This is a genomic window from Campylobacter sp. IFREMER_LSEM_CL1085, from assembly GCF_025772235.1.
GTDB lineage: Bacteria > Campylobacterota > Campylobacteria > Campylobacterales > Campylobacteraceae > Campylobacter_D > Campylobacter_D lari_D.
Map to the genome: position 1 here is coordinate 57,672 of NZ_JAKMRU010000001.1, position 115,343 is coordinate 173,014.

Here is a 115,343-nt window from a genome sequence, read left to right on the forward strand (position 1 = left end):
GATTCCAAATAAATCTTCAGAAGCCTTTTCAGCATTAGAGCATTTATCTAAAATTTGATTTTGTACTAGTTTATCACTTGTATCTTCATTATGTGCTAAAGCAACGGCTTGGTTCATATTTTCATGTACTTTTTGATGTGGTAAATTTAACTTACCAAAAGTTCTTCCGCCAGAAAATCTTTCCTTGCCAATACCAGCAATCCATTTTGCAAGTCTGCAACTTAAATGATCAGATAAAGTTTTTCCTGAAGCATGAATAATTTCATTATATCCATTTAATTTAAATGCAATATGATCTAGTTTTGCTAGTGATATGAATATTTCAGAGGTAATGCTTTTAGCGTGAGAACTAGTTGAATTTGCATTAGAAATTAATTGAGCAAAATTACTAGAGAATTTTACTATATGCTCATTAGATTCTAATGATACTTTTTCTACTTGTTCACTTTGTCCATACATCTCATCAGCATTTTGTTTTAATAGGTTAATATTTAATTCTACTTCAGAAGTTGCTTTTTGTGTTTTTTCAGCAAGTTTTCTTACTTCATCAGCAACAACAGCAAAGCCTCTGCCGTGTTCTCCTGCTCTAGCAGCTTCGATTGCGGCATTTAGTGCTAAAAGATTGGTTTGATCGGATACATCTTTGATTAAGTTAATAACATTAGTGATCTCATCAACGCTGCGGTGTAAATTTCCCGCTGTATCTCTTGAGCGATTAGCTGATTCTATAATGCTTTGAAGTGAAGATATGATAGAGTGAGTTATTGAATTTAACTCTTGCATATCTTTTAAAGAGGAATCAGAATATTGAGAAATCATTTCCGCTTTATTAACATTTTCCTGCATATCACTTTGAACATTTGCAATACCTTTTAAAACACCATTTAATAGCATTTCCAAAAGATTTGTTTCAAGTTCAGTTTTTCCGCAATTTCCTTGAAGTTGTTTTTCATAATTTTTAATTAATTCTTGTTTTTCTGAAAGAAGTCTTTTGTTTTCTTCTTCTAGTTCTTTGATTTTATTTTGTAAATTTTCAAAGTCTTGTGATAATTGACTTTTTTTTCCAAACATATTTAATCCTTAAAAGTTAAAAAAATTGGTAGAAATTATTTTTTATAATTTGATAAATAAGTATTTAATTCATCCTTTAATTTTAACTTTTCTTTCTTTAGATTTGCTATTTCTAAGCTATCTAGATAAATTCTACCTTCTTCTGCATCTTTGATTTTGTGATCAAGTTTGTTGTGCTCTTCAAACAACTTATCAAAATGCATATCCTTGCCTTTTAACTCGGTGATTAAATCCCTAAATTCATGTAGCATGTAAGCCTCCTTTTTTGAAATTTTATTGTTATTGATTATAGCTTAAATAAGTTAAATGTATTTTAACTCGTCAGGTTTTTGTTTATTTTTAATAATCTTTTTAGCTATTTTTATACTATCTGCTGTACCAACGATTAACAATTTTGCACCAGTGCCTATTAAAGTGTCTCCTCTTGGCATAGGAGTAAATTTTTTATTTTCCAAAATTCCTACTATGCTAACATTTGCCATATCTCTTAAATGGATTTCTTTTAGTCTTTTAAATCTCACCCATGACCCGTCAGGAATTTTAACCTCTTCTAAATCAATAGGGCTATTTTTTTTGTAAAGATAATTTTCTAATAAATTTTCCATATCAGGTCTTGCTGACATAGCACTAAGTCTTTGTGCGACCAATTTTGTAGCAGAAACTATGGAATTTGCTCCAAGTTTTTTGAGTTTTTCAGTTTCGTCTTCATTGCTTGAGCTAGCTAGTATAAAATAAGGATTGATTCTTTGTAATTCTTTTTCAAACAATCTCACTGAAGCAATGATGGCTATATTATCTGCTATGTTATTGCTAAGAGTAATTACACCTTTTGCGCTAGAAAGATTGGTCTTTAAAAAGGCTATATTTGTATGTGGAGCACTTTCTATATAATAAGGATAATTATATTTTTCAGCTATCTCGCTAAAATTTTCTATTTCATCAACAACAACAAAAGGAATGTGATTTTCTTTGAATTGTTGTGCTAGTTCTATGGTAAAATCATTGTGATAGCATATTACAAAATGATTTTTTAATCTTGCAACTTTATGAAGCATTCTTCTCTCCTTGATTATTTTAGACAAGATTCCTTTTTTTACTATTTCTATCACTAAACCCATGCAAAAAGTAAATATTGTAAAAGTTAATAATACATATATAACGGTAAAAATTCTACCCGCTGTTGGTATGGGATTGACTTCAGTGTAGCCTAAAGTGGTAAATGTCATACCAGCTTGGTAAATAGCATCATTGAGATTATAATTACTTGTAAGCATATAACCAAAAGCTCCAATTAGTGTCATTATTACGACAGCAATAAGAGGGATTCTTAAAAATCTAAGTTGCTCGTAAAGCTCGTCATTGAGGTTGATTGAAGGTTTTGGAGAGGGGGACCAATTGAGGAATTTTTGTAGCTTTTTCAAAAAAGACATAATAATTCCTCGTTTATATTAAGGATTATTTGCTACTCTGTTTTTTAAGTGTTCTTAAAGTTGAAGCAGCAACTCTAACTTTTCTAGTAGTTCCATCTTCTAAAGTAATACGAACTGTTCTTAAATTTGGCAAAAAGCGTCTTTTAGTTTTGTTGTTAGCATGGCTAACATTGTTACCTACCATAGGTCCTTTTCCTGTAATTTGGCAAATTCTTGACATAAATTTTTCCTTATGAAATAAAAATAATTTTTAGCATTATATCTAAAGCAAGCTTAAAAAAATCAAATATTATTAAAAATACATAAAGAAAATTTGATAATAAGTATGATAAAATTATTTTTTATTTTATTGGAGATATATAATGTATGTAGCGCCAAGTTTATTGTCTGCAAATTTTTTAAACTTAGAAAATGAGATTAAAGAAGTATCTCAAGCGGGAGCTGATTTGTTGCACATTGATGTGATGGATGGACATTTTGTGCCAAATCTTACTTTTGGTCCTTGTGTGATTGAAAATATTTTAAAAATTACTTCAGTACCTTTAGATGTGCATTTAATGGTGCATAATGTTAGTAGTTTTGTAGATTTATTTATACCTATAAAACCAAAATTTATTAGTTTTCATTTAGAAGCTGAAAACCATCCTATTAGGGTGTGTGAGTATATAAGAAAAAACGGCATTCATCCTGCTATTGTATTAAATCCACATACTCCAGTTTCAAGCATAGAACATATTTTAGAATTTGTAGATATGGTGCTTTTAATGAGTGTTAATCCAGGCTTTGGCGGGCAAAGTTTTTTACCTTTGGTGTATAATAAAATTCGCCAGTTGAGAGAAATGATAGATAGGAAAAATCTTAAAGTTTTTATAGAGGTTGATGGTGGGGTAAATGGCTTAAATGCACCTGATTTGGATGAAGCAGGAGCTGATATTTTGGTCGCGGGTAGTTATATTTTTTCTTCGCAAGATAAAAAAACAGCAATTAATTCTTTAAAGCTTGAATTTTGAGCCAACAACAAATCGATGATTTAATCATCAAACTAAGCAAAGAAAATAAACCTTTTCCTTGGGTTTTAAGAGAACTTGCAAAAATAGAAGAATTAAACCACTATGATTTTGATTTATATATTTTTGAGCTTTTAGGACTAGGGGTAGAGCTTAATGCACAAAATTGTTTGTGTTTAAAAAGTAAAAATACAAAAATAAAAGATGAGATATTTTGTGTTGTAGATATTGAAAGTACTGGCGGGATAAAAAGTGGTCAAATTTTAGAAATAGGTGCTGTAAAAATTCAAAATTATAAAGAAATTGATAGATTTGAGAGTTTTGTAAAAGTAGATAGCATACCTGAAAATATTACAGAATTAACTGGGATTAGTTTAGATATGGTAGAAAATGCTCCTTCTTTGAAAGCTGTGTTAAATGATTTTAAGTTATTTTTAAAAGATAGCATTTTTGTAGCACACAATGTGCGTTTTGATTATCATTTTATATCTAAAGCTATGTATGAAAATGATTTTGGAGTGCTTTTAAATAGAAGATTATGTACTATTGATTTAGCTAAAAAATGCATTGAAAGTCCCAAATACGGCCTTGATGCTCTAAAAGAGTTTTTGTGTATTGAAAGTAAGCATCATAGAGCTTTAAGTGATGCTTTGGCCGCAAGTGAAATTTTGAAATACTGTCTTAAAAAAATTCCTTTTTACATTAAAACTACTGAAGAATTGTTACATTTTAGCAAGCAAGCTAAAAATCAAACAAAAAAATAAACTTTGTTTTGTATTTATTGCTATACTTCTTTTGCATAAATGACGGGAGCTTGTGATACAGGCTGAGAGTAAGCTAAAAGCTTAGACCGCACCAGAACTAGGTAATGCTAGCGTTGGGATAATTTATCAACTACTCACATACCCTTCATTTATCCAAATTTATTTCAAGGATAAATTCAAATGAAAACTCAAATGTCTTATGCAAAAGAAGGAATTTTCACAAAGCAAATGCAAATTGTTGCACAAAAAGAACAAGTAAGTGAAGATTTTTTGCTTGAAAATATAGCATGTGGAAAAATCATCATTCCTGTAAATATCAACCATAAAGCATTAGATCCAAATGGTATTGGTTATGGACTTAAAACAAAGGTAAATGTGAATTTAGGTGTTTCAAATGATTGTGTAGATTATAGTGAAGAGATGAAAAAGGTAGAATTGGCTCACAAATTTAATATAGAAGCTATTATGGATCTTAGTAATTATGGTAAAACTAGTCGTTTTAGAGATGAGCTAATTGCTACTTCAAAAGCTATGATAGGTACTGTGCCTGTTTATGATGCGGTAGGTTTTTTAGAAAAAGATTTAAAAGATATTAAAGCAAAAGATTTTTTAGATGTAGTATATCATCATGCTAAAAGTGGAGTGGATTTTATGACAATTCACGCAGGGATAAATTCTCGTGCTGCTAGGGTTTTTAAAGAGTGTGATAGGATTACTAATATAGTTTCAAGAGGAGGTTCAGTTCTTTATGCTTGGATGCAAATGAATGATGCTGAAAATCCATTCTATGAATATTATGATGATTTGCTTGCTATATGTAAGGAATTTGATGTGACACTTTCTTTGGGTGATGCACTAAGACCTGGTTGTACTCATGATGCAAGTGATGGAGCTCAAATTGCTGAACTTATCGAACTTTCATTGCTAACCAAAAGAGCATGGGCTCAAGATGTGCAAGTGATGATAGAAGGACCCGGTCATATGGCTATTAACGAAATAGAAGCTAATATGCAACTTGAAAAAAGAATTTGCAATGGAGCTCCATTTTATGTTTTAGGACCATTAGTTACTGATATAGGTGCAGGATATGATCATATAAGTGGAGCAATTGGTGGAGCAGTTGCAGCAGCAGCTGGCGCTGATATACTTTGTTATGTAACTCCTGCTGAACATTTAAGACTTCCAAATTTAGAAGATGTAAGAGATGGTATAGTAGCAACTAAAATAGCAGCTCATGCAGGAGATATAGCCAAGCTTCCCAAAGAAAGAAAAATAGATGATGAAATGAGTAAAGCAAGACAAGATATTGATTGGGAAAAAATGTTTAAATTGGCAATTGATGGAGAAAAAGCTAAGAAAATGTTTAATGAAAGAAAACCTGAAGAGCTTAATTCTTGTTCAATGTGTGGAAAAATGTGTGCTATGAACACTATGAATAAAATTTTAAAAGGTGAGGATGTAAGTTTGATAAAAGAATAAACCCTCGATTGCGAGGGTTTATTTTGATTAATCTATTAATTTGTAATTATAAGGTTTTAGATTTTTATCATCTTCAAGAAGTTTTGCTGGTGGATTACCATTTACTTCTTGGTGTTTATAGTAGCGATCACCTGCTTTATTGCCATTTAGATCTACTTTATAGTGAATTTCACCTGGATTTAATTTTTGAATATCTTCAAAACCTAAATTTGAAGTTTTGAAATCTTTAATGCCATTTTTGGCTGCAATTTCTGCTAGCTTAGTTTGTCCTTGTCTTGACATATCAACTGATTGCAAAAGCATTCTTGAAGCTTCTCTAGGATTGTGGAAACCTGTTGAGTTTTCAGCACCTACAAAGTCCGCTCTAATTTGAGATTTTCTATGTAGTTCTAATACTTCTTTTAATTCAGCTGAAATTTTAGCATCATCTGCTTTGCCATCAGTTTGAAATTTAGGCATTTTTCCAAGTTCTGCACGAATAGTTTCTATATCTTTAATCAAGCTTACTAAAGAATATTCAGCTGTTCTTAAATCATGAGCTACTGAATTTTGAATATCTTTTACTTGTTTAGCTAAATAGCCTTCGCTTTGAGTATGGCAAGTTTTACAAGCTGAGTTAATATCAACTAAAGGTGATGTGATGTTGTGGTTAGTAACTTTTTTTGCACCTTTTCTAATATAAGGCATATGACAATCTGCACAACTTACACCATTTGCAGCATGTACTCCACCACTATAAAGTTCGCTTTCTGGGTGTTGAATTTTAATCATTGGCGCTTTTGTGATTTTATGAACCCAATCACTTGGAAAATTTTCTCTATTTTTTTCATAATAATCATCAATCATTTCTATTCTAAATGGCTCGCCTTTTTTCCACTCACTCCATGGAAATGCTAGCTCTATACCATCAACTTCGATTTCAACTGGCTTGTTACCATCTCTCCAAGAATCAAACTCATCATAAGTTTTTTGAGTGCCATTCCACCATTTTTTAGAACTATCATTAGCAATACTTTCGCCTATAGTTTTCACTTTAGTGCCTGTTGGTTTGAAGTAGTATTCAACATGACATTGAGAGCATACTAAAGTTCTCATTTCGCTTCTTGAAGCTTTAATGCCTTGTTTTTCGTCTGCTTCATAACCTCTTGAAATTAATGCTTTAATTAAAGCTGGTCTTGTAAGTCTTAAACTCATATCTGTTGGGTTGTGGCAATCTGCGCATGTTACACCCATTCTTTTTCCACCATGAGGTCCGCTGTGTTCAGGTGAGTTTTCTTTAGCTCCATTTACAGCTGGGATAGTTTTAACCATAGTCCAATATTTTGCAGAGTTAAATGCTACCCAATCACCTTTTGCAGTGTTGTTTAAAAGCCATGGAGTCCATCCGCTATGACAATTCATACAAGCCGTTGGTTGACCGCCAAATCCTGTAAAACCATGTGCATTTAAGAAATCTTTATTATTTCTAGCTGTATCCATTTGATCTACTTGAACCCAAAAGTGTCCTCTTTCTTCATTTGCATCAATGCTAAATGGATAACCTGCCCAAAGAACAGTTAGTTGTGGATAGCGAATAAGCTTTGAATAAGCTAAATTTCCACCAAATTCTGTTGCATTAGGTGTTTGTTTTTCTACTGCTGTGTGCATGTCTAAATAATCAGGAAAGTTCTTTCCCCAGTAATCAAAAGTAGGATTTTCATCACCAAGTTTTACAATTTCTTGTGAAATGATCCCGCCTACTGAATCATTTGTTTTAGCTGTAATGTCCTGATTAAGCCATAATACACCTGCAATAGCTACTATAGTAGCACTTATAGCACTATATAAAATGCCTTTGTTATTCATTAAATACTCCTTTCATTTAAAATCCTCTCTTGTGACCAACACCTTGGTGGCAAGATACACAACTTAAAGCATTATCTTTATGTGGATCTAGGGTAGGGTTGATAGTGTTACTCGCAATTTCTTTGTGACATTCTATACAGTTATTTTGGACTATTTCTTTACTTTTTGCATTTGCACTCAAATGTGTAGGTAAAGAATCTAGTTTGAAAGTAAATGCATAAGCATGTCCTAAGCCACTTTGAGCTTTAGCAATCCATTTTTCAAAAAAGCTATGTGGCAAATGGCAATCATTACAGGTTGCTCTTGGTTTACCATCAACTTCTTTAGAGTGCGAAGCTTTTAAATAATCATTATAAACCTCGTTCATAATATGGCAATTATTACAGCTTTCACTAGCATCGCTAAAATAAGAAGTGCCCTTAGCATTATGGAAAGTATACATTCCAACTCCTGCTAAAATTACAAGTAAGAAGAGGAAAACAGCAAAAAGTTTTGAGTTTGCTTTTTTCAAAGTCTCTCCTTTGAATGAAGTTTAAGTTACAAGAACTTGTGTATAATTATATAACACCATAAAGGTAAAAAAGTAAATATATATTTATTAATCATTTATTATTTTTTTAATAAGATAAAAAAAGTGTTATTTTTTTATATAATTATATTTACTATTATACAAATAAAATAAATTTTAATGAAAGAAATACTAAAATATAAATATCTAGAAATAAAGGTAGGTATATCATGCAAATTCAACCATCAATGTATATTAACAGAGAACTTTCTTGGCTTGCGTTTAATTCTCGTGTTTTAGATCAATGCTCTAAAGATCTTCCTTTGCTTGAAAAACTTAAATTTATTGCTATATACTGTACAAATTTAGATGAGTTTTATATGATAAGAGTGGCTGGATTAAAACAACTTTTTGTGGCAGGAATAAGCACAACAAGCAATGATGAAATGACTCCTCTTGCGCAACTTAAAGCTATTAGAAATTATCTACATGAAGAAAAATATGTAGTAGAGCAGTATTTTACTAAAATTACCCAAGATTTAGAAAAAGAAAATTTATTTATTCGCTCATACGAAGAACTTGATGAGGATTTAAAACAGCAATGTAATGAGCATTTTTTTTCTAATATTTTTCCTGTGATAGTTCCAATTGCAGTTGATGCAACTCATCCTTTTCCGCATTTAAATAACCTTTCATTTTCTTTAGCGGTAAAACTTTGTGATCCTATGCACCCTGAACTTTTAAAATTTGGCATGATACGCATACCTAGGGTTTTACCAAGATTTTATCAAGTAAGTTCTAATATTTATGTGCCTATAGAAAGTATAGTACGCTATCATACTGAGCATATTTTTCCTGGCTATAAGCTCTTATCTTCTGCTGCTTTTAGAGTAACTAGAAATGCAGATATGGAAATAGAAGAAGAAGAAGCTGATGATTTTATGTTGATTTTAGAGCAGGGTTTAAAACTTCGTAGAAAAGGTGCTTTTATACGCTTGCAAATAGAAAAAGGCGCAGATGAGCAGTTGATTGAATTTTTAAGTTCTCATATGAATATTTTTCATAAAGATATTTATGAGTATAATATACTTTTAAATTTAGCTTCATTATGGCAAATCATTTCCAACAAAGAATTTACACATTTGCTAAATCCTATGTATACACCAAAAATTTTACCACCTTTTGGGGATAATGTATCTATATTTAGTGCAATAGATAAACAAGATATTTTGGCTATACAGCCTTATGAGAGTTTTGAGCCTGTATATCAATTTATCAAAGAGGCAAGTAAAGATCCTAAGGTTGTTTCTATAAGAATGACTCTTTATAGAGTAGAAAAAAATTCAAACATAGTTCAAGCTTTAATTGATGCAGCAAGCGATGGCAAACAAGTTACTGTAATGGTAGAATTAAAAGCGCGTTTTGATGAGGAAAATAACTTGCATTGGGCAAAATCATTAGAAAATGCAGGGGCTCATGTGGTATATGGAATCACTGGTTTTAAAGTGCATGCAAAAGTAGCTCAAGTGATTAGAAAAGAAGGGGATAAATTAAAAATTTATAATCATTTAAGTACGGGTAATTACAATGCAAGTTCAGCTAAAATTTATACTGATGTGAGTTATTTTACTTCAAAAGAAGAATATTCTCAAGATACTACAACTTTTTTTCACATACTTTCAGGATATAGTAAAAGTCGTCGTTTAAAGACTTTATCAATGAGTCCAAAGCAAATCAAAGAAAGAATTTTAGATATGATAGCTACTGAAGCAAGCTATGGAAAAGATGGAGTAATCATAGCCAAAATGAATGCTTTGGTAGATGGTGATGTGATTAAAGCTTTATATGAAGCTTCAAATAAAGGTGTTAAAATAGATCTTATTGTGCGTGGAATTTGTTGTTTAAGACCTGGAGTAAAAGGATATAGTGAAAATATAAGAGTTAGAAGTATAGTGGGAAAATATTTAGAACATGCTAGAATTTTATATTTTAAACATACAACACCAAATTATTTTATTTCAAGTGCTGATTGGATGCCAAGGAATTTAGAAAGAAGACTAGAATTAATGACTCCTATTTTTGATGAGCATTCTCGTGCAAAGTTAGCTCAAATTTTAAAATTACAATTAAGCGATAATGATTTGGCTTATGAGTTAGATAGCGAGGGAAGATATCGTAAGGTTGTTTTAAATGAGACAGAAAAAATCAACAATTCTCAACAAACTTTAGAAGAGTATATTAGTAGAATTTTTAATACCTTGAAAAAAGATACTGATCACAGCAGGGCGACGCACTTAGCAACGAAGCTTTTTAGGGATAGCTAATCCTTGCTTTTTTGGCAAGGATTATTTCCAACCTTCTATGTAGTTTTTAAGTTTTCTACCAACTTTTGGGTGTTTAAGTTTTTTTATAGCTGAGCTTTCTATTTGTCTTACTCTTTCTCTTGTGACATTTAATTCTTTACCGATTTCTTCTAAAGTTCTATCACTTTCATCATCCATTAAGCCAAAACGCATTCTAATAACAGCCTTTTCTCTATCATTAAGCTGATCTAAAACTTCATCAATTTGTTCTTTTAAATCATCTTTTAAGATGTGATCCATAGGTGAAATTGAGGTTCTATCTTCTACAAAATCTCCAAATTTACCATCATCCTCGTTGCTAATAGGTGCTTCTAGGGAAATTGGTTCTTTAGTAATTTTAATAACTTGTTTTACTTTATCTATACTAAGTCCTACTTCTTTTGCAATAATACTTACATCCGGTTCTTTACCTTCTTTTTGTAAATACTCGCGAATGATTTTATTGATTTGATTGATAGTTTCTATCATATGAATAGGAATTCTTATAGTTCTTGCTTGATCAGCAATTGCTCTTGAAATAGCTTGTCTAATCCACCAAGTTGCATAGGTTGAAAACTTATAACCGCGTTTGTATTCAAATTTATCTACCGCTTTCATTAAGCCTATGTTGCCTTCTTGGATTAAATCTAAAAATGGTAATCCGCGGTTAGTATATCTTTTAGCAATGCTTACAACTAAGCGTAAATTTGATTTTGCCATTCTAGTTTTAGCCTCATCAGATATTTTTTTACCGCGTTTGATTTGCTCTAGAATTTCTTTTAATTGATCTTTTTCTAAATCAAAAGAATTTTGACTAGCTTCTTTAGTTTGAATGAGTTTTTTAATCTCCATATAAGTGCTTACCATGGTAGTTTCTAAAGCACGCTCGGCTATTTCTTCTTTGCTAAGTTTGGTAATATCTTTTAAAATATCTTGGTGTCTTTGTTTTAATTCTTCTGAAAACATTGGTAAGCGATACTCTAAGCGTTTTAATTCTTTATCAAATTCCTCATCACTTTTTAATGCTGTTTCCATAGATTTTACTATTTCAGAAATAAGTTTTGATGTTGGACCTAGATCCATTAGTTTTTCTTTTAGTATATTTTTCTTAAAAGCAATTATGAGTTTATCTAATAGTTCATCATCATTTTTTTCTGCATTAATAGTAGATATAGTTTTTAACCATTCTTTTTTTGCTTTTTCTAATGCTTTAAAGCTTTCTATGACTTTTAGAGTTCTTTCATCTTCTTTTTTATTTGTTTTTTTAGGTTTTTTTTCATTAGAATTTTCATTTTCCTCATTTTCATTTTCTTCTTCAGAGTCTATTTCTTCATCGCTTTTATCATCATCGCTTTTATCATCATCCTCAAAGCTTTTAAAAAGCTCTTTCACTCTTCTTTCTCTATTAATTAAAGGTTCTTTATAATCAAGTATAAAATCAATCAAATAAGGCACAGAACAAAAAGCATCGATGATAATGTCTTCGCCTAGCTCAATCTTTTTAGAAATTTCAATTTCTTCATCTTTATTTAAAAGAGCAATTTGTCCCATTTCTCTTAAATACATTCTTACAGGAGAGTCTGATCTGCTCCACTCAAGTAAATCATTTTCATTGGCTAAATCAAATTCATTTTCCAAACTTGTATCTTGTAATTTTTGTTTTTCCTCTTGTAGCTTTTTTGCTTCTTCTAAATTTCTTTTTTTGGCAATTTCAGCTGAAGAGATTAATTCTACTTTATATTTATCCATTAGATCACGGATTTTTTTTGCACTTGTTGCGTTTGGAAGCTTTGCAAAATACTTGACAAGTTTTTCATATGTGATATAATCTTTAGAATTTTCTTTGAAAAGTTCTTCTAAAACATTAGTTTCATTAGCCATGGATACCCCTTGTATTTAAGTAATGAGTGTAAAACTAAATATTATGCCTAAAAATTAATTAAAAACAAATAAAAATATTTTGGAACGACTTTTGCTTTGTTAGTGAAAAATTAAGATTTTAGTTAGGAAAAATAATGCAAAATGGGTATTATCAAGCCACTGGTGCTATGGTTACGCAATTTAATCGCTTAGATGTTGTAACTAACAATCTAGCAAATGTAAATACAAGTGGCTATAAAAGAGATAATGTTGTTATTGCAGATTTTAAAAGGATTTTTAAAGAAACTCAAGATGAGTTACCTATACAAAATCACACAAGAGATGCTGCAAGATTTGTTAATACAACTATAGATAGAGTTCCGCAGGTTAATCATGTCTATACAAATTTTAGTGTAGGTTCTATGAAAATGACGCATAATCCTTTGGATTTAGCTCTTACTCGCGAAGATACTTTTTACTTGATTAAAACAAATAATGGTGAAATAAGATTAAGTCAAGATGGAAATTTCCAACTTGATGATGAGGGTTATTTGGTAAACCGTCAAGGATATAGAGTTTTAAGCAGTGATTATTTTAATAATCCCGAAAATGATGGCATACGCATAGGAGATTCTACTTCTTTTATTAATGTGGATAAAAATGGAATCATTAGTGCAGCTAATCAAAATATTGCAAGATTATTTGTAGCACAAGTTGATGATTTAAGAGATTTACAAAAAGATGGCGATAATATGTATAAAATTGACAATTTAAACAAGATTAGAGATTTACCAAATTCAAATGCCATTAAGCAAGGTTTTACTCAAGGATCAAATGTTAATCCAGTTACAGAAATGGTAGGGTTAATTGAGGCAAATAGAATGGTTGAGATGTATCAAAAAGTGATGACATCTCATATGGATGATTTAAATCAAGAAGCTATTAATAAATTAGCAAGTACTAAATAAACTAAGGATAGATAAAATGTTAAGATCATTATACACAGCAGCATCAGGGATGGTATCGCAACAAACACAAATTGATGTGACTTCAAATAATATTTCAAATGTTAATACAGTAGGTTATAAAAAATCGCGTGCAGAATTTGCAGATTTGATGTATCAAACGATGAAATACGCAGGAACTTCAACCTCAAGTACCACAAAACATCCAAGTGGCATTGAAGTAGGGCTTGGAGCAAGAGTAACAGCTGTAAGTAAAATTTTTAGTGAAGGTAGTTTAAAACAAACATCAACTTCAGGTCTTGATATGGCAATTGCTGGTAATAATGGCTTTTTTCAAATTCAAATGCCTGATGGAACTATAGCTTATACTAGAAATGGTCAATTTACTAAAGATGCTGAAGGAAACATAGTAAATTCAGATGGTTATAGACTTTTACCGGAAATGACTATACCTGAAGATGCTATTGCTATAAATGTGGCAAGTGATGGAACAGTTTCAGTAATGCAGCCAGGAAATACAGCTGAAACTCAAATAGGACAAATTGAACTTGTAAATTTTATCAATCCTGCAGGTTTACATGCTTTAGGGGATAACCTTTTAGTAGAAACTGATGCAAGTGGGGCGCCTATTGCAGGTATAGCGGGCGAGAACGGTTTTTCTGTCATCAAACACGGCTTTGTGGAGCTTAGTAATGTTCAACTTGTAGAGGAAATGACTGATCTTATTACAGGACAAAGAGCTTACGAAGCAGGCTCAAAAGCAATCACTACAAGTGATGATATGCTTGGAATTGTAAATCAATTAAAACGCTAGAATTAACTAGCGTTTATAATATGTAAAAATATTTAAAAATATACTAAAAAACTCCTATTTATAAATACTTATAAAATATTCTTTTTTATAATTTAAATTTTATCATTAATGTAGTAATATTTTTTAGATGTATTAAAATACATTGAATAAACAATAACGAGGGATATAATGAACAGAAGAGACTTCATTAAAAACACCGCTATTGCTAGTGCTTGTGGTGTTGCAGGTCTTAGTGTTCCAAGTAGTGTACTTGCTAATACTGAGAATAAATGGCGTTGGGATAAGGCTGTTTGTAGATTTTGTGGTACAGGCTGTGGAATTTTAGTTGCAAGTTTAGATGGTAAAATTGTTGCTGTAAAAGGAGATCCAGCAGCTCCTGTAAATCGTGGATTAAATTGTATTAAAGGTTATTTTAATGCAAAAATTATGTATGGAGAAGATCGCTTAGTAACACCTTTACTTCGCGTAAATGCAAAAGGTGAGTTTGATAAAAATGGAAAATTTCAACAAGTTTCTTGGCAAAGAGCCTTTGATGAAATGGAAAAACAATTTAAAAAAGCTTACAAAGAAAAAGGTGTTGAAGGAATTGGAATTTTTGCAAGCGGTCAATATACTATACAAGAAGGATATGCTGCTGCAAAATTAGTAAAAGCTGGTTTTAGATCAAACAATATAGACCCAAATGCACGCCATTGTATGGCTAGTGCGGTTGTTGGTTTTATGCAAACTTTTGGAGTTGATGAGCCTTCTGGCTGTTATGATGATATAGAGCTTACTGATACTATTATTACTTGGGGTGCAAATATGGCAGAAATGCATCCGATTTTATGGTCAAGGGTAAGTGATAGAAAATTAAGTAATTTAGATAAAGTCAAAATTGTAAATTTATCTACTTTTTCTAATAGAACTTCTCATATAGCAGATACTGAAATCATCTTCAAGCCAAATACTGATTTAGCTATTTGGAATTATATCGCTAGAGAGATTGTTTATAATCATCCTGAAGCTATGGATAAAGAATTTATTGAAAAACATTGTATCTTCACAACAGGCTATGCTGATATTGGTTATGGAATGAGAAATAATCCAAACCATCCTAAATTTAAAGCAAGTGAGAAAGATACAGTAGCAAAACAAAATGCTATTATTGTAGATGAAGAAGAAGCGGTATCTTTGGCTTATTTAGGAGTAAAAGCAGGTGATAAATTTGAAATGAAACACCAAAGTGCTCCTGATGCGCATTGGGAAATTTCATTTGAAGATTTCAAAAAAGCATTAGAGCCTTATACGCTTGATTATGTTGCTAAAGTTGCTAAAGGTAATGAAGATGAAAGCATTGAAGAATTTAAGAAAAAACTTCAAGAATTAGCAAATTTATATATAGAAAAAAATAGAAAAGTTGTAAGTTTTTGGACTATGGGCTTTAATCAACACACAAGAGGTACTTGGGTGAATGAACAAGCTTATATGGTGCATTTCTTACTTGGTAAACAAGCTAAGCCAGGTAGCGGTGCGTTTTCATTGACAGGGCAACCAAGTGCTTGTGGAACCGCAAGAGAAGTAGGGACTTTTTCGCATCGTTTACCTGCTGATATGGTCGTTGCAAATCCTAAACACAGAGAAATTAGCGAAAAAATTTGGAAAGTTCCGGCAAAAACAATCAATCCTAAACCAGGTGCTCCATACTTAAAAATCATGAGAGATTTAGAGGATGGAAATATCAAATTTGCTTGGGTGCAAGTAAATAATCCTTGGCAAAACACTGCTAATGCAAATCACTGGATAGCAGCAGCTAGAGAAATGGATAATTTTATCGTTGTGAGTGATTGCTACCCAGGAATTAGTGCTAAGGTGGCAGATTTAATTTTACCAAGTGCTATGATTTATGAAAAATGGGGTGCTTATGGTAATGCTGAAAGAAGAACTCAACACTGGAAACAGCAAGTGCTGCCTGTAGGTGAGGCTATGAGTGATACTTGGCAAATTATGGAATTTGCAAAACGCTTTAAATTAAAAGAAGTTTGGGGTGAAACTAAGGTAAATGATAAACTTACTCTGCCAAGTGTTTTAGAAGAAGCTAAAGCTATGGGTTATAGTGAAGATGACACTTTATATGATGTATTATTTGCAAACAAAGAAGCAAAATCTTTCAAAGCAAACGATTCTATTGCAAAAGGATTTGATAATAGTGATGTTAATGGCGATGAAAGAAGAATTATAGGTAGTGATGGTAAAGAATTTGAAGGTTATGGCTTTTTTGTGCAAAAATATCTATGGGAAGAATACCGCAAATTCGGTTTAGGTCATGGGCATGATTTAGCGGATTTTGATACTTATCATAAAGTAAGAGGTTTAAGATGGCCTGTGGTAAACGGTAAAGAAACACAATGGAGATTTAATACTAAATTTGATTATTATGCTAAAAAAGCAGCTCCAAATTCAGATTTTGCATTTTATGGTGAATTCGCTAAAGAACTGCCAAAAGGAGATTTGCTGGCTCCGCAGACTAAAGAAAAATATAGCTTGAAAAACAAAGTGAAAATTTTCTTTAGACCATTTATGAAAGCTCCTGAAAGACCGAGTGAAGAGTATCCATTTTGGTTATGTACTGGTAGGGTTTTAGAGCATTGGCATAGTGGAACTATGACTATGAGAGTTCCTGAGCTTTTCCGTGCAGTACCTGAAGCACTTTGTTATATGAATGAAGATGATGCTAGGGCAATGAAAATTAATCAAGGTGATATCGTATGGGTACAATCACGCCGTGGTAAAGTAAAAGCTAGAGTAGATTTTCGTGGTAGAAATAAACCATCTAAAGGGCTTGTGTATGTGCCTTGGTTTGATGAAAATGTATATATAAACAAAGTTACATTAGATGCAACTTGCCCATTGTCTAATCAAACAGATTTCAAAAAATGTGCCGTAAAAATTACTAAAGCATAAAAATGAAAAATAGAAGAGAATTTTTAGCCTTTACTTTTAAGCTTTTATGTATAGGAAGCGGAAGTGCATTTTTAGCAAGTTTAGCATTTAGCTCAAATCAGGAGTATTTTTTAAGACCTCCTGGGGCAGATGATGAAAAAGAATTTTTATCAAAATGTATACGATGTGGACTTTGTGTAAAAGCTTGTCCTTATGATGTTTTAAAACTAGCAAATTTAGAAAATAGTGCTAAAAATGGCACACCCTTTTTTATAGCAAGAGAAAATCCTTGTAGATTGTGCGAGGATATACCTTGTATAAGAGATTGCCCTACAAATGCTCTAGATCATAAATATTTAGAGCAAAATGATGGAATTTATAAAACAAAAATGGGTATAGCTATAATTGATAGTGCAAGTTGTGTTGCTTATTGGGGAATTCAATGTGATGCTTGTTATAGAGCCTGTCCATTGATAGATAAGGCATTAAAGCTTGAAATAAAACGCAATGAAAGAACTGCAAAGCACGCATTTTTATTACCTGTAGTAGATCATGAAGTATGCGTGGGATGTGGGATTTGTGAGAAAGCCTGTATAACGCAAAAAGCTGCTATTAGAGTTTTACCTAGAGAATTTGTCTTGGGAAAAGCTGGGGATAATTACATCAAAGGTTGGGATGAAAAAGATGAAAAACGCTTGCAAGATGTAAACACAGATAAAAATTTCAATAAAAACAAGGCTAAAGATTATCTTAATGATGGAGAATTGTTATGAAATATCTTATTTTAAGAAGAATAGTGCAATTGTCTATCTTAACTTTTTTTTCTTTTGGTGTATTTAATTTTATATTAAAAGGAAATTTAAGCTCTTCAGTTTTATTTTCTTCGGTGCCGCTAAGTGATCCTTTTGCGTTTATTCAACTTGCTTTAGCAAGTTTGCAAGTAGATTTAATGGCTTTAAGTGGTGCTTTGATAGTATTTTTATTTTATGCTATTTTTGCTGGAAGAGCGTTTTGCGCTTGGGTTTGTCCTGTAAATATCATTACTGATTTTGCTTATTTTATTAGAAGTAAATTAGGTTTTAATCAAGCAAGGATTTTTAATGTAAATAAAAATTTGCGTTATTATGTTTTGGCTTTTGTTTTGATTTTTTCTTTTCTTTTTTCCTTTCCTGTTTTTGAGGAATTTTCTTATATAGGAATAATCCAAAGAGGAATTATTTTCGGCGGTATTTCTTGGCTTTTTGTAGCTTTGATTGTTTTTTGTATAGATACATTTTTTAGTCCAAGATTTACTTGCTCGCATTTTTGTCCTTTAGGAGCTTTTTGGGCTTTAAGTTCGCATTTTTCATTACTAAAAGTAAGATATAACTTGCAAAAATGCACCAAGTGTTACAAATGCCTTGGAGTATGCCCTGAAAAGCAAGTGCTTTGGATGATAGGTAAAGAAAATCAAGATGTAAAATCAGGTGAGTGTATAAGATGTGGAAAATGTGTTGATGTTTGCGGTGATGATGCTTTAGGTTTTAGTATAATAAATTTAAGGAGAGAAAATGAAAAATAAAATCTTTTTATCCTTAGCAGCAGCTGTTTTAATAAGTGCTTGCGGACTTGCTGTTAAAAGTGTTGATTCAAAAGATATAGGTTTAAGAAAAACAAGTTTAGAAAGTGAAAATGTAGAGTTATTGGATGCAAAGTATTCTCAAGCAATGGCTGGAGAGTCTGTTTTAATTGAGAGATCATTTGAAAATGCTCCGCCATTAATTCCACATACTTTAGAGGATATGCTTCCAATTACTAAGGATAATAATATTTGTTTAAGCTGTCATGATAAAGCCATAGCTAAAGATGTTGGAGCCACTCCGCTTCCAAGTAGCCATTATTTTGACTTAAGAAAAAACAAATCTACTAAAGATATGATAAGTGATGCAAGGTTTAATTGTACACAATGCCATGTACCACAAAGCGATGCAAAACCTTTAGTAGGAAATAGTTTTGAAGCTAAATTTAAAAATGAGGAACTAAAGAAAAAATCTAATCTTTTAGATGTTTTAAATGAAGGCGTAAAATAAAACTATGAAAAAAATATTTTTAATCTTACTAATGAGTGTATATGTATTTAGTTATGAGCTTAAACTTGATTCAAATTTAAATGCCTTAAAACTTGTTGATAGTAGTTTGCTTATAGGACTTGATAATGGAGAATTAAATCAGTACTTTATTAAAGACAAAAAAATGCAAAAAATCACTCAACTTGATAAGATTAAAAATTTTTACGAAGAAAATCTTAGCCCTAGAATTTATAGTATTGATTACTTAAATGGGGCTATTTTGATTTTAAGTGAAGGTGATTTTGGTAGTAAAAGGCTTAGTATTTATAAAAATAAACAACTTTACAACTATAAGCTTTTAAGTGATGGAGTAAAAAAAGCTTTGTTTTTAGATGATGATACTATTTTATTAGCCTTGCTAGGTTCTAATATAGAGCTTTTTGATTTAAAAACAAAAAATATTATAAAAAATTTTACTTTCTCTAACTCAAGTTTAAGTGATGTGGTTTTAAATGAGGCAAAAACTCAATTAGTAGCAGGTTTTGAAAGTGGTGAAATAGTACTTTTTGATGTGAAAAAGTGGCAAAAAATAAAAAGTTATAAAAATCTTCATAAAGATAATATTTATCAACTTGATTTTAAAAATGCAATTATTACAAGTTGTAGCACTGATAGAAAATTAGGCATAGTGCGAAATGATCAAGAAAAAAGCATAGAAAGAGACTTTTTAATATATGCTTGTAGTCTAAATAAAAGTGGTTCTATAGCGGTTTTTGGAGATAATGAAAAAAATATTATAGAGCTTATAGATACTAAAAATTTAAAAACAATAAAAAAATTCCAAAATAAAGATTTTTTGCTAGAATATCTTATATTTTTAAACGAGCATGAATTTATTAGTGCTGGTTATGAAGATAAAATTATATTTTGGAGTATAGATGAATCTTTCTAGTGTATTGATTTTAACTAAAGAGGAAAAATTAGAAAAACTTAAAGAACAAATTCAACAAACACCATGTTGTAGTGTGGAATTAGCTCAAGAAGAAAAAATTATAGTGGTAATAGAAAGTGAAAATTTAGATGATGAGTTAAAAGCATATAAACAATTAGAACAGCTTGATGGGGTGATAAGTATTAATATGGTATTTTCGTATCAGGATTTGGATGAAGAAAGAGAAAAAATTTTAAAAGCAAATTTTGAGGCAAATACTTTTGATGAAAATTTAAAAAAAGATAATTTAGAATACTATGGTAATGTTTTTAGAAAGTATTGATTATGATTTTTTTAATTCCTTTAATTGTGATTATTTCTTCTATTTTTATCATTGATCACTTTTATTTTTCCAAAGAGAATGAAGTTGTAAAAGAAAAAAAACAAGTAGTGCAAAAAAACACCGATTCTGATAAACAAAGATATCTTGAAAATATATTAAATCAAAAATAATCATGTACACACAAATTTCATATAAAAAATTCTTTTGGATTAATATTTTAGTTGTGATTACTCTTGCTTTAAATTTAAGAGCACCTATAACTTCCATAGGTCCTATGATAGAACATATTCAAGAATATTACAATATTAATTCTACTTTAGCAGGTATGCTAACAACCTTACCTTTAATAGCTTTTGGTCTTATATCGTTTTTTGTAGCGTATTTTTCACAAATTAAAGCTTTGTTTTTTGCTTTAATTTTGATTGTCTTTGGAGAAGTTATTAGAAGTTATGGAGGAACTATAGGTTTATTTTCTGGGGTTTTTTTGATAGGAGCAGGCATTGCAATAGCTAATGTTTTATTACCTTCTTTTGTAAAAGAAAAATTTTCTAAAAATACTTATAAGATAATGGGTTTATATGGATCAATTATAGGCTTATCTTCAATTGCTGGCGTGGCCTTATCACTTCCTTTGCTTAAATTTTTTGATGTACCTCAAGCTATGTTTTTTTGGGCTATATTGGCTTTAATTGCTTTGATTTTTTATTTTCCGCATTTGAAAAATAAAAGATTATTACGCCCTAAAAAGAAAAATATTAATAAAGTGAATATCTTTTTAAACTTAACAGCCTGGAAAGTTACTATTGTAATGGGATTGCAAAGTTTTTTATCTTATAGTCTTTTTGCATGGCTTAGTGTGATGATTAGTGAAAAGGGCTTTGGAATTGACTTTGGTTCTAATGTTTTATTATTATCTCAAATCATAGGGATGCCCGTGGCATTTTTACTACCTATCATTTTAGGAAAGCTTAGATCTCGTGCTAAAAGTTTTGCTATAGTGATGTTAGGGTTTTTGTATTTTTTAAGTTTTATGATGATTTTTCTTTTTAAGGTAAAAGCGATTTTGTTTTTAGCGGCTATTTTTTTAGGTTTTGCTTCTAGTGGAGTTTTTACAATTTCGTTATTATTTATTGCTATCAAAAGCTCAAATTCTATCATAGCGGCTAAACTTTCTGCTATGTCGCAAGGTATAGGGTATTTAATAGCTGCTCAATCACCTTGGATTATAGGCATGCTTCATGATAATTTTAGAAATTTCACTTCAGGCTTTATTATGCTTATTGTGGTAGCTATAATACTTAACATTTTTGTATTTTTAGCATATAAGGCTCCTGTGATTAAGTGAAAATTAAAAATAAATTAAAGCCTTTTTTGTTAGAATTTTAGGATTTTATTTTTGTGAGTTAATAATGCGATATACAGTAACAGAGGCTTCTATTTATGAAGCACAAGGCTTAAAAGATGAGGCTTTGGAGATTTATAAAAATATATTAAAACAAGATCCGCAAAATAAAAATGCCATTGATGCTATAAGGCGTTTGAGTGGCTTGCGTTCTAATCATGAAGATTTAAATTATGATATGCTTGATTTTTTTGTCAATATGAAAAGTGAAGAAGAAATTAATGAATTTAAAAGGTGGTTGATAAAACTATGAATATAGAAGATTTAGCAAAAATGGCTATTAGTGAAGTTAATTCGCAATTAGATAATAAAAAAAATAAAAACGATGAATTTGCCCCTATGGTAGAAGAAATTACTCAAGAAAAAAATGTTAATGCTCAAGAGAAAAAAATCAAAGAAGAAATTAGTAAGGTTACACAAGAGCTAATCCAAGAACTAGATGATTTAGAAGTAAAAGTAAAAGATGATAAACAAAATGTCGCTATTAAGGTTGAAGCTTTAGAAGAAAAAGAAGAAAGCATTATAAATAATGAAGAATTTTTCTTGAAAAATCTTAGAGAGCGTATTTTGGTTTTATTTGAAGGATTAAAAAATACCAAAGATGAGCATATGGAAAAAAGACTAGATATGACCATTACTTTTTTAGAGTTTTTACTTGCAAAGATTGAAGATAGACTTAAAAAATGACCAAGATTTTTTAAGAATTAAGAATATACTTAAGCCTTACACACAAAGGGTTTATTTAGTAGGTGGTTGTGTAAGGAATTCTTTTTTAGATTTATCTAGTGATGATTATGATATAGAAATTTATGATATTGAGCCTATGCTTTTTGATGAGCTTATGCAAAAACTTGGTGCAAATGGAGTAGGAAAAAGTTTTTTTGTATATAAATATAAAAAATTTGATTTAGCTCTAGCACGCTATGAAAATAAAATTTCTACAGGCCATAGAGGTTTTGAAGTTAAAGTTTGTAATAATGAGCAAGAAGGAGCAAGAAGAAGAGATTTTACCATTAATGCATTGATGGTAAATATTTTTGATTTTAAATTTTTGGATTTTTTTAATGGTTTGCAAGATTTGCAAGCAAAGATTATAAGACATATTGATGATAAAAGTTTTATTGAAGATAGTTTAAGAGTGCTTCGTGGAATTTCTTTTGCATGTAGGTTTGATTTAACAATTGCAAAAGAAAGTTTAAAATTGATGCAAACTATGGATATAAGCGATTTATCTAAAGAGCGTATTAATAATGAACTTTATAAAATTTTTAAAACTTCAAGACTGAATAAAGCTTATGAGTATTTTAAAATTTTAAATTTAGAAGAAAAAATCTTTTTTTATCAAAGTTGTAATAAAGAATTTGAGAGACTTTTAGAGTATAGCCAAAAGTTAATTTGTGATGAGGCTTTGTTTTTGTATTTGTATTTGAATTTTTTTCATATAAGTAAAGAGGAATTTTTTAAAAAAACAAAATTAAAAAAAGAGCTTTTAAAAAAATGCGAACAAGAATTTATTTTAGGTAAAATTGATGATTTTGATTTAGCTAAAATTGCTTTAAAAATACCACTTTGCAAATGGCTTGGACTTTGGAATAATGAGCGTATAACACAAGCAAAAAAAATAAATTTATACCATCATGCTTTTGAAAGTAAAATTAGCGCCAATGACTTACTAAAGGAAGGATTTAGTGGGAAAGAACTTGGAATTGAACTTGAAAAAAGAAAATTACAAGAATTAAAAAACTATATAAAGGAGTAAAAATGAATGAGTATATTTTAAAAATTTCATGCAGCGATGAAAAAGGATTGATTTATAGAATTTCAGATGTTATTTTTAAATATAGAATCAATATTATAAAAAATGATGAATTTGTTGGAGAAAATCGTTTTTTCTTTAGGGCACATTTAGAAGGTGAGCTTGATATAAAAGCTTTTAAAGGAACGCTTGAAGCTATGCTTCCTGATAATGCACAAATTGAAATTACTTCAAAGAGAAAAAAAGATATTATTGTTTTAGCTACTAAAGAAACTCATTGTTTAGGTGAGTTACTTATCCGTCAATTTAGTGGAGAATTTAATGCAAATATTAAGGCAGTTATTGCAAATTATGATGTATTAAAACCTTTAGTGGATAAATTTAACATACCTTTTCATACTATTTTAGCACAGGATTTAAGCAGACAAGAGCATGAAAAAAAACTACTAGAGTGTTTAAAACAATATGAGTTTGATTATATTGTTTTAGCAAAATATATGAGAATATTATCTCCATCTTTTGTAGAGAATTTTGAGGGGAAGATTATTAATATCCACCATTCTTTTTTACCTGCATTTATAGGAGCTAATCCTTATAAGCAAGCTTATGAAAGAGGGGTAAAGATTATAGGCGCAACAGCACATTTTGTAAATAATAACTTAGATGAGGGGCCAATTATTACCCAAGATGTTATACCAGTTACTCATGAATATTCTTGGCAAGCTATGCAACAAGCAGGGCGTAATGTAGAAAAAAATGTTTTTTCTAAGGCCTTGGATTTAGTGTTTGATGATAGGATTTTTATATATGATAATAAAACAATAGTATTTTAATCTTGATGCTAAAAAGCATCAAGATTAGCATGAATAGCAAGTTTTAAACTCATATGCAGTTGGTCTAGCTTCTACAGGCCATACTTGAGTTTCAAATTTCATATGTTGATAATCATCAATAAATACATCACTCATAACAGGCTTTAAAAAGGCATTTTTTCTAATGAGTGCTTCCAAAGATCCTCTTAAAGTGTGAGGTAATTGCTCTATACCTTTTTCTCTAATTTCATCTAGGGTTAGTGCAAATAAATTTTCATCCATAGGACCTACCGGTATGGTTTTATTTTTAATACCATCAAGTCCTGCCATAAGCAAGCTTGTAAAAGCTAGGTAAGGATTGGAAGTGCTATCAGGAAATCTTATTTCAACTCTTGCGCTTTTTTCATTAATACCATAAGGCACGCGACAACTTGCAGAGCGATTTTGGCAAGAATAAGTTAGTATACAAGGTGCTTCAAAACCTGGAACTATTCTTTTATAAGAATTTGAACTAGGATTGGTAAATGCAGCAACACTTCTTGCATTAGCTAAAATTCCACCGATGTAATTAATCGCATATTCACTTAATTTTCCATATCCTTCTTTATCATAAAATAAATTTACTCCATCTTTCCAAAGGCTCATATGCACATGCATACCACTTCCATTATCTCCATAGAGTGGTTTTGGCATAAAGGTCGCTGTTTTTCCATTTAAATGTGCTACCATTTTAACTACATATTTATAAATTTGTACATTATCAGCAGCTTCAACTAAATTTCCAAATTCTACACCAATTTCAGCTTGTCCTTGTGCTACTTCATGATGATGTACGAAAGTTTTTAAACCAACTCTTTCTAAAACTTGTACCATTTCAGCTCTAATATCCACACTAGAATCAATAGGACTTACAGGAAAATATCCACCTTTATTTCTTGGGCGATGTCCACTATTGTAACTATCTGTAAAATCTTTATTATCATTCCATTCACCTTCTTCAGTATCTACTTCATATTTTGCACAGTGAGAAGAATCAACTATTTTTACATTATCAAAAATAAAAAATTCATTTTCAGGACCAAAATAAGCAGTATCAGCGATATTGCTTGTGTTTAAGTGTTGCATTGCTTTTTTAGCAATACTTCTTGGACATTTTTCATACATTTGATCTTTGTAAATATCATATACATCGCAAATTACTATGATAGTAGGATCAGCTGTAAAAGGATCTAAAAACGCACTTTCCACATCAGGTTTTAAAATCATATCTGATTTTTCTATAGGCTGCCAACCATGCAAAGAGCTTGCGTCAAAAGGAATTCCGTTTTCAAAGGTTTTATCATCAATTGCTTTTATATTATAAGTGATGTGATGCCAAGTGCCTATCATATCAGTAAATCTAAAATCAACAAATAAAACTTCATGTTCTTGACAATAACTAAAAAACTCATCAATGTTATTTACAAATTTACCCATTTTTTTCTCCTTTTTATTTTTTGGGTTTTTTAATTTATTTTATAGATTGTAGTATATTTTTTTTAAATTAAGTTTAAATTAATATTTTTTTATAATCAAATTAAAAAAAAGATTATTTTGCGTAAAAAAATAATTAATTGGTAAAATTAATGTTGATTTATATTTTTTTGTAATATAATCTCGCATTAGTTTTTTTATTAAAAAAGGTGTAACAATGACTCAAGAAGAATTAGATGCTTTAATGAATGGCACTGAAGACTTAGATCTTGATTCTGTAGAAGAAACAGAAGAAAAACCAGATACAGATTATGAAGATGAGGAAAAAAATAAGCAAATTGTTAATGATATGATTAATGGTGATTATAAAGCAAGAGCGGATATGGCTTGGCCACCACCGCCACCTAGTAAAGAACATAAAGTTGTACATCAACTTGATGATGTTACAAGAGATAGTGAAATAAAAGCCACAGAGATGATGGAAAAATTAGAAGCTATTAACGACTTTTTTGCAAATTCTGAGAGTGATCTTTGTGTAATCAGTGATGCTTTAAATAAAAATATAGAAATTTTTGAAAAATTAAATGCAAAATTTCCTAATGTGGTAAGCTTTAAAGAAGCTATTGAAATAAATAACAATGCTAAAAATATCATAGATGAGATTACAGGTTGTTTGCAAACTGGACAAGATGAAGTTATGATGGCAATGGATGCTATGCAATATCAAGATATTCATCGTCAAAAAATTGAGCGTGTTATTAATGTTATGAGAGCTTTAAGTAGATATATGAGTAGTTTGTTTGAAGGTAAAATTGATGATGAAAAACGCGTGGGATCTGCTGTGCATATCGAAGGAGATACAACTGCAGATGTTGTAAGTAATGATGATATTGAGGCATTAATCGCAAGTTTAGGAAAAAAATGATTATTCCTGAAATAGTAGCTCCTGCAGGTAATTTTACAAAATTAAAAATAGCTTTAGCTTATGGAGCTGATGCTGTTTATGCAGGAGTGAGTAATTTTTCATTAAGAGCAAGAACTGCTAGAGATTTTAATTATGAAACTTTTAAAGAAGCTATTGAGTACACGCATGCAAAAGGAAAAAAAATTTATGTAACGATTAATGGATTTCATTTTAGCTCTCAAATTGAAGGTTTGAAAAGGCATATTTTAAAATTAAAAGAAATGAAACCCGATGCTTTTATAGTAGCTTCTGTAGGTGCTATGCGTTTGGTTAAAGAGCTTGCACCTGAAATCAATCTTCATGTATCAACCCAAGCTAATATTTTAAATTACTTAGACGCTCAAGTTTATAAAGATATGGGAGCTAAGCGTGTTGTTATAGCAAGGGAACTTGGTTTAAAAGATGCAAAAGATTTGAAAAATAATTGTGACATAGAACTTGAAAGTTTTGTCCATGGTTCTATGTGTTTTGCGTATTCTGGCAGATGTTTGATAAGCTCAGTGCAAAGTGGACGCATGAGTAATCGTGGATCATGTGCAAATGATTGTAGATTTAACTATGAACTTTATGCAAAGAACCCAGAAACTAATACACTTTTTAGACTTGAAGAAGATGAGAATGGCACGCATGTGTTTAATTCTAAAGATTTAAATTTAAGCTCGTATATTCAAAAAATTATGCAAGAAGATTGCATTCATGCTTTTAAAATAGAAGGAAGAACGAAAAGTGAGTATTATGTAGCTTTGACTACAAGAACTTATAAAATGGCAGTGCAAGATGTATTGCAAAATACTTTTGATGCGGCTAAGTATGAAAAAGAAATTTATACTTTAAAACACAGAGGTTTTACAGATGGATATTTAGTTTCAAGAGCTTATGAAAAAACCGATTCAATAAATCATAATACAAGTATAGAAGAAGGAACCCATCAAGTGCATGCTATTAGCGAAGATGGTGAATTTTTTAAATGTAAGGGTAAGATAGAATTAAACAAAGAATATGAAATTCTAGCTCCGGTTGATTCTAATATAGAATTAGGGGAAAATAAACTAGGTTTAGTATATGAAAATGAAGGAAAAAAATTCATAGTGTTTAAACAATTATTAGCAAAAAACAATAAAGAATTTAGTGAAATTCATAGTGGTAATGAAAATGAAATTACTTTGCCATTTAAACTTCCAGAATTTAGCTTTTTAAGAAGGAGTGTTGAATGAAATTTGTTTCCATATTGATGGGAAGTAAGAGTGATTATGATATAGTAAAAGAAGCTTTAGGAATTTTGGAAAAATTTGATGTAAAATATGAAGTCTTGATCACTTCAGCTCATAGAAGTCCTCAAAGAACCCAAGAATACATCAAAAATGCTGAAGAAAAAGGTGCAAAAGTATTTATTGCTGCAGCGGGTATGGCAGCTCATTTAGCAGGAGCTGTTGCAGCACATACAACAAAACCTGTTTTAGGTATACCTATGCCAGGAAGTAATTTAGCTAGCATGGATTCTTTATTTTCTACTGTGCAAATGCCAAGTGGAATTCCTGTAGCAACTGTGGCTATAGGTAAAGCAGGGGCTATTAATGCAGCTTATTTGGCAGTGCAAATTTTAGCAATAGAAGATGAGTCTTTAGCGCAAAAATTATTAGAAGATAGACAAAAACAACAAGAAAAATTAATCCAAGATTCTAATACAATTGAAGTTTTTCTTTAAGGAGCGTATATGCAAACTTACTTGGAATTAAAAGAATTTTGTCAGTTAGTTCATTTATCCGAAGATGTTGTAAAAGGAATGATGGCAAATGGTGCTTTAAATTTCAAAGAAGAAGAAGGTAAAATTTATATAGAAGCTAATCAAGGTACTTTTAGCGTAGTTCCTTCAAGTTCAAAGCAACCTGCTATGGTAAATTCTATGACCTTGGCAGGAGAAAGTTTTGTAGAAAAAACTATAGGGACTATTTTAAATTTACATGAAAAAGTTCTTGATGCTAAGGATGAAACCTTAGAAGCTTTAAAGGGTGAAAATAAATTTTTAAAAGATGCTCTTTATTCTATGCAAGAGCTTTATGATGAGGATAGAAAAACTATAGAAAATCTTAACGAGCAACTTAAATATGCGCGTAATGAAGTTGAATTTCTAAAAAGAAAATATAAAATGATGTGGAATAAAACAGTGGAATTATATGCAAATTCGCCTGAGAAGTCTGAAGAATTAAAGGAAGAAAAATGACTTTTTCTCAAATGATTTTAAATTTACAAGAATTTTGGCAAAAGCAAGGTTGTGCTATTATGCAACCTTATGATTTTCCAGCAGGTGCAGGGACATTTCACCCGGCAACTTTTTTAAGAAGTTTAGGTAAAAAACCTTGGGCGGCTGCTTATGTAGCACCAAGTAGAAGACCAACTGATGGAAGATATGGTGAAAATCCTAATAGGTTGGGTGCTTATTATCAATTTCAAGTTTTAATTAAACCAAGTCCTGATAATATCCAAGAATTATATTTAAAAAGTTTAGAAAATTTAGGCTTTGATTTGAAATCACATGATATTCGTTTTGTTGAAGATAATTGGGAAAGTCCAAGTTTAGGTGCTTGGGGTTTGGGCTGGGAAGTTTGGCTTGATGGTATGGAAGTTACACAATTTACTTATTTTCAACAAGTTGGTGGTATAAGCGTAGATTTAGTTAGTGCTGAAATTACTTATGGCTTGGAAAGACTTGCAATGTATTTACAAGATGTAGATAATGTATATGACATAGTTTGGAATGAATTTAACGGCGAAAAAATTACCTATAAAGATGTTCATAAGCAAGGCGAGTTTGAATTTAGTAAATATAATTTTGAAGTAAGTGATGTAAAAACTTTAAATGTACAATTTGAAAATGCTTACAATGAGTGTAAAAATGCATTAGATGCAAAACTTGCTTTACCAGCATATGATTATTGTATGTTAGCAGCACATACTTTTAACTTGCTTGATGCAAGAGGAGCTATTTCAGTAACTCAAAGACAAGATTTTATGCTTAAAATTAGAGAATTATCTAAAAGTTGTGCTTTAGTATATAAAGAAAGTTTAGATGAAAATTAAAGAAATTTATGATTATTTAGATACTATTAGTCCATTTAATACGCAAAGTTCATGGGACAATAGTGGTTTATTGCTTGGAAATTTCGATCAAGATGTAAATAAGATTTATCTTGCGCTTGATGTAGATATGCATTTAATTGAAAATGCAAGCGAAAATTCACTTTTTATAGTCCATCATCCTTTAATTTTTAAAGGTTTGAAGAATTTAAGTGGAGTGCTTTATCCGCAAAATCTTCTTACAAAAATGATACAAAAAAATATAGCCTTGATTGCTATGCATACAAATTTTGATTTAAGTCATTTAAATACTTATTTTACTAGCGAAATTTTGGGTTTTAAGATCAAAGAACAAAATGAATTTTTGATCTATTGTGATGTAGATTTTCAATTAGATACATTAGTTGATCATGTTAAAAAGTGTTTAAAGCTTAATCATATTAGGGTTGTTAATGCTCATCAAGAAAAAATAAAAACTTTAGCAATATGTACAGGCAGTGGTGGAGATTTGATTTCTAGTGTAAAAGCAGATTGTTTTTTAAGTGGAGATTTTAAGTATCATCAGGCCTTAGAAAGTTATCATAATAAACTCAATTTGATTGATATAGGTCACTATGAAAGTGAGTCATACTTTGGTGAAATTTTAGCAAAAGATTTGCAAAAATTTCATTTAGAAGTTATAATATCAGTTTCAAAAAATCCATTTCAATATTTTTAAGGAAAAAATCAATGAATAAATATTTAGAACAACTTATAGCTTTATCGCAAATTGATAAAGAGTTAGATGGTTTTGCAAATAAAGTAGAAGATGCTACAAAGGATTTAAAAGAAAAGCGTAATTTGCTTGATAAAACTGAAGAAGAAATTGCAGGTTTTGAAAAAGATATTAAAGATATAGAAAATCAAAAAATACAAAACAATAACCATATTGTAGAATTTGGTGTGAAAATTAAAGAAATAGCCAAAAAAAGTGCTGCAGTGAAAACTGAAAAAGAAGCAAATGCTTTAAAAATCGAAGAAGATATAGCTAAAGAGCAACTTGATGCAGCAAATGAAGAGATAGAAAGATTAGATAAAATTTTAGAAAACAAAGAAAAATTTATACAAGAATTGCAAACTAAGAGAACTGAACTTGAAAATGAAGTGGATCAAATAGATGCTCAAACAAAAGTTGTATTAGTTGATATTGAAAAAGAAAGATTAGAGATTTATGATAAAAAAGTAAAGCTGGTTGGCGAAATAAATCAAAAAGTTTTAACTTTTTATGAGAAAATTAGAAAATGGGCGGGAAATAGTGCTGTAGTTCCTGTGAAAAAACATGCTTGTTATGGCTGTTTTATGAGAATTTATGATAAAACTTATTTAGCAGTTTTAAAAGGTGATGAAATCGTAACTTGTCCGCATTGTGGAAGAATTTTATATAAAGAAAAAGAAGAAAATCAAAATTGATTTTTTTTTATTACATTTTTGCTGTGATTATATATGTAATCGCAGTTCCTTTTTTGTTGATTTTAAGTTTTTGTAAAGAAAAATATAAAGCGTCTTTAAAATCTAGATTTTTTCTTTACAAAAACTTAAAACAAGAACAAGGAGATATATATTTTCATGCTTGCTCCTTTGGGGAGATTAAAAGCATTGTTCCCTTAATAAAACTTTTTCCAACTTGTAAAATTTCAACTATCACGCAAACCGGATTTAATGAAGCTTTAAGACATTCTAAAAAAGTAAATTTTTTACCATTTGAAATTTTTATACCATTTTGGATGAAACCTTGCAAAGTTTTGATTATTTTTGAAGCAGAGCTTTGGCTTATGCTTGTATTGATGGCTAAATTTTATAATGCAAAAGTTATTTTATTAAATGCTAGGATTAGTGATAGATCTTTAAAAAACTACAAGCGTTTTAGCTTTTTTTATCGTTTGATTTTTAAATATATTGATGTTGTGTTTGCGCAAAGTCAAAAAGACAAAGAAAGGTTAGAGTGTTTGGGTGCTAAAAATGTTGCAGCATACAAAAATATCAAAGCATATATAAAACAAGAACAAGTGAAAAATTATTCAAAACCTAAGGCTAGGGTTATTATATTTGCTAGTACGCATGAAAATGAAGAACTATTATTGCTTAATGAGATTAAACTAGAAGAAAATGATAGATTAATTATCGCTCCAAGACATCCGGAGCGTTTTGGCGAGGTTGAGGGGATTTTAAAAGATTTTTGCCAAAAAAATCATTATAATATGCAAAAATTTTCAGACTTTACTTTAAGTGAAAATGATTTTGCAAATTTTTTTAAGACCAAGTGTTTATTACTAGATACTTTGGGTGAGCTAGAAAGTTTTTATAAGATTAGTGATGTAGTTTTTTTGTGCGGCTCTTTTGTAAAAAATATAGGTGGGCATAATCCTATAGAAGCGGCTAGATGGAATAATGTTATTATCTCGGGGAAATATTATTTTAATCAAGAAAGTTTATATCAAGAAGTTGATGATTTGTATATTTGTGAGAGTGTAAAAGATATAAATGATTTTTTAAAGCAAAAATTATCACAAGCACGAGTCAAAGAGCAAAATGATTTAAATGAAATTATATTAAGTATAAAAGAAGGTTTAGATGCAAGAAAAAGCTTATAAATTGCTTGCAATGCAAGAAAAAATTTCTAATAATGCAGCAAAAGATTTGATTGATAAAGGTTGTGTTTTTGCTATGGGAAAAAAGGTTGTTATAGCTAGAGCTTTGATGAGCTCAAAAACAAGATTTGTCGTGCAAAAAATAAAAAAAGCAAAAATACTTTTTGAAGATGATAAAATCATAGTTTTAAATAAGCCTTATGGGGAAATTAGCGAGAATTTAGAAGGTGTTTATAATGCTAAATTAATTAACAGGCTTGATAAAGAAACAAGTGGAGTTTTGCTTTTAAGCAAAGATGAGGAATTTAGACTAAAATGCATTCAAGAGTATAAAAAACAAAATGTTTATAAAAGCTATTTAGCTATTGTCGATGGAGTAATTGCTGAAGAACTTGAAATTTGTGAAAAAATAACTACTATAAAAAATAAATCCGGAGCTTTTAGTAAAATCGATAAATTTGGCTTAGAAGCTCATACTCAGGTTATACCTTTAATGGTAAATGCAAAAAAAACTTTAATAAAAGCAGTCATTAAAACAGGTAGAACACATCAAATCAGAGTGCATTTAAATCATATAAAACATGGTATTATTGGCGATGAAAAATATGCAAAAAATAGCTCTTCTAGAATGTATTTGCATTCTTACGAAACGCATATTTTTGATTATCAATTTAAAGCTTTACTTGATGAGAGTTTTAATGCTTATGGTTTTGAAATAAAAAATTTAAATTTTTAAAGGCGTTTAAAGCTAAAAGGGTTTATAATTTAGCTTTTTAGAATTTTAATAAAGGGAAAATAAAGTGTTTGAAATAGTTAGTGAGTCATTTAAATCCGCGGTTAATAAACTTCGTTTTGTTGATGATGAAAAAGCTTTAAAAAATGCTCTTGACACTTTAAAAAAAGCCCTTTTAAAAGCAGATGTACATCATAAAGTTACGAAAGAATTACTCACTTTAGTAGAAAATGATGTAAAAACTAATGGCATAGGCCAAAAGCAATTTTTAGACTCAATTAAGAAAAATTTAGAAGAAATTCTTAGTGTTAAAGGTAAAAATCAAGGTTTTGTATTTGCTAGTAAGCCACCTACGGTTGTTTTGATGTGCGGTTTGCAAGGTGGTGGTAAAACTACTACTACGGTAAAAATTGCTAATTACTTAAAACTAAGAAATAAAAAAGTATTAATTGCTGCATGTGATTTGCAAAGATTAGCTGCGGTAGAGCAATTAAGACAACTCACTCAAGCTAATGAGCTTGATTTATTTTTTATAGAAAATGAAAGCAATCCTTTAAATGTAGCTAAACAAGCTTTGGAAAAAGCAAAAAATTCTATGTATGATGTTTTGCTTGTAGATACTGCCGGTCGTCTGGCAATTGATATAGCTTTGATGAATGAGCTTAAAGAAGTAAAAGCTATTTTAAATCCTGATGAAGTATTTTATGTAGCTGATGCTATGAGTGGTCAAGATGGAGTTAAAACAGCAAGTAGCTTTAATGAAGCTTTAGAAATCACTGGGGTTATTTTAAGTAAATTTGATGCAGATACTAAAGGTGGTGTTGCGCTAGGTATAGCTAAACAAATTGGTGTGCCTTTAAGATTTATTGGTGTTGGTGAGAAAGTAGCTGATTTAGAAGTATTTATCCCTGATAGGATTGTTAATCGTATCATGGGTGAAGGTGATTTGGCGACTTTGGCTGAAAAAACTGCCGCTATTATAGATGAAAAAGAAGCAAAAAAACTTAATAAAAAAATCAAAAAAGGTGAATTTAATTTCAATGACTTTTTAAATCAAATGGAAAGTGTTAAAAAACTTGGTAGTATGAAATCAATCATTGGTATGATACCTGGTTTATCATCTATGGCAGCAAATATTAAAGATATTGATTTGGATAATTCTAAAGAAATTATTCATATTAAAGCAATGATTTCATCAATGACGCCAAAAGAAAGAGAAAATCCTGATTTGTTAAACAACGCAAGAAAGCGTCGTATTGCAGAGGGTGCTGGTTTATCTCAAATGGAAGTAAATCGCTTTTTAAAACAATTTAGTAATGCGGCTAAGTTGGCAAAGAAATTTTCAAACAAAAAAGGAATGGAAAATTTTATGAATATGTTGCAGCAAGCTAAAAGACCGCAATAATTAAAGCTTTTTTATGGATATATGAGTTAAAATATCTATAACAAAATTTTAATTTTTTTAGGAGTATTAAAATGACAGTAATCAGACTTACAAAAATGGGACGCAAAAAAAGACCATTTTATCGTATAGTTGTAACTGATAGTAGAAAAAGACGCGATGGTAGTTGGATAGAAAGCATTGGATATTATAATCCTATGGTTGAACCTGAAGTAGTAAAATTTGATGCTGAGCGTTTAGCTTATTGGAAGAGCGTAGGTGCTAAATTAAGCGATAGAGTAGCAGCTATTACAAGCAAATAAAAATGGTTGAAAATTTTTTAAGAGAATACGCAAAATTAATTGTTGATTTTCCTGAAAAAGTTGATATACAAAAACAAAATTTAGAAAACAATTTTGCTGAAATTATCATTTATGTTGATCCAACTGATACTGGTAAGTTGATCGGAAAAAACGGGAAATTAATCAACGCAATAAAAACAGTTATTATGGCTTATAAAGTTAAAGATGCAACTTCATATCGTATAACGGTAAAAGCTATTGAAGAATGATTTGGTCCAAGTTGCTAAACTTGGGAAAAGTGTTGGTTTGAAAGGTTATGTGAAATTACATAACTTAAGTGATTTTTATGAGCAGTTTAAAGCAGGTGCTAAATTTTTTGATGGTAATCAAAAAATTTACACCATAAAAGCTTTTGATAAAACAAGATCTTTGGTTTTATTTGAAGATTTTGAGAATTTAGAATCTGCAAAAAAACTAACTAATATTACACTATTTCAAAGCATAAAAACTACAAAAGAAACTTGTAAGTTAAAAAAAGATGAGTATTTTTATTTTGATATTATAGGCTGTGAAATTTTTGAAAATGAACAAAAATTAGGTGTAGTTGAAGATATTTTAGAAAATGGAGCTGGATTTTTATTCTATATAAAATGCGATGAAAAACTACAGACAAAGGTTAAAAACTTTTATATTCCTTATGTTGATAAATATATTCAAAAAGTTGATATAGAAAATAAAAAAATATTCACACAATCTGCTTTAGATATTTTAGAAAATTCATGAAATATACTTTTGTAAGTTTATTCCCAGAGCTTATTGAGCCTTATTTTAAAACTTCTATTTTGGCAAGGGCAAAAGAAAAAGGAATTTTAGAATTTGATTTTGTTAATCCTAGAAATTTTACTACAAATAAACATCTAAAAGTAGATGATTATAAAATAGGCGGTGGTGCGGGACTTTTATTACAAGCTCAGCCTTTATATGATTGTTTAACGCATATTAAAAGCCAAGATAAAAATACGCATTTTATTTTTCTTTTACCATGTGCTAAAACTTTTAAGCAAATAGATGCTAAAAGATTAAGCGTCAAAGAGCATATTTGTTTTGTATGTAGTAGATATGAGGGTTTAGATGAGCGTATTGTGGAAGAATTTGCTAATGAAGTGTTTTCTATAGGAGATTTTATACTTACAGGTGGAGAGTTAGCATCTTTGGTGATGTGTGATGCTATTAGTAGAAATATTCAAGATGTTCTTGGAAATAGTGAAAGTTTAAGTGAAGAAAGTTTTGAAAATGATTTATTAGAAGCACCATCATTTTCTAAGCCATTTGTTTTTGAAAAGGAAAATAAAAAATTTTATGTTCCTTCAGAGTTTTTAAAGGGAAATCACGCTAAAATCACAGCTTTAAAAACTACTTTGGCGTCTTGCAAAACGAAATATTTTCGTCCTGATTTGTATCAAAAGCATGAACGCAAATTTTAAGGAATATCGTTATGAAAAATAAATACATTGAGCAATTTGAGCAAAAACAAATTGAAGGTAAAAATGTTCCAGAATTTCGTGCTGGAGATACTTTAAGACTTGCTATTCGCATTAAAGAAGGCGATAAAACAAGAATTCAAAATTTTGAAGGTATTTGTATAGCGCGTAGAGGAAATGGTGTAGATGAAACTTTCATCGTGCGTAAAATAGGCGCTAATAATGTAGGTGTTGAAAGAATTTTCCCTATTTATAGTGAAAGTTTAGAAAGTATTACAGTATTAAGAAGAGGTCGTGTACGCCGTGCTAGATTATTCTATTTAAGAGATAGAAGAGGTAAGGCTGCTCGTATTAAAGAACTTAAAAAATAAAATGAAATTTAGAACTCAAATGCATGAAGTAATTTCTTGGGAACAAGAAATTGAAAATGGCATAAATATATCTAAAAAAATAGAAAATGCTTATGCTAAGGAAATATGCATAAATATGTCAAAGGATAGCTTTATGAAAGATCATAAAGCACCTTTTGATATTACTATACAAGTATTAAAAGGCTCTATTGATTTTGGAGTTTTAAATCAGCAAATTCTACTTAAATCTTTAGATAGCATTAGTTTAAAAGCTAATGAAATTCATAATCTTTTAGCACTAGAAGATTCTATAGTGCGTTTAACTCTATATAAACAAGATAGCCTTGAACGCGTTGAGAGTGTTTTGAAATCTTAATTTAAGTCTCATTTTGTATAATTTTAGCTTACTTAAAATTAGGAAGTTAAGCTATGAAATGGACTAAAGATTCTTGGAAAAATTATAAAATTCAGCAACAGCCGCAATATCCTGATGAAAATGAACTACAAGATGTTGTTAAAAAATTAGAAAAATTACCACCACTTGTTTTTGCAGGTGAGGTAGATAAGTTAAAAAAATCCCTTGCTAATGTTGTAAATTCTCAAGCATTTTTACTCCAAGGAGGAGATTGCGCAGAGAGTTTTGTAAATTTTGGTGCTGATAATATAAGAGATATGTTTAAAGTTATGCTTCAAATGGCCATAGTACTTACTTTTGCAGGATCTTGTCCTATTGTTAAAGTAGGGCGTGTTGCAGGACAATTTGCAAAGCCAAGAAGTAGTGATTTTGAAGAAGTAGATGGAGTAACACTTCCAAGTTATCGTGGGGATATTATTAATGGTTTTGAATTTAATGAAAAATCAAGAATAGCCGATCCTAAAAGAATGCTAGAAGCGTATTATCAAAGTGCTACAACTTTAAATTTATTAAGAGCTTTTTCAAGAGGTGGTTTAGCGGATTTAAGAGTAGTGCATAAGTGGAATTTGGGTTTTTTAAAAAAAGCAGAGCTTGGGAAAAAATATAATGAACTTAGTGAAAAAATCACTCAAGCTTTAGCTTTTATGCAAGCTTGTGGTATCACTGATACCCCAAATCTTTCTCAAACAGCCTTTTATACTTCTCATGAAGCCTTGCTTTTGCCTTATGAAGAAGCTTTAACTAGAGTAGATAGTTTAAGCGGGGAAATTTATGATTGTTCAGCACATATGCTTTGGATAGGCGAGCGTACTAGAAAAGCAGATGAAGCACATGTGCATTTTTTAAGTGGAGTAAAAAATCCACTCGGTGTTAAGCTTAGCGCTAATTATGATTTAGGTGAGATAAAAAAGCTAGTAAGTATTTTAAATCCACATAATGAAGCAGGAAGATTAAATTTCATCATCCGTATGGGATGTGATAAGATAGAAAATGCCTTGCCAAAATTATTTAAAGAGTTAAAACAAGAAGGGTTTAATATACTTTATAGCATAGATCCTATGCATGCAAATACGGTTAAATCAGGTAATTTTAAAACAAGAGAATTTGATAAAATTATTCAAGAAGTGCGTGCGTTTTTTGAGATAGCTATGAGTGAAGGAGTGTATCCTGGTGGGGTACATTTGGAAATGACAGGGCAAAATGTAACAGAATGTGTAGGAGGCTCTTTAAATATCACTCAAGAAGAACTTTCTAAACGCTATGAAACACAATGTGATCCAAGATTAAATGCTGACCAAGCTTTAGAATTAGCATTTATCATAGCAGACTTAGTTAAAAAGGCAAGAAAATGTTAAAATTTTATGGTATTAAAAATTGTAATAGTGTTAAAAAGGCCATGGATTATTTAAATTCTAAGCAAATTGAATTTGAATTTTTAGACATTAAAAAGCTAGATGAAGAAACTTTAAATTTTTGGTTTAGCAAAAGGAGTGTTTTAGAGCTTGTAAATACAGCGGGTATGAGTGCTAGAAAATTAGGGTTAAATAAAGAAAAACTTCAAAATTTAAACCAAGATGAAATTAAAGTGATGATTTTGCAAAACCCAACGCTTATAAAACGCCCATTAATTGTAAAAGATGATGAAGTTTTTATAGCTAAAGAATATGAGAGTTTTTAAAATGCTAGAGTTTTTACTCTAGCATTTAGGAGTTTCTCAAAAAATATTTTTTTTAGAATTTGTATTTAAAACCTACTTGACCACTTACATAAGTTTCATTTTTACCATCTGTTTTACCAGCTAGTATTTGTTTAGTTCCAACACCTGCATTTAGGCTAAATTGCTCGTTAATATCTACATTTCCACCTATGATGATTTGTCCATAAGTTTTTTTCTTATCATTACCTTTGATGATAAAATTTGAATTTGATCCAACAAATCCAGCTATATAATCATCTCCATTATTCATTACATATTGTTCTATTTTTGGAGTGATAAATAAATATGATGTTTCGCTCATATATTTTCTAAATTCAGCACCGAGTTCTAAAGAAATAGAATTATTACTAGCGCTATTGACATCTTTTCCTGCAATTCCGTTTTCTTTATAGCTTGGGGTATGTGCATAGTAGTAGTTTGCTCCGGCAAAAGGTTTGATAAATAAGGTATTATTACTAAAATCAAAAATATATCCCATGTTAGCACTCAAACCAAGGAATTTTCTATTAAAGTCAGCACTATTTGTAGTGTTAAATCCTCTATTTACAATATCTTGATCTGTTGGAGAAATTTGAGCATAAGCCTTAACATTAACTTCTACCTTTGGACTTATATGGATATTAGAATAAGCGCCAAATTGGAAATTATCTGATTTTTGGGTTAAAAGATTATCTTTTATTTCAGCGTTTGCATAAGTAAAATAAGCACCAATAATAACATCATCATTGATTTTTCTATCCATACCTATAGTGGCTCCATATAAAGCACCACTATCTCCATCTATGATGTTTGCACCGCCTATTACATTACCCCAAATGCTGTTATTATAATTATCAACATAATTTCCTCTATAATCATTAGTAGCAAATCTTATTTGAGATAATTTTGTAGCGTAATTTCCATAAGGATTATTTAACATAGCTACACGAGAACCTATAGATACATCATTTGATACATTGATAGTCGAGTTTATACCCGATGAGGCTTGATTTACATTTGAGATAGATTTAGCTGAATCTTTTATATCATTTGCTACTTGTTCTCCGACTTTATCAAATTTAATACTACCTATTGCATTTAAATCTCCACCAATTTTAAGTCCATCTAAAATTTTAGAAACAAAGTCTTTGTTAGAAGTTGAAACACTAGAATCGTTTTTAATATAATCATCATTAGAGATTTCTCCACTTCCAGCATTGCTATTGCTTGCTATAATTTCATTAATATTTTGTATTTTATTTTTAATTTCATTAAGTGCGTTATAAATATTTTCACATTTTTTTATATCATTATTACATTTATCACTTTCTAATTCTTCTTTTAGTCTTTCTTTGAAATAAGATAAATATTCTTTTTCAGATTCTAAAATCATTTTGTTATTGTTTATATTATCATTGGCTCCTCCATTTACTAAAAGATGTTTTCCATCATTTGAAATAGAAAGGTTGTAATTAACAAATTTACTTAAATCTAATATATGCACAAGTGTTTCATCTATTTCAAGTTTTTCTTTATTTTCTAAAACACTATAAATATCTTTACCAAGGCTAGCTGTTATTTGATTTTCTATGATGTTTTTATTGAAGTTGTCTGCTTGTATAAAGGTAAAGTTATCTAATTTTAGATTGCTAAAGCTAGATGTTCCCACAGAAAAAATAGAATTTGTGATATTAACATTGCCATTAACCTTTATAGCTACTTGATTTCTATTATCACTTTGATAAACAAAACCAGTCTTATCTGCATTTAGATCTCCATTTATACTTAAGGAGCCACTTGTTCCAGCTATACCATTTCCTATTAAAATAGTAGAACCTCGTCTATCATCATGAGCACCAGCTATATTTTTTATATCAACATCTTTACTTCCCTGTAAATAGATATTTCCATTGATAACAGATTCTTTATGTAATGCTTGAAAAATAATATCATTTGCATAAATATTTTTTGCACTAATATTGAAATTTCCTATATAAGCAGCTTTATCTTCATCTGTAGAAGTGTTAGAATGCATATCTATGTTGTTGATTGTAAGATTGTTATTTCCCAAGTCAATTTTAACACCAGCTTTATCATATAATTGAGAGTTTTTTTCTAATAATTCATTTGGAATATCCCATATTTTAATATTTAATGTTAAATCATTATTGATGTATTCATTTTTTAATGTAAAATTTCCATTGGTTTCTTCATTAAAATAATTCTTAGCATTATTTTGATCAAAACCTGTATATTGTATGTCAATATTTTGAGCTAAAGCAGCACCGCTTAATAAAGCACTAATGCTAACTCCCATTAAAACTTTACTTGTGTAATAAGAAAGTTTCATTTGATTACTCCTTGTAAATTTAAATTGAAAAAAGCATTATACCCCCCCCCATAAATTTAAGTTTAAAGTAAATGGAAAAAATATAAATATTAGATTATTGCAAAGTAAGAAAGTTTTTAAGTAGCTTTTTGCCATTTTGACTCAGTATGGCTTCAGGGTGGAATTGAACTCCATAAATATCGTATTTTTTATGTTTTAAAGCCATGATGATATTATCTTCACTATGGGCTAAAATTTCACATTTTTTGCCTATATGACTGACATAAAGAGAGTGATATAAACAAATTTTAAAATTTTGCTCAAGGTTTTTAAAAAGTGGGTTTGGTTTAAATTTTATAGTTTTTACCTTACCATGAGTTGGGTTTGGAAGTTTAGAAATTTTACCACCAAAAACATGTGCTATACATTGGTGTCCTAGACAAATTCCAAGAATTTTTTTATCTTTCTTAAAATATTTTATAGCTTTTAAACTTAACTTTGATTCTTTTGGAGAATTTGGTCCAGGGGAGATTAGAAGATGGGTAAAATCATATTTTTTAAGCTTTTTTGGATTTTTGAATTTATCGTTTTTAATAATTTTATAAGTAATGTTTAATTCTTTTAAATAAAAGGCTATGGTGTAGGTAAAAGAATCATAATTATCTATAATCAAAACTTTCACAAAAATACCTTTTTTAAGCCTCTTAAAGAATTAATAGCATAAATTTCTTTAGCATTTAAAAGCTCATCTTTAGTGATATCTTTTTCTTTGATGAGCTTGTGTTTTAAGAGTGTTTGTCTATAAATACCATTTAGGCAGTTTTTAGCATAAGGGGTAAAATACTCATCATTTAAATTTATAATAATGTTACTTCTTGAACCCTCACAAAGTATGCCTTTTTCATCAAAAAAAACTATGTCATAGCAAATATTTTCTTTCCATAGATGAGAATTTGCCTCATATAAACTACGCAGAGAAGTTTTATGGTGTGTTAAAAGATTTACTTTTATGATGTCTTTACTTATGAGTAGTTTTTTGCTTGAATTTTCTTGTATATTGCTAAAATCAAACTCATAAAGGCCATTTTTAAAAAGTTTTAATTTAATAGCCTTTGAGCATTTTTGAGTAAAATTACTTTTTGTAAAAAAATGATGATGATTGAAAACAAAATTGTTAAAATTTTGTAAAGATTTAAAATGGAATTTTTTATCTTTACTCTCTAGTATATTTTTAAAATCATGTTTTAATCTTTGAGTATCAAAGCCAAAAAAATTAGCTGAGTTTAAAATTCTTGTCAAATGTTCTTTGAAAAATAAAATAGAATGATTTTTATAATACATTGTTTCAAATAAATAAAAGTTAGGTTTTAAAATTTTACTTTTTAGTTTTAATTCTTCAAATTCATCTTGTTTTTGTGAATCCCACACAAGTCCGCTTCCCACACCATATCTTAAAAAATCATCATTATTTTTTTTCTCTAAAGTGCGTATGGCTACGCTAAATTTTGCTTTATCTTTATGGATTAAACCTATCGCTCCACAATAAATCCCGCGTTTTCTTTGCTCTAAATTTTCTATGAGTTTAATAGTTTCTATTTTGGGTGCACCTGTGATAGATCCACATGGAAAAAGGGCTTTGAAAATTTTAAAATAATCATTTTTTGGCTTTAATTTCCCACTTATTTTTGAAATGAGTTGGTGTAAGGTAGGGTAGGTTTTAACCTTAAAAAGTTCGCATTTTAAAGAATGTTTTTTGATGAGTTTTGAAATATCATTGCGTAATAAATCAACTATCATTACATTTTCGCTAATAGTTTTTTCATCGCATTTTAAAAAGTTTTTTAGATTTTCATCTTCTTTTGGATTATTTGAGCGTTTGATTGTGCCTTTCATGGGTTTTGTGATGATTTTTTTATTTTTGATTTTAAAAAAAAGTTCAGGTGAAAATGAAGCCAATTCTAAAAATTCATTTTTCATATAAGCTTTATAGGGGGTATTTTGCTTAGGATAAAGGCTTAAAAAACTCTCATACACATTAAGATTTGATTGTAAATGTAGTTCTTGAGTAAGATTAACTTGATAACTTTGACCTTTAGCTATGGCTTCTTTGACTTTGTCAAAGTTTTCAAAATACTTTTCTTGGTTTAAATTGGATGAAAAACTTGGATAAAAGTCTAAATTTTTTTCTTCGTTTGTAAAGATTTTTTTTGATTTAAAAGCAAAAAAATATAAAAAAGGCTCTTTGCTTTTATAATTTTTATCTTCTAGATATTTATAGAATTCATATTGAATATAACCTAAAAAATAATATTGATTTTTATATTTTTCTATGATTTTAAAAGCTTTTTTACTTTCTTTTTGAGTGTGAGCTTTAAGAGTGAAGGCAAGATCATCATAAAGGTATTTTCCAAATATAGCAAATGTCATTTAAAATCTTTGATTTAGAAAAATACAAATAAAGCTAATAATACACATATTTTTGCTCTAAATTGCTAAGTTAAAAAGCTTTTGACGAGATTTTGTATAAGCAAATTCCATCCATCTACCAAAACAAAAATAAGCAATTTAAAAGGCATGGAAATCATAACAGGTGGTAACATCATCATACCCATAGCCATTAGCACTGAGCTTACTACCATATCAATAACTAAAAATGGCAAGAAAAGCAAAAAGCCTATTTCAAAAGCAGTTTTGAGTTCACTTATCATAAAAGCAGGCACTAAAACCGTTAAAGGAACATCATCTATGGTTTTTGGATTTTCTAAATTTCTGATCCTATAAAAAAGTGCTAAGTCTTTTTCTCTGGTATTTTTTAACATGAAATCTTTAAAAGGTTTAACGCCTTTAGCAAAGGCTTCTTCATAGCCTATTTGTTCAGCAATATAGGGTTTTATGCCTTCATTGTATGATTTTGTAGCAACAGGTTCCATAATAAAAAAAGTTAAAATCAAAGCTAGTGTCGCTAAGATAGTATTTGGAGGCATGGTTTGTGTGCCAAGAGCAGTTCTTAAAAAAGAAAAAACTACTATAAGTCTTAAAAATGAAGTCATTACAAAGATGATAGTTGGAGCAAGTGCTAGTATAGTTAAAACTATAATTATATTTAAAGTTGTTACGAGCTGTTGAGGGCTATTTGGGGCACTAAGGCTTAAATTTACAGTTGGTATAGTTGCTTCAGCACCAAAAAGAGCTAGGCTTGATAAAAATAAAACTAGTAAAACCCTCAAAATATTTCCTTGGTTAAAATTAAAAGCATTATTTTAGCAATTTTACTCTTAAAAATGCAATTTATATGATTGAATTAATGGTTTATTTTTAAAATGCTAGAGTGAAAAACTCTAGCATTTAGGAGTTTCTCAAAAAATATTTTTTTTAGAATTTGTATTTAAAACCTACTTGACCACTTACATAAGTTTCATTTTTACCATCTGTTTTACCAGCTAGTATTTGTTTAGTTCCAACACCTGCATTTAGGCTAAATTGCTCGTTAATATCTACATTTCCACCTATGATGATTTGTCCATAAGTTTTTTTCTTATCATTACCTTTGATGATAAAATTTGAATTTGATCCAACAAATCCAGCTATATAATCATCTCCATTATTCATTACATATTGTTCTATTTTTGGAGTGATAAATAAATATGATGTTTCGCTCATATATTTTCTAAATTCAGCACCGAGTTCTAAAGATATGGAATTATTTGTCATACTTTGAACATCTTTTGCAAACATACCACTTTCTTTATAACTTGGAGTGTGTGCGTAGTAGTAATTTATACCAGCAAAAGGCTTGATGAATAATGATGATGAATTTGGATTAAAAATTCTACCAGCATTAGCACTTAAACCAAAGAATTTACTATCAAAATCAGCCTTATTAGAATCATTTAACATTACAACACTTTGATCTGTTGGAGAAATTTGCCCGTAAGCTCTTAGATTAATTTCCCATTGATCGTTTGGATTAATTAAAGAATAAATACCAAATTGATAGTTATCTGATTTTTGTTCCATAACTCCATCTTTGATAGTTGAATCAGCATAAGTAAAGTAAAAACCAAGCAAAGCATTATCATTGATTTTTCTATCAGCACCTAGTGTAAATCCATATAAAGCACCACTATCTCCATCTATGATATTTGCACCACCAAAAACATTACCCCAAAAGCTATTATTAAATGAAGAATTTCCATAATAATTATAAACATCGCTTGCTAGTGCTGCTATATGGGTTGTAGCAAATTTTTCTACTAAAGTTTTATCTTGATAAGGATTTGAAAGTTTTGCTATTCTTGTTCCAATTGCTAGGTCATTTGCTACACCTATAGATGAATTAACAGAAGAATTTTGAGCATTATTTACTATAGCTTTTGCACTTGCTTTTGTATTTGTGGTAAGTGTGTTTAGATTTTTTCCTGTGGTATCTAGAGTGAGTGCTGCGATAGCATCATTGCTAAGTTTAGAATCTAAAATACTATTTAGCATATTTACAGCTAAATTTTTATTTTCTAAGCTAACATCTTTCATATTTTCAACTAAATCACTACCATCAAATTTTCCACCATTATTTTGTATATCTTGGATTTGTTGTTCTAATTTTTTAATTTGTTCTTGCAGTTCTTTTTCTGCTTGTGCTATGGCTTCAAGCATAGCATCATCGCCAATATATCCTGGTTTTTGGTAGGAATTTTTGTTATATTCTTCATCATATTCTATATTCTTTTTTATATTCTCAAAAGTATCTAAGGCTTCTTTTCTAATATCAATTTCAGATTTTAATATTTTTGATAAATCTCTTACATTTTCATTAGCACCACCGCTAATTAAAAGACTTTTGCCATCATTAGAAACACTAAGTTTATAATCTGTAAATTGAGTCAAATCAGTATCTTCAAAAAATACATTTTTTGGTAGTAAATTGCTTGTTTCAAGCATGCTTGTTATATCTTTAGTATATAGTGCCGTTACTAAGTTTTTATCTATATCTTGGTTAAAACTACCTGTAGTTTTTATAGCTACATAGTTGTTTATACCTAAATTTGAAACACTATTTGTGCTTATACCTATAGCTGAATCTTTTATATTTACATCTCCATCTACAGAGATTAAGCCACCTTTTTTATTTGCATCAAATATACCAATAAAAGAATTATTTACATTTAAATTTCCTTGTATGCTCATATAGCCATCTTTTTCGCCATATCCATTCCATACATCTAAACTAGGTCTATCAAGTTCTTCGTTGCTTATATTATCATTTGTTATAGGTGAGCTGCCTTTTAGTGTAACATTTCCTTTTATATTAAAAGCTTTATTTGCTTCTAAGGTAGCTCTATCAGAATTTAAAATGATTTCTTTTGCTTCTAAATTAACACTATATAAATCATATTTTGCTTCATTAGTTGAAGTGCTACCTACATCTATCCAGTCTGAATCAGATCCTATGGTTAAAACGCCACTTGTTTTGATGTTAAATTCATTTATAGGTTTATCATTATTTTCTCCACCATAGTATGATTGAATATCTGAAGGACTTATTTTTAATTCTATATTTTCTTTAGAATCTAAACTCCAAATTCCATCTTTATAGTTAAAAAAATCAGAAAAATTTCCATGATTTATCTCTTGAGCTAAAGCAGCACCGCTTAATAAAGCACTAATGCTAACTCCCATTAAAACTTTACTTGTGTAATAAGAAAGTTTCATTTGATTACTCCTTGTAAATTTAAATTGAAAAAAGCATTATACCCCCCCCCATAAATTTAAGTTTAAAGTAAATGAAAATCTGTAAAAAACAAATAACAACTAGTAAGAATTTTTACTTTAGCTTGTTAAAATAAGCAATAATTTTTAAAACAAAGGTAAATTATGAAAATTTCTGTGCTTATTTTGGCTGCTGGACTTGGCACGCGTATGAAATCACAAAATCCAAAAGTGCTTCAAAAAATTTGCTCAAAAGCAATGATTTTACATATTTTAAAACAAGCATATAAAATTAGTGATGATGTATGTGTGGTGCTTTCTCATCAAAAAGAAAAGGTTGAACAAGTTGTTTTAGAGTATTTTCCAAATACACGCTTTTTAGAACAAGACTTGCAAAATTTTCCAGGTACTGCAGGGGCTTTAAGAAATTATGAGAGTAAGCATGAAAAAGTATTGATTTTATGTGGCGATATGCCTTTAGTTAAAGCAGATGATTTAGAAAAAATAGCTTTAAATGAGAGTGATTTTAATGTGGCAGTTTTTGAGGCAAAAGATCCAAAAAGTTATGGAAGAATAGTTTTAAAAGAAAATAAAATTCAAAAAATAGTAGAAACAAAAGATGCAAGCAAAGAAGAGCTTGCTATAAACATTTGCAATAGTGGTGTTTATGCTATAAAAGCACAAATTTTAAAAGAAGTATTGCCTTTGATAAAAAATGATAATAAAGCTAAAGAGTATTATTTAACCGATGCGGTTTATTTAGCAAAAGAAAAGGGCTATGAAATCGATGCGGTGTTTGTAAATGAGCAAGATTTTATGGGGGTAAATGATAAAATTGAGCTTTGCCTAGCTCAAGATCTTATGCAAGAAGCGATTAAAAAAGAATGGATGAAGCAAGGAGTGATTTTTCACATGCCTGCGACGACTTTTATTTCAGATGAAGTTGAGTTTGTAGGTGAGTGTGAAGTGTATGAAAATGTGCGTATAGAAGGAAAATCAAAAATCATTAATTCTATCATTAAAAGTTCAAGTGTGATTGAAGATAGTATAGTAGAAAATAGCGATGTAGGGCCTTTAGCGCATTTGCGTCCAAAATGCCAGCTTAAAAATACCCATATAGGAAATTTCGTAGAATGTAAAAATGCTTTATTAAATGGAGTTAAAGCAGGGCATTTGAGTTATTTAGGGGATTGTGAGATAGATGAGGGAACTAACATAGGTTGTGGCACTATCACTTGTAATTATGATGGGGTTAAAAAGCATAAGACCAAAATAGGTAAAAATGTTTTTGTGGGTTCAGATACGCAATTTATCGCTCCGGTTGAGATAAAAGATGAGGTAATCATCGCAGCAGGAAGCACCGTGTGTAAGGATGTAGAAAAAGGCTCTTTGTATATTAATAGAGCAAAGACGCAAATTATAGAAGATTTTTACTATAAAAAACTAGGTAAAAAATGAAAACAATCTTACTAGCAGTAAGTGGAAGCATAGCCTTTTATAAAGCTTATGAGCTGATTTCTTTATTAAAAAAAGAAGGCTTTAGGGTTAAAGTTTTGCTAAGTTTGGGAGTTTTAAAATTTGGCACTAAGCTTAGCTTTGAAGCTTTAGCGGATGAAATTTTATGTGAAGATAATGAAAGTTGGCAAAATACTAATAATCATATAGCTTTTAGTAAGACTTGCGATTGTGTGCTTTTTGCGCCTGCTAGTATAAATTCTATTAATAAATTAAACTATGGTATAGCAGATAATTTATTTATTCAAACTTTAATAGCAGTAGATAAAAATAAACCATTTTTAATCGCACCCGCTGCAAATACAAACATGTATTTACATTTTAGCACTCAAAATTCTTTAAAAAATTTAAAAGAGCAAGGTTATATTATCATTGATCCTATAGTTAAAACTCTAGCTTGTAAAGATGAGGGCTTAGGAGCTTTGGCTGAGCTTGATAGTATTATAAATGTTTTAAAAAGAAGTCTAATGCAAGAAGATTTTTTTAAAGATAAAAGTTTTATTGTAAGCGGTGGTGGCACTAAAGAAAAAATTGATGATGTAAGATGTATTAGTAATTTCTCAAGTGGAAAAATGGCAAAGGCGGTTGCTGATGCCTTGTATTTTTTAGGTGCTAAAGTAGTGTTAGTTAGCTCAGTAGAGTTTAAAACACCTTATAAATTAGAAAAATTTGAATCTTCTTTAGAACTAAAAGAAAAATTGCAAAAATACAAAGATTTTGATGCTTTAATTATGGCTGCTGCTGTGAGTGATTTTACTCTTGAGGCTTATAAGGGTAAGATTAAGAAAAATGAGCATTTAAACGGACTTGATTTAAAATTAAAGCTTAATGAGGATATCTTAAAAAATTTAGATTTTAAAGGCAAAAAAATAGGCTTTAAAATGGAATTTGATGAGCAAAATGCTTTAGAAAATGCTAAAAAATCTTTAGTTAGTAAAAATTTAGATATGGTGTGTTTAAATGTCTTAAATGAGCAAATGAACTTTGGAAGTGATGAAAATAGCATTTGTTTTATCACTAAAGATAGCATCTCTCAAAGTTCTAAACAAAGCAAAGAAAAACTTGGTTTTATTTTAGCACAAGAATTAAGGAAACTTTGGTGAATATCATCAACTCAACCTTACCTGTAAGAATGCAAATTTTAGAAAAACGCGCATATAATCGCTATGTATTGCTTTTAAACACTAAAAAGCTTGAAACAAAAAGTATGATAGAGCTTGAAGTAGGGGAGGAGTATTTAGCTGAAGTTTATGAAGACAAAGGCGTGATTTCTTTTAAAAATCTTTTGAAAAAGCCTAAAATTAGACTTTTTGAAGAAGGGACTGAACTTATAGAAAAGCTTTTACAAGAAGGTGATGAAAAAGCTTGGTATAAAAAATTCATTATCCAAAGACTTATGGAAAGCAAAAGCGCATATGAGTTTGAAATTTATAAGGAAATGTTTTTTGCGTTTTTTGAAGGAATTTATCATATACCTTTTGTTTATGAGGGAAATAGAGCTTTATTTGAAGCTAAGAAAAATGGAAATATTTTAGAGGTGTATTTGTATTTTGAAATTTTTGGTGCTTTAAAAATTATAATTGATAATGGTAAAATCACACGCATACAAACACCTTTTGCCAAAGTAGCACATTTTTTAAACGAGTATTTTAAATTTGAAGTAGTTAATACGCTCAATCCTATGTTTGTTTTTAAAAGATTGATGGATATAAAGGGATAGAATGAATGAGTTAAAGCATCTTGCCGTAGTAATGGATGGCAATAGAAGATGGGCTAGAAAAAATGGACTTTTAGAAAAAATTGGCTATAGTCAAGGTGCTAAAGTTGTTGAAAAAATTATAGAAGTATGTATAGATGAAAAAATTCAAAATCTAACCCTTTATGCTTTTAGTACAGAAAATTGGCAAAGACCAAAAGAAGAAGTGGAGTTTCTTTTTAAACTATTAAATAAATATCTTGATGAATCTTTAAACAAATTTGTAGCTAATGAAGTGCGTTTTAAAGCTATAGGAAATTTAAGTCTTTTAGATGAATTAACCTTGAAAAAAATACAAAATTTTCAAGAACAAACTAAAAATTACACAAAATTATGCGTAAATTTAGCTATTTCTTATGGAAGCAAGGATGAAATAGTTAGAGCGGTTAAAAAGGTGATTGAAAAAAATCTTGAAATTAATGAAGCAAATATACAAGCTAATCTTGACTTAAGTGAAGATGTGGATTTGTTTTTAAGGGTAGGGAGCGCTAAAAGAATTTCAAATTTTTTATTATGGCAATCAAGTTATGCAGAAATTTATTTTAGTCAAACCTTATTTCCTGCACTTACTAAAAAAGAAATCACAAATATCATTACTGAGTTTAAAAAACGCAAAAGAACTTTTGGTAAATGATATTTTTATTTTTATTACTAGGGCTTTGTGTGGGTTCTTTTGTCAATGTTTTGATTTTAAGAACGATTAATAAAGAAAGTATAATAAGTCCAGGATCAAAATGCCCTAAGTGTTTTAAAACTTTGAAATTTTATCATCTTTTTCCTTTGTTATCTTTTGTATTTTTAAAAGGCAAATGTGCCTTTTGTAAAGAAAGAATTTCTTTGATTTATCCTTTTAATGAATTTATTTGTGCGTGTTTGTTTGTCTTTGCTTTTTATTTAATTGAAGATGTTTTTCAAATTTTAATTTTTGCTTGTATGCTAGCTGTATTATTAGCACTTTCTTGGATGGATTATTATCTAAAAGCAGTGAGTGAGCTATGGCTTTGGATTTTATTTATTTTAGCTTTTTGTTTTGATTTTTTGCAAAATGGTTTAAATTTAGAGGATTTTCAAGATAGCTTTTTATTTAGAGTGTGTTTTGGAGCGGGGTTAATTTTTATACTAAAAAGTGTGATTAATTTTATTAAAAATTTTAAAAAAAGAGATGAAATTTTAGAAAGTTTAGGGGAAGGTGATGTTATAATAATAGCTTTGATTTTTGGAATTTTTGGCTATGAAAAAGGCTTTTTGATTTTATTTATTGCAAGTTTTTTAAGTCTTTTGATGTTTATAAAAATAGCCAAGAAAGATTATCAAATGCCTATGATTCCTTTTTTATTTTGTGGAATTTTGATTAATCTAAGTGTAGAAAGTATATTATGAAACTAGTTTATAAGTATTTGCTTAATCAGTTTTTAAGTACAATGTTATCTTTATTTTTTACTTTATTTATTATTGTTTCGATTATTTTTTTTATACAACTTGCTAAAATTACTGCTTATATTGAAATTACTTTTTTTGAATTAATCAAATTATATATTTTTCTTTTACCAAAGATATTAATTTTTACTCTACCCATATCTTTTTTCATAGCTTTGACTTTGGCCTTTTATAGGCTTTCTAGAGAAAATGAAAGCACAGTGTTGTTTGCTTTGAGTATAGCTCCAAGCATGATAGCAAGTTTTTTTGCAAAAATTGCAGCTTTAGTAAGTGCTTTTATGCTTGTGGTGGTTTTGGTTTTTATACCTATATCTTTTGAACTTTTTGATAATTTTGTAGATTATAAAAAAATTAGTGCTAAAGTAAGTATAAAAACAGGGGAATTTGGACAAAGATATGGAGAATGGCTTGTTTTTATCGATGCCAAAAATTCTGATGAAACTTATAAAAATATCATAATGTATCATCCAAAGAAAAACCCACAAGATAAAGAACAAGTGATTTTAGCCAAAGAAGGAAAGTTAGAAACAAATGATGGGGTTATTACTTTTAAGCTAGATGAAGGAAAAGCTTATGAGATTAAAGAAGAAGATTGGCATATTTCTAGTTTTAAAAATTTATTAATTAAAAGCAAACTTTCTTCTAAAGAATTAAATACTCAAAGTTTTTATGGGTATTGGTCTGATGTAACAAGCAATAAAGAAAAAGCAAAAGAATTTGTTATTTATATTCTTATAGCTTTATTTCCTTTAGCTAGCGTGCTTTTTGCACTCTCTTTTGGTATAGTAACTTATCGTTATGAAAAAGGTTTTGCTTATTTTGGAATTTTTGTGATTATTTTTGCTTATTTTACGCTTTTGATTAGTTTTTATAATCCTCCTTTTGTAGCTATTGCTGTGATTTTTTCAAGCTTTTTAATTACTTCTTTGTTTTATTTTAAAGCAAAAATTGCAAGTAAGTATTAATGCTTTTAAAATTAACTTTTTCTTATGATGGTTCTAAATTTCAAGGTTCAGCCACCCAACCACATAAGCTTAGTGTCCAAGATACCTTAGCGCAGGCCTTGTCGCATTTGGGTATTTATGAAAAACCTTTATTTGCTTCAAGAACTGATAAAGGTGTGCATGCATTTAATGCAGTCGCTTGTGTAAAAGTAGGAGAACATTTTAAAGATTTTGTATATTTAAAAAATAAAATCAATCATTTTACACACCCATTTATACATATAAAGCATATCCAAAGAATGCAAGAAAATTTCCAAGTGCGTTTTGATGTGCAAAAAAGAGCATATCGCTATATTATAAGTCATGAAAAATATAATCCCTTTTTAGCCTCATATGTGCATTTTTATCCAAAAATAAATATTAAATTAGCCAAGGAAATTGCTTTTTTATTTGAAGGAGAGCATGATTTTAAACTCTTTCAAAAAGAAGGCTCTGATAATAAAACAAGTATAAGAAAAATGTATAAAACTAGAGTTTATGCTTATAAAAATTACACTGTGTTTTATTTTGAAGCAAATGGTTTTTTAAGATCTCAAATTAGAATGATGATGGCAAGTATTTTAAAAGTATTAGAAGGAAAAATGAGCAAAAATGAGCTTTTAGATCAAATCAATGCCAAAAAAGCTCATTGTAGATTTTTAGCTCCTGCTAGTGGTTTGTATTTGAGTAAGATTTCTTATTATAATAATACATGATTTTTCTATGTATAAAAAATGAAAAAAGAATGATCAAGGTCCCTATGCAAAAAGGTAGTAGCTCTACATCTACTCCAAAAATACTCATATTGATAAAAATACTTATAGGTATAATGGCATTATTCATCAAAGCTAAAACCCCGCTATCTACTTCAGTGGAGCCTTTGTTCCATAAAAAATATCCAAATCCTGAAGCAATAGTCCCAAGATAAATCAAAGCTATCCAAGAACTTAAATTGGATGGTAAATTATTATAATCTCCAAAAAATAAAAAAGCAGGTAAGGTTATACTGGTTGCGCCTAAATAAAAATAAGCGAAAGCTTCTTTTTGATTTAAATTTGTATTTTTTTCTAATAAAATTTTATAAAAACTTTGTCCAGCGCCAAATACTAAATTAGCTCCTTGAATAAGTAAAAAACCATATAAAAAATTAGAGTTAATATTATCAAATTTAACTACAAAAGCACCTACAATACATATAAAAATACTTATAAAATATAAATATCTAAGATTTTTTGAAAAAAGCCCATAAAAAAGTACAACATAAAAAGGTGTAAAAATCGTAAAAAGTGCCACTTCGCTTACACTTAAATATAAAAAAGAATGATAATAAAATAAATTCATCACACCAAGTTGTAAAGCTCCAATGCTTATGAGTTTTAGTTTTAAATGCAAATTCAGCTTAAAATTTAAAAAAGGTAAAAATACTAATAAAGACAAAAAAACTTTTGCAAATGCAGCAAAAAAACTATCCATTTCTAAGGTTATAAAATGCCCAATTAATGGAAAAGAAAAAGCCCAAATAAAACTTGCTAGTAATAAACTTGGCATTTTAAAGCACACCTTCTAATTTAAGTAAAGCTTCTTTGATAAATAAACCACCATTGTATCCGCCTAAGTGATTTTTAGCTACCACTCTATGACAAGGTATAAAAATTGCAAGTTTGTTTTTAGAATTTGCATTACCTACCGCTCTAAAAGCTTTTGGATGATTGATAAAAGAAGCAATTTCTTGATATGTTTTAGTTTGTCCATAGGGAATTTTAATTAAAGCTTTATATACTTTTTGCTCAAATTCGCTCCCCTGAAGAGCTAGGGGTGTATTAAAGAAAAAAAGTTTTTTATTAAAATAAAGGTCTAACTCTTCTAAGGCTTGTTCTAAAATAATGTGTTTATCTTTGCTAAAATTGGGCTTATATGTTATAAAATCAACATTGATAAGTTTATTTTCATTACTCTGCAAAAGAATATAAGCAAAACTAGCTTTGTAAAAACTTTGATACATTTTTTCCTCATTTTAAAATAATCATTGTATGAATTTTAAATTAATTAATTGTTATTAAAGCAAAAATTTAGTTAAAATAGTGATTTAATTTATATCAAAGGAAAATATTTGAGGATTTTATTATTTAGTTTGATTATAAGTTTAAATGCATTAGCTTTAGATTACACTTGCGGGTATGTCAAAGAAAATAAGATGGATTTTTTTAAAGAGTTTAAACCACAAGTTTCTCAAGATTTTGCTCAAGTAGATTTAAATTGCGATTTTTCTTTAAAAAATAATCAAATTACAAAAAGATTATATGAGCTTGCTAATGAAATTAGAGGAAGTAATAGTGCCTGTATGGGAGGGGAATATTTTAGCGATTTGAGAAAATTTGATTTTAAATTATTAGAAATTGCGCTTGATCCGCAAGTTTATCAAAAAACTTTACAAGATCCTATAATACTTGAAGAAAAATTTGCAAAATTAAAAGCTTATTTTAGATTTTGGGCTTATCAAAGTATAGGAAATTTTAAGCTCTTTAAGGAATTTTGGAAAGAGTATAATAATGCGATTAATCCTTTAACAAAATATTTTCAAAACGAATTTAATTTAGATAAAGCAAGTGCTATTTACTTTGCTAGTAATGCTTTGAATGAATTTTTAAATTGGGCAGTTGGTGAGACTAAAATCTTTAAAGATATTTCGGACTTTGAAAAATTTGTGGCTAATAAAAACAACTCTTTAGAACAAATAAAAGAATATATTTATTCTAAAAAAATTAGCAATTTAGAATTAAATAATGGTTTTAAATCTGCTTTGTTAAACAATAGAGAAAGTCAAATTATAAGTGAGTTTATAAAATTAGGTGTAAAAATAAATGAAGGTTATGAGTCTGCTTTGTTTTTTGCATTAGATAGTGCAGATAATGTCAAGCTTTTATTAGAAAATGGGGCTATTGTTGATTATAGAAATTCTTTTGGAAAAACACCTTTGTTTTATGCAGTTGAATACAACAATTATAAGGTTGCAAAAGTTTTATTAGAAAATGGAGCTAATGTAAATCAAAAATACATTAACGATAATGAAAAACTTTCTATTGCTAGTATGGGAAGTAATACGCCATATTTCATTACTTTATGTGCACTTGAGCATACTTCTAAAAATATTTTTATGCATGGAGCAAACTATGCAGATGTAAAAATGCTTAAGTTACTTATAGATTACAAAGCAAATTATAAAGAAATTGATGATTTGGGATTTAACGCTCTTGATTTTGCCATAATTGCAAAAAAAGAACAAAATATTAAATATCTAAAAAAACTTGGTTTAAAGGAAAATGAGAATTTGATGCTATATGAAGAGACACAACCATGAAAACTGCTTTAATAACTGGAGTAAGTTCAGGTTTTGGACTAGAGAGTTTAAAAGCTTTGATAGAACTTGATTATAAAGTTATAGCTATAGCAAGACGCAAAGATAGATTAGAAAAACTACAAGAGCTTTATGGGGATAAAATTTATCCCATAGAACTTGATGTTAGAGATAAACAAGCAGTTTTTGCATCAATTGAAAATTTACCTCAAGATTTTGGCAATATTTCTTTGCTTATTAACAACGCAGGTCTTGCTTTAGGTTTAAATGAATTTGATTCTTTGGATATTGAAGATATTGAAGCCATGGTAGATACTAATATCAAAGGCTTTTTATATGTAGCAAGAGCTGCTTTACCTTTACTTAGAAAAGTAAAAAATGCCCACATAATTAATCTTGGCTCAATTGCAGCTAATGTGCCTTATTATGGAGGTAATGTTTATTGTGGAACCAAGGCTTTTGTGGCACAATTTTCCAAAGCTTTAAGAACGGATTTGCGTGGAAGTAATATAAAAGTAACAAATATTGCTCCAGGACTTTGTAAAACTGAATTTAGTGAAGTGAGATTTAAAGGTGATATTAAAAAAGCTGATGAGGTTTATGAAAATACTAAATATATCAAAGCTGAAGATATAGCAAAAATTATTACTTTTATTATTAGCTTGCCTGAGCATATTAATATTAATGAAATAGAGCTTATGCCTGTGACTCAAACTTGGGCGGGAACTTTTAGCGAAAAAATATAAAAACTAAGGATAATTATGAAAATTTTTTATTTATTATTAGCTCCTTTGTTGTTATTTGCTGATGCACAAGCAAATGCAGAACTTTTTGGAGCTTGGACGCTTTTACCACCGGTGATAGCTATTATTTTAGCTTTTGTTACTAAAGATGTAGTACTTTCGTTATTTATTGGTGCATTAAGTGGTACTTTTATGTTAGGACTTATTGAAAATAGTATTTACCATGCTATCATTGCTTCTTTTACAGGCTTTATTTCCAAAGTGGTAAATGCCATGGCAAGTCCGGGTAATGCAGGAATTTTATTGCAAGTTTTAACTATAGGTGGTGTTGTAGCTCTTATTACCAAAACAGGGGGGACAAAAGCAGTAGCTATTTGGCTTTCTACTAAAGCTAAACAAGCAAAAAGCTCACAATTTGCTACTTGGTGCATGGGAATTTTTATTTTCTTTGATGATTATGCCAATTCATTAATCGTAGGTCCTATCATGCGTCCGGTAACAGATAAATTTAGAGTAAGCCGTGAAAAGCTTGCTTTTATAATGGATGCAACTGCAGCACCAATTACCGGTCTTGCTATCATTTCTACTTGGATAGGACTTGAAATTTCTTTAATTCGCAGCGGATATGATCTAATTGATAATGCAACTTTTGCACATTTAGGTGTAGTAAAAGAAGAAATTAACGCTTTTGAAATCTTTGTACAAACCTTACCTTATAGATTTTATAATCTTTTTATGTTGATTTTTGTTGTTTTGACTATTTATACAGGTAGGGAATTTGGACCTATGTTAAAAGCTGAGCTTAGAGCTAGAGCGGGTAAATTTTCTCATGGTCATGAACAAATTGATAATATAGAAGATAAGGTCTTAGAGCCAAAAGAGCATGTAAAATTGCAAGCTTCTAATGCTATTATACCTTTAGCTATCTTGATTGTGTTTTCATTTATAGGTTTTTATTTTAGTGGTTATAATGCCTTAGATGATGTGAGTGTTAAAGCACAAATTGATGCAGCACCGCTTAGTTTATTTGCTTTTAGAGAGACTTTTGGCGCAGCTGATGCTTCAGTTGTATTATTTCAAGCAGCACTTTTAGCTACTATAGTAGCTATTATTTTGGGAATGTATAGAAAAATATTTACTTTAAAAGAAGCTATTGCGGTTTGGACTCATGGCTGGAGAACTATGATTATGACTGTGATTATTTTACTTTGTGCATGGTCATTAGCTTCTGTGATTAAAGATTTGGGAACTTCTAAATATTTAATTGACTTATTTTCAGATAAAACACCTCTTTATTTGCTTCCTACAGCAATTTTTATTTTTGCTTCTATTATTTCTTTTTCAACGGGAACTAGTTATGGAACTATGGGTATTTTAATGCCTTTGGCTATTCCTTTAGCTATGGCTGTTGGGGTTCATAATGAATTAAGCGGAGCAGAGTTGCACCAATATATGATTATTAATATTTCAGGGGTTTTAACAGGAGCTATTTTTGGAGATCATTGCTCACCAATTTCTGATACAACTATACTTTCATCTATGGGAAGTAAGTGTGATCTTTTAGCTCATGTTAGTACACAAATGCCTTATGCTTTGAGTGTTTGTGCTATTAGTATACTTTGTGGTTATTTACCGGTAGCATTAGGACTTAATGTATGGTTAGGACTTGTTTTTGGAATCTTAGCTATGATAGCTTTACTTTTTGTGGTTGGCAAAAAGGTAGATGCGTAAATGTATTTTGAAGAAAAAATTGCTTTAAACAAAGCATTGTTTTCTTCTTTATATGATGGAGAAATTCAGTGCTTTAAATCACCTTTAAAAGCTTATAGAACTAGGGCGGAATTTTCTATATATCATCATGAAAATGGGAAAATTTCTTATGCAATGTTTGAAAATAAGAAAAAAATTCCTATTGAAAATTTTGATATAGCAGATGAAAAAATTCAAAAATATATGCCTATTTTATTAAATAATCTAAATGAAAATTTAAAAGAAAAGCTTTTTGGAGTAGAGTTTTTAGCTACAAAATTAGATTTAAGTATAACTTTACTTTTCCATAAAAATATAGAGCTAATCACACAAGATTTACAAGAATTAGCAGAAAAATTAAATCTCAAGCTCATAGCAAGAAGTAGGGGTAAAAAACTTGTATTTAATGGAGAAAATTTAAGACAAATTTTAAACATCAATACAAATGAATTTTCATATGAGTTTAATAATGATTGTTTTATCCAACCCAATACTTTTATTAATGAAAAGATGATCGAATGGGTTGTATCTTGTGTAGAGAGTGATTTTAAGCAAGATTTATTAGAGCTTTATTGTGGTTATGGAAATTTTACCATAGCTTTAGCAAGAAATTTTAAAAAAGTTTTAGCAACTGAAATTTCTAAGAAAAATATTGAGTTTGCTTTAAAAAATTGCGTTTTAAATTCTATTGAAAATATAACTTTTACAAGGCTTTCTAGTGAAGAGTTAAGTCAAGCATTGAAAAAAGAAAGGGAATTTAATCGCTTAAAAGACATAGATTTAGATGGTTTTAAAATATCTCATGTCTTAGTTGATCCTCCAAGAGCAGGACTTGATTTAAGTGTGATTGAACTTATTAAAAATTATGAAAATATCATTTATATATCGTGCAATCCTATCACTTTAAAAGAAAACCTTGAGAAATTATGCAAAACTCATAAAATATCCAAATTTGCATTTTTTGATCAATTTGCAAACACAAATCATCTTGAATGTGGTGTTTATTTGAAAATCAAATAACAATATAAAACATTAATTTTGCACATATTACAATAATTATAGTAAAAATAAATACAATAGGATGAATATATGCATGAAAAGGATTTTGTTTTTTTAAGATTATTTTATAAAAAAGAGAAAATAGTATTAATATAAAAATACAAAAAGCAAAGAATATTTTGCAAATAAATATCCAATTTAATGAATTTAAGTGAAAATGAGCTAAATATAAACCGCTAAGAAATAAAATCAATACAATAGGTGGCATTATTTTAATTGTATTTTTTATATCCAAATTTAATTTTCTTAATAAGAATACATCGGTAAATAAAAATCCTATAAAAAATATAGCACAAAATAAATGTATTATTAGTATATAAGGATAAATATAGATCATGATTACAACCTTTATTGCGATAATTTTTAATATTTTACAATACTCAGTGGTAAAATTTATTGACTTATGTTAAATTATATTAAGCATTATAAAATAATAATGCAAGTTTTATTAGTATAAATAAAGTCTCTAATGTCATAGTTTAATCTAAGCTAATTTGAGTTTGTCAATACTACAAATATTTGTAAATTTAAAATATTATAACAAAGTTACAAGCTTTAATTTTTTGATATTTTTTATCTTAAATGTAGAATGTATTTAAGGAAAAAACTTATATAAGTTAGAATTTATGTAATCTTTGTTACTATTAAAATAGTTGATTTAATCAATTAATTTTTACAAAGGATTTCTCATATTTTTTCAAAAAATTACTTATACAAATAGAAAAATACTCTATAAAGTCAATGAAATTTTAAAGCCATTTGGATTGAAATCAAGTGATTGGAGAGTTTTTGTTTATTTAAGCCATCATCAAAATAGCACTTTAGCTCCAATATGTGAATTTTATCAAATGGATAAAGCTATACTTTCTAGAGTTGTTTCCAAACTAGCAAAACTTGAATATATAGAGTTTTTAAAAGCTGATGATAAAAGAGAAAAGATCATTACTTTAAGTGCCAAGGGTAAAGAAATTTTTTTTGATGCAAATGTTTGTATAAGAAAATATGAAAAAGAAATCTTAGATATATTAGATGAACAAGATCAAGAAGTGCTTTTAAAATTACTTGATTATATCAATGAAAAAATTTAAGAAAGGTTTTTCATGGGTCTTAGTAAGAAATATAATTTATTTAATATAAATTTTTTCTGTATTTTTGGGATAAATTTTGTTATTTGTCTTGTTTTTTATATGAGTACTATTTCTAGTACAGATTATGTTTTGGGTGTTTTAAATCTTCAAACTAGCACCGCAGGACTTATAATGGGTGCTTTTGTTATAGGTGCTTTGCTTTCTAGACTTTATTTTGGTTCTATTATTGATGGTATTAATATAAAAAAAGTGATTATATTTTCACTTTTATTTTATCTTTTTATTAATTTAATGTATTTGAAATTTTATAATGTGTATTTTTTGGTATTGATACGCTTTCTAGCTGGAGTTTGCTATGGAATTTGTTCTTGTGCTTGTGGGGCAGCTATTGCTAGAATAATACCTAGTAATAAAAGAGGAATTGGTATAGGGTATTATGCTACGAGTGTTGTTTTAACTTCAGCTTTAGGGCCTTTTTTGGCCATAAAACTTGACTCTATCAACTTATTTCAACTAAGCTTTTTAATTGCAAGTGTGAGTATTATCTTTGCATTAGTTTTATCAATTTTTTTAAAAGTAAGAAGATTTAAAAAACATTATCATGTAAAAAGAAAATTTAGTATTTATAATTATTTTGAAAAATCAGTTTTAAATTTGGCTTTGATTACTTTTTTGATCGCATGTCCTTTTGGAGCTATTATAGCTTATATGAGTGCTTATACTCAAAGTTTAAATTTAAGCTTTGCTGGATCTATGTTTTTTGTAATATATGCTGGATTTTCTATAGTTTTTAGACCTCTTGCTGGAAAGGTATTTGATAAACATGGAGCTAATATTGTAATAATTTTTTCATTATTTAGTTTTATATTGTGTTTACTTTTACTTGCGTTTGCAAAAAATTTTTATATGATTATTATCGCCGGTATATTTTGTGCACTAGGTTATGCAAATGCTACTTCAAGTGCACAAGCTTTGGCTATCAAACTAGCTCCTAAAGAAAAAATGGGGTTAGCTAATTCTACTTTTTTTCTATCTTTGGATTTTGGCATAGGAGTTAGTCCTTATTTGTTGGGTATTGTTGAACCAAGTATAGGTTTTGCTAATGTCTATGCACTTTGTGCTGTACTTGTTTTGTTTGCTCTTGTTTTATATTATTTATTAATAGTTAAAAAAACTTTTTGTTAATTTTATTTTAGATACAATGCTTTTTTAAAAATAAGGAAAAAGCATTGTGTGATACTCATAAAATACTAAGTTCTATGAAAAATATCGCCATTATAGGACTTAGTCCTAATCAAGAAAAACCTTCGTATTTTGTAAGCAAATATTTACAAGATTTATCTTATACAATTTATCCTATCTATCCTAAAGAAGATTTTATTTTAAACGAGAAAGTTTATAGAAATTTAAGGGAAATTCCTTCTGAAATTGACACGGTTGTAATGTTTAGAAAAGCAAGTTACGCAAATGAAATTTTTGAAGATCTTTTAGCTAAAAATGTTAAAAATTTTTGGATGCAACTTGGTATTATTAACGATGAAATAATGCAAAAATGTAAAAAATTTGGTATAAATTGCGTTCAAGATCGTTGTATTAAAATAGAATTAGATAAAAAGGTAAATCATGATTGAGTTAAATAAAATTTATCAAGCAAAGCAAAAAATTGCAGATTTTGTATTAAAAACCCCTTTGGTGCACTCTTCTTTTTTAAGTGAGTTTTTAGATACTGATGTTTTTCTAAAATGTGAAAATTTACAAAAAACAGGTGCTTATAAAATCAGAGGTGCTTATAATGCTATTGCTAATTTAAGTAAAGAACAAAAGCAAGCAGGTGTAATAGCTGCAAGCGCTGGAAATCATGCACAAGGAGTTGCAATTAGTGCTAAAAAATTTGGGATAGAAGCCGTGATTGTTATGCCTGAAGCTACACCTTTGCTAAAAGTAAGTGCGACTAAAAATTTAGGTGCAAAAGTGATTTTAAAAGGAGATAATTTTGATGAGGCTTATGCTTATGCGTTAAATTATGCTAAAGAACATCATTTAAATTTTATTCATCCTTTTGAAAATGAAAGTATTATAGCAGGGCAGGGTACTTTAATGCTTGAAATGCTTGATGAAATAAGTGATTTAGATATGATTTTAGCTCCAGTTGGTGGTGGAGGTTTGATTAGTGGAGTGGCGAGTGCTGCTAAGCAGATTAATCCTAATATAAAAGTTATTGGAGTAAGTGCTAAAGGAGCTCCTGCTATGTATGAGAGTTTTAAAAGTAAAAAAATAATCAATTCAAAGGCTGTGAGAACCATAGCTGATGGTATTGCAGTGCGTGATGTAAATAAAATTAATTTTGATATTATTCTTGAATGTGTTGATGATTTTATTCAAGTTGATGATGAAGAAATAGCTAATGCGGTGTTATATTTACTTGAAAAACATAAAATCACAGTTGAAGGTGCTGGAGCATCAGCAGTTGCTGCACTTTTACATAAAAAAATAGATTTAAAAAATCATAAAAAAATAGGCGTGATTTTAAGCGGTGGAAATATTGATGTACAAATGTTAAATATTATCATAGAAAAAGGTTTGTTTAAAGCTTTTAGAAAAATGCTTATCAATGTTACTTTGGTTGATAAACCAGGAGCTTTGAGTACTTTGAGTGATGCTATAAAAGAAGCTCAAGCTAATATAGTTAAAATTGATTATGATAGATTTTCCACTAAGTTAGAATATGGTGATGCGATGATTTCAATTACTTTAGAAACAAAAGGAAAAGAACATCAAGAATTAGTCAGAAAGATACTTTATGACAAAGGTTTTAATTTCAATGAAATTTTATGATAAATGAAATATAATATTTTGTAAATAAATTATAAGGAAAAAAATGTCGCAAGAAAAAATTTTAGAACCAGATACATTAATAACCTCTAAGACAGATTTAAAAGGGGATATTATTTATGCTAATGATGATTTTTTAAAATATGCGGGTTATAAAATGGAGGAAATTTTATATAAACCTCACAATATTGTGCGTCATCCTGATATGCCAAAAACTGTTTTTAAATGTTTATGGGATTATATACAAGATGGAAAAGAAATTTTTGCTTTTGTTAAAAATAAAACCAAACAAAATGATTATTATTGGGTTTTTACTAATGTTACAGCTTCTTTTGATGAACAAGGAAATATTATAAATTATTATTCAGTTAGAAGAAAACCTAAAAGAGAGGCAATATCAACCATAGAGCAAGTTTATAAAATTCTTTTAGAAATAGAAGAAAAAGATGGTATAAAAGCCGGAGTGGATGAACTTGTTAAGATAGTTAATTCTTATGGTATGAGTTATAATCAATTAATTTTAGAGCTTCAAAGATGAATTTGATAAATTTTGTTTATAAATTATTATTTTATATTGAGATATAATTACTCCCATTTTAATTTTAAACTAAGGAGATTGTGTTATGTCTTCAGAAAAAATTCTAACCTCGGATGTTTTAATAACATCAAAAACTAATTTAAAAGGTGAGATTATTTATGCAAATGAGGATTTTTTGAGATATTCTGATTATAAAATTGAGGAAATTTTATATAAACCTCACAGTATCATGCGTCATCCTGATATGCCAAGAACGGTTTTTAAATATTTATGGGATAACATTCAGCTTAAAAAAGAAGTTTTTGCTTTTGTAAAAAATAAAACAAAATATAATGATTATTATTGGGTTTTTGCTAATGTAACTGCTTCATGTGATGAAAATGGAAACATTTTAAATTATTATTCAGTTAGAAGAAAACCAAATATGGAAGCTATCAAAACAATAGAAGAAATTTATAAAGTTCTTTTGTTGAAAGAAAAAGATGGTGGTATTAAATCTGGAATAGAAGAGTTAAAAGCAATAGTAAAATCTTATGGGGTGACCTATAATGAACTAATGATGAAAATTCAAAAATAAAAAAGGATTTCTTATGAAAAATATTTTGTTTCTTGGTATAGTTTTAAGCATAGTAGCCTGTATTAATTCTTTGTTTTATGCAGAGTTTATTTCCTTAGGTTTCTTTTTAGTTTTGTTTTGTTTATTTATATATGGATTGTTTATTTTAAAAAAAGAAGAACAATTTAGCGATAAGATTTTACATCTTAGTAGAGAGTTAAAAAATGGTAATTTTGATTCAAGAATTGTATATATTAAATGTGCTAATAAAAAATTAAAAGAAATTGCTGATAATCTTAATAATACAATAGATGGTTTAGAAGCTTATTTAAGAGAGATAAATACTTCAATTGCTTGTTCTCAAAAAGGTGAATATTTTAGAAGAGCTATCCCTGAAGGTTTAAAAGGTATTTTTGTTCATAATATTAACTTTATTAATAAAGCTTTAGATGATATAGAAAAAACAGGAAAATCTGTTTTTAAAAATGCTTTATCAAGAGAACTTATGGACTTGAGTTTAAATAGTCAAAATAAAAATTTAAACGATTTGTCTTCTGCATTAAATAAAATCATCAAACTTATGAGAGAAGTTTTTGGTGATATTAGAATAATCTCAAATACAGCACAAAAAAATGGTTTAGAAGTAGGTAATTTACAGGATTCAATTTCATCAATGATGCAAGTGGCTGATGAAAGTAAAAATGCTGTAAATACTTTTGCATCTAATGCTCAGAGTATCAATGCAATTGTTGAGGTAATTAGGGATATTGCAGATCAAACTAACCTACTTGCATTAAATGCAGCTATTGAAGCAGCTCGTGCGGGAGAGCATGGTAGAGGTTTTGCTGTGGTTGCAGATGAAGTAAGACAACTTGCTGAAAAAACACAAAAAGCAACAGGTGAAATTACTTTAGCAATTCAAGTAATGAATCAAGAAATTGCTTCTATACAAGAAAATAGCGAAAAAGTGTTTGATATTGCAAATTCTTCTGATAGTAAAGTTGCTGATTTTAGTGAGGCGTTTAAAGAATTAGAGGATAAAAGCTCTCATTTAGGAAAAGAATTTGTTAATTTTGCTTCTGATTTAACTCTTTCTGCAATGAAAATAGATCATATATTATATAAATCTGATGTTTATTTAACTCTAAATGGTTCTCAAGAAAATCTTCAAAATCTAGATCCTATTTCAACTTTATGTAAAGATGAAGATGCAAAAAGTATTTTCTGTCCTTTAATTTCTCAAAATGAAATGGAGGTTAAGAGTGAGAAAATACAAAGTGCGGCAAGTAAAGCTATAAAAATAGCTAAAAAGGACAACATATCAAAAGAAGATTATGACTCTATTATTAATGATATAAGAGAACTTGAAAATGAAAGTAGAGTAGTTATGAATAAATTAGAAGCTTAAAGCTTCTAATTTAGATAAGAGCTATTTTTAAAACTTCTTGTAAATTTTTCACCCCAATAATTTTCATATTTTTTACTACTTCTTCAGGAATATCTTTTAAATCTCTTTCATAGTTTTTATGTGGGATAATGGCTGTTTTAATATCAGCTTTATAAGCAGCAATAAGTTTTTCTTTTAAACCACCTATTGGTAAAACATTGCCCATTAGATCAATTTCTCCAGTCATTGCAACATTTGATTTTACTTTCTTGTCGCTAAAAATAGAAGCAATGGCTGTGGTAATAGTTATGCCTGCACTTGGTCCGTCTTTTGGAGTGGCTCCATCTGGTACATGAATGTGAAGATTGTATTGATTGTATATGTTTTCATCTTCTTTGTAGAAAAGTTTCTTTGAGACTTTAATTTGTTCATCATCGATTAAATTCTTAACAAGACTTTGAGCAATTTTTGCTGATTCTTTCATTACATCACCTAAGCTTCCTGTTAAAGTTAGATCACCCTTGCCTTTGATTTTAATGGCTTCGATTTTCAATACATCTCCACCTACTGCAGTCCAAGCAAGTCCATTTACCTGTCCGATTTTATTTTCTTTTTCGTGCTTTTCTATTTCAAAGACTTTTTTACTTAAAAAATCTTTTAAATTTTTATCATTAATTTCAATATTTTTAATATCTTTTTCTAAAAGAAGTTTTTTAACACATTTTCTACAAATTTCAGCAATTTTTCTTCTTAAATTTCTTACACCTGATTCTCTAGTATATTCATTCACTATTAATTCTATAGCATCATCACTAAAGCTTATTTCTTCTTTTTTTAATCCATGTTTTTTTATTTCATCAGGTATGAGATAGTTTTTGGCTATTTGGAATTTCTCTTGAGGAGTGTAAGAGCTAAGTTCTATAAATTCCATTCTATCTTTTAGAGCAGGTGGAATTAAACTTGCATCATTTGCAGTAGCTATGAAAATGATTTTGCTTAAATCGATGTTGAAATTTAGATAATAATCTCTAAATTTAGTATTTTGTTCAGGATCTAAGATTTCAAGTAAAACTGCACTTGGATCTCCTCTATGATTGTGACTTAGTTTATCAATCTCATCAAGCACAACTACTGGGTTGCTTTGTTTTGCTTCTATAAGTCCTTGTATAATGCGTCCTGGCATAGCTCCTATATAGGTTCTTCTATGTCCTCTTAGTTCATTAACATCTTCTAAACCACCTAAAGCTATGCGCACTAACTCTCTTTTTAATGCCTTTGCGACTGAATTTGCTAAAGAAGTCTTGCCAACACCAGGAGGGCCAACTAAGCACAAGATAACTTTTGCACCATCTCTATCTTTAATCTTGCGTTTTTCTAAAAGTTCTTTAACTGCAAAGTATTCTTCAATACGCTCTTTTGGTTTTTCTAGAGCATAGTGATCACTATTGAGTTGTAAAGATACATCTTTTAAATTTAGTTTTTTCTTTGAGGAGTGCTCAAAAGGTATATCTAAAACCGTTTCTATGTAAGTTTGCACCATAGAAGCTTCTGAATTATCTTGATGAATTCTTTCGTATTTTTGAATTTGCTTTTTGATTTCTTTATAAGCCTCTTCATACATAAAAGCTTTTTTCTTTTCTAATTTTTTATTATATTCCTCTACTTCGCTTTCTTTTTGTATATCGCTTCCAAGCTCTCTTTGAATTTGTTTGAGTTGTTCTTTTAAAAAGTATTCTTTATTAACCTTGTCAATTTTAGAATGAACTTTATTTTTGATTTCTTTTTGGATTTTATTTGCTTCAATTTCTTTAGCTAAATAATCAATTAAATTTAAAAGCTTAGTTTCTAAATTAGTTTCGATAAAAAATTCATAAGCTTGTTGTTTTTTGATTTTAATAGAATTTAATATTAGATCACAAATTCTGCTAGGCTCGACATCTTCTTCTATAGTTCTTAAAAGATCAGGTGGAAAATAATGACTCACAGTCGATAAAGCTTTTGCTTTTTCTCTAACTACTTCTATAATAGCTTCTTTTTTTGTATTGCAAATTGGCTCTTGATGAATTAAATCAACTAAAGCATATAAAGGATCATCCGAAATTCTCTCAACAATCTTGGCTTTTGCATATCCTTGGAATAAAATTTTAATCCTGCCATCAGGCAGTGGAACTTTTCTCATAATACTCCCAATGACACCACAATCATATATATCATCAAAGCCACGCCCACCTTCAATTTTTGATGGTGCCACAAAAATCATACTTTCATTTTGTAAAGCGGTATCTAAGGCTTTAATATTTTGCATATCATTTAAAAAAATAGGTGTTATCATAAAAGGGTATAAAAAAAGCTCATCTTCTACAAGAATGGGAAGTTTTGTTGGATAGTTTTGAGTATTTTCTAATTTCATTACATTATACCTTCTTCAAATATTTTTCTATACCATGGAAGTTCTGGTTTAATCATATCGATTTTATTAAAATCGGAATTTTCGATTTTTTGCTTATAAATCTCATAGCTTTGTTCTCTGTTTTTTTTCTGATATAACTCTGCTATACTTGTATCAAGGTAAAAAACTGCAAGATTAAATTTAGTTAGCATAGTATCGATTAAATCATTATATTGTACATTAGGATAGTTTTGATTGTATTCTTTGATTTCTTCTATTGTTTTTAGCATTAAAGCTTGGTTACGATTTGGAACAGCAAAAGAGTCAAATTTAGCTTTGATTTTTAAATATCTTATATAAGCTACATTTTTAGAATCACCAAATTTGTTTAAATATTCATCAAGATAAAAATTTGCCATTTCATATTCTTCTTCACTAATATGAGCTTGAGCTAATATAAGTAAAGTTTGTTCTAATAATGGATCAGCAATATGTTCACCTGCCATTGAAGTATAGTGTTTATCAGCTGCTTCAAGATTTTTTTCTTGTAAATCTTTTATAATTTGTTGATACCATTCCATAGAACTTAGATTATATAAATCTTCAGCTTTTTTCGAGCTACATGCTCCTAAAAATAAACCTGCAATAATAAGTGAAAAAATAAAAAGTTTTTTCATTGTGTTACCTTATAAATTTAATAATTGTAATTATAATGTTTTTATGTTTATGAAATTGTTAATTTTTAAAACTAAAATTATAGTCAAAAACTCTTAATTAGTGTAATTTTTAAAATTGGAACTAAAATTGCTTAATGAGTTGTAATTTCTTAGTCAATAGATTTTAGGAGGCAAGATGAACTTAGAAGTTAAATGTCCTATTTTAGGTTTTGAAGATACCAAAAATATGAATTTTTATAAAATAGACGAGGTTTTTTATAGACTTAAAAGCCTTGATGGTAAAGATTTTTCTTTTGTGATGATTGATCCTTATATGATCCGTCCTGATTATGATTTTGAAGTGCCTGATTATTATCAAGAATTATTAGCTTTAAATGAGCAAACTAATTTTGGTGTGTTTGTTATAGTGGCTATTAATGAGCCATTAGAAGAATCTACGGTAAATTTTTTAGCACCTGTTGTGATGAATTATGATAATAACTCTTTAGTGCAAGTGATTTTAGATACAAGCAAATATCCTAATTATTTTCAGTCTGAAAAGATTTCAGCTTTTATTAAACAAACAAAATAATGTCTGAAATTTATATTTTAGGAAATGGTGCTATGGCAAGTGCTATAGCTAAAGGTTTAGAGGATACTTATAAAGTAGTTATTGTTGCTAGGGATTTAAAAAAAGCTAGTGGTTTAAATTTAAAAGTATTATCATATGATGAGTTTGATATGGATAATAAAAATATTATTTTGGCTTTTAAACCTTATGCGTTAGAAGAAGTAGCTGTTAAATTAAAAGGCAAGGCAAGATGGCTTATTTCGGTTTTAGCAAACACTACTTTTGAGCGGCTTCATTGTATTGATGCACAAAATTATGTGAAAATTATGCCAAATACAGCAGCCGAATTTAAAGCTTCTACAACTGCTTATTTAATGGAAAAAGATTTATTTAAAGATGAAATTTTATCTTTGTTAAATACTTTTGGTAAAGCCATAAGTTTGCAAAATGAAAAAGAATTTGATATAGCTATGGTTTTGAGCGGTTGCGCTCCTGCATTTTTAGCTTTGGTAGCAGAAAGTTTAGCTAATGCAGGTGTGAAAAATGGTTTAAAAAATGAGCTTAGTTATGAGCTTACTCGCGCAAGTTTTGAAAGCTTTAGTGCTTTGTTTAATCATGCTCATCCTGCTATTATTAAAGAAAAAATTTGTTCTCCAGCAGGGGTAACTATAAAAGGAATTGAAGCTTTGGAAAAAAGAGCTTTACGTGGTGCTTTTTTTGAAGCTTTTAATGCAAGTTTAAATAAATGAAGCAAGCTTTTAGTCTCCTAGAGCTTGCTTTTTGTATTGTAATTTTATCTTTTATTTTTGGATCTTATTATCTTGTATTTACAAATAAATCTTTAAATGTTATATGGCAAAATCAAACCCTTTTTAATGAAGAAAAAGAATTGCTAAATAAAATTCCTTCATATAAAGCAAAAGAGATAAATATAAATACTTACAACTTTTTAGAATACACTAGTGATGAATTTAAACTCAAATCTTTAAAAATAAAAGATTTATCCTATAAAGAAGCTTTTATAGATGACAAAGGCTTTTAGTTTATTGGAACTTGCGTTAAGCCTTGTTATTTTGGGTATTTTGATTACTATTTTAATTAATCCAGCTATGTATATTTATAATTATAGTTTTAATGTTAAAAAATCTAGTGAAATATTTTTTGATTTAAATCAAGCTTTACTTAGCATGGAGAAAATTTATAATTCTTGCTTGAATGCAATATTTACAAGTAATTCTTTTGAGTGTTATATGAGTGCAAATGATGATATTTTTTATGATTTGTCATTAAAAAAATTAAACTTCAGTGGTATTATTTTAGAAAATAATGAAAGTTTTTTTAGTCCAAAAAGTAATTTGCATTTTATAGAAAATGGAATTTCTGAAGGAATTTTGAGCAATTATAAAGATATGCATAGTATGAAGAAGTTGAAAATATATACTAGTGATTATATGTATATTTATGATATAAAAAATTCAAAAATCTATAAAATATTAGTTGATGATAGAGAAAAAATCAATTTTTTTGATGAGAGTTTTAGCGGATTTTGTACTATTTTATATGCTTATATTAAGGTGTATTTGAAAAATAAAAATATTTATATGCAAATTGATGATTTAAATCATAACAAACAAGTATTTTTATTAGCTCAAAATATTTCAAAACTTATTTTCAAGCATGATGGCGAGTTATTAAAAATTACAATTTGCAGTAATACTCAAAATAGATGTTTAGATAAATGGATGCTTTTGTGAAAAAATCATTTGCAATGATATATACAATATTTTTTATTTTATTTATTTCTTTTATTATGGCGTTTATAATAAAAATTTCTTCATATCCACCAAGAATTATGAAAGATTTAGCGCTTTATACTCAAGGAAATATTTTACTTCATGATGCAAAAGAGTTTGCTAAATATTTTTTATATCAAGCCTATTTGGAGGGTAAAGAATGCTTAAGTGAATATAATTTTGAATATAATAATATAAAAATACGAATTGATTATGCTTATCCTTTGGGTGAATGTAAAAATAATAAATTAATTGCAAAGTATGTTCATGCAAAAAGTATTGTAGCGGTAAATATTAGTGTGTTGTTAAATACCAATAAAGCAGTAAATGAAGAAGTGTTTTTACAAAAAAGTTTTTTTATTTATCCTAGGTAGATTGAATGTAAGTTTGAATTCCAATAGCTATCATTTTTACTCCCATAGCCATAATAAAAACTAAAGCAATGCGTGAAAAAACATAAAGCACAAGCTTACCGATAACTTTTTCAATAGTAGCTGAAAAGTGAAATAAAGCAAAAATAAAAGCAAAAGTAAGTAATACAGAAGCTATGGCTATAGCTAAATTTTGATCTTCTGAAATAACTACTATGGTAGAAAGTGTTCCAGGTCCTACAAGCATAGGAAATGCCATTGGCACTATACTTTTTTTTAATAATTCTTTGTGGCTTAATCCTTGATAGTGTTGAAATTGAGTGCTTGATGGGGTGAAAAGTAGATTTTTTGTACTCATAATGATTAAAATCAAACCACCTGCAACTCGTAAATCATTAATATCTATTTTAAATAAATATTTCATGATAAATGGTCCAGAAAGTAAAAAAACTAAAACAATACAAAATGCAGTGTAAATGATATTTCTAAAAAGTTTTTTTCTTATATCAGCATCTAGACCTTCAGTCATTGCAATAAATTGTGGAAGATTTCCAAAAGGATTTAAAACTGCTATAATAGCAACGGATGCAAGTAAAATAACATAAATTTCAGATTCTATATCTGAAAACATAAAACAACCTTTTATTTTCCCAAGCTTAAAAAGCTTGGGTTTGATTTAATAATTATAGTCCTTCAAAAGGATTAGTAACAACTTCTTTTCTATCTACGATATAAGGGATAAGTGCTACATGTCTTGCACGCTTAATAGCAACTTCAACCATTTCTTGGTGTTTTTTGCTAGTGCCTGTTAAACGGCGTGGCATGATTTTAAATCTTTCTGATAAAGCATGTTTTAGCAATGCTGTATCTTTATAGTCTATAAAATCAACTTTAGCTTCAGTATATTTACAATATTTGCGTGAGTATTTTCTTTTTTCTGCCATGTTTTTTCCTTTAAAATGGTAATTCTGTATCATCATCATATTTATCAATATCAATTTCCTTCATAGGGGCTTCCTTTTGAGGATTTTGATAGGTATTATTAGATGAATTTGTTCTAGTTTGTACTTGAGCATAAGGATCAAAGCTTTGTTGTTGATTAAAATTTTGATTATAACCATAATTTTGATTTTCAAAATTACTTTGTTGATTATTTTGTACAGTTGAACCTAGCATTTCTAAATTTTCAACTTGAATACTATGCTTTGATCTGTTTTGTCCATTTTGATCGCTCCATTGCTCAAATCTCAAACGACCTTCGATTAAAATTTTACTACCTTTATTAAGGTATTGATTAGCAATTTCTGCAGTTCTTCCAAAAAAGCTAATGTCGATAAAGCAGGTTTCCTCTCTTTTTTCTCCTGTATTTGTACTAAATCTTCTTGTTACAGCTATAGCAGAAGAGCCTATTGCGCTACCTGATGGAGCATAACGCATTTCTATGTCCCTTGTAAGATTCCCTACTAAAACGACTTTGTTAAACATTAATTAGCCTTCTGTGCTTTCACTAGCTTTAATTTCTTTTTTATTTTGTTTGATACCCTTGCTTAGTCTTTCCCAAGCTGCAATTTCTTTTTTATTTTCATATTTTACGATTAAAAATCTGATTACTTCTTCAGTGATTCTTAATACCCTTTCAAGCTCTGCTATTAAATTTGTAGGAGCTTTGAAATAAATCACAAAATAAGTTCCTCTTTCGTATTTTTTAATTTTGTACGCAAGTTTTCTTGTTCCCATTGGAACTACGCTTTCAATTTCCGCGCCATTTTTTGTAAGGACTTCTTTTACGAATTCCAACTTAGCACTTACTTCTTCTTCTGTAAGTGTTGGTTTTAATATGAATAAAACTTCATAATGTCTCATTTAATTTCTCCTTATGGATATAAAGCCTAAAATTTTAGGCAAGGATTTTGCATAAAATGCAAATTTCATTTTACCATAAGTTTTCTTAATTTAACTTTTTAATATGGAGCTAAGTTGTAAAAGTGTTGCGATTAAAAATTCTTTTTTTTCTATTTTAGAATTCTTTTTTAATTCATATTCGCAATTACAAAGTATCAGAAAGATATTTTTATATTGTGATATTTTGATCATAAGAGCTTGTTTTTGAAGATTTTGTGCCACAGAAATAGGTGGAGCATAGCCTAAAATTTCTTTTAAGTCTAAATTTCCATAAATTTTAATATGTAAAGCTATTTTAAAAAGTCTAGAAAAATTTGCATATAAGGCATTAATCAATGCTATTTCATTGTAATTTTCTAAAATATTTTCAAGTTCGTTTCTTAAATCTTGTTTTTGCATTAATTTATCAAAAAAACTTTCAAAACTAATAGTACTTAAACTATAACAATGCTCTTGGATAATTTTTTCATCGATATTTAGACCACTAAATTTATTTAACTCATTAGCTGCTAAATATAAATTTTCATTAAAATTATAAAAAAGAGCATAAAGGGCATTTTGAGTAATGTTAATATTTAATTCTTTAGCTTTTAAAGCTAGTAATTCCATGCCTTCCTTAGCTGAATTTACTTTATAAAATCTACAAAAATTATTAGCAAAAATTTTCTCCGCTTCACTTTGTTTGGAGCTTTCATCATAAATTTCAAGTAAAAAATAATTATCTTGCGAATTTTGACAAAGCTGTAAAAGTTGCTTGAGTTCTTTACTTGGGATTTTCTTTTGAGTTTTGATTTCTAGCAATTTTCTTTCGCTAAATAAGGAAGCGCTAGATAAATAATCATATGCTTGCTTAAAATCATATTCTTCAAAATAAAATCTTAAACTCTCATCAAAAGAGTATTTGTCTTTAATAAATTTAGTATAAAGCTCTATTTGGAAATTATCCGCTCCATAAAGTAAGAAATAATTAGGAAAATTATTGCTATTAAGTAAACTTTGGAGTTGATTTTTATACATTTTGGTTTCTTTCTAAACTAAAATACTTGGTGATTTTGCCAAAAATTTTAGCACTAACAATATCTACTTCAGTGATTTCTACTTCTACATTTTCTAATAAATTTGCCCTTGAACCTACGATGGTAATCAAAGCTCCCTTAATTTCATCATTTAATTTTAGTTGTAATGAACTTTGATTTTCTACCACTAAAGCCTTAAATCTTTTTCCTATATTTTCTTTTGCCCATCTTGCAAATTTTCTATCCATGAAATGCCAAGCAACTTTATCCGCCTCTCTTTCTAGTAAGCTTAATTCCTCACAAGTGCTTTGTATATTTAAAAGCAAATAATTAAACATTTTTTCATCATTGTTGATTTTAGCTTTTAAAAGTCTATGTAATATAAGATCAGAATATCTTCTAATAGGACTTGTAAAATGGGTATATTTATCAAAACCTAAGCCAAAATGCCCTGCATTTTCACTAGAATATTCTGCTTTTTTTTGCGCCTTGATGATGAGTTTATCTACTTCTTCTCTTATATTTAGCTCATTTGCTAAGACTTGAATGTCTTTAAATAATTCTATGACATTATTTTTAGGATTAATATCTATACTAAGTGTTGAAAGATCAGCTAGCAATTGATCTATTTTTTTATAATCAGGACTTAAATGATTTCTAAAAACTCCTATATCAATGAGTTTTGCTGCAGCTTTATTAGCTAAAAGCATGCAATCTTCGATTAAATTATGCGAGGCAGTGTCATTTTCAAGGCGTGTTTTTATGAGTTTATTATTTTCATCTAAAGTCATTCTTAGCTCTTGGGTTTTAAACTCACAAGCATTTTTTAATCGTTTTTTTCGTAAATTTTGAGTGATTTTGAAAACCTCATAAAGCCAATTGATTGCGCCTAAATCTTCTTGCGTTTGTAAATACTCATCAACTTCATCGTAATTAAAACGGCGTTTTGAGTTGATAATAGCTTCAAAAAGCTCTTCTTTAATCACTTCATTATTTTGATCTAAGCTTATTTTAAAACAAAATGCTAATCTATCTTCATTAGGTTTTAGTGAGCAAATATTTTCACTCAAAGCTCTTGGTAACATAGGTATAGCAATATGAGGAAAATAAATCGAAAAACCCCTTGATCTTGCTTCTTTATCAATAGCGCTATAAGCATGCACATAAGCGCTTACATCAGCTATGGCTACATAAATAGCATGCTCATTTTTATCATAATAAATTGCATCATCAAAATCTTTTGCATCAATTGGATCAATGGTGCAAAAATTTAAATTTCTAAGATCTTTTCTTGATGGATACATACTTGCATCAACTTTATCTCCATAAGCTTTTGCTTCATTTTCACATAAATTATCAAAAACTGCATTTTTATTAAAAAGTGCTAAGGAAATTTTTTCATCTACAAAATCATCATCAATATGCCCTATCACTTCAGTGATATTATTATCATGATTTTCTATTTTTAAAATAGTTCCTAAAGGCAGAGCTTTTAAGGATTTTTGAGAGGCTTTTAAGGCACATGTAAGTCCTGTTTGAATATTTACTCCAAGGACTGCTTCGCCGTATTTTTTAGTCATAACCAAAGATGTTTCATGGGCTCTTTTAAGTATTAAAATAACTTTAGCACTTGGGCGCTTTTTTTTAAGAGGGAGTAATTTTGCTACAACTATATCAGCATAATTTGCTCCTTTTAAATTTTTATTTTCTATGAGCAAATCACGCTTAAAAACAGGATCAAAACTTTCTAAAAATCCCGTTCCATTAGCTGAAATATCAATCTTACCAAAAGTAAAGCCATCTTTTAAATAGTATTTGTTTTTATAAAATTTAATGATATCGCAAGTTAGTAACTCTCTAATGATTTGCTTGCTTTTATTGGTAATTTCATCAGCATTTAGACCATAGCTTAGTTGATTAAATAATTCTTTCATAATACTCTTTATAGTAATTTTTCAAAGCTTAAATTTTATCATAAAAGGATTAAATTTATATTTTTTAGTTATAATCTTTGCTTTAATTTTAATTTTAGGAGTGCATAATGGCTGTGTCAATTTATTATGATAAAGATTGTGATATTAATTTAATAAAATCAAAAAAAGTAGCTATTATAGGTTTTGGCTCTCAAGGTCATGCTCATGCTATGAATTTAAGAGATAGTGGTGTAGAAGTGATCATAGGCTTAAAAGAGGGTGGGCAAAGTTGGGCAAAAGCTCAAAAAGCAAATTTTATAGTAAAAAGTGTAAAAGAAGCTACTAAAGAAGCAGATTTGATTATGATTTTAGCTCCTGATGAAATTCAAAGTGAAATTTTTAATGAAGAAATTAAAACTGAATTAAAAGCAGGTAAAACTCTAGCATTTGCACATGGATTTAATATCCATTATGGACAAATTGTTGCTCCAAAAGGTATAGATGTGATTATGATAGCTCCTAAAGCTCCAGGTCATACTGTAAGACATGAATTTAGTATAGGCGGGGGCACTCCTTGCTTAATTGCTATCCACCAAGATGAAAGTAAAAATGCTAAAAATTTAGCTTTAAGTTATGCTAGTGCTATAGGTGGTGGTAGAACAGGTATTATAGAAACGACTTTTAAAGCTGAAACTGAAACAGATTTATTTGGCGAACAAGCGGTGCTTTGTGGAGGACTTAGTGCTTTAATCCAAGCTGGTTTTGAAACCTTAGTTGAAGCAGGGTATGAACCTGAAATGGCGTATTTTGAGTGTTTGCATGAAATGAAATTAATTGTAGATTTGATTTATCAAGGTGGTATTGCTGATATGAGATATTCTGTTTCTAATACTGCTGAATATGGAGATTATATCACAGGGCCTAAGATTATTACCAAAGAAACTAAAGAGGCTATGAAAGGTGTTTTAAAAGATATACAAAATGGAAGTTTTGCTAAAGATTTTATCTTAGAAAGAAGAGCGAATTTTGCAAGAATGCATGCAGAGCGTAAATTAATGAATGATTCTTTGATAGAAAAAACAGGACGCGAACTTCGCGCTATGATGCCTTGGATTAGTGCTAAAAAATTAGTTGATAAAGATAAAAACTAATTTGAAAACTATAAATAAAAAATACAAAGTGCTTTTAGCGCTTTGTCTTGTTGTAATTGGAATTTTTCTTTTTGCATTTGGAGCTTTGTTTTTAAAAAAAGAAGAAAATAAAGGTTTAGATTACAATCAAACAATAAACAAAAAAGAACCATTACCTATAATAGAACAAGAAAATAATTTTAGTTTTAATGATATAAATTTGACTTTAGAAAATGAAAATTTAGAATTTTTAGATAAAAATATTAGTGAAATTTTAAATTTAAACCCTGTAAATACAGAGTTAAATCAAACTAAAGAAGATAATCAAACTTCAATTTTAGAAGTAATAGATCAAAATACAAGCAAAGAATCAAAAAATGAAGAGCAAAATATATCAGATAAAAGCGAGGATAATAAAACTCAAATTCTAGTACAAAAAAATACCAAGCCTCGTCTAGCAATTATTATAGATGATATGGCAAGTCACACTCATGTAGATATGCTTAAAAAAACAAATTTAAAATTAATCCCATCTTTTTTTCCACCTGACAAACGCCATCCTTATACAGCTGAGTTTGCAAAGGATTTTGACTTTTTTATGGTGCATTTGCCTCTTGCTGCTATAAAATATGACAAGGCAGAATTAAACACTTTACACCCTAGTGATGATATGGAAAAAATAAGCAAGCGTATTGCTTTTGTAAAAGAACAATTTCCAAAGGTAAAATTTATTAACAACCATACAGGAAGTTTATTTACTGCAAATAAGCAGGCTATGGAAAAATTATTTAATGCTTTTAAACAAAATGATTTTATTTTTGTAGATTCAAGAACCATAGGAAATTCTAAAGCTAAAAATTTAGTAAGTCAATTTAATCAGCCTTATATAGCTAGAGATGTTTTTTTGGATAATGAAGATGATATAGCATATATTAAAAATCAACTCAAACAAGCAGTAGAAGAGGCAAGAAAGAAAGGTTTTGCTATAGCTATTGGTCATCCAAGAGAAAAGACTTTTAAAGCTTTGGTGCAAAGTAAAGATTTGTTAAATTCAGTTGAACTTGTATATTTAAATGAAATTTATTGAGAATATTGAAGATTTTAAAAATCTTTTAAATCCACCTTCAAAGATTTATTATAAAGGCAATTTAGAGCTTTTAAATGCTAGAAAAGTAGCTATTATAGGTTCTAGAAAAATGAGCGTTTATACTAAAAATTGTCTCATTGAGTTAGTATCTTTGTTAAAAAAGACTAAGGTTTGTGTAGTAAGTGGTGGGGCTTTGGGTGTGGATATCCAAGCAGCTAAAATAGCTTATCCTCAAACTATAGCCATATTTGCTAATGGACTTGATGAGATTTATCCAAAAGCTAATACAAATGAAATTTTAAATATTTATGAAAATGCATTAGCTTTAAGTGAAAATGAAGCAAAATATAAAGCAAAGCCATATGATTTTTTATTAAGAAATAGGCTTATTATTGCTTTAAGTGAGGTTGTTATAATAGCTCAAGCTGATTTAAAAAGTGGTTCTATGCAAAGTGCAAGGCTTGCTTTGAGTATGAATAAACCTATATATGTATTACCTCATAGGAAAGATGAAAGTGAAGGAACAAATTTACTTTTAGCCACAAAAAAAGCAAATTTAATTCATAATTTTGAGGAATTTGTAAAAATGTTTGGAGAGCTTTATCAAGAGCAAAGTGAGGATGATTTGTTAAGCTTTTTAAAGCATGAAAATGATTTAGAAAAAGTTTTGAAAAAATTTGGTGATAGAGTTTATGAATATGAACTTGAGGGTCTGGTGGAAATTTCTGGAGTGAAAGTAAGAGCTTGCATATGAATACTTTAGCGTTAGATATAGGTTTAAAGCGTATTGGTGTTGCTTTGTGTATTAATAAAAGCATGGCCATGCCACTTGAAGCTATCATTAGAAAAAACCGCAATCAAGCAGCAAATGAGGTAAAAAAATACATTAAAGACTATGATGTAAATACTTTGGTGGTAGGAATTCCTTTGGGCGGATCTAGTGAAGATGAAATGCGAAAAAGAATAGAGTATTTCATATCTTTACTTGGTTTTGATAAAGAAGTTTTTTTTGTTGATGAGAGTTTTAGCTCTAAAAACGCACAAGAGCTTGGTGTAGTGAATTTAAAGAAAAAAGATGGCAAACTTGATTCTTTAGCTGCATATTTATTTTTAAAGGATTTTTATGGCCTTGCTTGATTTAAATACAGCTTTAGATGAAATTTATACAAAAGAGCAAAAAGAACAAATCCTTCAAAGTTTTAATCAAGAAAAATATGTCAATATTTTTAGAAATTCTTTGCTTATTGACAATGAAAAACTAGAAGAAATTCTAAATGAAAAAAATATAAAATTTAAAAAAATTGATTTGTATTGTTATAAAATACCTAGTATTTTTAAAAGCAAATTAAGCTCAATGAATGCTTTTAATGAGGGTAAGTTTTATATACAAAATTATTCTTCGTATTTATGTGCTAAAACCTTGGGCGTTAAAGCTGGTGAGAGTGTATTAGATATGTGTGCAGCTCCTGGTGGAAAAAGTTTAAATTTGGCCAATTTTATGCAAAATGAAGGTTATTTAGCAAGTTGTGAATTATCTAAAACACGCTTTTTTACCTTAAAAACAACTATGGAAAATTATCAAGTTAAAATTGCAAAATGCTTCTTAAAAGACGCACGCACTATAGGTAAAGCTTGTCCTTTGAAATTTGATAAAATTTTGCTTGATGCGCCTTGTTCAACTTTTGCAAAAATGGGTTTTGAAATACAAAAAAACACAAAAGAAATTAAGAAAATAGCAAATTTACAAAAAAAACTTTTACATTCAGCATTACTAGCCTTAAAACATGGTGGGGAATTGGTGTATAGTACTTGTACATTTTTAAGAGAAGAAAATGAAGCTGTTTTAGAAAATGCGTTAAGAAATGAAAATTTTAAATTAGAATTACTAGATTTTGATTTATTAAATGTTAATTTCATTAATGCGAAAAGTGATGATTTTGACTTGTCATTTGCCAAAAGAGTTTTACCAGATAATTATGCAGATGGGTTTTTTATAGCAAAAGTGAAAAAACATTAAAAATCAATAAAATTAAATGTGAAAAATATTTTTACTCATAAAACTTAAAGTGCTATTTTTAGATACTTAGAAGCTAAAATCACATCGTGAAACTCTTGTGAATAAAATATTGAAATTTTGAAAACTTAAATTAAAGAAGTGGTAAATAACTAAAATAAAATATATTAAAGATAAATAAGCACTAGGCTTATTTATCTCTTAAATTTAATTCGCTGATTAATTTAGAATAAGCTTGATAATCTTTTCTTTTTAGATAAGATAAAAGTCTTTTTCTTTGACCAACAAGCTTTAAAAGACCTAAACGAGAAGAAAAATCTTTTTTGTAGATTTTTAAATGTTCTGTTAAATCTGAAATTCTTGCACTTAAAAGTGCGATTTGAACTTCTGGAGAACCCGTATCTCCTTCTTTTCTAGCAAATTTTGCAACTATTTCTGCTTTTTTAGCCGAATCTAAAGCCATAATAGACCTCCTGAGCGGTATTAAAATAAAAAGTGCAATTATAACTAAAAAAACAAAAAAAATGCTGAAATTTAAAAAATAAGAAATTTAATATTTAACAACACATATTTTTGATATAATTAAAATTTTTATTTAAAGTTAAAAATAGATATTGTTTATTAATATTTCAGTGAAAGGAAAAAAGTGTTATTTACCAAAGCTAGCGAATATGCTTTATTGTCTTTAATTCATATAGCAAAATCCCAAGAACCGCAAGATGTAGATACTATGTCAAGTGTTTTAGATATACCAAAAAGTTTTTTGGCGAAAATTTTACAAGCACTTGCCAAAGACGCACTTTTGAAATCTTATAAGGGTGCTAAAGGTGGATTTATGCTTGTTAAAAAGCCAAGTGAATACACTTTAAAAGAAATTATTAATAGTGTAGAGAAAAAATCTATCAATGTATTTGAGTGCAGTAATGGAATTTGTCCTTCGCAAAAAGAAGAAAATTGTAAAATTATGCCTGTGTTGGTAAAGCTTCAAAATAAGATAGATGATTTTTTAGTTTCTATTACTCTAGAGGATATTATTCAAAATAATGGCTAAAAGGGATATTTTTAGCTTAGTATTGCCTTGGATTGCTCCACTTGTTGCACCTATTTTAAAGGCAAAGAGTCTAACTATAGTAGCTGTAATTATTGCAATTTTAGCTATTATTATAGTACCTTTACCAAGTATAGTTTTAGATTTTTTTCTTGCTTTAAGTATAGCAATTTCAGTTTTAATTATTTTAATTTCTTTATATATACCAAAACCTACAGATTTAACAACTTTTCCAACTATGATTTTAATTATTACGCTTTTTAGACTTTCACTTAACATAGCTACAACGCGTATGATTTTAAGCGAGGGTCATCAAGGTCCAGCTGCTGTTAGTGATATAGTGGCAAGTTTTGGTGAATTTGTTGTTGGTGGAAATTATGTTATAGGTATGGTTGTTTTTTGTATTTTAGTTTTAATCAATTTTATGGTTGTAACTAAAGGTAGTACAAGGGTTTCTGAAGTTCAAGCAAGATTTACCCTTGATGCAATGCCAGGTAAGCAAATGGCTATTGATGCGGATTTAAATGCAGGTTTGATTGATGAAAAAACTGCACGCGCAAGACGCCAAGAAATCATAGCTGAAGCAAATTTTTATGGAGCAATGGATGGTTCTTCTAAATTTATAAAAGGGGATGCTGTTGCTGGGATTATTATCACCATTGTAAATTTAATTGGTGGGTTTATGATAGGTTATTTTCAGCATGATATGGAGCTTGGAGAATGTGCTTCAACTTATACTATATTAACAATAGGCGATGGACTTGTTTCTCAAATTCCTGGACTTATAACTTCAACGGCAACTGCAATTATCATCACGCGTGCTAGTAAAGATGAGGATAATTTTGCTGAAGGTTCTATCAATCAGCTTTTAGGGGAATACAAAACTTTATTAATTGTAGGCTTTGTTTTATTTATATTTGCTTTAGTACCAGGCTTGCCACATTTTTCTTTGGGCTTTATGGCTTTGGTGTTTTTAGGACTTGGTTATATGATAAAGCAAGTGCAAGAAGGTAAAATTCAAATCAATGCAATTTCAGCTAAAAAGTCTCAAGAAACCCATGAAGAAGAACAAGCTAAACCTCAAAAACGCAGCGAAGAAGAAATCTTAAAAGAAGAAGAGAATAAAATCACAGATATTTTAAAATTAGAAATTTTAGAATTAGAATTAGGTTATGGACTTATCAAACTAGCAGAAAGTGAATTAACAGAGCGTATTAGATCAACAAGACGCAATATAGCTCAAAGTTTAGGTTTTTTAATGCCAAAAATTAGAATTAGAGATAATTTGCAATTAAAACCAAATGAATATACTTTTAAACTCAAAGGTGTAGGTATAGCTAGTGCTGAAATTTATCCTGATAAATATCTAGCTATGGATAGTGGTTTTATCACTGAACCTATCGAAGGTATAGCTACTAAAGAACCTGCTTTTAATTCTGATGCTTTGTGGATAGAATCATCTTTAAAAGACGAGGCAACGCTGAATGGTTATATTGTAATTGATCCAGCAAGTGTGATTTCAACCCATATGAGTGAGCTTATAAAAGCTAATGCTTCAGAGCTTTTAACTAAACAAGAAGTGCAAAATTTACTAGATAAAATCAAAAATGATTATCCTATCGTGGTAGATGATTGTTTAAGAGTTGCTAGTATAGGTTTGATTCAAAAAGTTTTAAAAGCTTTACTTAAAGAGCATATTCCTATTAAAGATATGCTTACAATTTTAGAATCAATTAGTGATATAGCTGAAGTAAGCAAGAGTTTGGATATGATTATTGAGCATGTAAGGGCTTCTTTAGCAAGAGCGATTACAAATTTATATGTGGATGAAAAAGGGCAAATTAGCTTTTATATTTTTGATGCAGCTGCAGCTGCAAAATTAATGGAGCATGTGCAGTTTAAAGATGGTTCGTATCATTTAATGATAAATGTAGCTCAAACTGGTGCTTTGGTAGAAGCTTTAAAAGCTGAACTTGCAAGTGTGGCAAATACAAGAATTAAACCTTTCTTGCTTTGTGTTGAGCCGCAACTTAGAAAATTTATCGCTGATATTTGTTCTAATTTTGGTATTAATATTACGGTCTTAAGTTTTGCTGAGATTGCAGAAAATACTAAATTTGAAACAGAAGGTATTATAAAAGTTGATAATTTATAAAGGAAAAATATGAAAATTTATCATCTTTCACATACGGATTTAGATGGTTATGCTTGTCAGTATGTGCTAGATTTTTATTTTAAGAATTGTTATTTTTATAATTCTAATTATGGTAAAGAGATTAATGAAAATTTTAATGTGATTTTTAAAAATATAGAAGAAGATTTAAAGCAAAATCCTAATGAAGAATTTGTGATTTTAATCACGGATTTAAATTTAACATTAAGTCAATGTGAAGATTTTCAAAAAGCCATAGAAGGCAAAAAAATCAAACTTTTACTTTTAGATCATCATCAAAGTGGCTTAGAATGTATGCAAAAATATCCTTGGTATTTTTTAGATGATAAAAGATGTGCTACTAAGATTGTTTATGATTTTTTTAGTAAATGTTATGGTGAAAATAAGGCTTTGTCAGAATTTGTAGATGTGGTAAATGCAGTAGATATTTGGTTGAGTGAAGATGAGAATTTTGAACTTGGAAAAGTACTACTTGGTATGGTTTCTGGAGCAAAAGAAATCAATAGAGTAATGTTTGCACAAGAAAATATCAAATATCTTTTTTATCTTTTTGATGTTTGTAGAAAATACATTCATCAAAAAAATGCTCATATTAATTTAGATGATGATTTACATGGCTTAAAAAAATCTTTTTTTAAAAAAGAAAATGATGATACTTTAAGCAATTTAATTTCTAAATTTATAGTAGAAAGACTAAGTGTAAATAAAGAAAAATTTAGTGTATTTTATAAAGGAAGTAAAGGTTTATTAACTTCAAATATAGGCAATACTTCCGTAATTGGAAATGATTTTTTAATGCAAAATCCTGATTTTGATTTTTTTGTTGATCTTAGTTCGAGAAAAACCTTAAGTTTTAGAGCAAATAATAAAATCGATGTGAGTTTGATGGCTAAAAGTTTGGTCAATGGGGGAGGGCATAAAAATGCTAGCGGAGGATTATTTGCTGCGTATAAAGATAGCTCTAATTATGATTTTATAAAAGCACAATTTGTAGATTTAATTAAAAGTAAAGAATTAAAGGAAAATAATGAAAACAAATCATGATTTTAAAGAAGAAATAGAAAATTTACAATATGAATTAAGTATAGTTTTAGAAGCAATGCTCTTGTTTGCTGGGGTAAAAAGAGTAAAATTAGAAAAAGCAATTGGAGTTTATATTGATTGTATTGATGAAGTTTGTCATAATACCCAAAAAGAAGGAGTTGATGAGATCTTAGAAGTAGTGGAGTACTTAAAAATTCATCATAAAGATTTATTTGAATGAAAAATTTATTATTGCTTTTTATAGGAATTTTTTCTTATGCAAATATCTATGAAGATTTAAGTGATTTTGCTTATAATAAACAAAACACGCTAAATTTAAGCTCTAGTCAAGCTTTATTTTTAGAATACAAACAAAACAAACAAGCTTGTGTAGATATAGTACTTGCTAAAGATAAGGCTTTTGTGGTTAAAATTTATCCATTGTGTGAAAATTTAAACGAAAAAAGTCTAAATGAATACTTAAATACGCAATTTATAAGTTTATACACTAAAGATTTATCAAAACTAAAAAAAGAAATTGCTGATATTAAAAATATTATGCGCGATTTTATGATTTATTATACCTTGCATCAATCTTTTGCAAATGAAATTAAGAGAATGAATAAAAATGATAAATTACAAGCGTATGAACTAGATGAGAAAAAAGGTGGAAAAATTCTCTACAAGGTCAATAATCAAGCTTGTGTAATTTTTGATTTATATTTAGATGAAAATTTGCAAGCTAGTATGCAAGTAAGTGGAATGGAAAATTTGGATAAAACTTGTATGGAGTTAATCTCATCCCCTGATTTTAAAGACTTATCTTTCACAAAAGAGGGTATGAGAAAATATAAATTAAAAAACTAGTCTAAAAAATCTTAAATAATATAACTTTAAAATTCTACTTAAAGCCATTTTTTTTCTTTCTATATTGGAAAACACATAAGCTTCAAGATCTTGCTTTTCTCTTAAAGTAAGATTTTTCATTATTATAAACCTTTTAAAAAATATTGCTAGACGCAATTATATTATCTTTTCTTTTAAAAAAACTGAAAAATAAGTTTTTATATATTATATATAAATGGCTAAATAAACTTTAGTTATATAGACTAAATAATTTTAAATATTTTTATTTAAAAATAACTTGACATTATTATACTAAAGTTGTATAATTATTTTGTCACTTAAAAACATTGAGTGCTAAAATAAAAAATTTAAGGTTTTATAGTGAAGTCTTATAGTAAAAAAGATTTAATTTTAAAAACTATCATTGAAACCTATCTAGAGGGTAATAACCCTGTGGGTTCTAATGAGTTAAATCATAAAGTTAGCATACCTGCTTCTACTATAAGAGTTTATTTTAAAAAATTAAGCGATGAGGGTGTATTAACGCAACTTCATATTAGCAGTGGTCGCATACCAACTTTTAGTGCTATGAAGGCTTATTGGTATGAGCAACTTTGCGAAGATGAGATTGTGATTAACGATCTTGCATTATTAGAGTTTTTGCTTGATAAGTTTGAAATTTATACCTTAGTTTATGGTGGCGATGAGCTTATTTTACAAGATATTACCAAGGTTAATGATAAATTTATCATACTTGATTTTGGACAAAATGAGTTGGTTTTAAGATTTAGCCAAGATAGTCTGGTTTTCTTACAAAGACTTATAGGACTTGATTTAAAAAGTATTGAAAATTTAGCTTTTAGAGTTGAGTTTAAAGAGTTATTGGAAAAAATAACTATGCTAAAAGAAGCTATGGTTTATTATAGATATAATGAGAGTAAAGCTTATCAAATTTATCAAAATGATGAATTTGCTAAGCTTTTATCTCCTCAAATTGGATTTTATTTTAACGATAAATTGCAATTTGATCCTTTATTTGAAGAGGGTTTTATGGGATTAAAGCTTAAGAGTACATTTTTAGGCAAAGAATCTAATGTGGTTTTTGCTGGTAGTGTGTATTCTGATTTTAAAACAATGTTAAATATTATAAAGGAGGCTGCGTGAGCGAAGAAAAGCAAAATGAGCAAATGCAAGAAGAAGTAGTGGAAAATTCAGAAAATCAAAACAATGAATTAGAAAAACTTCAAGCAGAGTATAATGAGTTAAAAGATACTTATTTAAGAGCAAATGCTGAATTTGAAAATATCAAAAAAAGAATGGAAAAAGAAAAAATTTCAGCAACAATTTATGCAAATGAAAGTTTTGCTAAAGATTTGCTTGATGTAGTTGATGCATTAGAGGCGGCTATTAATGTAGAAGCTAATGATGAATTAAGTTTGAAAATAAAAGAAGGGGTTCAAAACACTTTAGACTTGCTTTTGAAAAAACTTGAAAAACATATGGTTAAAGCAATAGAAGCAAATGGTGAGTTTGATCCAAATTTACATGAAGCGATGTTTCATGTTGAAAGCGCCGATCATGAAAGTAATCATATTGTCCAACTTTTACAAAAGGGCTATATGATGAATGATAGAGTAATTAGATCAGCAAAAGTTAGTGTTGCAAAATAAAATTTAATAAAAAGGATAAAAAATGGCAAAAGTTATAGGTATAGATTTAGGTACAACAAATTCTTGTGTGAGTGTATATGAAAGAGGCGAGAGTAAAGTTATCCCAAATAAAGAAGGTAAAAACACTACTCCTTCAGTAGTTGCTTTTACAGATAAGGGAGAAGTTTTAGTTGGAGATAGCGCTAAGCGTCAAGCTGTGACTAATCCTGAAAAAACTATTTATTCTATAAAAAGAATTATGGGTTTGATGATCAACGAAGAAGCAGCAAAAGAAGCTAAAAATCGCTTACCTTATCATATCACAGAGAGAAATGGGGCTTGTGCGATTGAAATAGCAGGTAAAATTTATACTCCACAAGAAATTTCAGCAAAAGTTTTAATGAAATTAAAAGAAGATGCAGAAGCTTTCTTGGGCGAGAAAGTAGAAGATGCGGTTATTACTGTTCCAGCGTATTTTAATGATGCACAAAGAAAAGCTACAAAAGAAGCAGGACAAATTGCAGGATTGAATGTATTAAGAATTATCAACGAACCAACTGCAGCAGCTTTGGCTTACGGACTTGATAAAAAAGAAAGTGAAAAAATTGTAGTTTATGATTTAGGCGGTGGTACATTTGATGTTACTGTGCTTGAAACAGGTGATAATGTTGTAGAAGTTTTAGCAACAGGCGGTAATGCATTTTTAGGCGGTGATGATTTTGATAATAAATTAATCGATTTTTTAGCAAATGAGTTTAAAGATGAAACAGGTATTGATCTTAAAAACGATGTAATGGCTTTACAAAGATTAAAAGAAGCAGCTGAAAATGCTAAAAAAGAATTGAGTTCAGCTAATGAAACTAATATTAATTTACCATTTATCACAGCTGATGCAAGTGGTCCAAAACACTTAACTAAAACTCTAACAAGAGCTAAATTTGAAAGTATGATTGATGGTTTAGTTGCTGAAACTATTAGTAAAATTAATGAAGTAGTAAAAGATGCAGGGCTTGATAAAAGTGAAGTAAAAGAAATCGTTATGGTGGGTGGTTCTACCCGTGTTCCACTAGTGCAAGAAGAAGTTAAAAAAGCCTTTGGAAAAGAGCTTAATAAATCAGTAAATCCTGATGAAGTTGTTGCAATTGGAGCGGCGATTCAAGGTGCGGTTATTAAAGGTGATGTTAAAGATGTATTATTGCTTGATGTTACTCCGCTTTCTTTAGGTATTGAAACTTTAGGTGGTGTGATGACTAAAATCATCGAAAAAGGTACAACTATACCAACTAAAAAAGAGCAAGTTTTCTCAACTGCTGAAGATAATCAAAGCGCAGTTACTATCAATGTTTTACAAGGTGAGAGAGAATTTAGCCGTGATAATAAATCTTTAGGAAATTTCAATCTTGAAGGAATTCCACCAGCACCTCGCGGTATGCCACAAATTGAAGTAACTTTTGATATTGATGCAAATGGTATTTTAACAGTTAGTGCAAAAGATAAAGCTACAGGTAAGGCTCAAGAGATTAAAATCACAGGTTCAAGCGGACTAAGTGAAGAAGAAATCAACAACATGGTAAAAGATGCAGAGCTTCACAAAGAAGAAGATAGAAAACGCAAGGAGGCAGTAGAAGCTAGAAATGCTGCTGATAGCTTAGTACATCAAGTAGAAAAATCTTTAAGTGAGCTTGGAGATAAAGTAAGCGATGATGATAAAGCAAATATTCAAAAAGCCTTAGATGAGTTAAAAGAGACATTGAAAAATGCTAATGCTTCTAAAGAAGAAATCGAAGGTAAAATGAAAGCTTTAAGTGAAGTTTCTCATAAATTAGCAGAAAATATGTATAAAAAAGAAGAACCAAACGCTCAAAAGAAAAAAGACGATGATGTAATCGATGCTGAAGTTGAGTAAAAACTAAACTAGAAGCCTTGTTGCTTCTAGTTTAATCAATATATTTTTTACAATCTTCCTTAAAATAATTTCTATCAAATCTTGCAAAATTATCATTATTTGGCACTTTATAACATTCAGTGAAATTTTTAGCCTTAAGAATTTTGATATAAAAACTAGGAATGGCTATGTTGTTTTTAATGCGTTTTGGCTTATCATCATAAAGTACTAAATTTAAGACTTCCAATTCTTTATTTTTCTTTGCTAAATATCTTTCTCTTTGTTCGATTTCATTCCAAATTTCTGCATTAATATCTTTTTTTTGCGGAGTGATATTGCTCATTAAAAAAGTGCTAAGTTGGGCTTGTGAGGTTGCATTCATGGATTGATTTGGCACGACATGCCCTCTTGTATAACCACTTCTTAGATAATCCTCCCAATAAGTTCTATACTTTTTAGGAATATTAGTATCATCTTTAAATTTTGGGCGTTTTTTGATGTGTCCTTGATTTAAAATTTTAGCTTCTAGTTTATAAGCAATTGCCTTAGTACCTTTATAATTATAATCATAACAATTAATATAATAATATTTATCCATCAATAAAGAGCAGTCTTTAAAATAAGCTTTAAAGCTAGGATGTAATTCATATTGAGTATAAGCAAAAGAGCTTAAAGCTAAGGCGCAAAGTGTTAAAACTTTTTTCATGCTAAAAGCTTTCTTACCGTTTCATTAAGTCTTTTACCATCAACGCTTGCACCAAAAGCTGTTTTAGCTTCTTTCATCAAAATACCTTGTTCTTTTAAAGAGCTAATTTGTAGTTTTTCTATAAGTTTTTTTAGCTCACTTTCTAATTCCTCATCGCTAAGTTGTTTTGGTAAATAAGCACTTAAAATAGCTACTTCTTGGAGTTCCTTTTGTGCTAAATCTTCTCTAGAACCTTTGCTAAAAGCAAGTGCGGCTTCATTTCGTTTTTTAATCTCACTCGCAATGATTTTATATATTCTTTCATCATTAAGTGTGATTCTCTCATCAACTTCTATTTGTTTAAAGCTAGCATTAAGCGTTCTTAAAGTGTTTCTTTTAAAATCATCTTTATTACGCATAGCTTCTTTGATATCTTCTAAAATTTGATCTTTTAAACTCATTTTTTCTCCTTTAAAATTTGATATTTTTAAAATGTGCTATACACACACCTTCTCTAACACCATCATCAATCACAATGAGCTTTTGCTTATTAAATAAAGCAAAAAGTATCATTGAGCCTGCTATGAGGTATTTTTTTCTATTTTCTCCAAGATAAATTTTAGCTTTTTCTTGTTCTAAATTCCAAATTTTTAATGCAAAATCAAAAAAATCTTTGCGTTTGAGTATTTTACCATTTACACTTTCTTCTAGGTAGTCTTTGTATTTTATGTTTTGTTTATAAGCACAAAGTGTGGTAGGTACTCCTGAATTTAGTATGAAAAAATTTCCTTTTAATTTTATATCTTTACTAAGATTAAAAGCTTTTAAGGCAAGTTGCTTTAAATGCGCAGGGTAGGGGCTTAGATGAATTTTTAATTTTTCATCTTTAATACGCACAAGATTTTGTGGATATTTTTTAAAAAATCTTACATAAACACTTGGTTTTATGGCTTTAAAATGCATTCTTTCATAAAAACTAATGATTCCAAAATCATAACTTTTGCTAAATTTATCATTTGAAATTTCACAAGAAGCACCGCCCAAATCACAATAACTTAAGTCTTTTCTAAAAAGTTTAAGAGCTTTAAGACGCTCTTGCATACCTAAAACGCTTAGTTTTGCTTCGGTTTTTGCATCGATTAATTTTATATCAAGTTTAAATTCTTTTTGAATTTTTTCAAAAATAAGCTTAGTATTTTTTGCTTTTCTAAAAGCAGCTGTGGCGACTGCTTTAGCTTGACTTAAGTTATAATTTTTTTCTTTTAAGATTTTCAAAGCGCTAAAAATTTTTTCTATAGCTTCATCACTAATGGTGTCATTTTGCATATTTTTAGCTGCTCCTATGATAAATTCTTCGCTTTTTAATTTATTAAAATTCTCATCCATCAAAACAGCTCTTAATGTATTTGAACCCATATCAATACCTAGCACTAGCTCTCCTTAAAAAATTTAAAGTATAATAGCAAAAAACTTATAAGGAAAACTTATGCTTTTAGGGGTTAATATCGATCATATAGCAGTTTTAAGAGAAGCTAGAAAAGTAAATGATCCTGATTTACTTGAAGCTGCTATTTTGAGTGCAAATTTAGCTGATCAAATCACTATCCATGTAAGAGAAGATCGTCGTCATGCTAATGAGTTTGATTTAGAAAATATCTTAAAATACTGCAAGTGTGTAGTGAATTTAGAATGCTCTATTGATATGATAGAATATGCTTTAAAATACAAACCCTCGCGCGTTACTTTAGTACCTGAAAAAAGACAAGAGCTTACAACAGAAGGTGGTTTAAATTTAGACAATGAAAAATTACAAGAAGCCATTAATGCTTTAAAACAAGAGCAAATCGAAGTTTCTTTATTTATTGATCCAAATTTAGAAGATATTAATAAATCATCTTCTTTAAATGCTGATTTTATAGAGCTTCATACAGGATTGTATGCTAATATTTATAATGCATTATATACCAATATCAATCAAACTTCTTATGCATTGCCTGAATTAATTTTAAGTAAAAATGAACTCAAAAAGCTTTTAGAAAATGAACTCCAAAGATTAAAACAAAGTGCGAGTTTGGCTAAGGGTTTAAATTTAAGAGTGGCAGCTGGTCATGGGCTTAATTATAAAAATGTAAAAAATATTGTGGATATTTTAGAAATAGAAGAGTTAAATATAGGTCAAAGTATAGTAGCAAGATCGGTTTTTGTAGGCTTAGAAAAAGCTATATTGCAAATGAAAGCTTTGATTAAAAGATGAAAAAAATTGCTATTAGTATAGGAGATTTAAATGGTATAGGTATGCAAATTTTATTATCTTGTCATGATGAGCTAGTAAAAATTTGTGAGCCATATTATTTTGTGCATTATGAATTATTTCAAAAAGCAAATAAACTTTTGAAAATAAATCCTAAATCTAAAATCAATTTAGTTGAAATTTCTAATGCTTTAAAACCACATTTTGCCTTTAAAGAAGAAAAAGAAAATTTTTTAATTTATGAGTTTTCATATCAAGCTAGTAAAATTATTGATTTTGATTTTGAGTTAAATCCTGCAAATTTAGACGCTAAAAGTGGGGTTTATTCTTTTTTAAGTTTTGAAGGAGCTAGTTATTGCACGCATTTGTTTTTAGATGCTTTAGTAACTTTACCGATTAATAAAAAGACTTGGCAAATGGGGGGAGTGAGCTATAAAGGTCATACTGAAGCACTAAGAGATTTTTTCAAACAAGATGCTATTATGATGTTAGGGTGTGATGAGCTTTTTGTGGCTTTATATACTGAGCATATGCCTTTAAGAGATGTTTTTAAAGAGATTAAGGCTTTTAAGCTTGCGAAATTTTTAATTAATTTTTATCAATGCACTTTATTTGAAAAAATTGGAGTTTTGGGTTTTAATCCTCATGCAAGTGATAATGGCGTAATAGGCGGAGAAGAAGAGCAGGAAATAAAAAAAGCTATAAGAATGGCAAATGTATTTTTAAAAGATCATGCATTAAATTTACAAAATTTAGAAAATGAATATTTTTTAAGTCAAAAAGAAAAAGAGTTTTCTTATAAGGAAAATATTTTTTTAAGTGAGCCTTTAGTGGCCGATAGTGCTTTTACTCCTTTTGCATTAAGTAAATGCAAGTATTTAGTCAGCATGTATCATGATTTAGCCTTAGCACCTTTAAAAGCTTTGTATTTTGATAAAAGTATTAATGCGAGTTTAAATTTACCCATAATTCGAACTAGTGTTGATCATGGAACAGCTTATGATAGGGCTTATAAAAATGAAAAAATAAACTTACAAAGTTATATGCAAGCAGTAAAATCTGCTTTACAATTTTTACAAATCAAAGAAAAAAATAAGTAAAAGTTACTAAAATATTCTTAAAATAATTTCTTAAGGAGAATGCTTGAGTAAAGACAATACCATTGCATTTTTTATTTTTATTGTAAGCGTTTTGTGTTTTTTTGTTTGGGGTTATAATTACATTCCTAATAATTCCATGATATTATTTATTCTTGCTAGTGTATTTGGAATTTTTATGGCCTTTAATGTTGGCGGTAATGATGTTGCAAATTCATTTGGCACTAGCGTGGGAGCTAAGACAGTTACTATTAAGCAAGCTTTAATTATTGCAGCAGTATTTGAATTAAGTGGGGCTGTGTTTGCAGGTGGGGAAGTAACTAATACTATAAGAAGTGGTATAGTGGTTTTACCAGATAGTGTTGATCCTATGGTATTTGTATGTGTTATGCTTTCAGCTTTGCTAAGTTCAGGTATTTGGTTATTTATAGCAACAAAAAAAGGACTTCCAGTTTCTACTACTCATAGCATTATAGGTGGTATTGTAGGTTCAAGTATAGCTATGGGGTTTGTATTTTTTGATCAAGACCAAGCTTTTTCTATGGTAAATTGGAATGGTATTTATAAAATAGCTATGAGTTGGGTTATTTCTCCTTTACTTGGTGGACTTGTGGCGTATTTAATTTATGCTTATATTTATAAAAAAATACTTCAACCTTCGGCTTTGATTAATATGCAAATAAAAGAAATTAAAAAAGAAAAAAAGGAGTTTAAAGAAAATTTTTTTATCAATTTAAAAAACAAAAGTCAAGAAGAGCAAATTAAAGAATTAAGCGCCATTGTTTTAGATGACGATGAAAAAAGAAGTGAATATAAGTTAAAAATTAAAGAATTAAAAGAAAAAGAAAAAAATATAGATGTTTTTTCTAAAATGAAATTCCATGTTCCTTTGGTTGCAGGGATAGCTGCTTTAATAATAGCGTCAATGTTTTTATTTAAAGGTTTAAATAAAGTTTCTACTTTAGATATGGTGCAGAATTTATGGATAGTTTCTATTATTTCTATTTTTGCTTATATAGTTACTTTGGCTGTTGTAAGATTGATGAAAAAAACTGAAGTAAATAAAACTATAGAAAAGATTTTTTCGTGGTTTCAAATTTTTACTGCTTCTAGTTTTGCTTTTTCGCATGGAGCTAATGATATAGCTAATGCTCTTGGGCCATTTGCTGCGATTTTAGATGTGCTTAAAAACAACACCATTAATCCAAGTTCGCCAGTGCCATTTGCTGTAATGCTTATGTTTGGTATAGCTTTGGTTATTGGACTTTGGTTTTTAGGTAAAGAAGTTATTCAAACTGTTGGTTCAAAACTAGCAGAAATTAAGCCAACAACAGGCTTTAGTGCTGAACTTGGTGCAAGTATTGTTATACTTTTAGCAACTCAACTTGGAATTCCAGTTAGCTCAACCCATATTTTAATCGGCGCTATTTTGGGTATAGGGGTGTTTAATAAAGATGCTAAATGGGGTATGATGAAACCTATTGGTTTAGCTTGGGTTATTACTTTACCAGTTGCTGGAATTCTTTCAAGTATTATTTTTGTAATTTTTGTAAATATAATCTTATGAGTTTAAACTCATAAGATATTTTTTAGCTTCATTTAAATTAGAGCTATTTATAAAATAATCAATTTTTGCAGGTTTTTTATATACTTTATCATAATATTCAAAAAGCATTTTTACACAAAGTTCTAAATTATTTTCTTCATAATTTTTACAAAGTCTTAATTTAAAATCCTTGCTGATATAAGGTGATATTTTTTCAACGCATTGATAAAATACTTTTTTATCCATTGGAGTATAGTTTTTTAAAACTCTTTGAATGCGTAAATTTATATCACACTCGCACCAAATTTTCTTAGCTTTTTGCATACTATTGTATAAATTTAGTGGGATAGTTAAATTTCCAATTTGTCTGCTTTCAGCTTCTATAAAACAAGTTTTGTGAGTATAATCTTTTAAAAAATAAAACAACTTATCTTCAAAGGCTTTTTGGCTTGGTTGTTCTCCATAAATTTTACCAAAACTTGATCCTTGGTGGTTAGCTAGTTTTTCTAAATTTAAAGCATTATTTAAAGTTTCGATTAAATCACTTTTACCACTTGCTGTATTACCACAAAGACATAAAAACTCAATATTTAAATCTTTCCTAAAAAACTCACTCACATAACTTCTATAGGCCTTGTATCCACCTTCTAATCTTACAACTCTATAACCAAGTTCAGCTAAGATTAAAGCAATAGCTTTTGATCTTTTACCACCTCTTGCACAATAAATTCCCACCAAAGAACCTATTTTATAATTTTGATAAAGTTTATTAATATGTTCACTCATATTTTTACAAATATAACTTGCACCTTTTGCTTTAGCTAAGCCTTTATTTTTCTTATAAAGTGTGCCTATTTCTTCAAATTCATTATCATTTAGTGCGTAGTAATTTTGCGCAGATTTTATATGAGCAAGTTTGTATTCTTTGGGACTTCTTACATCAATTAAAAGATCAAAATTAAATTTTAAAAAATTTTCAAAATCAACTTCTTTATACATAATCTTTAAAAGCTTTGCATAAAGTGGTATAAACTTTTTCCAAATCACTCCCACAAACTCTAGTTTGTCCTATGGTAGTGATAAAATTTGTATCCCCTTGCCATCTTGGGATTAAATGATAATGACAATGCGGCGCTATGCCAGCTCCTGCTGCACTGCCTAAATTCATACCTATATTAACACCCTTAGCATGAAAGTTTTCTTTTAAAATTTTAACTCCAATACGCACAAAATGGCTAATTTCTAGCCATGTATCATTATTTAAATCTTCTATATTTTCTAAATGATCATAAGGGATAATCATGAAATGACCCGGACTATAAGGGTATTTATTCATAATGCCAAAACATTCTTTAGCTCTAAAAATTACCCCAAGTTTTTCATCTTCATTGAGTTCATACTTACAATGACAAAAAGGGCAAAAATTTTTATCTTTATTATTAAAATAAACATCCCTCCAAGGTGCGTATAAATACTCCATCAACTCTCCTTTATGCAAGCATGCAGATTTTTGATATTTTTACTTATAAGAGCTTTATTTTTTGGTATCAAAGGTAATAGCTTTTCATCTTCTAATAAAAAAATTCTAGCTCCTGCTAAAATAGCATTATTAAGATCGCTTTTGCTTTCAATATAAAAAATGGCCTCTAAGCCAAGATGTATTGCAAAATTATAAAGTTTTTTTAGTTGCATAGTTTTTAGCATTTTAGGAAATACAATAAACGCATCAGCTCCATATACCAAGCTTTCTAAAATTTGATATTCATCAAAAATAAAGTCAAATTGCACAATGGGTTTTTCATGATAGCGTCTAAAAAGACTTAAATTTTGTATGTCTTGATTAAGCAAAGGACTTGTTGGTAAAACGATAGCATCAAAATTTTCATGATTAAAATTTAAATCTTTGGAGTATAAAAAATGCGAAAGTTTTCTTTCAAGCAAAAGTGTGTAAATATCTTTAGGATAAAAAGCATTAGAAGCTAGGCTTCTGCCTAGCATATCATAAGGAAAAATTTCTTTTTTATTTTCTAGAATTTTTTGTGTTTTTGAAAAATGATCTTTTAAATCTATTGTTTTAAACATTTTTCAATGGCCTTTAAGTGATCTTTGCTTTCTTGGGAATTTGCAAATTCTTTATCGTGGAATGTTTTTTGTAAAATTTCATAAGCTTTTTTGCAATTTTTAAGTTTATAATAGCCCCAAGCTAAAGAGTCTAGGTAGTAAAGATTTTGTGGTTCTTGTTCAAGTGCCCAGCCTACTAATTCTATGCCTTTTGCAATATCAATATCATATTCGATTAAGGCATAGCCATAGTAGTTTTGATATAAAGCATCGCTACGCACATCTACACTTTGTTCAAATTTTTTCATAATAGAAGCTAGAATTTTTGGATCCGTGATTTTTTTACTTTTAGAATCCATATAAATTTCAAATTCTAAAACCCCTGCCATAGAAAGGTATTTTTTATCTTTGCTAAGTTCATAATGTTTTAAAGCTATTTCGTAAGCTTTTTTATAATTTTTTGTTTGTGTATATAAGAAAATTTTAGTATCAGGATCTATGTTGTATTGTTGGACTAAATTTAGAGCTTGTTTATAATTTTTTTCTTGCACTAGTAATTCTATCATAGCATATATATATTTAATATCATTGTTGAGTTTATATAGTTTTTCAAGGGTTTGAATACTTGCCTTATTGTTTTTTTGCTCTTGATAAATTTTTAAAAGTAGGGTGCATGTTTTAAGAGTACATTGTGAATTTTTTACAAATTCTTCTAAAGCTTTTTTAGCTTGATCAATATTTTTATTTTTAATATTAATTTCAACTATTTTAAGTAATAAATTTTCATGTTCAAAAAGCTTATAAGCAAGATTGTATTGCTCTAAAGCTTTGGTGTATAAAGCTTTTTTAGCAAAAATATCACCTAGTATTTCATAGTTTCTATAATCTTGCTCTTCTTTAATGAGTTTATAAAGTATAGTTTCGGCTTGTTTATAATCTCCTATTTCAAAAAAATGCAAAGCATTTAATCTTGCAATAGCTGTATGATTTAAAAATTCTTTAGAGGCTTTTAAAAGTTCATCTTTTTGTTTTAAGTTAGCACCCAAAGCTAAAAGCAATGCTTTTTGCAAATAGATACTTTCATTATTTTCATGAAATAAATTTGTATAAATATCACATGCTTTTTGAAACTGTCCATGTTCTTCATAAATGAGTGCTTGTAAGATTTTATCTTCGCTTTTAGCCAAAGCAAGGTTTGTTAGGATAAAAACGATAATTAGTGAAAGCAAACCCCTATACATTCTTCTTTCAACTCCTCTTTGTGTGTTTTAAAATACTCCCAAAATGGAAAAGTTTTACATTGTTTTGGTCTATGCTTGTAAATTAAACATTTTTTATACATTGTATCAAAAAAAATACAACGATAGCCATTTTCATGCTTTACTTCTTTAAAACTATATTTAAATCCAACTTTGATAAGGTATTGTTCTTTAAAGGCTTCAAAGTTTAAATTTAAAAAAGCAGCAATAGCTTCTAGCTCTTCTTTGCTAGCATAGATATATCCACTTTCTCCAGTGCAGCATTTTCCACCGCATATTTTACAAGCATTTTCATCAAAAGAATAATCAAAGTTTTTTTCACATATCATAGCTTATAGTTCCTGTATTTTCATAAATTTCGCTAATTTTTGGATTTAAAACATTATTTTCATACATAAAAAGCGTAGGCATTATCACACAAGGGCTTTTATTATTTTTTTTAATATGCATTAAAACAAGCCTTGCATTAGTTTGTGTATTGGTGTGAATACATTGAAGAGAAACTAGTTTTAATTTAAATTGTTTTAAATAAGCACAAATTTCATCTAAAAAACTTGCCTCATAGCACATAAAAAAACTACCATTTGGCTTGATTAAAGTATTTATTTTAGCAAACATCTTCTCAAGCGGCATAAATTCTTGATATCTTGATATACATAAATGCAAATCTTGGCTTTTTTGTGTATTTTTTTTATAAAATGGAGGATTAGAGATTAAAAAATCAAATTTTATATCACTTTTATAGTTTAAAAAGTCTTCGCAAATGCTTTGAATTTCAAGTTTATTTTCTTTGGCATTTTTATAACTTAGTTTGATATTTTGCTCTTGAATATCTAGTAGATAAACTTTTGAATTTGGAAATTTTTGCTTTACTAAAAGTCCTAAAATTCCACATCCACATCCTATATCAAGGATATTTCCTTTTAAGTTATTTTTAGATAAAAAGTCAAAAAGTAAAAGGCTATCATTATTATAACGATAGCCTTTTGAATATTGAAAGAGTTTTAGCATTTATAAAGATGATCGCAGATTTTAAATGAATCATTTAAACCCACTACAATAGAAGCTCCGTTTTTACTCGCTATATCGCCTGCTACAAATAATCCTTTTACATTACTTTCTTTGTTTTCATCAAAGCTTGGCACACCTTTTTCATCAACTTCTATAGAGCATTTTTGTAAGAAATCAAGTGGAGTTGAACCACCAATAGCATAAATAATGCGATCATAAATTTCACTTGTATTGTTAGTGAAATTTACTTTAGCTTTGCCATTTTCATCTTCAATACCAGTTATATCTATGCCGAGTTTTGCTTTTACACTGCCTTGCTCAAAAGCTTTTTGAATATCTTCAAGATTAATATCGTTTAATCTTGAGAAAGTTTCTCTTCTATAGCAAAGTGTAACATCGTTATTTTTAGCTAAATCTATAGCGTATTCTGCTGCTGAATTTCCACCGCCTACAACTAAGATTTTTTCATCTTGGCTTGTTGAATTTGCATTAAAATTGATGATTTTTGTTAAAGTTATAGGTAAAGTATAGCTTGGTTTATTTGGCTTACCCATTCTACCTATGGCAATAACTGCATTTTTACAAATATAATTTTCATTTGCAGTACTAACGATGAAATTTTCTCCATCTTTTTTAACACTTTCAACTTCACTAGAAAGCTTTACTTCAAGATTATGCTCTTTGATAGCATTTTGGAAAGTTTCTATCGTACTTTCTCTAGTTCCATCTTCAAAATTTATATACCCGTGATTTGTGCTATCACAACCTTTATAAGCTTTGTCTACTCTTTTACCTTCTTTGTAAAATTTTACTAAGGTTTGACAAATCGCATCAGCTTTTTCTAAAACAATAACTTCTTTATTTTTTATTTTAGCTTCTACTCCTGCTGCAATACCTGCAGGGCCAGCACCAATAACTACCATATCAAAAATTTTCATTATTTCCCTTTTTTAATTTTTAGTTTATGTAAATGTATCAAAAAAACAATAATAAAAAATAAAAAACAGAAATTATTTTTATTTTGTAAATAAATTTTTTATGCTTATAAATTATTAAATTAATAAAATTTTATAATAAAGTAGATTAAAATGTGTAAAAAATATATTATTATAATATTTTTTGCATAAAATCACTTATATAAAAGCAAAAAAACATAAAAATTATATATAGTATGCAAAAGGAGTTTTTGATGGGACAAAATACAGGACAAAGTTTAAAAAATAATTTTTTAACATTATTGTTATTATCCTTTTGCGGATCTATTATTTATGGTTTGCCTTATTTTAGAAAGTATTATTATGATGATTATATGAGTCTTTATCATTTAAATAATTTTGAAATGGGGCTTTTAGGTAGTGCTTATGGATTGCTTGGTTTGTTTTCTTATGCTTTAGGAGGTTATTTAGCAGATCGTTTTGCACCAAAAAAATTATTGATTTTTTCTTTAATTGCTACAGGACTTGGTGGTTTATTGCATTTATATTTTACTTCTTTAAATGCACTTTTGATTATTTATGGAATTTGGGGGATTACCTCATTATTAACTTTTTGGCCTTCTTTGATGAAAATAGTAAGGAGTTTAGCAAATTCTAAAGAACAAGCAAGGGCTTATGGAATTTTTGAAGGCGGTAGAGGAGTTGTTGGTGCTGCACATTTGGCTATAGCTACGAGTATTTTTGGATATTTTCAAACAAAAGCCTTAGCCGCACAAGGTATAGAAATGGTTATTGTGTTTTATTCTATAGCTCCTATCGCAAGTGCTATTTTATTGTTTTTTCTTTTGAAAGATGATATTAATGAGCAAAGTGAGAAGATTAAAATCAAAGACTTGGTTTTTCTTTTGAAAAATTCTGCTCTTTGGCTTGTGGTTGCTATTACTTTTTGTACATATTTTTTTAACATGAGTTTTTATTATTTTACTCCTTATGCAAGCAATGTTATAGGAACTTCTGCTGTTTTTGCAGCTATTTTAACGGTATTGGCTCAATATATTCGTCCGGTTTCTTCTGTAGCGGGTGGATTTATAGCAGATGGATATGGAAAAGCTAAAATAATGATGATAGGCTTTATTTTAATGGGAATTGGTGTTATTTTTTTAATGCTTAGTTCAAAATTAAATGGATTTTTACAAATGAGTGTTTTAACTTCTGCTTGTGTCATAATTTATATAGCTATGTATTCTAATTTTGGAATTTATTATTCTTTACTTAGTGAGGGAAAAATTCCTATACATTTAGCGGGTATGGCTATAGGTATTGTATCTACTTTTGGGTATTTGCCTGAAGTTTTTGCACCATTACTTGCTGGAGATTTATTAGATAGATACCCAGGTGTAAAAGGTTTTCATATATATTTTACCATCATGATAGTTATGGCTATTTTGGGCGTAATGTTTTGTTTGATTTGGATTAAAAAATACAATAAAAAGGAGATGAAATGAAGGAAATTGTTTTTAACTTTAAAAACAAGGTTAGAGTAATAGAAAATGAATGGATAGTTTTAAAAGATGGCACTAAGCTTTCATCACGAATTTGGCTTCCTCAAGTAAAAGAAAAAGTTCCTGCTATATTAGAATACATTCCTTATAGAAAAAATGATGGAACAAGGGGCAGAGATGAGCCTATGCACGGATATTTTAGTAGTAATGGCTATGCGGTTGTTAGGGTTGATATTAGAGGAAGTGGGGAATCTGATGGTTTATTAGAAGATGAATATTTAAAACAAGAACAAGATGATGCTTTAGAAGTCATTGAGTGGATTGCAAAGCAAGAATGGTGCGATGGGAATATTGGTATGATGGGTAAATCTTGGGGTGGCTTTAATTCTTTACAAGTTGCAGCAAGAAGACCTAAAAATTTAAAAGCAATTGTAGTAGTAGGTTTTACCGATGATAGGTTTAATGAGGATATTCATTATAAAGGCGGATGTTTGCTTAATGATAATTTTTGGTGGGGTAATATCATGCTTGCATATCAATCACGCTTTGTTGATCCAAAAATTGATCCAAATGGTAGAAAAAAATGGTTCAATAGGCTTGAGAACATGCCTTTATGGCCCACATTATGGCTTGAGCATACTTTAAAAGATGATTATTGGAAGCATGGATCTGTTGGGGAAAATTATGATGATATACAAGTCCCTGTTTTTGCATTAGATGGATGGGCTGATTCTTATACTAATCCTGTTTTTACTCTAATGAATGGTTTGAAAGTTCCAAAAAAAGCTATCGTTGGTCCTTGGGCTCATGTTTATCCTCATGATGGCTTACCTTTGCCTGCAATGGGTTTTTTACAAGAAGCACTTAAATGGTGGGATAAATGGCTTAAAAATGAAGAAAACGATGCACTTGAAGCTCCTATGATACAAGCATATATTGAAAATAGCTCTAAGCCAAATTCAAAAACAGAGAAAGTAGAAGGTCGTTTTGTTGCTTTAAATGATTTTGAAAATGATATTAGCTATAAAAAATATTATTTAAATCCGTATAAATTAACATGTAAAAAATCAAGTGAATTTATCAAAATTAATACCCCGCTAAATCATGGGCTTTTATCAGGAGAGTGGATGGGAGCTGGTGTTTTAGGAGAAAGTCCTAGCGATCAAAGGTTAGATGATGGGATGGCAGTTGTTTTTGAAAGTGATTTTTTAGAACAAGATTTAGATGTCTTAGGCTTTCCTATGTTAAATGTAAAAATTGCAAGCGATCAAGAAAAAGCTATGCTTTTTGCTCAACTTAGTGAAGTTAGAGCTGATGGTTTTGTAAAAAGAGTAAGTTATGGAGTAATCAATCTTGCATTAAGTGATAATAAAGAGCAATTTATACCTTTAAAAAAAGATGAATTTATCCAAAAGCAAATCAAACTTGATGCTTGTGGATATAGATTTGCCAAGGGTTCTAAGATAAGATTATCATTAGCGAATTCTTTTTGGCCTATGTTTTGGCCTATGCCAAAAATTTCAACCTTGACTTTAGATTTAAATGAGTGTGAATTTAATTTGCCATGTTTTAGTGGTCAAGATAGCGATAAAATCAATATGCAAGCACAAAGTGCTCCTTTAACTCCAATAACACTTTTAGAAGAAGGTAGGGTAGATAGAAGCATTTCTTATGATATTTTAAACGATACTTGGACTTGTATTACAGATGGTGTTGGCGGGGTTTTTGGAGAAGGTGTTTATAGATTTGATGAGGTTGATGTTTTAGTAAAGCATAATTTAAAAAGAGAATTAAAACTTCAAAATGAAAACCCATTAAGTGCAGAATATACCATTACTCAAACAATGCAAATAGGACGCGAGGGTTGTATGATGGAGGCGGATATAATCTTAACACAAACTAGCGATTTGGAGTATTTTTATATTAAGGGAAAATTAGTAGTTAAGGAAAATAATAAGCTTGTTTTTGATAAAAAATATGATTGTAAAACTAAAAGAAATAGTTTATAAAATTTCCCAAAGTAAAATTTACTTTGGGAATTAATTTTCTTGCAAGATTTTAGCTAAATCTTTAGCACCTTTTAGATCCACTTTGCCAGAGCCTAAAAGTGGGATTTGTTCTACCTTAAAATATCTACTTGGTTTAAAAATAGCAGGCATAGTAGAGTTTTTAATTGCTTCACAAATTCCTTCAAAATCTTGCTCTTGGCATTCTACTAATAAGCATACCATTTCACCTTTTTTATCATCATCTAGTGCAACTGCGCAAAATTTTACTATATCTGTATTGATAAATTTAGCAATTTCTTCTTCTAAAGCTCCTAAAGATATCATCTCACCACCAATTTTTGCAAAACGAGAATAACGATCTACTATATATAAAAAGCCATCCTCATCTACATGGCCTTTATCACCGGTATTATACCAGCGTATGCCATCGATTTCTTTGATAACTTCATCGGTTTTTTCTTTATTGTTTAAATAACCCACCATAACCTGATGGCCACCAATGAGTATTAATCCATCTTCTCCATGATTTAAACTTTCATAAGTAGATGGATCTACTATGCGTATAGCACTTCCTGGTAAAGGCATACCTACACTACCTTCTTTATTTGCACGGTGTAAAATCCAATAGTCAGGATCAAATTTATTCGGTAAATTCACACTTGCAACCGGAGTGGTTTCAGTGGCTCCATAACCTTCAAAAATAGGTTTTTTAAATTTCATTTCAAAGGCAGTTCTTACTTCGCTTTTGAGTTTTTCAGCACCTGAAACAATAATCCTTAAGCTTTCAAACATAATCGCATCAAGTTTTTTATTTCTTGCATAAATACCTAAAAAAGTTGAAGTAGCACACATAATGCTAACATTGTTTTTTACTATAGCTTTTGCTACACCTAGTGCATCTGTTGGATCAGCATGTGTTATGCTTTTAATCCCTTCTAATAAAGGCATAAAAGTAGTTACAGTTAATCCAAAAGCATGAAAAGGTGGCAAAGAAGATAAGATAACATCTTCATTTTTTGCACATAATACATCTGAAATTTGGGCTATATTGCTTAAAATATTGCGATTATTTAGCATTACTCCTTTAGGTGTTCCCTCGCTACCACTACTAAATAATATAGCAGCTATGGCAAGGTTTTGTTTATTAGATGCAAATAATGCTTTTATTAAACAAGTAGGTAAGATACTTACTAAAGCAAGCATAGAAAAGATTTTGAGTTTTTGTCTTTTAAAGTTTGCGATAATATCTTCCATAAAAATAATTCTAACATGCTCTTCAAATTCTAGTTTTATGCCTTTATTTTCTAATTTTTCCATAAATTTTCTAGAAGTATAAATTTGTTGAATTTGAGAACTTTGAATGGCTTGATTTATTGCTTTTACACCTGCTGTGAAATTTAAATTTACCACGATTTTATTTGCAAGTAATACAGCTAGATTGCAAAGAGAGCTAGCCATGGAAGCAGGGAGCAAAATTCCTACACATTCTTCTTTTGGAGCATAGCTTCCTTGGGTAGGTTGTATATTTAACTCATGTGATCTATTTTTTATAAAAGAGCTAAAAACTAAACTTAAAGCAAGCATTTTTCTATAGGTAATACCACCTATTAAAGGATCAACAATAGCTATTTGACTTAAATTTCTTTTAGCGCTATCTATCCAAGCTCTGGCTATAGTATGCATACTTTCACATTGAGATTTCCAAGCAATAAATGAAAGTTCAAAAACCTTTGCTTTAACCACTTCTTTTTTAGTGTGTATTGGCAAGCTTTTTCCAAAAGCAATAGCGATTTTTCTTTTGCTTATTTTGCGGTTTCTTGCTGAAAATTCTTCATCACTTCTTGAAAAAGCACTTCCCCAAAGTCCTCTAATATAAAAAGGTAAAATCACTCCATCTTGTTCTTCTAATTTTGAGCAAACTAACTCAAATCCACCTTTAAATTCATTAAGCTGTCCATGGCGTGAAAGCACTCCTTCTGGGAAAAGGCAAATTAAATTTCCATTTTTAATATGCATAGCAATAAGCTCTAAGCTTGATTTGCTAGAAGCACTTGAAACAGGAATAACTCCAAATTTATCAAGAAAAATTCTAATATACCACTTAGAATAAATGCTTTTTTCCATAACAAAATAAATTTTTCTTGGTATAGCCATTTGCACAATAGCCCAATCTATAAAAGATATATGATTACCAAGCAATAACGCTCCACCTTTTTCAGGAATATTCTCAAAACCTTCTACCAATAAACGGTAGCGTTGAAAAAACGCTATACTCATTAATAAACGCACTAAAGAAAAAGGCAATTTACTTAGCACATAAATGCTTCCAAAAAATGCCACAGCGATGATAAAATAAAACAAATTTATCACTTCAATTTTAACATAAGCAGCAAAAGTAGCTAGTGCTAAAAAGCCTAACATAAAAATATTTTGTATGAAATTATTTCCTGCTAAGACTTTTCCTAGTTCATTTTCTTTTGCATGAAATTGTATGAGAGAATTTAAAGGTATGATAAAAAATGCTCCGCTTAAACCAAAAATAAAAAACACTACACTATAACTTAATAAGTTTTCTAAAAATGGCATTAAAATGCTCATTAGAAAAATCCCTAAAGCACCTAGTGGTATAAGACCTAATTCGATGTAATTTTTAGAAAACTTACCACTAATAAGCGATCCTATAATCACTCCTATACCAGAAAAAGCTAAAGAGCATTGTACATAAAAGGTATTTTCTATGAAAAGATCATTTTTTGCATATACAGGAAAACTCACTAAATAAAGTTGTGATATGGCCCAAAAAAGTGAAATTCCTATAATACAAAGCCAAATAATTTTATGAGAAAATATTGTTTTTAAATTAGAGGTTAAAAGCTTTCCTTGTAAATATTGTTTTTTATCAAAACTTAAATTTTTATCTTCTTCTTTTAAGCTAGGAAGTTTATAAGCTAAAAAAAGTTCTAATAAAGCAAAAGCTATTAATACAAAACCCAAAGGTGCAATTTGTGTTAAAATATCCGAAGGAGTGTTAAAATTTGACTCAAAAAGCATTTCAAAGCTTAGAGAAAATACTGCCATACCGGCTAAAATAGCCACAATACTTACTGCATTGACAGCTCCATTTCCCATAGCTAAAAGCTCTTTTCCTACTAATTCTTTTATAAAGCCATATTTTGCAGGAGAGTATAAGGCAGATTGCACTCCCATGATAAAAGTCATTGTAAATGCAAGCCAAAATGCTCCAAGATAATAACATAAACAAATAATACAAGTTAATATTACTGAAAATAATGCAGATATTTTCATGATTTTATTTTTAGGAAATTTATCCGCTAAAAATCCAGATGGTGAAAGCATAAGAATAAAAGGCAAAAGCATTAAAGCATTGACAATAGCAGTTAGAAAAAGTTGGGTGCTATCTTCATAAAATTTATAAATGGTATTTTGTATGATGATTTTGTGTCCTAAATCCACAAAAGCATTAATAAAAGCTACTGCTAAAAATGGCAATACGCCAAAAATCTTTAAAAAATTTCCTTGCATTTAAAACTCCATTTTATTTTAAAAATATTATTTTATTATATAAAATTTAAATGGAGTTTTGATATTTGATTAATCTTTAAATTCTACCACTTCATTAAATGCAAAACGAGCTTTTTCTGTACCAGAATTTTTTTGGGCATGTCCTAGAGCAATGAGCATAGATACTCTTTGTTTAGCGGTGTCTAAATTTAAATATTGATTGATTTTATCTTTATCAAAACCACCGATAATACACGAACCCAAATTTAAACTATAAGCAGCATTGATAATATTTGCAATAGCAAGATGATTTTGCTCTTTTGCATAAATAAAACTTTGTTCTAAATCCATTGCGTCTAAAAATGGCTTATAGGTTTGCAAGCGTTTATTTAACTCTTCTTGGCTTAAACCACGCTTTTTTAGTTTTTCTTCAAAATAATCTTTAAAATCAGCTCTTGAGATCACAACAATAATAGCAGCACAATTTGCTACATGATTTTGATTGTTAGCTATTTTGGCAATTTCTTTTTTATGTTCATCTTTTTGAAAAACTAAGAATTTCCAAGGTTCAAGTCCTAAAGAACTAGGAGATAATCTAGCACATTCTAAGATATATTCTAAGTTCTCTCTAGAAATTTTTTCTTGAGTATATGCTCTAATAGAAGAGCGATTTTGCATTAAATTTAAATAATCTTGCATATAATTTCCTTATTTTTAGTTTAATTTATCTTATATCTTATAAGCTTTAAAATTGTTAAAATTATATTTTATTGCTACAATTTTATTTTTACTTCACACAAATGTTTTATTATGCGGTTTTTAAAGGATTAAAATGAAAAAAATAATTTATTTAAGCATATTTTTGATTATACTTATTATAGGGATGTATTTTTTCTTTTTTGCAAATAAGGAAGAATATAATTATCTAACTTATGAGGTTAAAAAACAAGACATTACTCAAAGCATAGAAGCAATAGGTGAAGTTTATGCAAAAACCCAAGTTGATGTTGGTGCACAAGTTAGTGGGCAAATTACTAAACTATATGTAAAATTGGGCGATCGTGTTAATGAGGGTGATTTAATCGCGCAAATTGATAAAGATAAACAACAAAATGATTTAGATATTACCAAAGCTAGACTTGAAAGCACAAAGGCAAATTTAGAAAGTAAAAAAATTGCTCTTGATATAGCTACTAAACAATACCAAAGAGAGCAAAAGCTTTATGCTAAAAAGGCTACCTCTTTAGAAAATCTTGAAAATCTTAAAAATACTTTTTATGCCTTAAGAGCAAATGTGGCTGATTTAAAAGCTCAAACTACTCAACTTGAAATTTCTTTAAAAAATGCTCAAAAAGATTTAGCTTATACTACTATAACTGCACCTAGTAAGGGTGAGATTATCAATGTAGCAGTTGAAGAGGGGCAAACTGTAAATGCAAACCAAAATACACCAAGTATAGTGCGCTTGGCTGATTTAAGTGAAATGGAAATTCGTATGCAAATAGCTGAAGCTGATATTAATAAAATCAGTGTTGAAAAAAAGGTAAAATTTAGCATTTTAAATGAGCCTGATAAAAAATATGAAGCAACTATTTCAAGTATAGATCCAGCAAATACTACCATAAGTGATGCAACAAGCAATACAAATTTAAACTCAAACTCAAGTACTAGCACTAGCGCTGTGTATTATTATGCAAGGGTTTTTGTAAAAAATGATAATAATTTTTTACGCATAGGTATGAGTACAGAAAATGAAATTGCTATTAAAACAGAAAATAATACTTTAGTTATACCAACTTTAGCTATAAAAAGCGATACAAGTGGTTATTATGTAGAAATTTTAAAAGCCAATAATATAAGTGTAAAAACACCTGTTAAATTAGGCATCAAAGATAGTTTAAATACTCAAATTTTAGATGGTATTAATGAGGGCGATTTAGTTATCATAGGTAAAAATAAAAAATGATACGCTTAGAAAATATACAAAAAAAGATTAATAATACAACTATTTTAGAAAATATTAATCTTTATATTCAAAAGGGAGAATTTGTAGCCATTATAGGACAATCAGGAAGTGGTAAAACCTCTCTTTTAAATATTATAGGCACACTTGATGAGCCAAGTAGTGGAAAATACTTTTTAGATCAATATGAAGTTACAAATTTAAGCAAAGATGAAAAAGCAAGAATTAGACGCGAAAAAATTGGTTTTATTTTCCAAAGATATAATTTGCTTAGTCTTTTAAATGCTAAAGATAATGTAGCCTTACCTGCTGTTTATGCAGGAAAAAACAAACAAGAAAGATCGCAAAAGGCTAAAGAATTACTTTCTTTTTTAGAGCTTGATCATAAAGAATTATCAAAGCCAAATGAACTAAGTGGTGGGCAACAGCAAAGAGTTTCTATAGCAAGAGCTTTGATGAATGGTGGTGAGCTTATTTTAGCAGATGAGCCAACGGGTGCGCTTGATTCTAAAAGCGGTAAGATAGTTTTAGAAATTTTAAATAAACTAAATGAGCAAGGACACACCGTAGTTTTAGTCACTCATGATAGGGAAATAGCTGCTAGAGCAAAAAGAGTTATAGAAATTAAAGATGGTAAGATTATAAGCGATAATGGTGTAAAAAAAGCAGATGAAATAAAAACTAAGTTAATGCCAAAAGAGAAAAAAAGCTTTAATTTGCTTAAAAATCAGCTTTTTGAAAGTTTGAAAATGTCTATAACTTCCATTGTAGCACACAAGCTACGCTCTTTGCTTACTATGCTTGGTATTATCATAGGCATAGCTTCAGTAGTTTGCGTGGTTGCTTTAGGACTTGGAGCCCAACAAAATATACTTGCTTCTATTAGCTCTATTGGGACTAATACCATAGAAGTTGTTTCAGGGCGTGGTTTGGGAGATATTCGATCAGGTAGAACAAGGCTTAATTTAAGCGATTTAAAAACCTTAAGTTATTTGCCTTATTTAGAAGCAGTAGAAGCAGATGTGGGTAAAATAGGGGTGGTAACTTATAAGAATAATTCTTTACAAGCTAGAATTTATGGAGTAGGACCAAATCATCTAAGACTTAGGGGTTTTGTGATGGTAGATGGTAGGTTTATTAATAATGAAGATATAAAAGATAATACTAATATTTGCATTATAGATGAAAATGCTTTGAGAATTTTATTTGATAATATCAGCGTTAAAGATGTTTTAGGTAAAAGCGTGATTTTTAACAAGCAACCTTTAACCATAGTTGGTGTTTTAAAAAAAGAAAGAGATAATAAAGGCTTTAGAGCTGATGAAAATACCATTAAAATTTATACTCCTTATTCTACTTTGATGAATAAAATCACAGGAGATAAACAAATAAGAGCCATAGTAACTAAGGTAAAAGATGAGATAAATCCTGCTTTGGCTGAGGAGGCTATGGTAAAAATTTTAGAGATTAAACGCGGAAAAAAAGATTTTTTTACTATAAATTCTGACGCGATTAAAAATGCCATTGAGGAAAATACTGCTACTTTGACTTTACTTATTTCTTCTATTGCAGTGGTATCTTTGATAGTAGGTGGTATTGGTGTGATGAATATCATGCTTGTTTCAGTAAGTGAGCGCACAAGAGAAATTGGAGTTAGAATGGCTATTGGAGCTAGAAAAGAAGATATTTTAATGCAATTTTTAATTGAAGCTGTATTGATTTGTTCTTTGGGAGCTATTTTTGGAGTAATGCTTTCTTTTATTATCATTGAAGTATTTAATTCTTTAAATTTTGGTTTTACGATGATACTTTCATTAAATTCAGTATTTTTAGGGCTTTTAAGTTCAGTTTTAATCGGAGTGGTTTTTGGATTTTTTCCAGCAAAAAATGCAGCAAATTTAAATCCTATTAGTGCTTTATCAAAGGAATGAGATGAGAATATTTTTATTATTTTTTATAGCCTTTTTTTTAAATGCCTGCGTAGGAGTAAAATTAGAACAAGTATCTCAAGAACAAATAAAAAAAGAATATTTTGAAGATTTTAACGCAAGCAAGGCTTGGTGGGAAAAATATAACAATCAAGACTTAAATAATATCTTAAAAGCTATTATTGATAACAATAAAGACTTAAATATAGCAAGGATTAATTTTTTAAGTACCTTAGCTAGATATAAGCTTTTAAATTTAGATCTTTATCCTACTTTGAGTGGAAATTTTGGTGCAAATATAAGAAAAAATTTAAACAATGGCACAAAAACGCATAGTTTTTCAAATGGCATTATGTTAAATTATGAGCTTGATATATATGGCAAAATTTCAGATCAAGTTGCTAGTTCTGAATTTTTAGCAAAGGCGAGTGAGTATGAGTTGCACTCTTTAGAGCTTGATACGATTAATTTAGCGATAAATAGTATTTTTGAATTTATTTATTTCAATGATGTAGATCATTTATTAAACAAACATTTAAAAAATCTAGAGCAAATGCTAGAAATTTATACTACTAAACTTAATTATGGAAAAGTTGAATATATAGATCTTTTAAATATTAAAAAATCTTTATTAAACACTAAACAAAATATCATTACAAATTTGCAAAATAAAGACTTAACTCTTAAAAATATAAAAGACTTACTGGGTAAAGATGATGAGCATTTGATTAATAAAATGCTAAATTATACTCTTGAAGATTTTTCTTTGCAAAAAATTAATTTTGATATAGAATTAAAAATGCTTGCTTATAGACCACAAGTTCAAGCAAAACTAAATCAACTTATGGCTTCTTACAAGGATTATACAAGTGTGCAAAAAAGTATTTTACCTAGCATAAAAATATTGGGAAATTTAGATGGGAATGATAAGAATATTGATGAGAGTTTTAAATTTTTAATTTTAGGAGGCAATATCGCCATTGACTTACCATTTTTGGACTTTTATAGAGTAAAACAAAATGTAAAAATTTCTGAATTAGCATATCAAGCTCGTTTGGTTGAATATAAAGATGTATTACAAAGAACTATCCATGAATTTAATTTTTGTTATGAAAATGACAAGTATTATAATGATTTGTTAAAATTAGTAAAAAATATCAATATTAATCAAGAAAAAATTACACAGCTATATTTAGAAAAATATGAATTAGGTCGCAGTGAACTAAAAGATTATCTTGATGCGGATGCTTTGCTTATAAATTCACTCCAAGAGCTTAGCAGAGCAAAGCTATCTTTGCTTAAAAATATTAATTTGTATCATAATATTGTTTTAATTTCAGAGTAAAAAAGACTAAAAGTGTTTCATTTTGTAATATTATAAGAAAAGAGTGTTGCTTATTTGCGTTGTTTTAAAGTCATTTAGAATACAATTGATAAATAAATCAAACAAAGGAGAATTATGAAATTTGATTTTTATGCAACGCTAGTTACTATGGTTATAGTATTGCTTTTAGGCGTATTTGTCATTAAAAGGGTAAAATTTCTTCGTGATTATAATATCCCTGAGCCAGTTGTTGGTGGTGGGATTGCTGCGATTATTCTTTTGATCTTACATAGTTTCTTCTCATTGGATATTAAATTTGATGAATCTATGAAAGATCCTTTAATGCTTGCATTTTTTTCAAGTATTGGTTTGTTAGCTGATTTTGCTTCTTTAAAAAAGGGTGGAAGAAAATTAGCAATTTTTTTAGTTGTTGTTGTTGGCTTGCTTTTTGCGCAAAATATAGTTGGCATAGGTGTGGCAAGTGCTATGGGGCAAAATCCACTAATGGGACTTATAGCAGGTTCTGTTACAATGAGTGGCGGTCATGGAACAGGTGCAGCATGGGCAGCTGAATTTATTAAAGAACCTTATTTTTACTCTAGTGCAACTACTGTTGCTATTGCTTGTGCTACTTTTGGGCTTATTTCAGGTGGTATTATAGGTGGGCCTGTTGCAAGATATTTAGTCAATAAATATAAGTTAGTAGTTCCAAAGCAAAATGATGATAAAGATGCGATTTTAAATTTCCAGTCTCCAGAAAAAGAAAGACTAATCACACCTTCTTCTTTTATAGAATCTTTGGCATTAATTGCTTTATGTTTATTAATAGGTAGTGCTTTGTCTACTTATATTAAAACAAATACAGGTTTTACTTTACCAACTTTTGTGTATTGTCTTTTTGTAGGTGTGGTTTTAAGAAATGTTTTATCAGCTACAAAAATTCATCATGTATTTGATAGAGAAGTATCAGTTTTAGGTAATGTAAGCTTGTCTTTATTTTTAGCTTTAGCTCTAATGACTATTAATCTTTGGGATTTAGTAACTCTTGCACTACCGATGTTGGTAATTTTAGCTGTTCAGGTTGCTATGATGGCTGCTTATGCTATATTTATCACTTTTAGGGTATGTGGAAAAGATTATGACGCAGCAGTTTTAGCAGCAGGACATTGTGGTTTTGGTTTGGGTGCTACTCCAACAGCTATGGTAAATATGCAAACTGTAACAAATCACTATGGTATGAGCCATATGGCATTTATTATTGTACCTTTAGTGGGTGCGTTTTTCATAGATATAGTAAATGCTTTAGTGATTAATGCTTTCTTGTATCTACCATTCTTTCATTAAAATCATCTAGCACTAAATTGGTGCTAGATTAAATTTTCTTATCTTTACTTTTGCATAAATGATTTAAAAAGCACTCTTTGCATAAAGGATTTTTAGCTTTACATGTATAACGCCCAAAAAGCACCATAGCTTGATGAAGATAGTTTAGATTATCTTTAAAAATTTTAGTTAAGTCTTTTTCGGTTTCTTCAGGAGTTTTGGCTTTGCTAAGATTAAGTCTGTGTGAAACTCTAAATACATGGGTATCTACAGCCATGCAATTAGCCCCGCACCATTCTATCATCACTACATGTGCAGTTTTTTGTCCTACACCTGCTAGAGTTTTCAAATCTTGCTCGTCCATTGGAATTTCACCATTAAATTGCTCGCAAACTGCTTGAGCCATTTTGATTAAATTTTGTGCTTTATTATTATAAAATGAGCAAGAATTAATCAAAAGTTTTAAAGAAGATAAATTTGCCTTAGCTAAATCTTGCACACTAGGGTAAGCTTTAAATAAAGCAGGTGTGATGAGATTAACCCTTTTATCAGTACATTGAGCTGAAAGCATAACACAAACTATAAGTTCATAAGCATTACTAAAAACTAATTCTGTTTTTGCTTGTCCAAAATGTTTTAAAAATAATTCTTTAATTTCTAAATTTCTTTTCATAAACTTATTGTATGTTAATCGGCTTTAAATAAAGTTTAGATATAATAAAATTAACAAAACTATTTCAAAGGAAAAACAATGAAAAAAATTTCTTTAGTTGCTGCGGCTTTATTAACAGGTTTGAGTTTAAATGCTGCGGTGGTTGCAACCCTTGATGGAAACAATATTAGCGATACAGAAGTAAATGAGTTTTTTGCTCCTATGTTAAGAGGTGCTAAAATCACTGACTTACCAGCTGAACAAAAAAAAGCAATCATTGATCAATATATCATCCAACAACTTGTATTAAAAGACGCTAAAGCTCAAAAAATAGAAAATGATCCTTCATATAAAGAAGAATTAGAGCGTGCTAAAGAAGCTATCATGGTAAATATCTATCAAAAGAAAATTTTTGATTCTATCAAAAATGATGATGCTAAGGCTAAAAAATACTATGAAGCAAATAAAGATAAATTTACTAAACCAGCTCAAGTAAAAGCTAAGCATATTTTGGTAACTAGTGAAAAAGAAGCTAAAGATATTATTGCCGAGCTTAGTAAGTTAAGTGGAAAAGCTTTAAATGATAAATTTGCTCAACTTGCAAAAGAAAAATCAATCGACAAAGGTTCTTCAGCTCAAGGTGGTGATCTTGGATGGTTTGCTGAATCAACTATGGTAAAACCATTTGCTGATGCAGCTTTTTCTATGAAAAAAGGTACTATTTCTAAAACACCAGTAAAAAGTGATTTTGGATATCATATTATTTTAAAAGAAGATGCTAGAGCGAAAAGTACTATGAGTTATAATGAAGTAAAAGCAGGTATTGAAAGCAATATCAAAATGGAAGAATTTAAAGAACTTATGAATAAAAAAGCTCAAGAGCTTCGTCAAAAAGCAAAAGTGGAATATAAATAATGGGTGTATTAGATCTTGTCAAACCAGGTGTTTTAAGTGGCGATGATCTAAATACCGTATATAAT

Annotated in this window: 121 protein-coding genes, 1 pseudogene and 1 riboswitch (2 of these 123 cut by a window edge); of the genes and pseudogenes, 83 read left to right on the forward strand and 39 right to left on the reverse strand. The window is 29.0% G+C overall.

Features of this window, described 5'->3' with window-relative positions:
• From L8W56_RS08805 to rpmB, 5 genes and pseudogenes are all read right to left on the reverse strand, one after another.
• On the reverse strand, positions 1-405 hold the 5' portion of the coding sequence (locus tag L8W56_RS08805; protein WP_412175096.1) for a CZB domain-containing protein. Its footprint begins 57 nt before the window's first position; the window shows 405 of its 462 coding nt (coding positions 1-405); its start codon is at positions 403-405; its stop codon lies off the left edge, out of view.
• Positions 391-675 (reverse strand): annotated as a pseudogene (locus L8W56_RS08810) (methyl-accepting chemotaxis protein); the annotation flags it as partial. The gene L8W56_RS08805 and the pseudogene L8W56_RS08810, both read right to left, overlap by 15 nt.
• A 431-nt stretch (positions 676-1,106) precedes the next feature.
• A complete protein-coding gene (locus L8W56_RS00305) occupies positions 1,107-1,322 on the reverse strand; it encodes a YdcH family protein (RefSeq protein ID WP_263659044.1) in 216 nt (71 codons plus the stop codon).
• Between the two features lie 51 nt (positions 1,323-1,373).
• Complete coding sequence (locus L8W56_RS00310; RefSeq protein WP_263659045.1) at positions 1,374-2,501, reverse strand: potassium channel family protein; 1,128 nt, start codon at positions 2,499-2,501, stop codon at positions 1,374-1,376.
• A 25-nt stretch (positions 2,502-2,526) separates the two neighbouring features.
• A complete protein-coding gene (gene rpmB / locus L8W56_RS00315; protein WP_012661734.1) occupies positions 2,527-2,721 on the reverse strand; it encodes a 50S ribosomal protein L28 in 195 nt (64 codons plus the stop codon).
• A gap of 142 nt (positions 2,722-2,863) precedes the next feature.
• Between rpmB and rpe the strand changes: the two genes are divergently transcribed.
• The 3 genes from rpe (at position 2,864) to thiC (ending at position 5,751) form a co-directional block, all read left to right on the forward strand.
• A complete protein-coding gene (gene rpe, locus L8W56_RS00320; protein WP_263659046.1) occupies positions 2,864-3,511 on the forward strand; it encodes a ribulose-phosphate 3-epimerase in 648 nt (215 codons plus the stop codon).
• Positions 3,508-4,272 carry a 3'-5' exonuclease gene (locus tag L8W56_RS00325; RefSeq protein WP_263659047.1) on the forward strand — a complete coding sequence of 255 codons (765 nt, stop codon included), beginning with the start codon at positions 3,508-3,510 and terminating at the stop codon, positions 4,270-4,272. The genes rpe and L8W56_RS00325 overlap by 4 nt, the downstream gene beginning before the upstream one ends.
• A 32-nt stretch (positions 4,273-4,304) precedes the next feature.
• Positions 4,305-4,409: riboswitch (TPP riboswitch) on the forward strand.
• Positions 4,410-4,452: 43 nt separating this feature from the next.
• Positions 4,453-5,751, forward strand: a complete 1,299-nt coding sequence (gene thiC, locus L8W56_RS00330) for a phosphomethylpyrimidine synthase ThiC (protein WP_263659048.1) — start codon at positions 4,453-4,455, stop codon at positions 5,749-5,751.
• A gap of 27 nt (positions 5,752-5,778) precedes the next feature.
• Here the strand turns inward: thiC and L8W56_RS00335 are convergent, their stop codons facing one another.
• Complete coding sequence (locus L8W56_RS00335) at positions 5,779-7,596, reverse strand: ammonia-forming cytochrome c nitrite reductase subunit c552 (protein ID WP_263659049.1); 1,818 nt, start codon at positions 7,594-7,596, stop codon at positions 5,779-5,781.
• Positions 7,597-7,612: 16 nt separating this feature from the next.
• Positions 7,613-8,107: a cytochrome c nitrite reductase small subunit gene (gene nrfH / locus L8W56_RS00340; RefSeq protein ID WP_039618639.1), complete on the reverse strand. Its 495-nt coding sequence runs from the start codon at positions 8,105-8,107 to the stop codon at positions 7,613-7,615.
• Between the two features lie 227 nt (positions 8,108-8,334).
• Between nrfH and L8W56_RS00345 the strand changes: the two genes are divergently transcribed.
• A complete protein-coding gene (locus L8W56_RS00345) occupies positions 8,335-10,428 on the forward strand; it encodes an RNA degradosome polyphosphate kinase (RefSeq protein ID WP_220566850.1) in 2,094 nt (697 codons plus the stop codon).
• Positions 10,429-10,449: 21 nt separating this feature from the next.
• On the opposite strand, the gene rpoD is transcribed toward L8W56_RS00345, so the two are convergent.
• Positions 10,450-12,327 carry an RNA polymerase sigma factor RpoD gene (rpoD, locus tag L8W56_RS00350; RefSeq protein WP_133318727.1) on the reverse strand — a complete coding sequence of 626 codons (1,878 nt, stop codon included), beginning with the start codon at positions 12,325-12,327 and terminating at the stop codon, positions 10,450-10,452.
• Between the two features lie 134 nt (positions 12,328-12,461).
• Between rpoD and L8W56_RS00355 the strand changes: the two genes are divergently transcribed.
• From L8W56_RS00355 to purU, 14 genes are all read left to right on the forward strand, one after another.
• The gene (locus L8W56_RS00355; RefSeq protein WP_133318728.1) at positions 12,462-13,274 is read left to right on the forward strand and encodes a flagellar hook-basal body protein; all 813 of its coding nucleotides are present in this window, start codon (positions 12,462-12,464) and stop codon (positions 13,272-13,274) included.
• A 16-nt stretch (positions 13,275-13,290) separates the two neighbouring features.
• Positions 13,291-14,085 carry a flagellar basal-body rod protein FlgG gene (flgG, locus tag L8W56_RS00360; RefSeq protein ID WP_133318729.1) on the forward strand — a complete coding sequence of 265 codons (795 nt, stop codon included), beginning with the start codon at positions 13,291-13,293 and terminating at the stop codon, positions 14,083-14,085.
• Between the two features lie 168 nt (positions 14,086-14,253).
• Positions 14,254-17,028 carry a periplasmic nitrate reductase subunit alpha gene (gene napA / locus L8W56_RS00365; protein WP_263659050.1) on the forward strand — a complete coding sequence of 925 codons (2,775 nt, stop codon included), beginning with the start codon at positions 14,254-14,256 and terminating at the stop codon, positions 17,026-17,028.
• A gap of 2 nt (positions 17,029-17,030) precedes the next feature.
• Positions 17,031-17,780, forward strand: coding sequence for a ferredoxin-type protein NapG (napG, locus tag L8W56_RS00370; RefSeq protein ID WP_133318731.1), 750 nt, complete (start codon positions 17,031-17,033; stop codon positions 17,778-17,780).
• A complete protein-coding gene (gene napH / locus L8W56_RS00375) occupies positions 17,777-18,568 on the forward strand; it encodes a quinol dehydrogenase ferredoxin subunit NapH (RefSeq protein ID WP_263659051.1) in 792 nt (263 codons plus the stop codon). Before napG ends, napH begins: the two co-directional genes overlap by 4 nt.
• Positions 18,558-19,076 carry a nitrate reductase cytochrome c-type subunit gene (locus L8W56_RS00380; RefSeq protein ID WP_133318733.1) on the forward strand — a complete coding sequence of 173 codons (519 nt, stop codon included), beginning with the start codon at positions 18,558-18,560 and terminating at the stop codon, positions 19,074-19,076. The genes napH and L8W56_RS00380 overlap by 11 nt, the downstream gene beginning before the upstream one ends.
• Positions 19,077-19,080: 4 nt before the next feature.
• Entirely contained in the window at positions 19,081-20,007 is a 927-nt protein-coding gene (locus L8W56_RS00385; protein ID WP_263659052.1) for a WD40 repeat domain-containing protein, read from the forward strand.
• Positions 19,994-20,329 carry a chaperone NapD gene (locus L8W56_RS00390; protein ID WP_133318735.1) on the forward strand — a complete coding sequence of 112 codons (336 nt, stop codon included), beginning with the start codon at positions 19,994-19,996 and terminating at the stop codon, positions 20,327-20,329. The genes L8W56_RS00385 and L8W56_RS00390 overlap by 14 nt, the downstream gene beginning before the upstream one ends.
• A 2-nt stretch (positions 20,330-20,331) precedes the next feature.
• Complete coding sequence (locus tag L8W56_RS00395; RefSeq protein WP_087699327.1) at positions 20,332-20,499, forward strand: hypothetical protein; 168 nt, start codon at positions 20,332-20,334, stop codon at positions 20,497-20,499.
• A 2-nt stretch (positions 20,500-20,501) separates the two neighbouring features.
• Positions 20,502-21,674 (forward strand): MFS transporter, encoded by a 1,173-nt coding sequence (locus L8W56_RS00400; RefSeq protein ID WP_263659053.1) that lies wholly within the window; start codon positions 20,502-20,504, stop codon positions 21,672-21,674.
• 61 nt (positions 21,675-21,735) lie between these two features.
• Positions 21,736-21,984 carry a hypothetical protein gene (locus L8W56_RS00405; protein ID WP_087691144.1) on the forward strand — a complete coding sequence of 83 codons (249 nt, stop codon included), beginning with the start codon at positions 21,736-21,738 and terminating at the stop codon, positions 21,982-21,984.
• Entirely contained in the window at positions 21,981-22,418 is a 438-nt protein-coding gene (ciaD, locus tag L8W56_RS00410; RefSeq protein ID WP_263659054.1) for an effector protein CiaD, read from the forward strand. Before L8W56_RS00405 ends, ciaD begins: the two co-directional genes overlap by 4 nt.
• On the forward strand, positions 22,387-23,490 hold the full coding sequence (locus L8W56_RS00415; protein WP_263659055.1) for a CCA tRNA nucleotidyltransferase: 1,104 nt from the start codon (positions 22,387-22,389) through the stop codon (positions 23,488-23,490). The genes ciaD and L8W56_RS00415 overlap by 32 nt, the downstream gene beginning before the upstream one ends.
• A 2-nt stretch (positions 23,491-23,492) precedes the next feature.
• The gene (gene purU, locus L8W56_RS00420; RefSeq protein ID WP_133318739.1) at positions 23,493-24,320 is read left to right on the forward strand and encodes a formyltetrahydrofolate deformylase; all 828 of its coding nucleotides are present in this window, start codon (positions 23,493-23,495) and stop codon (positions 24,318-24,320) included.
• Positions 24,321-24,344: 24 nt separating this feature from the next.
• On the opposite strand, the gene glnA is transcribed toward purU, so the two are convergent.
• Positions 24,345-25,775: a type I glutamate--ammonia ligase gene (glnA, locus tag L8W56_RS00425; RefSeq protein WP_263659056.1), complete on the reverse strand. Its 1,431-nt coding sequence runs from the start codon at positions 25,773-25,775 to the stop codon at positions 24,345-24,347.
• A 214-nt stretch (positions 25,776-25,989) separates the two neighbouring features.
• Between glnA and L8W56_RS00430 the strand changes: the two genes are divergently transcribed.
• The 18 genes from L8W56_RS00430 to L8W56_RS00515 all read left to right on the forward strand — a co-directional run bounded on the left by L8W56_RS00430 (position 25,990) and on the right by L8W56_RS00515 (position 38,778).
• Positions 25,990-26,697, forward strand: a complete 708-nt coding sequence (locus L8W56_RS00430; protein WP_263659057.1) for a protein phosphatase CheZ — start codon at positions 25,990-25,992, stop codon at positions 26,695-26,697.
• Entirely contained in the window at positions 26,694-27,950 is a 1,257-nt protein-coding gene (locus tag L8W56_RS00435; protein ID WP_263659058.1) for a peptidase U32 family protein, read from the forward strand. Before L8W56_RS00430 ends, L8W56_RS00435 begins: the two co-directional genes overlap by 4 nt.
• The gene (purE, locus tag L8W56_RS00440) at positions 27,947-28,441 is read left to right on the forward strand and encodes a 5-(carboxyamino)imidazole ribonucleotide mutase (RefSeq protein ID WP_133318743.1); all 495 of its coding nucleotides are present in this window, start codon (positions 27,947-27,949) and stop codon (positions 28,439-28,441) included. The genes L8W56_RS00435 and purE overlap by 4 nt, the downstream gene beginning before the upstream one ends.
• A 9-nt stretch (positions 28,442-28,450) precedes the next feature.
• Complete coding sequence (locus L8W56_RS00445; RefSeq protein WP_220566839.1) at positions 28,451-28,957, forward strand: DUF3972 domain-containing protein; 507 nt, start codon at positions 28,451-28,453, stop codon at positions 28,955-28,957.
• Positions 28,954-29,814 carry a glycine--tRNA ligase subunit alpha gene (gene glyQ, locus L8W56_RS00450; RefSeq protein ID WP_263659059.1) on the forward strand — a complete coding sequence of 287 codons (861 nt, stop codon included), beginning with the start codon at positions 28,954-28,956 and terminating at the stop codon, positions 29,812-29,814. The genes L8W56_RS00445 and glyQ overlap by 4 nt, the downstream gene beginning before the upstream one ends.
• A complete protein-coding gene (locus L8W56_RS00455) occupies positions 29,804-30,529 on the forward strand; it encodes a Nif3-like dinuclear metal center hexameric protein (RefSeq protein WP_133318746.1) in 726 nt (241 codons plus the stop codon). Before glyQ ends, L8W56_RS00455 begins: the two co-directional genes overlap by 11 nt.
• An 11-nt stretch (positions 30,530-30,540) precedes the next feature.
• Positions 30,541-31,260, forward strand: a complete 720-nt coding sequence (locus L8W56_RS00460; protein WP_263659060.1) for a zinc ribbon domain-containing protein — start codon at positions 30,541-30,543, stop codon at positions 31,258-31,260.
• Entirely contained in the window at positions 31,257-32,441 is a 1,185-nt protein-coding gene (waaA, locus tag L8W56_RS00465; protein ID WP_220566838.1) for a lipid IV(A) 3-deoxy-D-manno-octulosonic acid transferase, read from the forward strand. Before L8W56_RS00460 ends, waaA begins: the two co-directional genes overlap by 4 nt.
• On the forward strand, positions 32,422-33,174 hold the full coding sequence (locus L8W56_RS00470) for a pseudouridine synthase family protein (protein WP_263659061.1): 753 nt from the start codon (positions 32,422-32,424) through the stop codon (positions 33,172-33,174). The genes waaA and L8W56_RS00470 overlap by 20 nt, the downstream gene beginning before the upstream one ends.
• Positions 33,175-33,238: 64 nt before the next feature.
• Positions 33,239-34,576 (forward strand): signal recognition particle protein, encoded by a 1,338-nt coding sequence (gene ffh, locus L8W56_RS00475; RefSeq protein ID WP_220566836.1) that lies wholly within the window; start codon positions 33,239-33,241, stop codon positions 34,574-34,576.
• A 71-nt stretch (positions 34,577-34,647) separates the two neighbouring features.
• Positions 34,648-34,875 (forward strand): 30S ribosomal protein S16, encoded by a 228-nt coding sequence (rpsP, locus tag L8W56_RS00480; protein WP_012661702.1) that lies wholly within the window; start codon positions 34,648-34,650, stop codon positions 34,873-34,875.
• 2 nt (positions 34,876-34,877) lie between these two features.
• Positions 34,878-35,123 carry a KH domain-containing protein gene (locus tag L8W56_RS00485; RefSeq protein ID WP_043019956.1) on the forward strand — a complete coding sequence of 82 codons (246 nt, stop codon included), beginning with the start codon at positions 34,878-34,880 and terminating at the stop codon, positions 35,121-35,123.
• The gene (rimM, locus tag L8W56_RS00490) at positions 35,113-35,637 is read left to right on the forward strand and encodes a ribosome maturation factor RimM (RefSeq protein WP_263659062.1); all 525 of its coding nucleotides are present in this window, start codon (positions 35,113-35,115) and stop codon (positions 35,635-35,637) included. Before L8W56_RS00485 ends, rimM begins: the two co-directional genes overlap by 11 nt.
• Positions 35,634-36,338, forward strand: a complete 705-nt coding sequence (trmD, locus tag L8W56_RS00495) for a tRNA (guanosine(37)-N1)-methyltransferase TrmD (RefSeq protein WP_133318752.1) — start codon at positions 35,634-35,636, stop codon at positions 36,336-36,338. Before rimM ends, trmD begins: the two co-directional genes overlap by 4 nt.
• Before the next feature lie 11 nt (positions 36,339-36,349).
• Positions 36,350-36,706: a 50S ribosomal protein L19 gene (rplS, locus tag L8W56_RS00500; RefSeq protein ID WP_012661698.1), complete on the forward strand. Its 357-nt coding sequence runs from the start codon at positions 36,350-36,352 to the stop codon at positions 36,704-36,706.
• Position 36,707: 1 nt separating this feature from the next.
• Entirely contained in the window at positions 36,708-37,061 is a 354-nt protein-coding gene (locus L8W56_RS00505; protein ID WP_243705616.1) for a cupin domain-containing protein, read from the forward strand.
• A gap of 53 nt (positions 37,062-37,114) precedes the next feature.
• Positions 37,115-38,455, forward strand: a complete 1,341-nt coding sequence (locus tag L8W56_RS00510) for a class II 3-deoxy-7-phosphoheptulonate synthase (RefSeq protein ID WP_263659063.1) — start codon at positions 37,115-37,117, stop codon at positions 38,453-38,455.
• A complete protein-coding gene (locus L8W56_RS00515) occupies positions 38,449-38,778 on the forward strand; it encodes a Spx/MgsR family RNA polymerase-binding regulatory protein (protein WP_133318754.1) in 330 nt (109 codons plus the stop codon). Before L8W56_RS00510 ends, L8W56_RS00515 begins: the two co-directional genes overlap by 7 nt.
• Positions 38,779-38,830: 52 nt before the next feature.
• On the opposite strand, the gene L8W56_RS00520 is transcribed toward L8W56_RS00515, so the two are convergent.
• The 5 genes from L8W56_RS00520 to L8W56_RS00540 all read right to left on the reverse strand — a co-directional run bounded on the left by L8W56_RS00520 (position 38,831) and on the right by L8W56_RS00540 (position 46,834).
• A complete protein-coding gene (locus L8W56_RS00520; RefSeq protein WP_263659064.1) occupies positions 38,831-41,146 on the reverse strand; it encodes an autotransporter outer membrane beta-barrel domain-containing protein in 2,316 nt (771 codons plus the stop codon).
• A gap of 94 nt (positions 41,147-41,240) precedes the next feature.
• Positions 41,241-41,807 (reverse strand): anthranilate synthase component II, encoded by a 567-nt coding sequence (locus L8W56_RS00525; protein ID WP_263659065.1) that lies wholly within the window; start codon positions 41,805-41,807, stop codon positions 41,241-41,243.
• Entirely contained in the window at positions 41,804-43,552 is a 1,749-nt protein-coding gene (locus tag L8W56_RS00530) for a bifunctional anthranilate synthase component I family protein/class IV aminotransferase (RefSeq protein ID WP_263659066.1), read from the reverse strand. Before L8W56_RS00530 ends, L8W56_RS00525 begins: the two co-directional genes overlap by 4 nt.
• Positions 43,553-43,617: 65 nt before the next feature.
• Positions 43,618-44,352: a flagellar type III secretion system pore protein FliP gene (gene fliP / locus L8W56_RS00535; protein WP_133318758.1), complete on the reverse strand. Its 735-nt coding sequence runs from the start codon at positions 44,350-44,352 to the stop codon at positions 43,618-43,620.
• A gap of 145 nt (positions 44,353-44,497) precedes the next feature.
• On the reverse strand, positions 44,498-46,834 hold the full coding sequence (locus L8W56_RS00540; protein ID WP_263659067.1) for an autotransporter outer membrane beta-barrel domain-containing protein: 2,337 nt from the start codon (positions 46,832-46,834) through the stop codon (positions 44,498-44,500).
• A gap of 162 nt (positions 46,835-46,996) precedes the next feature.
• On the opposite strand from L8W56_RS00540, the gene glmU reads away from it, so the two are divergent.
• The 7 genes from glmU to truA are packed head-to-tail and all read left to right on the forward strand — an operon-like array spanning position 46,997 to position 53,238.
• Positions 46,997-48,289, forward strand: coding sequence for a bifunctional UDP-N-acetylglucosamine diphosphorylase/glucosamine-1-phosphate N-acetyltransferase GlmU (glmU, locus tag L8W56_RS00545; protein WP_263659068.1), 1,293 nt, complete (start codon positions 46,997-46,999; stop codon positions 48,287-48,289).
• Entirely contained in the window at positions 48,286-49,449 is a 1,164-nt protein-coding gene (gene coaBC, locus L8W56_RS00550) for a bifunctional phosphopantothenoylcysteine decarboxylase/phosphopantothenate--cysteine ligase CoaBC (protein ID WP_263659069.1), read from the forward strand. Before glmU ends, coaBC begins: the two co-directional genes overlap by 4 nt.
• Entirely contained in the window at positions 49,446-50,066 is a 621-nt protein-coding gene (locus L8W56_RS00555; protein ID WP_047208387.1) for a hypothetical protein, read from the forward strand. The genes coaBC and L8W56_RS00555 overlap by 4 nt, the downstream gene beginning before the upstream one ends.
• A gap of 1 nt (position 50,067) precedes the next feature.
• On the forward strand, positions 50,068-50,736 hold the full coding sequence (gene uppS / locus L8W56_RS00560; RefSeq protein ID WP_263659070.1) for a polyprenyl diphosphate synthase: 669 nt from the start codon (positions 50,068-50,070) through the stop codon (positions 50,734-50,736).
• The gene (locus L8W56_RS00565) at positions 50,733-51,482 is read left to right on the forward strand and encodes a prepilin peptidase (protein WP_263659071.1); all 750 of its coding nucleotides are present in this window, start codon (positions 50,733-50,735) and stop codon (positions 51,480-51,482) included. The genes uppS and L8W56_RS00565 overlap by 4 nt, the downstream gene beginning before the upstream one ends.
• Positions 51,479-52,504: an LptF/LptG family permease gene (locus L8W56_RS00570; RefSeq protein WP_214100351.1), complete on the forward strand. Its 1,026-nt coding sequence runs from the start codon at positions 51,479-51,481 to the stop codon at positions 52,502-52,504. The genes L8W56_RS00565 and L8W56_RS00570 overlap by 4 nt, the downstream gene beginning before the upstream one ends.
• A complete protein-coding gene (gene truA, locus L8W56_RS00575; protein ID WP_263659072.1) occupies positions 52,504-53,238 on the forward strand; it encodes a tRNA pseudouridine(38-40) synthase TruA in 735 nt (244 codons plus the stop codon). Before L8W56_RS00570 ends, truA begins: the two co-directional genes overlap by 1 nt.
• On the opposite strand, the gene L8W56_RS00580 is transcribed toward truA, so the two are convergent.
• Together L8W56_RS00580 and L8W56_RS00585 are read right to left on the reverse strand one after the other, a co-directional pair.
• Positions 53,192-54,070, reverse strand: coding sequence for an EamA family transporter (locus L8W56_RS00580; protein ID WP_263659073.1), 879 nt, complete (start codon positions 54,068-54,070; stop codon positions 53,192-53,194). The two genes, truA and L8W56_RS00580, sit on opposite strands and share 47 nt — an antisense overlap.
• 1 nt (position 54,071) lies before the next feature.
• Entirely contained in the window at positions 54,072-54,524 is a 453-nt protein-coding gene (locus L8W56_RS00585; RefSeq protein WP_220567261.1) for a methylated-DNA--[protein]-cysteine S-methyltransferase, read from the reverse strand.
• A gap of 108 nt (positions 54,525-54,632) precedes the next feature.
• On the opposite strand from L8W56_RS00585, the gene L8W56_RS00590 reads away from it, so the two are divergent.
• The 11 genes from L8W56_RS00590 (at position 54,633) to L8W56_RS08815 (ending at position 65,850) form a co-directional block, all read left to right on the forward strand.
• Positions 54,633-55,880, forward strand: a complete 1,248-nt coding sequence (locus L8W56_RS00590; RefSeq protein WP_412175210.1) for an ankyrin repeat domain-containing protein — start codon at positions 54,633-54,635, stop codon at positions 55,878-55,880.
• Positions 55,877-56,623 (forward strand): SDR family NAD(P)-dependent oxidoreductase, encoded by a 747-nt coding sequence (locus L8W56_RS00595; RefSeq protein ID WP_263659074.1) that lies wholly within the window; start codon positions 55,877-55,879, stop codon positions 56,621-56,623. The genes L8W56_RS00590 and L8W56_RS00595 overlap by 4 nt, the downstream gene beginning before the upstream one ends.
• A 15-nt stretch (positions 56,624-56,638) precedes the next feature.
• The gene (locus L8W56_RS00600; protein ID WP_263659075.1) at positions 56,639-58,351 is read left to right on the forward strand and encodes a Na+/H+ antiporter NhaC family protein; all 1,713 of its coding nucleotides are present in this window, start codon (positions 56,639-56,641) and stop codon (positions 58,349-58,351) included.
• Entirely contained in the window at positions 58,352-59,389 is a 1,038-nt protein-coding gene (trmA, locus tag L8W56_RS00605) for a tRNA (uridine(54)-C5)-methyltransferase TrmA (protein WP_263659076.1), read from the forward strand.
• Between the two features lie 803 nt (positions 59,390-60,192).
• Positions 60,193-60,516 (forward strand): MarR family winged helix-turn-helix transcriptional regulator, encoded by a 324-nt coding sequence (locus tag L8W56_RS00610; RefSeq protein WP_133318774.1) that lies wholly within the window; start codon positions 60,193-60,195, stop codon positions 60,514-60,516.
• A gap of 12 nt (positions 60,517-60,528) precedes the next feature.
• Positions 60,529-61,701 (forward strand): MFS transporter, encoded by a 1,173-nt coding sequence (locus L8W56_RS00615; RefSeq protein ID WP_263659077.1) that lies wholly within the window; start codon positions 60,529-60,531, stop codon positions 61,699-61,701.
• Between the two features lie 74 nt (positions 61,702-61,775).
• On the forward strand, positions 61,776-62,147 hold the full coding sequence (locus L8W56_RS00620; RefSeq protein ID WP_220567274.1) for a CoA-binding protein: 372 nt from the start codon (positions 61,776-61,778) through the stop codon (positions 62,145-62,147).
• A complete protein-coding gene (ilvA, locus tag L8W56_RS00625) occupies positions 62,140-63,351 on the forward strand; it encodes a threonine ammonia-lyase (RefSeq protein ID WP_220567254.1) in 1,212 nt (403 codons plus the stop codon). Before L8W56_RS00620 ends, ilvA begins: the two co-directional genes overlap by 8 nt.
• Positions 63,352-63,394: 43 nt before the next feature.
• On the forward strand, positions 63,395-63,886 hold the full coding sequence (locus tag L8W56_RS00630; RefSeq protein ID WP_133318778.1) for a PAS domain-containing protein: 492 nt from the start codon (positions 63,395-63,397) through the stop codon (positions 63,884-63,886).
• A gap of 85 nt (positions 63,887-63,971) precedes the next feature.
• A complete protein-coding gene (locus L8W56_RS00635) occupies positions 63,972-64,463 on the forward strand; it encodes a PAS domain-containing protein (RefSeq protein ID WP_263659078.1) in 492 nt (163 codons plus the stop codon).
• A gap of 652 nt (positions 64,464-65,115) precedes the next feature.
• Positions 65,116-65,850, forward strand: coding sequence for a methyl-accepting chemotaxis protein (locus L8W56_RS08815; protein ID WP_412175534.1), 735 nt, complete (start codon positions 65,116-65,118; stop codon positions 65,848-65,850).
• Positions 65,851-65,860: 10 nt separating this feature from the next.
• On the opposite strand, the gene lon is transcribed toward L8W56_RS08815, so the two are convergent.
• Together lon and bamD are read right to left on the reverse strand one after the other, a co-directional pair.
• Positions 65,861-68,239 (reverse strand): endopeptidase La, encoded by a 2,379-nt coding sequence (lon, locus tag L8W56_RS00645; protein ID WP_263659079.1) that lies wholly within the window; start codon positions 68,237-68,239, stop codon positions 65,861-65,863.
• Positions 68,239-68,895 carry an outer membrane protein assembly factor BamD gene (gene bamD, locus L8W56_RS00650; RefSeq protein WP_133318782.1) on the reverse strand — a complete coding sequence of 219 codons (657 nt, stop codon included), beginning with the start codon at positions 68,893-68,895 and terminating at the stop codon, positions 68,239-68,241. The genes lon and bamD overlap by 1 nt, the downstream gene beginning before the upstream one ends.
• A 175-nt stretch (positions 68,896-69,070) precedes the next feature.
• On the opposite strand from bamD, the gene fliW reads away from it, so the two are divergent.
• From fliW to L8W56_RS00675, 5 genes are all read left to right on the forward strand, one after another.
• Positions 69,071-69,466, forward strand: a complete 396-nt coding sequence (fliW, locus tag L8W56_RS00655) for a flagellar assembly protein FliW (RefSeq protein ID WP_012661666.1) — start codon at positions 69,071-69,073, stop codon at positions 69,464-69,466.
• Positions 69,466-70,194 carry a pyrroline-5-carboxylate reductase gene (locus L8W56_RS00660; protein WP_263659080.1) on the forward strand — a complete coding sequence of 243 codons (729 nt, stop codon included), beginning with the start codon at positions 69,466-69,468 and terminating at the stop codon, positions 70,192-70,194. Before fliW ends, L8W56_RS00660 begins: the two co-directional genes overlap by 1 nt.
• A complete protein-coding gene (locus L8W56_RS00665; protein ID WP_263659081.1) occupies positions 70,191-70,487 on the forward strand; it encodes a hypothetical protein in 297 nt (98 codons plus the stop codon). Before L8W56_RS00660 ends, L8W56_RS00665 begins: the two co-directional genes overlap by 4 nt.
• A complete protein-coding gene (locus L8W56_RS00670; RefSeq protein WP_263659082.1) occupies positions 70,471-71,199 on the forward strand; it encodes a hypothetical protein in 729 nt (242 codons plus the stop codon). Before L8W56_RS00665 ends, L8W56_RS00670 begins: the two co-directional genes overlap by 17 nt.
• A gap of 98 nt (positions 71,200-71,297) precedes the next feature.
• On the forward strand, positions 71,298-71,612 hold the full coding sequence (locus L8W56_RS00675) for a hypothetical protein (RefSeq protein ID WP_263659083.1): 315 nt from the start codon (positions 71,298-71,300) through the stop codon (positions 71,610-71,612).
• On the opposite strand, the gene L8W56_RS00680 is transcribed toward L8W56_RS00675, so the two are convergent.
• The 6 genes from L8W56_RS00680 to L8W56_RS00705 all read right to left on the reverse strand — a co-directional run bounded on the left by L8W56_RS00680 (position 71,605) and on the right by L8W56_RS00705 (position 76,461).
• Positions 71,605-72,240 (reverse strand): MarC family protein, encoded by a 636-nt coding sequence (locus L8W56_RS00680; RefSeq protein ID WP_263659084.1) that lies wholly within the window; start codon positions 72,238-72,240, stop codon positions 71,605-71,607. The genes L8W56_RS00675 and L8W56_RS00680 overlap by 8 nt on opposite strands.
• A 52-nt stretch (positions 72,241-72,292) precedes the next feature.
• Positions 72,293-72,553: a 30S ribosomal protein S18 gene (gene rpsR / locus L8W56_RS00685; RefSeq protein ID WP_039618521.1), complete on the reverse strand. Its 261-nt coding sequence runs from the start codon at positions 72,551-72,553 to the stop codon at positions 72,293-72,295.
• Between the two features lie 10 nt (positions 72,554-72,563).
• Positions 72,564-73,094 carry a single-stranded DNA-binding protein gene (locus L8W56_RS00690; RefSeq protein WP_133318788.1) on the reverse strand — a complete coding sequence of 177 codons (531 nt, stop codon included), beginning with the start codon at positions 73,092-73,094 and terminating at the stop codon, positions 72,564-72,566.
• A 3-nt stretch (positions 73,095-73,097) separates the two neighbouring features.
• The gene (gene rpsF, locus L8W56_RS00695) at positions 73,098-73,472 is read right to left on the reverse strand and encodes a 30S ribosomal protein S6 (RefSeq protein ID WP_133318789.1); all 375 of its coding nucleotides are present in this window, start codon (positions 73,470-73,472) and stop codon (positions 73,098-73,100) included.
• 90 nt (positions 73,473-73,562) lie between these two features.
• On the reverse strand, positions 73,563-74,528 hold the full coding sequence (gene holA / locus L8W56_RS00700) for a DNA polymerase III subunit delta (RefSeq protein WP_263659085.1): 966 nt from the start codon (positions 74,526-74,528) through the stop codon (positions 73,563-73,565).
• Positions 74,521-76,461 (reverse strand): VacB/RNase II family 3'-5' exoribonuclease, encoded by a 1,941-nt coding sequence (locus L8W56_RS00705; RefSeq protein WP_263659086.1) that lies wholly within the window; start codon positions 76,459-76,461, stop codon positions 74,521-74,523. The genes holA and L8W56_RS00705 overlap by 8 nt, the downstream gene beginning before the upstream one ends.
• 107 nt (positions 76,462-76,568) lie before the next feature.
• Here L8W56_RS00705 and ilvC point away from each other — a divergent pair, with 107 nt between their 5' ends.
• From ilvC to L8W56_RS00730, 5 genes are read left to right on the forward strand one after another with little or no spacing between them, the layout of a single operon-like run.
• Entirely contained in the window at positions 76,569-77,591 is a 1,023-nt protein-coding gene (gene ilvC, locus L8W56_RS00710; RefSeq protein ID WP_263659087.1) for a ketol-acid reductoisomerase, read from the forward strand.
• Between the two features lies 1 nt (position 77,592).
• Positions 77,593-78,657, forward strand: a complete 1,065-nt coding sequence (locus L8W56_RS00715; RefSeq protein WP_263659088.1) for a divergent polysaccharide deacetylase family protein — start codon at positions 77,593-77,595, stop codon at positions 78,655-78,657.
• Positions 78,644-79,411, forward strand: coding sequence for a DNA-protecting protein DprA (locus L8W56_RS00720; RefSeq protein WP_263659089.1), 768 nt, complete (start codon positions 78,644-78,646; stop codon positions 79,409-79,411). Before L8W56_RS00715 ends, L8W56_RS00720 begins: the two co-directional genes overlap by 14 nt.
• Positions 79,408-79,794, forward strand: a complete 387-nt coding sequence (gene ruvX, locus L8W56_RS00725) for a Holliday junction resolvase RuvX (RefSeq protein ID WP_263659090.1) — start codon at positions 79,408-79,410, stop codon at positions 79,792-79,794. Before L8W56_RS00720 ends, ruvX begins: the two co-directional genes overlap by 4 nt.
• Complete coding sequence (locus tag L8W56_RS00730; protein WP_263659091.1) at positions 79,781-80,674, forward strand: RsmB/NOP family class I SAM-dependent RNA methyltransferase; 894 nt, start codon at positions 79,781-79,783, stop codon at positions 80,672-80,674. Before ruvX ends, L8W56_RS00730 begins: the two co-directional genes overlap by 14 nt.
• Before the next feature lie 187 nt (positions 80,675-80,861).
• Here L8W56_RS00730 and rpsO read toward each other — a convergent pair whose 3' ends face one another.
• Positions 80,862-81,134, reverse strand: coding sequence for a 30S ribosomal protein S15 (rpsO, locus tag L8W56_RS00735; protein WP_012661650.1), 273 nt, complete (start codon positions 81,132-81,134; stop codon positions 80,862-80,864).
• 183 nt (positions 81,135-81,317) lie between these two features.
• On the opposite strand from rpsO, the gene L8W56_RS00740 reads away from it, so the two are divergent.
• From L8W56_RS00740 to L8W56_RS00760, 5 genes are read left to right on the forward strand one after another with little or no spacing between them, the layout of a single operon-like run.
• Positions 81,318-81,722 carry an Rrf2 family transcriptional regulator gene (locus tag L8W56_RS00740; protein ID WP_220567238.1) on the forward strand — a complete coding sequence of 135 codons (405 nt, stop codon included), beginning with the start codon at positions 81,318-81,320 and terminating at the stop codon, positions 81,720-81,722.
• Positions 81,715-83,874 carry a flagellar biosynthesis protein FlhA gene (gene flhA / locus L8W56_RS00745; protein WP_133318796.1) on the forward strand — a complete coding sequence of 720 codons (2,160 nt, stop codon included), beginning with the start codon at positions 81,715-81,717 and terminating at the stop codon, positions 83,872-83,874. The genes L8W56_RS00740 and flhA overlap by 8 nt, the downstream gene beginning before the upstream one ends.
• Before the next feature lie 9 nt (positions 83,875-83,883).
• Entirely contained in the window at positions 83,884-84,936 is a 1,053-nt protein-coding gene (locus L8W56_RS00750) for a DHH family phosphoesterase (protein ID WP_263659093.1), read from the forward strand.
• Complete coding sequence (locus tag L8W56_RS00755) at positions 84,920-85,156, forward strand: hypothetical protein (protein WP_263659094.1); 237 nt, start codon at positions 84,920-84,922, stop codon at positions 85,154-85,156. Before L8W56_RS00750 ends, L8W56_RS00755 begins: the two co-directional genes overlap by 17 nt.
• Complete coding sequence (locus L8W56_RS00760; RefSeq protein ID WP_263659095.1) at positions 85,153-85,782, forward strand: hypothetical protein; 630 nt, start codon at positions 85,153-85,155, stop codon at positions 85,780-85,782. The genes L8W56_RS00755 and L8W56_RS00760 overlap by 4 nt, the downstream gene beginning before the upstream one ends.
• Here the strand turns inward: L8W56_RS00760 and L8W56_RS00765 are convergent.
• Positions 85,771-85,902: a hypothetical protein gene (locus L8W56_RS00765; RefSeq protein ID WP_256374638.1), complete on the reverse strand. Its 132-nt coding sequence runs from the start codon at positions 85,900-85,902 to the stop codon at positions 85,771-85,773. The genes L8W56_RS00760 and L8W56_RS00765 overlap by 12 nt on opposite strands.
• Positions 85,903-86,142: 240 nt before the next feature.
• Here L8W56_RS00765 and L8W56_RS00770 point away from each other — a divergent pair, with 240 nt between their 5' ends.
• The 3 genes from L8W56_RS00770 to dnaK are packed head-to-tail and all read left to right on the forward strand — an operon-like array spanning position 86,143 to position 89,316.
• Positions 86,143-86,925: an HrcA family transcriptional regulator gene (locus L8W56_RS00770; protein WP_258107533.1), complete on the forward strand. Its 783-nt coding sequence runs from the start codon at positions 86,143-86,145 to the stop codon at positions 86,923-86,925.
• Positions 86,922-87,431: a nucleotide exchange factor GrpE gene (gene grpE / locus L8W56_RS00775; protein WP_263659096.1), complete on the forward strand. Its 510-nt coding sequence runs from the start codon at positions 86,922-86,924 to the stop codon at positions 87,429-87,431. Before L8W56_RS00770 ends, grpE begins: the two co-directional genes overlap by 4 nt.
• 22 nt (positions 87,432-87,453) lie before the next feature.
• The gene (gene dnaK, locus L8W56_RS00780) at positions 87,454-89,316 is read left to right on the forward strand and encodes a molecular chaperone DnaK (protein ID WP_263659097.1); all 1,863 of its coding nucleotides are present in this window, start codon (positions 87,454-87,456) and stop codon (positions 89,314-89,316) included.
• Between the two features lie 31 nt (positions 89,317-89,347).
• On the opposite strand, the gene L8W56_RS00785 is transcribed toward dnaK, so the two are convergent.
• From L8W56_RS00785 to L8W56_RS00795, 3 genes are read right to left on the reverse strand one after another with little or no spacing between them, the layout of a single operon-like run.
• Entirely contained in the window at positions 89,348-90,001 is a 654-nt protein-coding gene (locus tag L8W56_RS00785; RefSeq protein ID WP_263659098.1) for a DNA/RNA non-specific endonuclease, read from the reverse strand.
• Positions 89,998-90,441, reverse strand: coding sequence for a GatB/YqeY domain-containing protein (locus tag L8W56_RS00790; RefSeq protein WP_263659099.1), 444 nt, complete (start codon positions 90,439-90,441; stop codon positions 89,998-90,000). Before L8W56_RS00790 ends, L8W56_RS00785 begins: the two co-directional genes overlap by 4 nt.
• 10 nt (positions 90,442-90,451) lie before the next feature.
• Positions 90,452-91,411 carry a Ppx/GppA family phosphatase gene (locus L8W56_RS00795; protein ID WP_263659100.1) on the reverse strand — a complete coding sequence of 320 codons (960 nt, stop codon included), beginning with the start codon at positions 91,409-91,411 and terminating at the stop codon, positions 90,452-90,454.
• Between the two features lie 55 nt (positions 91,412-91,466).
• Here L8W56_RS00795 and L8W56_RS00800 point away from each other — a divergent pair, with 55 nt between their 5' ends.
• Genes L8W56_RS00800 through L8W56_RS00810 form a run of 3 tightly spaced genes read left to right on the forward strand, consistent with a single transcriptional unit; the run spans position 91,467 to position 94,895 of the window.
• Positions 91,467-92,234, forward strand: coding sequence for a pyridoxine 5'-phosphate synthase (locus tag L8W56_RS00800; RefSeq protein ID WP_263659101.1), 768 nt, complete (start codon positions 91,467-91,469; stop codon positions 92,232-92,234).
• A complete protein-coding gene (gene pdxA, locus L8W56_RS00805) occupies positions 92,231-93,331 on the forward strand; it encodes a 4-hydroxythreonine-4-phosphate dehydrogenase (protein WP_263659102.1) in 1,101 nt (366 codons plus the stop codon). Before L8W56_RS00800 ends, pdxA begins: the two co-directional genes overlap by 4 nt.
• A gap of 43 nt (positions 93,332-93,374) precedes the next feature.
• Complete coding sequence (locus L8W56_RS00810; protein WP_133318806.1) at positions 93,375-94,895, forward strand: inorganic phosphate transporter; 1,521 nt, start codon at positions 93,375-93,377, stop codon at positions 94,893-94,895.
• Here L8W56_RS00810 and mnmH read toward each other — a convergent pair.
• The 7 genes from mnmH to L8W56_RS00845 are packed head-to-tail and all read right to left on the reverse strand — an operon-like array spanning position 94,890 to position 100,143.
• Positions 94,890-95,873, reverse strand: coding sequence for a tRNA 2-selenouridine(34) synthase MnmH (gene mnmH, locus L8W56_RS00815; protein ID WP_263659103.1), 984 nt, complete (start codon positions 95,871-95,873; stop codon positions 94,890-94,892). The two genes, L8W56_RS00810 and mnmH, sit on opposite strands and share 6 nt — an antisense overlap.
• Positions 95,866-96,354: an HIT family protein gene (locus tag L8W56_RS00820; RefSeq protein ID WP_220567120.1), complete on the reverse strand. Its 489-nt coding sequence runs from the start codon at positions 96,352-96,354 to the stop codon at positions 95,866-95,868. Before L8W56_RS00820 ends, mnmH begins: the two co-directional genes overlap by 8 nt.
• Positions 96,354-96,956, reverse strand: a complete 603-nt coding sequence (locus L8W56_RS00825; RefSeq protein ID WP_133318809.1) for an indole-3-glycerol-phosphate synthase TrpC — start codon at positions 96,954-96,956, stop codon at positions 96,354-96,356. The genes L8W56_RS00820 and L8W56_RS00825 overlap by 1 nt, the downstream gene beginning before the upstream one ends.
• Entirely contained in the window at positions 96,941-98,176 is a 1,236-nt protein-coding gene (locus tag L8W56_RS00830) for a tetratricopeptide repeat protein (protein ID WP_220567118.1), read from the reverse strand. The genes L8W56_RS00825 and L8W56_RS00830 overlap by 16 nt, the downstream gene beginning before the upstream one ends.
• Positions 98,152-98,523 (reverse strand): YkgJ family cysteine cluster protein, encoded by a 372-nt coding sequence (locus L8W56_RS00835; RefSeq protein WP_263659104.1) that lies wholly within the window; start codon positions 98,521-98,523, stop codon positions 98,152-98,154. The genes L8W56_RS00830 and L8W56_RS00835 overlap by 25 nt, the downstream gene beginning before the upstream one ends.
• Positions 98,513-99,205, reverse strand: a complete 693-nt coding sequence (locus L8W56_RS00840; RefSeq protein ID WP_263659105.1) for a tRNA1(Val) (adenine(37)-N6)-methyltransferase — start codon at positions 99,203-99,205, stop codon at positions 98,513-98,515. Before L8W56_RS00840 ends, L8W56_RS00835 begins: the two co-directional genes overlap by 11 nt.
• The gene (locus tag L8W56_RS00845; protein WP_263659106.1) at positions 99,199-100,143 is read right to left on the reverse strand and encodes an NAD(P)-binding domain-containing protein; all 945 of its coding nucleotides are present in this window, start codon (positions 100,141-100,143) and stop codon (positions 99,199-99,201) included. The genes L8W56_RS00840 and L8W56_RS00845 overlap by 7 nt, the downstream gene beginning before the upstream one ends.
• Positions 100,144-100,394: 251 nt before the next feature.
• Here L8W56_RS00845 and L8W56_RS00850 point away from each other — a divergent pair, with 251 nt between their 5' ends.
• On the forward strand, positions 100,395-101,645 hold the full coding sequence (locus L8W56_RS00850; RefSeq protein WP_263659107.1) for an MFS transporter: 1,251 nt from the start codon (positions 100,395-100,397) through the stop codon (positions 101,643-101,645).
• A complete protein-coding gene (locus L8W56_RS00855; RefSeq protein WP_263659108.1) occupies positions 101,642-103,651 on the forward strand; it encodes a CocE/NonD family hydrolase in 2,010 nt (669 codons plus the stop codon). Before L8W56_RS00850 ends, L8W56_RS00855 begins: the two co-directional genes overlap by 4 nt.
• A gap of 30 nt (positions 103,652-103,681) precedes the next feature.
• Here L8W56_RS00855 and L8W56_RS00860 read toward each other — a convergent pair whose 3' ends face one another.
• Positions 103,682-107,194 (reverse strand): acyl-[ACP]--phospholipid O-acyltransferase, encoded by a 3,513-nt coding sequence (locus tag L8W56_RS00860; protein WP_263659109.1) that lies wholly within the window; start codon positions 107,192-107,194, stop codon positions 103,682-103,684.
• A 69-nt stretch (positions 107,195-107,263) separates the two neighbouring features.
• Complete coding sequence (locus tag L8W56_RS00865; RefSeq protein WP_263659110.1) at positions 107,264-107,872, reverse strand: NAD(P)H-dependent oxidoreductase; 609 nt, start codon at positions 107,870-107,872, stop codon at positions 107,264-107,266.
• Between the two features lie 133 nt (positions 107,873-108,005).
• Between L8W56_RS00865 and L8W56_RS00870 the strand changes: the two genes are divergently transcribed.
• The 4 genes from L8W56_RS00870 to gltS all read left to right on the forward strand — a co-directional run bounded on the left by L8W56_RS00870 (position 108,006) and on the right by gltS (position 113,732).
• Positions 108,006-109,139, forward strand: coding sequence for an efflux RND transporter periplasmic adaptor subunit (locus tag L8W56_RS00870; RefSeq protein ID WP_263659111.1), 1,134 nt, complete (start codon positions 108,006-108,008; stop codon positions 109,137-109,139).
• Positions 109,136-111,067, forward strand: coding sequence for an ABC transporter permease (locus tag L8W56_RS00875; protein ID WP_263659112.1), 1,932 nt, complete (start codon positions 109,136-109,138; stop codon positions 111,065-111,067). Before L8W56_RS00870 ends, L8W56_RS00875 begins: the two co-directional genes overlap by 4 nt.
• Before the next feature lies 1 nt (position 111,068).
• A complete protein-coding gene (locus tag L8W56_RS00880; RefSeq protein WP_263659113.1) occupies positions 111,069-112,409 on the forward strand; it encodes a TolC family protein in 1,341 nt (446 codons plus the stop codon).
• A 114-nt stretch (positions 112,410-112,523) separates the two neighbouring features.
• Complete coding sequence (gene gltS, locus L8W56_RS00885; RefSeq protein ID WP_133318821.1) at positions 112,524-113,732, forward strand: sodium/glutamate symporter; 1,209 nt, start codon at positions 112,524-112,526, stop codon at positions 113,730-113,732.
• 28 nt (positions 113,733-113,760) lie between these two features.
• Here gltS and nth read toward each other — a convergent pair whose 3' ends face one another.
• Complete coding sequence (gene nth / locus L8W56_RS00890) at positions 113,761-114,384, reverse strand: endonuclease III (protein WP_133318822.1); 624 nt, start codon at positions 114,382-114,384, stop codon at positions 113,761-113,763.
• A 78-nt stretch (positions 114,385-114,462) separates the two neighbouring features.
• Here nth and L8W56_RS00895 point away from each other — a divergent pair, with 78 nt between their 5' ends.
• Both L8W56_RS00895 and fbaA read left to right on the forward strand, forming a co-directional pair.
• Positions 114,463-115,278 carry a peptidylprolyl isomerase gene (locus tag L8W56_RS00895; protein WP_133318823.1) on the forward strand — a complete coding sequence of 272 codons (816 nt, stop codon included), beginning with the start codon at positions 114,463-114,465 and terminating at the stop codon, positions 115,276-115,278.
• Positions 115,278-115,343: the 5' end (the start) of a class II fructose-bisphosphate aldolase gene (gene fbaA, locus L8W56_RS00900; RefSeq protein ID WP_133318824.1), read on the forward strand. Its footprint extends 999 nt past the window's final position; 66 of the gene's 1,065 nt are visible here — the first part of the coding sequence; the start codon lies at positions 115,278-115,280; its stop codon lies off the right edge, out of view. The genes L8W56_RS00895 and fbaA overlap by 1 nt, the downstream gene beginning before the upstream one ends.

What these genes read in the sequence shown, in the direction of transcription:
- L8W56_RS00305 (WP_263659044.1), bottom strand. Translation starts at nt 1,322, where the DNA reads ATGCTACATGAATTTAGGGATTTAATCACCGAGTTAAAAGGCAAGGAT.
- L8W56_RS00310 (WP_263659045.1), bottom strand. Translation starts at nt 2,501, where the DNA reads ATGTCTTTTTTGAAAAAGCTACAAAAATTCCTCAATTGGTCCCCCTCT.
- rpmB (WP_012661734.1), bottom strand. Translation starts at nt 2,721, where the DNA reads ATGTCAAGAATTTGCCAAATTACAGGAAAAGGACCTATGGTAGGTAAC.
- rpe (WP_263659046.1), top strand. Translation starts at nt 2,864, where the DNA reads ATGTATGTAGCGCCAAGTTTATTGTCTGCAAATTTTTTAAACTTAGAA.
- thiC (WP_263659048.1), top strand. Translation starts at nt 4,453, where the DNA reads ATGAAAACTCAAATGTCTTATGCAAAAGAAGGAATTTTCACAAAGCAA.
- L8W56_RS00335 (WP_263659049.1), bottom strand. Translation starts at nt 7,596, where the DNA reads ATGAATAACAAAGGCATTTTATATAGTGCTATAAGTGCTACTATAGTA.
- L8W56_RS00345 (WP_220566850.1), top strand. Translation starts at nt 8,335, where the DNA reads ATGCAAATTCAACCATCAATGTATATTAACAGAGAACTTTCTTGGCTT.
- rpoD (WP_133318727.1), bottom strand. Translation starts at nt 12,327, where the DNA reads ATGGCTAATGAAACTAATGTTTTAGAAGAACTTTTCAAAGAAAATTCT.
- L8W56_RS00355 (WP_133318728.1), top strand. Translation starts at nt 12,462, where the DNA reads ATGCAAAATGGGTATTATCAAGCCACTGGTGCTATGGTTACGCAATTT.
- flgG (WP_133318729.1), top strand. Translation starts at nt 13,291, where the DNA reads ATGTTAAGATCATTATACACAGCAGCATCAGGGATGGTATCGCAACAA.
- napA (WP_263659050.1), top strand. Translation starts at nt 14,254, where the DNA reads ATGAACAGAAGAGACTTCATTAAAAACACCGCTATTGCTAGTGCTTGT.
- napG (WP_133318731.1), top strand. Translation starts at nt 17,031, where the DNA reads ATGAAAAATAGAAGAGAATTTTTAGCCTTTACTTTTAAGCTTTTATGT.
- napH (WP_263659051.1), top strand. Translation starts at nt 17,777, where the DNA reads ATGAAATATCTTATTTTAAGAAGAATAGTGCAATTGTCTATCTTAACT.
- L8W56_RS00380 (WP_133318733.1), top strand. Translation starts at nt 18,558, where the DNA reads ATGAAAAATAAAATCTTTTTATCCTTAGCAGCAGCTGTTTTAATAAGT.
- L8W56_RS00385 (WP_263659052.1), top strand. Translation starts at nt 19,081, where the DNA reads ATGAAAAAAATATTTTTAATCTTACTAATGAGTGTATATGTATTTAGT.
- L8W56_RS00390 (WP_133318735.1), top strand. Translation starts at nt 19,994, where the DNA reads ATGAATCTTTCTAGTGTATTGATTTTAACTAAAGAGGAAAAATTAGAA.
- L8W56_RS00395 (WP_087699327.1), top strand. Translation starts at nt 20,332, where the DNA reads ATGATTTTTTTAATTCCTTTAATTGTGATTATTTCTTCTATTTTTATC.
- L8W56_RS00400 (WP_263659053.1), top strand. Translation starts at nt 20,502, where the DNA reads ATGTACACACAAATTTCATATAAAAAATTCTTTTGGATTAATATTTTA.
- ciaD (WP_263659054.1), top strand. Translation starts at nt 21,981, where the DNA reads ATGAATATAGAAGATTTAGCAAAAATGGCTATTAGTGAAGTTAATTCG.
- purU (WP_133318739.1), top strand. Translation starts at nt 23,493, where the DNA reads ATGAATGAGTATATTTTAAAAATTTCATGCAGCGATGAAAAAGGATTG.
- glnA (WP_263659056.1), bottom strand. Translation starts at nt 25,775, where the DNA reads ATGGGTAAATTTGTAAATAACATTGATGAGTTTTTTAGTTATTGTCAA.
- L8W56_RS00430 (WP_263659057.1), top strand. Translation starts at nt 25,990, where the DNA reads ATGACTCAAGAAGAATTAGATGCTTTAATGAATGGCACTGAAGACTTA.
- L8W56_RS00435 (WP_263659058.1), top strand. Translation starts at nt 26,694, where the DNA reads ATGATTATTCCTGAAATAGTAGCTCCTGCAGGTAATTTTACAAAATTA.
- purE (WP_133318743.1), top strand. Translation starts at nt 27,947, where the DNA reads ATGAAATTTGTTTCCATATTGATGGGAAGTAAGAGTGATTATGATATA.
- L8W56_RS00445 (WP_220566839.1), top strand. Translation starts at nt 28,451, where the DNA reads ATGCAAACTTACTTGGAATTAAAAGAATTTTGTCAGTTAGTTCATTTA.
- glyQ (WP_263659059.1), top strand. Translation starts at nt 28,954, where the DNA reads ATGACTTTTTCTCAAATGATTTTAAATTTACAAGAATTTTGGCAAAAG.
- L8W56_RS00455 (WP_133318746.1), top strand. Translation starts at nt 29,804, where the DNA reads ATGAAAATTAAAGAAATTTATGATTATTTAGATACTATTAGTCCATTT.
- L8W56_RS00460 (WP_263659060.1), top strand. Translation starts at nt 30,541, where the DNA reads ATGAATAAATATTTAGAACAACTTATAGCTTTATCGCAAATTGATAAA.
- L8W56_RS00470 (WP_263659061.1), top strand. Translation starts at nt 32,422, where the DNA reads ATGCAAGAAAAAGCTTATAAATTGCTTGCAATGCAAGAAAAAATTTCT.
- rpsP (WP_012661702.1), top strand. Translation starts at nt 34,648, where the DNA reads ATGACAGTAATCAGACTTACAAAAATGGGACGCAAAAAAAGACCATTT.
- L8W56_RS00485 (WP_043019956.1), top strand. Translation starts at nt 34,878, where the DNA reads ATGGTTGAAAATTTTTTAAGAGAATACGCAAAATTAATTGTTGATTTT.
- trmD (WP_133318752.1), top strand. Translation starts at nt 35,634, where the DNA reads ATGAAATATACTTTTGTAAGTTTATTCCCAGAGCTTATTGAGCCTTAT.
- rplS (WP_012661698.1), top strand. Translation starts at nt 36,350, where the DNA reads ATGAAAAATAAATACATTGAGCAATTTGAGCAAAAACAAATTGAAGGT.
- L8W56_RS00505 (WP_243705616.1), top strand. Translation starts at nt 36,708, where the DNA reads ATGAAATTTAGAACTCAAATGCATGAAGTAATTTCTTGGGAACAAGAA.
- L8W56_RS00510 (WP_263659063.1), top strand. Translation starts at nt 37,115, where the DNA reads ATGAAATGGACTAAAGATTCTTGGAAAAATTATAAAATTCAGCAACAG.
- L8W56_RS00515 (WP_133318754.1), top strand. Translation starts at nt 38,449, where the DNA reads ATGTTAAAATTTTATGGTATTAAAAATTGTAATAGTGTTAAAAAGGCC.
- L8W56_RS00520 (WP_263659064.1), bottom strand. Translation starts at nt 41,146, where the DNA reads ATGAAACTTTCTTATTACACAAGTAAAGTTTTAATGGGAGTTAGCATT.
- L8W56_RS00530 (WP_263659066.1), bottom strand. Translation starts at nt 43,552, where the DNA reads ATGACATTTGCTATATTTGGAAAATACCTTTATGATGATCTTGCCTTC.
- L8W56_RS00540 (WP_263659067.1), bottom strand. Translation starts at nt 46,834, where the DNA reads ATGAAACTTTCTTATTACACAAGTAAAGTTTTAATGGGAGTTAGCATT.
- glmU (WP_263659068.1), top strand. Translation starts at nt 46,997, where the DNA reads ATGAAAATTTCTGTGCTTATTTTGGCTGCTGGACTTGGCACGCGTATG.
- coaBC (WP_263659069.1), top strand. Translation starts at nt 48,286, where the DNA reads ATGAAAACAATCTTACTAGCAGTAAGTGGAAGCATAGCCTTTTATAAA.
- uppS (WP_263659070.1), top strand. Translation starts at nt 50,068, where the DNA reads ATGAATGAGTTAAAGCATCTTGCCGTAGTAATGGATGGCAATAGAAGA.
- L8W56_RS00565 (WP_263659071.1), top strand. Translation starts at nt 50,733, where the DNA reads ATGATATTTTTATTTTTATTACTAGGGCTTTGTGTGGGTTCTTTTGTC.
- L8W56_RS00570 (WP_214100351.1), top strand. Translation starts at nt 51,479, where the DNA reads ATGAAACTAGTTTATAAGTATTTGCTTAATCAGTTTTTAAGTACAATG.
- truA (WP_263659072.1), top strand. Translation starts at nt 52,504, where the DNA reads ATGCTTTTAAAATTAACTTTTTCTTATGATGGTTCTAAATTTCAAGGT.
- L8W56_RS00580 (WP_263659073.1), bottom strand. Translation starts at nt 54,070, where the DNA reads ATGCCAAGTTTATTACTAGCAAGTTTTATTTGGGCTTTTTCTTTTCCA.
- L8W56_RS00585 (WP_220567261.1), bottom strand. Translation starts at nt 54,524, where the DNA reads ATGTATCAAAGTTTTTACAAAGCTAGTTTTGCTTATATTCTTTTGCAG.
- L8W56_RS00595 (WP_263659074.1), top strand. Translation starts at nt 55,877, where the DNA reads ATGAAAACTGCTTTAATAACTGGAGTAAGTTCAGGTTTTGGACTAGAG.
- L8W56_RS00600 (WP_263659075.1), top strand. Translation starts at nt 56,639, where the DNA reads ATGAAAATTTTTTATTTATTATTAGCTCCTTTGTTGTTATTTGCTGAT.
- trmA (WP_263659076.1), top strand. Translation starts at nt 58,352, where the DNA reads ATGTATTTTGAAGAAAAAATTGCTTTAAACAAAGCATTGTTTTCTTCT.
- L8W56_RS00615 (WP_263659077.1), top strand. Translation starts at nt 60,529, where the DNA reads ATGGGTCTTAGTAAGAAATATAATTTATTTAATATAAATTTTTTCTGT.
- L8W56_RS00620 (WP_220567274.1), top strand. Translation starts at nt 61,776, where the DNA reads ATGAAAAATATCGCCATTATAGGACTTAGTCCTAATCAAGAAAAACCT.
- ilvA (WP_220567254.1), top strand. Translation starts at nt 62,140, where the DNA reads ATGATTGAGTTAAATAAAATTTATCAAGCAAAGCAAAAAATTGCAGAT.
- L8W56_RS00630 (WP_133318778.1), top strand. Translation starts at nt 63,395, where the DNA reads ATGTCGCAAGAAAAAATTTTAGAACCAGATACATTAATAACCTCTAAG.
- L8W56_RS00635 (WP_263659078.1), top strand. Translation starts at nt 63,972, where the DNA reads ATGTCTTCAGAAAAAATTCTAACCTCGGATGTTTTAATAACATCAAAA.
- L8W56_RS08815 (WP_412175534.1), top strand. Translation starts at nt 65,116, where the DNA reads ATGATGCAAGTGGCTGATGAAAGTAAAAATGCTGTAAATACTTTTGCA.
- lon (WP_263659079.1), bottom strand. Translation starts at nt 68,239, where the DNA reads ATGAAATTAGAAAATACTCAAAACTATCCAACAAAACTTCCCATTCTT.
- bamD (WP_133318782.1), bottom strand. Translation starts at nt 68,895, where the DNA reads ATGAAAAAACTTTTTATTTTTTCACTTATTATTGCAGGTTTATTTTTA.
- fliW (WP_012661666.1), top strand. Translation starts at nt 69,071, where the DNA reads ATGAACTTAGAAGTTAAATGTCCTATTTTAGGTTTTGAAGATACCAAA.
- L8W56_RS00660 (WP_263659080.1), top strand. Translation starts at nt 69,466, where the DNA reads ATGTCTGAAATTTATATTTTAGGAAATGGTGCTATGGCAAGTGCTATA.
- L8W56_RS00665 (WP_263659081.1), top strand. Translation starts at nt 70,191, where the DNA reads ATGAAGCAAGCTTTTAGTCTCCTAGAGCTTGCTTTTTGTATTGTAATT.
- L8W56_RS00670 (WP_263659082.1), top strand. Translation starts at nt 70,471, where the DNA reads ATGACAAAGGCTTTTAGTTTATTGGAACTTGCGTTAAGCCTTGTTATT.
- L8W56_RS00675 (WP_263659083.1), top strand. Translation starts at nt 71,298, where the DNA reads ATGAAAGATTTAGCGCTTTATACTCAAGGAAATATTTTACTTCATGAT.
- L8W56_RS00680 (WP_263659084.1), bottom strand. Translation starts at nt 72,240, where the DNA reads ATGTTTTCAGATATAGAATCTGAAATTTATGTTATTTTACTTGCATCC.
- rpsR (WP_039618521.1), bottom strand. Translation starts at nt 72,553, where the DNA reads ATGGCAGAAAAAAGAAAATACTCACGCAAATATTGTAAATATACTGAA.
- L8W56_RS00690 (WP_133318788.1), bottom strand. Translation starts at nt 73,094, where the DNA reads ATGTTTAACAAAGTCGTTTTAGTAGGGAATCTTACAAGGGACATAGAA.
- rpsF (WP_133318789.1), bottom strand. Translation starts at nt 73,472, where the DNA reads ATGAGACATTATGAAGTTTTATTCATATTAAAACCAACACTTACAGAA.
- holA (WP_263659085.1), bottom strand. Translation starts at nt 74,528, where the DNA reads ATGTATAAAAATCAACTCCAAAGTTTACTTAATAGCAATAATTTTCCT.
- L8W56_RS00705 (WP_263659086.1), bottom strand. Translation starts at nt 76,461, where the DNA reads ATGAAAGAATTATTTAATCAACTAAGCTATGGTCTAAATGCTGATGAA.
- ilvC (WP_263659087.1), top strand. Translation starts at nt 76,569, where the DNA reads ATGGCTGTGTCAATTTATTATGATAAAGATTGTGATATTAATTTAATA.
- L8W56_RS00720 (WP_263659089.1), top strand. Translation starts at nt 78,644, where the DNA reads ATGAAATTTATTGAGAATATTGAAGATTTTAAAAATCTTTTAAATCCA.
- ruvX (WP_263659090.1), top strand. Translation starts at nt 79,408, where the DNA reads ATGAATACTTTAGCGTTAGATATAGGTTTAAAGCGTATTGGTGTTGCT.
- L8W56_RS00730 (WP_263659091.1), top strand. Translation starts at nt 79,781, where the DNA reads ATGGCCTTGCTTGATTTAAATACAGCTTTAGATGAAATTTATACAAAA.
- rpsO (WP_012661650.1), bottom strand. Translation starts at nt 81,134, where the DNA reads ATGGCTTTAGATTCGGCTAAAAAAGCAGAAATAGTTGCAAAATTTGCT.
- flhA (WP_133318796.1), top strand. Translation starts at nt 81,715, where the DNA reads ATGGCTAAAAGGGATATTTTTAGCTTAGTATTGCCTTGGATTGCTCCA.
- L8W56_RS00750 (WP_263659093.1), top strand. Translation starts at nt 83,884, where the DNA reads ATGAAAATTTATCATCTTTCACATACGGATTTAGATGGTTATGCTTGT.
- L8W56_RS00755 (WP_263659094.1), top strand. Translation starts at nt 84,920, where the DNA reads ATGAAAACAAATCATGATTTTAAAGAAGAAATAGAAAATTTACAATAT.
- L8W56_RS00760 (WP_263659095.1), top strand. Translation starts at nt 85,153, where the DNA reads ATGAAAAATTTATTATTGCTTTTTATAGGAATTTTTTCTTATGCAAAT.
- L8W56_RS00765 (WP_256374638.1), bottom strand. Translation starts at nt 85,902, where the DNA reads ATGAAAAATCTTACTTTAAGAGAAAAGCAAGATCTTGAAGCTTATGTG.
- dnaK (WP_263659097.1), top strand. Translation starts at nt 87,454, where the DNA reads ATGGCAAAAGTTATAGGTATAGATTTAGGTACAACAAATTCTTGTGTG.
- L8W56_RS00785 (WP_263659098.1), bottom strand. Translation starts at nt 90,001, where the DNA reads ATGAAAAAAGTTTTAACACTTTGCGCCTTAGCTTTAAGCTCTTTTGCT.
- L8W56_RS00790 (WP_263659099.1), bottom strand. Translation starts at nt 90,441, where the DNA reads ATGAGTTTAAAAGATCAAATTTTAGAAGATATCAAAGAAGCTATGCGT.
- L8W56_RS00800 (WP_263659101.1), top strand. Translation starts at nt 91,467, where the DNA reads ATGCTTTTAGGGGTTAATATCGATCATATAGCAGTTTTAAGAGAAGCT.
- pdxA (WP_263659102.1), top strand. Translation starts at nt 92,231, where the DNA reads ATGAAAAAAATTGCTATTAGTATAGGAGATTTAAATGGTATAGGTATG.
- mnmH (WP_263659103.1), bottom strand. Translation starts at nt 95,873, where the DNA reads ATGTATAAAGAAGTTGATTTTGAAAATTTTTTAAAATTTAATTTTGAT.
- L8W56_RS00820 (WP_220567120.1), bottom strand. Translation starts at nt 96,354, where the DNA reads ATGGAGTATTTATACGCACCTTGGAGGGATGTTTATTTTAATAATAAA.
- L8W56_RS00825 (WP_133318809.1), bottom strand. Translation starts at nt 96,956, where the DNA reads ATGTTTAAAACAATAGATTTAAAAGATCATTTTTCAAAAACACAAAAA.
- L8W56_RS00830 (WP_220567118.1), bottom strand. Translation starts at nt 98,176, where the DNA reads ATGTATAGGGGTTTGCTTTCACTAATTATCGTTTTTATCCTAACAAAC.
- L8W56_RS00835 (WP_263659104.1), bottom strand. Translation starts at nt 98,523, where the DNA reads ATGATATGTGAAAAAAACTTTGATTATTCTTTTGATGAAAATGCTTGT.
- L8W56_RS00840 (WP_263659105.1), bottom strand. Translation starts at nt 99,205, where the DNA reads ATGCTAAAACTCTTTCAATATTCAAAAGGCTATCGTTATAATAATGAT.
- L8W56_RS00845 (WP_263659106.1), bottom strand. Translation starts at nt 100,143, where the DNA reads ATGAAAATTTTTGATATGGTAGTTATTGGTGCTGGCCCTGCAGGTATT.
- L8W56_RS00850 (WP_263659107.1), top strand. Translation starts at nt 100,395, where the DNA reads ATGGGACAAAATACAGGACAAAGTTTAAAAAATAATTTTTTAACATTA.
- L8W56_RS00855 (WP_263659108.1), top strand. Translation starts at nt 101,642, where the DNA reads ATGAAGGAAATTGTTTTTAACTTTAAAAACAAGGTTAGAGTAATAGAA.
- L8W56_RS00860 (WP_263659109.1), bottom strand. Translation starts at nt 107,194, where the DNA reads ATGCAAGGAAATTTTTTAAAGATTTTTGGCGTATTGCCATTTTTAGCA.
- L8W56_RS00865 (WP_263659110.1), bottom strand. Translation starts at nt 107,872, where the DNA reads ATGCAAGATTATTTAAATTTAATGCAAAATCGCTCTTCTATTAGAGCA.
- L8W56_RS00870 (WP_263659111.1), top strand. Translation starts at nt 108,006, where the DNA reads ATGAAAAAAATAATTTATTTAAGCATATTTTTGATTATACTTATTATA.
- L8W56_RS00875 (WP_263659112.1), top strand. Translation starts at nt 109,136, where the DNA reads ATGATACGCTTAGAAAATATACAAAAAAAGATTAATAATACAACTATT.
- L8W56_RS00880 (WP_263659113.1), top strand. Translation starts at nt 111,069, where the DNA reads ATGAGAATATTTTTATTATTTTTTATAGCCTTTTTTTTAAATGCCTGC.
- gltS (WP_133318821.1), top strand. Translation starts at nt 112,524, where the DNA reads ATGAAATTTGATTTTTATGCAACGCTAGTTACTATGGTTATAGTATTG.
- nth (WP_133318822.1), bottom strand. Translation starts at nt 114,384, where the DNA reads ATGAAAAGAAATTTAGAAATTAAAGAATTATTTTTAAAACATTTTGGA.
- L8W56_RS00895 (WP_133318823.1), top strand. Translation starts at nt 114,463, where the DNA reads ATGAAAAAAATTTCTTTAGTTGCTGCGGCTTTATTAACAGGTTTGAGT.